The following is a 91,758-nucleotide window of genomic DNA, read 5'->3' as shown; positions in this document are numbered from 1 at the left end:
ATCACCACAAAGCAAAACGGCTGCCCTGAGGCAGCCGTTTTCTTATCGCGTCTGGCAATCAGCCACGCAGGGCGGCGATGCGCTGCTCTATGGGCGGGTGGCTCATGAACAGCTCGCTCATGGAGCGCTTGCCGTTGATGCCGAAGGCCATCATGGCCCCTTCCATCTGCGGCTCGGCACCGCGGGAGAGGCGCTGCAGCGCGGCTATCATCTTGTCGCGACCGGCCAGCTTGGCGGCACCGGCGTCGGCGCGGAACTCACGCTGACGGCTGAACCACATGACGATCATGGAGGCCAGCACGCCAAACAGCATCTCCAGCACGAAGACGGTGATCATGTAGGCAAAGCCACCCGAGCTGCTGCTCTCTTCGCTGTTGTTGGAGCTGAAGAAGTTGCTGATGACGCCGGCCACTATGCGGGCGAAGAACATCACGAAGGTGTTCACCACCCCCTGGATCAGGGTCAGGGTCACCATGTCGCCGTTGGCCACGTGGCTCACCTCGTGGGCCAGCACGGCTTCCGCCTCGTCACGGCTCATGCTGTAGAGCAGGCCGGAGGAGACGGCGACGAGGGAGTCGTCACGACGGGCACCTGTGGCGAAGGCGTTCATCTCGGGAGAGTCGTAGATCCCCACTTCCGGCATCTTGATGCCAGCCTCACGGGCCTGACGGGCAACAGTGCTCACCAGCCAGTGTTCTGTCTCGTTGCGGGGCTGCTCGATGACCTGGACGCCATAGCTGCGCTTGGCCATCCACTTGGACATCAGCAAGGAGATAAAGGAACCCCCAAAACCGAACACGGCACAGAACACCAACAGACCGGAAATGCTGGACTTGTTGATCCCCAGAACCGAGAACAGGATATTGAGTACCACCCCCAGCACCAGCATGACGGCCAGGTTGGTCACCAGGAATAGCATAATTCGCTTCATATTGACTCCTTGTGAGATATAGATGCATGGTTCGGGCCAGTTCACAATCGACCTGATACCACACCTGCTCCCGATCATAGACAGACTCGATGAATGTTTGCTGAATGTCGGGCCCAGCTAAGCTGCCGAGGGGGTCAGAGCAGGGGTGAAATGTCGAGACAGCCGCGCAGATCCGCCTCGAGCGGCTGGTCTACGAAGGGGATCTCTCCCAGAAATGGGGCCGGCAACAAGGCTTTCAAGGTGGCCAGGTTCTCCGGGTAACGACTCATGTGCGGATCCACCCGATTGACCACCCAGCCAGCAAGGGTCAGCCCCTGATGGCGGATGGCGGCGCAGGTGAGCAAGGCATGATTGAGGCAACCCAGCTTGGCCCCCACCACCAGGATCACCGGCAGGCGCTCAAGGGCGACCCAGTCCGACAGCAGATGCTGGAGATCCAGCGGCAAAAACCAGCCCCCCGCCCCCTCGACTATCACCAGTTCGGCCCCGGCCCGCTCAATCTCCCGCAATCCAGCCGACAGGCCCGCCAGAGGAATGCTCGCCCCCACCTCCCGAGCGGCTATGTGAGGGGCTATGGGAGGCTCGAAAGCATAGGGGTTGACCGAGTCGATGGGCAGCGGAAGGCTGGCGGCCGCTTGCAACTGCTGGGCATCGAGGTTGCGAAGCCCCTCGGGGGTGCGGGCACAGCCGGCGGAAATCGGCTTGTAGCCGGCGCAGGCTATGCCTTGGGCGGCGAAGGCTTGCAGCAGGGTGCGGGCGACCAGGGTCTTGCCCACGTCAGTGTCGGTGCCCGTGATGAAATAGGATCTGACCATGATGATTCCTCAGCGCAGTTCAAGGTGGCGCTCTGGCGCCACCTTGGTATCAGTGATGGGCTTGTGCCCGACTGGGCGGCGAACCTGATGGTGGCCGCCCGGCCCAAGGCAAAAATGAGTGATCCCGCAGCCGATCAGCGGCGAACCAGGCGTCCGAGGCAGACCTCATAGCTGGCGGCCAGCAGGCCGTCGGGCTGGCGGTGGCGTTCATAGGCTTCCCCGAGACGCCTCAGGCGCTGGCGGTTGCCAAGCCCCGCGGCCCTGTCGTCATTGACCTGGCTGGCCCCTATACCCTTGAGATCCCGCAGCAAGTCATTGAGCTCCAGATAGGCGAGGGACCAGGTGACAGGGGTCAGCTCAGGCGCCTGAAACCCCCCGGCGTCAATGGCCTGCTGCAACTGGGGCAGGGCGAGGAAACGGTTGACGTGGGCGTGCCCGTCGACGACGCCCCAGGCCTCGCGCAACTGCCAGAGGGAATCCACAAGCAGGGTCGAGAACAGCAGCTGGCCACCGGGCTTGAGCACCCGGTGGATCTCGGCAAACGCCTGGGCCGGGCGCTCGCACCACTGCAGGGCCAGGCTGGAGAAGACCCAGTCCAGGCTTTGATCCGCGAAGGGCAGCGCCTCCGCATCACCGCACAGCAGCCGGGCGCCGCTGCCACGCAGGGCGGCCTGGGCCAGCATGCCGGGGGCAAGATCCAGCCCGTGCAACTGCTGGCAACGTCCCGCCAGCGCGGGCAGGAAGAAGCCTGTGCCGCAGCCAAGATCCAGCCCGCAAACCGTCAGTTCAGAACCGACCTGCCCGTCCGGCATCAGGTCAAGCAGTGCCTGCCCCACCTCCTGCTGGAAACGGGCATGGGCGTCGTAATGACGGGCGGCCGCCCCGAAGCGGCGGGCGAGCTGGGCCTTGTCGACCTGCTGGAAACGCTCATGCATGGCAAGCCCCCTCGGCACCTGCACCTGACGGGCAAGGGCCCAAGGCGTCGAGCAGGCTGTCCACATCCTGCTCGCGGTGCGCGGCACTCAGGGTGATGCGAAGGCGCGCCGTGCCGACCGGCACAGTGGGTGGGCGGATGGCGCTGACCCAGACGCCGCTATCCCGCAGCCGCTGGGCCAGTTGCAGGGCAGCCGCGCTCTCCCCCACCAGCAGGGGCTGGATCGGGGTCTCGCTTGCGCCGAGCCGCCAGCCCAGCGCCTCGGCCCCCTGCCGGAAGCGGGCGATCAACTGGCCAAGATGAGCGCGGGCATCATCAGCAGCGCGTACCAATTCGATACTCTTGCTGACCGCACAGGCCTGGGCGGCTGGCATATGGGTGCTGTAGACATAGTGGCGGGCAAAGTTGACCAGGTACTCCACCAGCTCGCGGCTGCCCCCCACGAAGGCACCGGCGACCCCAAGCGCCTTGCCAAAGGTGCCCATCTGGATGTGCACGCTGCCAGGATCAACCCCTTGCGCCGCCAGGGTGCCGCGCCCTTGTGGCCCCAGCACGCCGAGGCCGTGGGCATCGTCGATCATCAGCCAGTTGCCGCTCTGGGCTGCGAGTGTTGCGAGCTCGCGCCAGGGGCCCTGATCCCCGTCCATGCTGAAGACCCCTTCCGAGACGATCAAGCCACGGTTTGGTTCGAGTTGACGCTCAAGGGCCGCCATGTCGTTGTGGGCAAAGCGCTTCATCTTGCAGGGGAGCTGGCTGCCCATCTCCTGCAAGGAGGCGTGGTTGAGCCTGTCCTGCCACAGCAGGTGCTCCTTGCCGAGCAGGGCCTTGAGCACCGCCTGATTGGCGGAAAAACCGCAGTTGAACAGCAGCACCGCCTCCACCCCGATCCAGTCGGCAAGCGTCTCTTCCAGCTGCTGGTGGGCACGGCTGTAGCCTGTCACCAGAGGAGAGGCGCCGGCGCCCGCACCATGGCGCTCGATCCCCTCCTTGAAGGCGGCCTTGATGGCGGGATGATCGGCGAGCCCCAGGTAATCGTTGGCAGAGAAGTTGAGGTAGTCGCGCCCATCGACCACCAGCCTGGCGCCAGTGGGGCCATCGGTAGCGATGCGGCGGCGCAGCAGGGCCGCCTGCTCGCGTTCGGCCAGGGCCTCCCCCAGCGCAAAGGGGCCTGTGACAACAGGGGAAGTCATGAACGGACGGCACCTGCGCGGGGGCGGGTGGCATCGTAGAAGAGTTCGCGAGGCTCGCTCTGGCGGCTCACCTCGGCCAGCAGCTCCTCTTCCTGAACCTGATCCGGCTTCTGGGCCCGCTGGGCGGGACGGATGCCGAGCCGCTTGAACAGCTGCATGTCGCTGTTCTCGTCGGGGTTGGGGGTGGTCAGCAGCTTGCAGCCATAGAAGATGGAGTTGGCGCCCGCCATAAAACACATGGCCTGCATCTGCTCGTTCATCTTCTCCCGCCCGGCGGAGAGGCGCACATGGGAGGCGGGCATCATGATGCGCGCCACCGCTATGGTGCGGATAAATTCGAACGGATCCAGGTTCTCCTCGTTCTCCAGGGGCGTCCCCTTCACCTTGACCAGCATGTTGATGGGCACGCTCTCCGGGTGGCGCGGCAGGTTGGCCAGCGCCATCAAGAGGCCCGCCCTATCCTTGGCCTGCTCCCCCATGCCGACGATGCCGCCGGAGCACACCTTCATGCCGGCGCCGCGCACATGCTCAAGGGTATCCAGCCTGTCCTGATAGGTGCGGGTGGTGATGATGTCACCGTAGAACTCCGGCGAGGTGTCGAGATTGTGGTTGTAGTAGTCAAGGCCGGCGGCACCCAGGCGGGCGGCCTGATCCGCGGTCAGCATCCCCAGCGTCATGCAGGTCTCCATCCCCAGCCCGCGCACCTCCTCGACCATGCGCAGTATGTAGGGCATGTCCCTCTCCTTGGGGTTGCGCCAGGCGGCACCCATGCAGAAGCGCGACGAGCCGTTGGCCTTGGCTTCGCGGGCCCGCTCCAGCACTTTCTCCACCTCCATCAGCCGCTCGGTTTCGAGCCCGGTGTGGTAGCGGGCGCTCTGGGGGCAATATTTGCAATCCTCCGGGCAGGCGCCGGTCTTGATGGAGAGCAAGGTGCTCACCTGCACCTCGTTCGGGTCGAAATGGGCGCGGTGTACCGTCTGGGCCTGGAACAGCAGATCGTTGAATGGCAGGGCAAACAGGGCCTGAACCTCGGCGAGGGTCCAGTCGTGACGAAGGGCGTGACCGCCCAGGGTGAGAGCATTCATACATGGCTTCCAGTTGTTATAAGTGGGATCCTGCGCCGCCATCCTGGGATGAAGGACCGCAAAAGCCGCCACAGGCCGACCTCCTCGCAGTGAGGCCTGGCGCCAAGTGGCTGAAATTGTTGGCTAGTGTAGAGAGCGCGCGTAGACTGTCAACACCGACCAGATCAAACCAATTGACAACAGAACATAAAATGACCAATCAAGAATTCGACCTGCACCACGTCTGGCACCCCTATACCTCCCTCACCCATCCCCTGCCCTGCTATGAAGTGGCCAGCGCCAAGGGGGTGACCCTCACCCTCAGCGACGGCCGTGAACTGGTGGATGGCATGAGCTCCTGGTGGGCCTGCGTCCACGGCTATCAGGTGCCGGAACTGGACGCCGCCGCCACTGCCCAGCTCGGCAAGATGTCCCACGTGATGTTTGGCGGCCTGACCCATGCCCCTGCGGTGGAGCTGTGCCGCAAGCTGGTGGAGATCACACCAAAAGGGCTGGATCGGGTGTTTCTGGCGGATTCGGGGTCGGTAGCGGTGGAGGTGGCACTCAAGATGGCCCAGCAGTACTGGCACGCCAAGGGGACGCCAAGGGCCAAATTTGTCTCCCTGCGGGGCGGCTATCACGGCGACACCTTCGGCGCCATGAGCGTCTGCGACCCGGATGGCGGCATGCACGAGCTCTACAAGGGCTTCCTGCCGGAGCACCATTTCGTGGCCGCCCCGAGCTGCCGCTTTCATGCCCAGTGGGACGAGAGCTGCGTGGTGGAGCTGGCGGAGCTGGTTGCCGATCGCCACGAAGAGATAGCCGCCATAGTGCTGGAGCCCATAGTCCAGGGAGCGGGCGGCATGCGCTTCTATCACCCCCGCTACCTGCAGTGGGTGCGCGCCCTGTGCGACGAGTTCGGCCTGCTCTTGATTGCCGACGAGATAGCCACCGGCTTTGGCCGCACCGGTCAGCTGTTTGCCTGCGACTGGGCGGGGATCAGCCCCGACATCATGTGCCTGGGCAAGGCGCTCACCGGCGGCTACCTGACGCTGTCGGCCACCCTCACCACGGAGCAGGTCGCCCGCACCATCTGTGACGGCAAGGCCGGGGTCTTTATGCACGGCCCCACCTTTATGGGCAATCCACTCGCCTGCGCGGTGGCCAACGCCTCCATCGATCTGCTGCTGGCCTCGCCGTGGCAGGAAAGGGTAACCGCCATCGAGCATCAGCTGCGCACCGAGCTGGTGCAGCTGACCCTCAACCCGGCGGTGGCGGATGTGCGGGTACTCGGCGCCATCGGCGTGGTGGAGATGAAGGAGCGGGTGGACGTGGCGCGCATCCAGCGCAAGTTCGTGTCGCTTGGAGCCTGGATCCGCCCGTTCGGCAAGCTCATCTACCTGATGCCCCCCTTTGTCATCAGCCCCGAGGAGCTGAGGGTATTGACCCGCGCCATCCATGAGGCCATCACCAGCGGTGAATTCTGAGTCTGGATGAATAGGCCCTGCATGAGAATGCAGGGCCTTTTGGCTCTTTTTCATCAGAATGTGAGCGAGACACCAGAACCCGGCTGGCGAGGGGAGTAGACTGCGCGGGTTTTACCCAACAGATGTACCTTTCCCATGCGCCTCTCCATCACTGCCAAGATCAATTTCTTCCTGCTCTTCATCTTCTCCATGGTATTGGTGTTTTCCGCGGCCTATCAGGCGGTGCGCGAGCGCGACCTCATCCTGACTCTCATCAAGGAGCAGAGCCGCGAGCAGACCGAGGCCTACTTCGACGGCCTCAACATGCTGATGCTGACCGGCAAGATGGAGGCCCGCGACACCCTGCGCGCCAAGTTCCTCGATCATGCCCACGTGGAAGATGCCCGCATAGTGCGCGGAGCGGCGATCAACAAGCAGTACGGGGCGGGTCGCGAGACCGAGGCCCCCAAGGACAGATTCGATGCCCTGGCCCTGGCGGGCAAGGGAAGCCTGGAGGTGGTGCACGACGGCACCCACAGCAAGCTGGTGGTGACCCGCCCCCTGCTGGCCAAGACGGATTTTCGCGGCACCGACTGCACCAGCTGTCACCAAGTGCCGGAGAATACGGTGCTGGGGGCTGTGCGCTTTGACTACTCCCTCGACACCCTCTTTACCCGGGTCGAGCAGAACATCCTCACTTCGGCACTTATTCTCACCGGTATCTTCGGGCTGGGGCTGCTGCTCACCCTCTGGGTCATCCGCACCTGGATAGTCCGCCCTCTCAACCAGCTGACCCGCTCCATGGAAGAGGCCACCGATCTGCACGACTTCGGCCACCGCCTGGAGGGCGATGAAGGGGACGAGATAGGCCGGGTGGCACTCGCCTACAACCAGATGCTCGACAGCGTGGAGCGCCAGCTCGGCAAGCGCCCCGCCCCCTCGCCCCAGGACGATAAGCCGGCGGATCACCCTAGGTAGTAGAACAGCAGGCTGGCGACCAGGATCAGCAGCAGGATGAACAGAATTGAGGTGCAGCGCATCCTCTTGCCGTAGGCTGCATCGGCGCTCCAGCGCCAAGGCCTCTCGTCACAGGACGAGCAACCGGCGGATCACGCCAGGTAGTAGAACAGCAGGCTGGCAATCAGGATCAGCAACAGGATGAACAGATTGACATGCAGTGCATCCTCTTGCCGTCTGCTGCGGCGCTGCTCCAGCGCCAAGACCCCCAGGGTCAGCAGGCAGCAGCCCCAGAGCCCGTGCACCAGCCAGGGGGTCAAGGCAGGATCCCAATAGTCACGCACCTTGACCCCGCCATAGACCAGAAAGCCGTAGGCAATATCGGGGCGGGCATGGTGATAGAGGCCGAGCAGGACGATGAAGCCGCCCCAGCAGAGGATCACCAGCCCCTGGAGTACCCGTATCCAGCCATCCGGCCCCCGCCTGCGTTCCTTCACTCTCACCCCCTGCCCAACCGACCGGATCCATGCAAGATTCATGGGGAAAACCCCGCAAGGGTCCGACATTTTTGCTTGTTTATCAAACCCGCGCGGGTAAGATTAACGGCTTAGTCTGCCATGGTGGGCCACTCATGCCCGGGCCAGACCCCTAGTGTTGCAAATAGCGCTGCAAGAACAAGCTGGAGACAATATTTCGATGACGCACGCATCCGTAGTAGATGTGCTGACCGGTAAGTATGCGGTTGGCACCACCCAGACAGTGAAAGGGTGGATCCGGACCCGCCGCGATTCCAAGGCGGGGATCTCATTTTTGGCCATATCCGATGGCTCCTGTTTCCATCCGGTACAGGCCGTCGTTCCCAATACCCTGGCCAATTACGAGAATGAAGTGCTGCGTCTGACCACCGCCTGCTCAGTGGAAGTGACCGGTGTGGTCGTGGCTTCCCAGGGCAGCGGCCAGGCCTTCGAGCTGCAAGCCTCTGACGTCAAGGTAGTAGGCTGGGTCGAAGACCCGGACACCTACCCCATGTCTGCCAAGCGCCACAGCATCGAATACCTGCGCGAGCAGGGTCACCTGCGTGCCCGTACCAACGTGGTCGGCGCCGTGACCCGGGTGCGCAACTGCCTGGCCCAGGCCATTCACCGCTTCTTCCATGAAGAAGGCTATCTGTGGATCGCCGCCCCCCTCATCACCGCCTCCGACACCGAAGGCGCCGGCGAGATGTTCCGCGTCTCCACCCTGGACATGGAAAACCTGCCGCGCACGCCCGAAGGCAAGGTGGACTACGACAAGGACTTCTTCGGCAAGGAGACCTTCCTGACCGTCTCCGGTCAGCTCAACGTCGAGACCTATGCCTGCGCCCTGTCCAAGGTCTACACCTTCGGCCCGACCTTCCGCGCCGAAAACTCCAACACCAGCCGCCATTTGGCCGAGTTCTGGATGGTGGAGCCGGAAATCGCCTTCGCGGACCTGGAAGATAACGCCGCCCTGGCCGAAGCCATGCTCAAATACGTCTTCAACGCCGTGCTGACCGAGCGCCGTGACGATCTGGAGTTCTTCACCCAGCACATTGACAAGGACGCCATCGACCGTCTGGAACGTTTCGTCGCCTCCGACTTCGCCCAGATTGACTACACCGACGCCATCGAAGTACTGAAGAACTGCGGCAAGAGCTTCGAGTTCCCTGTCTCCTGGGGCATAGATCTCTCCTCCGAGCACGAGCGCTACCTGGCCGAGGAGCACTTCAAGTCTCCTGTGGTGGTGAAGAACTACCCGAAAGACATCAAGGCCTTCTACATGCGCCTCAACGACGACGGCAAAACCGTCGCCGCCATGGACGTGCTGGCCCCGGGGATCGGCGAGATCATCGGTGGCTCCCAGCGTGAGGAGCGCCTCGAGGTGCTGGATGCCCGTCTGGCCGAAATGGGCCTGAACAAGGAAGATTACTGGTGGTATCGCGACCTGCGTCGCTACGGCACAGTGCCGCACTCAGGTTTCGGCCTGGGCTTCGAGCGTCTGGTGGTCTATGTGACCGGCATGGGGAACGTGCGCGACGTCATCCCCTTCCCGCGTACCCCTCGCACCGCCGAGTTCTAAGACGCGCCGAGCCAGACTCGCACCGTGCAAAAGCCGACCCTTGGGTCGGCTTTTTATTTCCTGCTCTCCCGGCTGGGGCGCCCCGCCTCTCATCCTGATCCTCGAATAAATCCCACCACCCTCTTCCCCTGCCTGTCACGCCCCCGATCGCCCCTGTTCAAGGGCATATCCATAGTTTTTATGCACTTAAATCGGAAAAGAGTCTGTTATTGAACCACCTCAATTTTTTACCCCTTTAGGGGTGCCAGAATACCCACTAACCCTTTAGGGGCAAATAACGACAGATGCTCCCGGGCCCCAGGGCCGATGCGGACATGGATTCAATCACACGAGGTAATGGAATGATCTTGATGGAATTTTTGGTGGTGCTCGGCTGCTTGCTGCTGGGTACCCGCTTTGGGGGCATGGGACTGGGTCTCATCAGTGGCATAGGTCTGTTCCTGCTGACCTTCGTGTTCGGCCTGGTGCCGGGCGAACCGCCGGTGCAGGTGATGCTGACCATACTGGCGGTGATCGGCTGCGCCGCCACCCTGCAGACTGCCGGTGGCCTCAACCTGATGATGCAGGTGGCCGAGCGCCTGCTGCGCCGTCATCCGCAATACATCACAATCCTGGCGCCCCTCACCACCTGGACCCTCACCTTCCTGTGCGGTACCGGCCACGTGGTCTACACCATGTTCCCCATCATCGCCGACATAGCGCTGCAGAAGAACATTCGTCCCGAGCGCCCCATGGCGGTGGCCTCCGTGGCCTCCCAGATGGCGATCTGCGCCTCCCCGGTCTCTGTTGCCGTGGTCTCCATGGTCTCCATTCTGGCTGCCGGTCACGGCATAGGTCAGGCCTACGGCCTGCTCGACATCCTGATGATCGCCATCCCCTCCTCCCTGACCGGCGTGGTCATGGCGGCCCTGTGGAGCCTGCGTCGCGGCAAGGATCTGGACAAGGACGAAGAGTTCCAGGCCAAGATCCAGGATCCGGAGCAGCGCGCCTTCGTCTATGGCGGCGGTGAGACCCTGCTCAACACCAAGTTCCCGAAAGAGGCCTACTGGTCTACCTGGATCTTCTTCGCCGCCATCGCCGCCGTGGTCTTGCTCGGTGCCAACGAAGGTCTGCGTCCGGTGTTCACCATCAAGGACAAGACAGGCCCCCTCTCCATGAACCTGGTGATCCAGATGATGATGCTGATCGCCGGCGCCATCATTCTGATGCGCTGCAAGGTCAAGCCGGGCGATATCTCCAACGGCGCCGTCTTCAAGGCGGGCATGGTCGCCATCTTCTCCGTGTTCGGGGTTGCCTGGATGAGCGAGACCTTCTTCCAGGCTCACATGCCGCTGCTCAAAGAGACCCTGGCCCACGTGGTACAGGCCCAGCCCTGGACCTACGCCCTGGTGCTCTTCCTCATCTCCAAGCTGGTAAACAGCCAGGCTGCCGCCCTGACCGCCATCGCCCCCATGGGTCTGGCACTGGGCGTTGAGCCGAAACTGCTGATCGCCTTCCTGCCGGCCAGCTACGGCTACTTCGTGCTGCCGACCTACCCGAGCGACCTGGCCTGTATCGGTTTCGACCGCTCCGGCACCACCCGCATCGGCAAGTTCATCATCAACCACAGCTTCATCATTCCGGGGCTGATCGGGGTCAGCAGCTCCTGCGCCCTGGGGTATGTGCTGACTACCATCTTGCTGTAATCCCAACGGCGTTCGACACGCTCTTGCCAGACAGGCCCCCGCTGCGGGGGCCTGCTCTTTTTTCCTCCCGGTCAATTCCTGCCACGATTTCCCGCTGCGGCTTTACCTGCGCCCCCGCCACTGGGTAGCATGTGCTCCCTCTTTCACCACCGGAATCTCCCCCATGTCTCGCGTCATACTGCTCTGGAGCGGTGGCAAAGATGCCATGCTGGCCCTCTGCCATGCCCGCGATGCGGGTCATCAGGTGGTGGCCCTGGCCACCTTTGCCCCGCCAGAGCCCCGATTTCTCGCTCACCCCTTGCCGCTGGTGCGCCGTCAGGCGGCGGCCCTGGGTCTGCCCCATCTGCTGATCACCATAGAAGCGCCCTTCGAGCAGGGCTATGAGACGGCGCTGAGCCACTTGCGGCAGGAGTGGGCACTCGATGGTGTGGTGACCGGCGATATCGACAGCGTGGGGGGCGCGCCAAACTGGATCCGCGAACGCTGCCAGCCGCTGGGGCTCATCGTCCACACCCCGCTCTGGCAGAAGTCCCGCCAAGCCTTGCTGGCGGATATGCTGGCGCGCGGCATAGTCGCCCACTTATCCTGCGTCGATACCCGGGTGCTGGCCCCGGAATGGGTGGGGCGTATCCTGGATGCGGCCACCCTCAGCGAGCTGCAGCAACTGGCCGAGCGAGAGGGATTCGATGCCTGTGGCGAGCAGGGGGAGTACCACAGCATGGTGACCGACGGCCCGGGCTTTGCCGCCCCGCTGCGCCTCGATGGCTGGCAGCTGGCGCGCCAGGATCATCTGGCCTATCTGGCCAAGTCGCAGGGGTAACGACCTCAAGCCATCTTGGCCAACTCACTCAGCTAGCGCGAAAAATAGAGATAAAAAACGGGAGGCAATAGCCTCCCGTTTGATTTGAGCGGGCCAATTTTTAGCAGGTCAATAGCGACCCGAACAAGGGATAAACCGGCTTATTTCGCCAGCTTGCCCAGCACCCGCTGCAGCAGGCGGATGCGCGGCTCTATGCTACCCAGCAGCAAGAACTCCGCCTCCGAGTGGAAGCCGCCGCCCATGGGGCCCAAGCCATCCAGGGACGGCACGCCCGCGGCGGCGGTGAAGTTGGCATCAGATCCGCCCCCCGCCTCCAGCCAGTTGAAGGAGATCCCCTCGTCTGCCGCGGCCGCCTCCACCAGCGCCATCAACGCCTCGGTGTCGCCACTCGGGCGCATTGCCGGCTTGAAGCTCTGGCGATCCACCTCGACCCGGCAACCCCGCAGGAAGGGGTTGTTGGCCATAAAGCCGAGCCGCTCGTGCACGGCGGCAGCCTCGTCGTTGCTCCAGAAGCGCAGGTCGACTATGGCCTCGGCGAAGTCCGGCACCACGTTGACGCCGGTGCCGCCCTGTACCACACCCACGTTCATGGTGGTGCCCGTCTCCATGTTGACCTGTTCGTTGATGGCCAGCACCCAATGGGCCAGCTCTGTGATGGCGGAGACCCCCTCCGCCAGGGCAGATCCCGCGTGGGAGGCCTTGCCGTGGAAGCGGATGCGGTACTTGGCATTGCCCTTGCGGGCGCTGATGAGATCCCCGCTCGGGCGCGCCGCCTCGGCCACCAGCACGCAGCCGCTCTGCTTGGCCTTGGCTACCAGCCAATCCCTGGACCAGGGGGAGCCAATCTCCTCGTCGCAGTTGCAGCAGACCAGCACCTTGAGCCTGGCCAGCAGCGCCGGATCCATCCCCTTCAAGGCATACCAGGTGGAGAGCAGGCCGCTCTTCATATCCGACACACCGGGGCCGAAGGCCTGATTGCCTTCGACTTTCAGCGGACGTTTGGCCGCCGTCCCCTCGGGGAAGACGGTATCCATGTGACCCACCAGCATGACGTCATAGTGATCCGCCCCCGGGGCATTGGTTGCCTCGAGGCAGGGACCGCACTCGGGGGCAAACTGGTGGCGCACCACCTGCCAGCCGATGGCCTCATATTTTTCGGTCAGGATGTCGGCCACCCGAGCCACCCCGGCCGGGGTGCGGGTGCCGCAATCCAGGTTGATGAGGGGGGCCAGATCCGCCAGATAGGCGTCCAGGGAAAAAGCGTTGCGAGGATCTGTCATCATCGTCTCCAAAGGGCAAAAGGTCGGGCCTCACCCTTGCGCAGAGTGAATGGAGCGGGCAGCCTGGCCGCCCGCCCCGCCATTACATAAACAGCAGATAGTTGAGCATCAGCGCCGTCACCAGGGCACCAGCCATGGGCACGCAGGTGCGCTTGACCACCACGAAGGGGGAGACCTTGGCGATCCCCGCGCAGGCGATCAGCACAGCCGCTATGGGGGAGACGGTGCGGCCTATGCTGGAGGCGAGCTGCATCGGCAGCAGCATGGTCACCGCCGGCACCCCGAACTTGGCCGCCACCGCCGGTGCCAGGGTCGAGAAGCTCAGGAAGGCCGCGTTGCCCGAGCCCATGATGACGGCCGCCACCATGATGAGTCCCACCATCACCAGCGTCATCAGGCCGCTGCCGATCCCGGCATTGCTGGCGGAGTGCAGCAGGGTGTCGATGGCGCCTATGGCCTTGAGGGATTCGGCAAACAGCTCGGCACAGACGATGAGCGCCACTACAGGGCCAAACACCTTGCCCATGCCGTCGAGGAAGCTGGAGAGCCCGGCCATGGCGGTGCGCACCGAGCGGGTGCGCAGCAGCTCGCACAGCATGCCGATAAAGACCGACAGCAGCATGGCCACCTCCACGCTGACGCTGATGCTGGTCACCAGCAGCTTGGAGAAGGTCATCATCAGCACGAAGGGGATGATGGGCAGCAGGGCATACCAGGTCGGTGCCGGCACCTCCTCCTTCCCCTGCTCGTCTAGCTCGGCCGGATCGCCGCGATGCTGGGCGGGATCCCAGCCATCCAGGCGATCGCAGTGACGCTGCCAGAAGAAGTGCAGCACCATGGTCACCAGCAGCATGGGGGCCACCAGCCAAATCTGGTAGTCGACGAAGTAGCTGGTCGGATCCATGCCGGACTGGCCGGCGGAGAAGATGGCGTTGGTCTGGGTCGGGCCAATCTCGAACGCCTGGGAGGTGGCGATGACGCCACAGGCCGACGCCGGGCTGATACCGAGGTTGCGCATCACGGGGTACATGGTGACCATCAGCAAGAGGCCGAGGCCGGTGGCGGAAGTGACAAACAGCGACACGAAGACCGCCACCAGATAGCAGATGGAGAGCATCAGGTAGCTGGACCGGATGCCCGCCACCGGCTTGACCGCCACCCGCACCAGGGACTGGGAGGCGCCTATGTGGGACATGTAGGTGGCAAAGCCCGCCACCGCCATTATGGTGAGACCAAGCCCCGCCGCCCGGTAGGAGAAGATCCCCTTGAACACCTCGAACAGGTCGAACAGGGCGAACCCCGTGCTCTTGTCGGCAGACAGTATGGGGTGCAACCCCAGCCAGTAGGCCACCGCGAAGATGGCCATGCCTGCCAGCGCCAGCACCGCCTGCGGGTTGTAATCCTTGACGATGCCGTAGACCACGGCCATCAGCACGAGCAAGACGAATAAGAGTTCCAAAGTGCGCTCCTGATAAGATTATCGAGGATCGAAATCTAGTGGCGAGCCCCTCCTTTCCCCTTGATCCCTATCAATAAAAGTGGCTTGAATGACAAAAAGCAGCATTAAATTTTGATATATCAAATAAAATTGGTATATCAATCCAGTCCCGACGCACTAGAATGCCCTGCATCAGATCCTGACCAACAACCTCCACTTTTTTTGCGTTGGATCAACGCCCGTCAGGGGTGAACTGGCCAAGATGCCCGTCGATACAGAGCGACCATTTCGCACCGGAGAGAGTTATGACAAGCCAAGCCACCGCAGGGACTTCGACCTGCGACTACAAGCTGTGGGACATCCTCGTCGAGTCTGCAAAGGAACGCACCACCATTCGTTATTCCAAGCTGGCCAGGCAGGCCGGGCTGGAACAGTGCCAGGATGAGCTGCGCACCCTGCTGCAACGCATCCGCATGTACTGCACCGAAAACAACCTGCCGATCCTCTCCGCCATAGTGGTGGACGACGTGGGCAAATACACAGGCCTCTCCTCCAGCCTGCCGGATGCGCCCTGGGAGCGGGCCCGGGTCTTCGACCACGAGTGGACCACCTTGCACTGATAGCCCCCTTCCCACAAAACGCGCCCCCAGGCGCGTTTTGGCTATCTGGCCCCTCGCGTTTTCTCCCCCCTCCCCCCTGGTAAAACCAGCCAGCCCGGCCATGAGCGTTGCCATGGCTGGGCCACAATGCCAGAATCGGGCCCTTGCATGATTTCACGTTCGGATTTCAGGGCCCAGGGCCCGCAGATATAGGATCTCCCATGGCCACCACCCTCTATGGCATCAAGAACTGCGACACCATCAAGAAGGCCCGCAAGTGGCTGGACAAGGCTGGCATCGACTATCGCTTTCACGATCACAGGGCCGACGGCCTCGAGCCTGCCCGGCTGGACGGCTGGCTGAACCAGCTGGGCTGGGAAGCCCTGCTCAACACCCGAGGCACCAGCTTCCGCGCCCTGCCGGAGGAGGCCAAGCAAGGGCTGGACACCGCAAAAGCCCGTGCCCTGCTGCTGGAACACCCCGCCATGATCAAGCGCCCGCTGCTGGATCGCGATGGCGAGCTGACCCTGGGGTTCAAGGCAGACCACTACCAATCCCTCTTCTCTCGTTAAACTTTTCTGTTAAGGAACGCCGATGTCGGATGTCATCGCACTGGCCAAGGATCTTATCCGCCGCCCCTCAGTTACCCCGCTGGATGAAGGGTGCCAGACCCTGATGGCGGAGCGCCTCGAGCGCCTCGGGTTCGTCATCGAACCCATGGTGTTTGAAGACACCACCAACCTCTGGGCCCGCCGTGGCAGCGAGGGGCCGCTGTTCTGCTTCGCCGGCCACACCGATGTGGTGCCCGCCGGGCCGCTGGACAAATGGCATACGCCGCCATTCGAGCCGACCATCATGGATGGCATGCTCTATGGCCGGGGCGCCGCCGACATGAAGGGGTCGCTGGCCGCCATGGTGGTGGCCACCGAGCGCTTCGTCGCGGCCCACCCGGATCACCAGGGCTCCATCGCCTTTCTCATCACCTCCGATGAAGAGGGCCCCTTTATCAACGGCACGGTGCGCGTCATCGACACCCTGGAGGCGCGCAACGAGAAGATCCGCTGGTGCATCGTCGGCGAGCCCTCCTCCACCGCAGTGGTAGGGGACGTGGTGAAGAACGGCCGCCGCGGCTCCATCACCGGCGATCTGCTGGTGCGCGGAGTACAGGGCCACGTGGCTTATCCTCATCTGGCAGACAACCCCATCCACAAGGCGGCGCCTGCCCTGGCGGAGCTCGCCGCCACCGTCTGGGATGAGGGCAACGCCTACTTCCCCCCCACCAGCTTCCAGATAGCCAACATCCAGGCCGGGACCGGCGCCTCCAACGTCATTCCCGGCGAATTGCAGGTGCAGTTCAACTTCCGTTTCAGCACCCAACTGACCGACATGGATATCCGCGAGCGGGTCGAGGCACTGCTGACCCGTCACGGTCTGGACTTTGAGCTGAAGTGGACCCTCTCTGGCCAGCCCTTCCTGACCGACACCGGCGCCCTGCTGGAGGCCACAGTCGCCGCCGTGGCCGCGGTCAACGGTCAGCAACCTGCCCTGCTCACCACGGGCGGAACGTCCGATGGACGCTTTATCGCCCCCACCGGGGCTGAGGTCATCGAACTGGGCCCGGTCAACGCCACCATCCACAAGGTGAACGAGTGCGTGAAAGCGGACGATCTGGATCTGCTGGCGGACATGTACCAAGGGGTGCTGGAGCACTTGCTGGCATGACCCAGGATCAACTGCTTGGGCTCGACGAGAGCCACCTCATCCTGGTGGGGCGCGGGCCTCACCGCCTGACCGCCGCCACCGCGGCGGCCTTCAACGACATGCAGGTGGCGGCCGCCTATGAAGGGTTCAACCTGCAGGCCGCCTCCAGCTGGCGCAGCTTCGAGCGCCAGCTCGCCATCTGGAATGGCAAGTGGCGCGGGGAGCGGCCCCTGCTGGATGCCGACAACCGGCCACTGGATGCGCTGCAGCTGGGGGAGACAGAGCGGCTGCACGCCATCTTGCGCTGGAGCGCCCTGCCGGGCACCAGCCGCCACCACTGGGGCACGGATCTCGACATCTATGATCCGGACTGCCTGCCCGCCGGTACCAAGCTGGCGCTGGAGCCCTGGGAGTATGAGGCGGGAGGCTGGTTTGCCGATCTCGGCGAGTGGCTCGGGGATCACATGAGCGACTTCGGCTTCTTCCTGCCCTATGCCAAACCGCTGGACGCGGCTCAGGGGGTCGCCTACGAGCCCTGGCACATCAGCTTCGCCCTGGAGTCCGCTGAACAGCGGCTGGATCCGGATGCGCTGGCGCTTTGCCTGCAACAGGCGGATATTGAAGGCAAGGCGTGCATACTGTCCCATCTCGACGAGATCCTGGCCCGTTATGTCACTGCCGGTCACACCGAAAGGAGAATCCGATGAGTGTGTGGTTATGGATAGGCCTGCCGCTGCTGTTTTTGCTCGGCCTGTTTCTCAATGCCATCAAGGACATGAAACAGCTCGAAAAGCAGTTGCCGAAATATAAGGACAAGATCCGGGAAGTCAAGGACGACGAGGACGACTGACCTCCCCCGCAGGAGCCCGATGGCGCTCCTGCGCCCCCACCCCGGCCTGCTGACAACCCGGCACCCGCCCCCTGAAAATGGGCACCAATCGCCACTCCTGCCCCCTCTTTCTCGTCCCCCTCAGGCCCAGCGCCTACTGCTTAAAAACAGCACATCAACCGTAAAAAACTGCAAATCGATGCACAATTAAGCCACACAAAGGGGTGCAATCTGCATATAATGTGCCTGTTTTGCCGCCCGCCATAAGGAGTTCGCCATTGGATGCCACCACCATCAACAGTTTCTTTTTTATCGGTGCCTTGTTGGTGGGAGCCAGTGTCCTGTTAAGTGCGCTCTCGTCCCGGGTCGGCATCCCCATCCTGGTCATCTTCCTCGCCGTCGGCATGCTGGCCGGTGAGGATGGCCCCGGCGGCATCCACTTCGCCGACTACTCTGTCGCCTACCTGGTGGGCAACCTGGCACTGGCCATCATCCTGCTGGATGGCGGCATGCGCACCCGGGTCTCCTCCTTTCGGGTTGCGCTCTGGCCTGCCCTCTCGCTCGCCACCGTCGGGGTGGCCATCACCACAGGCCTGACCGGTCTGGCCGCCGCCTGGCTGTTTGACCTCAACCTGATGCAGGGGATGCTGATCGGGGCCATCGTCGGCTCCACCGATGCGGCGGCTGTCTTCTCCCTGCTCGGTGGACGCAGCCTCAACGAGCGGGTCAGCGCCACCCTGGAGATAGAGTCCGGCAGCAACGACCCCATGGCGGTCTTTCTTACCGTCACCCTGATAGAGGTGCTGGCCAGCGCCCAGCAGGGGCTGGATGCCGGCTTCCTGCTGCTGCAACTCATCAAGCAGTTTGGTCTCGGCGCCGGCATAGGCCTCGCGGGGGGCTGGCTGCTGTGGCGGCTCATCAACACGGCCCGCCTGGCCCCTGGGCTCTATCCGCTGCTCACGGTGAGCGGCGGCCTGCTGATCTTCGCCCTCACCACGGCGGTGGGGGGCAGCGGCATCCTCGCCATCTACCTCACCGGCCTCTTGCTCGGCAACCTCTCCCTGCGCAGCCGCAGTACCACCTTGTCGGTGCTGGACGGTCTGACCTGGCTCAGCCAGATCGGCATGTTCCTGGTGCTGGGGCTGCTCGCCACCCCGAGCAATCTGCTGCCCATCGCCGTGCCGGCGCTGGCCCTGGCCATGTGGATGATCCTCTTTGCCCGCCCGGTGTCGGTCTGGATAGGCCTGCTGCCGTTCAAGAACTTCGCCCCCCGGGAGCGCTGGTTCATCTCCTGGGTCGGCCTGCGTGGCGCCGTGCCCATCATACTGGCGGTCTTCCCCATGATGGCGGGGCTGCCCAACGCCCAGCTCTACTTCAATGTCGCCTTCTTCGTGGTGCTGGTCTCCCTCATACTGCAGGGCAGCTCGCTGCCGCTGGCCTCCAGGCTGGCGCGGGTCGAGGTGCCGGCGCCGCCGTCCCCCATCAACCGCTCCGGGCTCGAGATCGATCTCGACAGCCAGTGGGAGACCTTCGTCTATCGCCTGAGCGCCGAGAAGTGGTGCATAGGCTCGCCCCTGCGGGAGCTGCGCATGCCGGAGGGCACCCGCATCTGCGCCCTGTTCCGCGGCCAGGAGCTGCTGCACCCCTCGGGCAGTACTTGCCTGCAGTCGGATGACATCCTCTGCGTCATCGGCCACGAGCGGGATCTCCCCGCCCTCGGCCAACTGTTCAGCCAGGCGCCGGAGCAGGATCTGGGCCCGCGCTTCTTCGGTGACTTCCTGCTGGAGGCGACCGCCAGGCTGGTGGATCTCGCCCCGCTGTACGGGCTGGATGTGAGCGAGGTGGCGGATCAGACCCTGGGCGATTTCATTGCCCATCAGTTGGGCGATAATCTGGTAGTGGGTGACCACGTCGCCTGGCAGGGCCTGCTCTGGACGGTGGCGGAGATGGAAGAGGGTGAGCCTCGCAAGATAGGGGTACGCTTCCTGGAAGAAGATCCGGTCTAGGACGCAAGCCGGACCCTGTTCAATACACATACTCGGCGCCCGTTCCCGCCAGGACGGTGAACCGGCGCCCGGCGAGAAGGGAGTGACCCATGCCTTATCAAACCCTGTTGTCTGGTCTGTATCCTCCCTCCCCCCGACTGGGGCTGATCGAGGGCTTCTTCGGCAAGGGCTGGAGCTGGGAGGCCCGTGCCCGCTACGCTCAGTGGCTGCCCCGCCATGGCTATGGCTTCTACCTCTATGCCCCCAAGGAAGACGGCTATCTGCGCAAGCACTGGGCCGAGCCCTGGCCGAGGGAGCAGCTCGACCACCTGCGCCAGCTGGCCCAACAGTGCCGGGACAACGGCCTCGCCTTCGGTGTGGGCCTGAGCCCCATGGGCGCCCATCACGACTACGCGCACAAGCGCCCGGCCCTGCTCGAGAAGGTGCGCCTCATCGAGGAGGCGCTCAAGCCCGACATCCTGGCGGTGCTGTTTGACGACATGAAGGGGGACACCCCGGATCTCGCCCACTGGCAGCTCACCATAGCCCACGACATCGCGGCCCACACCGGCGCCAGCCGTCTCATCTTCTGCCCCAGCTACTACTCGACGGATCCTGTGCTGGAGAAGGTGTTCGGCGCCATGCCCCCCCACTATCTGACGGATCTGGGCCAGGGGCTGGACAAGGGTTTTGACATCTTCTGGACAGGCCCCAAGGTCTGCTCCACCGACTACCCGGCCGCGCACCTCAAGCAGGCCGCCGACTGGCTGCACCGCAAGCCCTTCCTGTGGGACAACTACCCGGTCAACGACGGCAGCAAGGCGAGCAGCTTCCTGCACCTGCGCGCCTTCGAGAACCGCCCCGCCGAGCTGGCGGAGCTGACCGCCGGCCACGCGGTCAATCCCATGAAGCAGGCGGCGCTCTCCGTGCTGCCGCTCGCCACCCTGCCCATGAGTTACCGACTCGGCCACCAGTACGATCCGGATCAGGCGCTGCACACCTCCCTCAACGCCACCTGCGGGCCGCAGATCTCCGCCATGATAGAGGCGGATCTGCCGCTGTTTCAGGACATAGGCCTGGCCCAGCTAACCCCCGAGCAACTCACCCACCTCAAGCACCGCTACCTGCCGTTCCAGGATCAGAGCTGCGTGAACGAGATCCTGCGCTGGCTGGCGGGGGAATATGTGTTCGATCCGGACTGCCTCACCGACTGACATCTCGCCGGACGCCCAATAAAAATGCCACCTCCCCTTCACCAGGGGAGGTGGCATTTTTCATTCCGATCGCCTCAGCCGAAGGCCAGCCAGACGCCGACAAACAGCATGAGCGAGCCGGCGATGCGGTTCATCAGGGTGACGTTGCCGCTCTTGGCGAGGAAGTGGCGCAGGGTGCGGCCACCGCTCGCATAGAGCAGCAGGCAGGAGAACTCGATGACCAGGATGAGCACCACCAGGGCGCTGATCTGGGGTGCCATCGGCTTGGCCGCATTGATGAAGGGCGGCAGCAGGGAGACCATGAAGGCCCACCCCTTGGGATTGGCGATGGCGGTGACGAAGCCCTGCAGCGCCAGCCCGAGCGGCTTGGTCTCCTGGCCGGCCGAGAGATCCGCCGGAATCGCCATCTTGCCCTTGGCCTGCCACATCTGGATGCCGAGCCAGACCAGATAGGCTCCACCCACGTACTTGAAGGCCGAGAACAGGGCCGGATAGTTGAGCATGACGGCCGCCACCCCGACCACGGAGAGCACAGAGACCAGGCCGACCCCGATGAGCTCCCCCCACATCATGTGCAGGGTGCGGCGCACCCCCAGGCTCATGCCCAGGGTCATCGCCAGGGTCATGCACATGCCGGGGGTCACGGAGACAAAGAAAAACGTGGGAATAAAGAGCGCCAAGATGGCGGGATCAATCCAGTCGGACACACTACACCTCCAGATAACAAGCAGTCGATCTTGCCTATCACACTCTTTTAACACAAGAAAAACCTTTTCATTCGGCACGGATTTCACCTTAAAAACCCTGTGACAATAGTTGTCGCGCCTGTGTAAGATGCCGCCTCACTCCTCTTTTGGGTTAGGATCTTTCATGTCTTTGAATAATCTGTCCATTCGTCTGCAAGTTCTCATTCCACTACTGCTCGCCAGCCTGCTGATGCTGCTCATGGCCGTGATCAGCAAGCAGGAGATAGACGGTGCCATCAAGGACATGAACGACACCACCACCAGCGTCACCCGCCACAAGGATGACATCGCAGCCCTGATCCACGCCACCTACCGGCTGCGCACCAATGCCATCTACGGCCTCTACGATCAGGCCCGCTTCGCCGAGCTCCCCGGCACGCTCAATGCCGCCGAGCAGGAGATAAGCGGCCTCTTGTCCCGGCTGGTGATCACCGGGGCCGAGCAGGACAACAGCCAGGTGGCCGCGGCCCTGCAGGCCTATCTCGGCCACACCCGCAGCAACATGCTGCCACTGCTGACCCAGCAGTACAGAGACGGGACCAAGCCCGCCGGCTATGAGCAATCCAGGCTGCGCTTTCGCGAGCTGGGGGAGCAGTTGATCAAGCAGATTGACACCCTCTCTGCCCACATCAACCAGCTGATCCAGCAGGAGATAGCCCAGGAGCAGGCCCACTACCAGGCCACCCTGCTGCAGACCCTGCTGCTGATGGCCGCCACCCTGGTCGCGGCGCTCTGCGGCGGCTGGTGGCTATCCGGTCGCATCGTCCAGCCCATAGGCCAGTTGCAGGAGGTAATGCACGCCGTCGCCCTCGGTCGCTTCAACGTGCGCGCCAAAGCCGAAGGCAACAACGAGCTGGGCCAGCTGGCCAAGGACATCAACCAGACCCTGAGCCAGCTTGGCAGCACTATCCAGGCCCTGACCGGAATCAGCGGCAACGTGGCCTCCGCCGCCACCGAGCTGGCCGCCGTCATGACCCAGTCCGAGGCCAATGCCCAGCAGCAGCGCAGCGAGACCGAGCAGGTGGCCTCCGCCGTCACCGAGCTGGCCAGCACAGCCGACAACGTCAACCACAATGCCGCCCTGGCCGATGAGCTGGCGCGAGAGGCCAACAGCCGGGTCGAGCAGGGGCTGGCCCTGTTTGCCGAGAGCATCCAGGCCAACGGCCGCATGGCGGGCAGCCTGGAAAACGCCGCTACCGTGGTGGCGCGGCTCAAGTCCCAGTCCGAGCAGATCGGCAAGGTGATAGAGGTGATTCAGAGCATCTCGGAGCAGACCAACCTGCTGGCGCTCAACGCCGCCATCGAGGCCGCTCGCGCCGGCGAAACCGGCCGTGGTTTTGCGGTGGTGGCCGACGAGGTACGCCTGCTGGCGGCGCGGACCCAGGACTCCACCAAGGAGATCCAGGCCATCATAGAGCAGTTGCAGAGCCAGTCCCTGTCGGCCAACAGCGGCGTACAGGAGACCCTGGAGATCCTCGGCCACAACCAGCGTCTATCCGCCGAGGTGCAAGACCTGCTGGGGGGCATCACGGAGGCGGTCAACCAGATCAATGGCGCCAATGCCCAGGTGGCCACCGCCGCCGAGGAGCAGTCCTGCGTCACCGCCGACATCAGCCGCAACATCACCAATATCCACGAGATAGTGAACCAGAACGTGGCCGGCATCACCCAGAGCGCCGCCGCCAGTCACGAACTGTCACAGCTCGCCGAGCAGCAGCGCAGGCAGCTCGCCCAGTTCCAGCTGTAATCCTCCCCTTCTCTTTGGCAGACCCCGGGCCCGGCACCGGGGTCTGTCCCCTCCCGTTTAAAACGGCTTTTTGCCCACAAGGCGCCATTAGGGGCTGGGCTGCATCCACAAATATGGGTATGGTAGAGGCACGTCATTCCCCCTCACCCAGAGAACACCATGAGCCTGAAGTTCAAGAAACCCGCCTTTATCGCTTTGGGGCTCATCGCCCTCGTGTCCGCCACCTGGCTCGATTTCTATCTGCCGGAACACACCATTGCCACCATCACAGGGGTCGAGGTGAAGCGCACCGACAAGGATGGTCCCATCAGCCAGAAGAACCCGGCCGACGGCCCCATCACCGACGTCTATTACATCTACACCGAGCGTCCCGGCGAGAAGATCCGGGTGTTCCGCAATGAAGATACCGGCTGGGGCTGGCCCTTCTACTTCAAGTTCAATGCCGCCGACGTCCAGGCCAAGGCCAAGTCCATGGAGTTCGAGAAGCGCCTGGCCATCATTACCTCCTACGGCTGGCGGGTGAACATGTTCTCCCTCTTCCCCAACGTCACCAAGATAGAGAGCACCCAGCCCGATGCCTCCACCTGGAGCTTCTTCCGCTGGTTCTGGTTCGGTGTCTGGGCGCTGGTGATGGGCAAGGCCGCCATCGCGACCTGGCGCTACTTCGACCGTCTCGAGGACGAGATATGAGGGGCACACCGGCATCAGGCGGAGACGGGCAATGACGGAACCGAGCAAGACCCGCACCAGCTTCTACCGGCGGCTCTACGTGGCCCATCTGATAAGCCAGGGCACGGACACTGTGCCCGCCATCATGGCCGCCACCGGCATGCCACGCCGCACCGCCCAGGACACCCTGAGTGCCCTGGCCGAACTCGATATCAGTTGCGCCTTCGAGCAGACCGAGGGAGCCCGCCACCTGCAGGGCCACTATCGCATCAGCGACTGGGGCCCCATCAATCCTGACTGGATCAAGGCTCAGCTGCCGGTCATCAAGCAGACCCTGGGTTATCCCTGAGGGCGAGCTGGCAATCGATAAATAGAGAGGGGAGCCCAGGCTCCCCTCTCTATTTATCTGCAGGATGCGCCCCTACTCCGGGAAGGGCTCCTCCGGCAGCGGATCCGCCGACTCCCCCTTGGTGCAGTCGATGATGGAGCGCTTGGGGTTGCCCGGGTCACGCAGCAGCAGGGGAGCCTCCCCCCTGTCGTGCTTCTGCTCGTCGGCAAACTCGCTGCCGTAGGCGTTGTGGGTCAGCCTGCGCGCATTGGCGATGGGGGTATCCACAAACAGGGCGTGCACCTCGAAGGTCGAGGCCGGGATCAGAAATCCCGTGATGGGCAGGCCATGAAGCTCCTGGTGGGTCTTGTACCAGGCGAAGCCGTCTGACGTCTTGTCGGGGGTGAAGGTCTTGAGCAGCGGGTGGGACGGCTCACCGCTCTCGCTGTCCAGGTAGAGATCGTCCAGATCGCAGGTCGCCAGCCCCTGCCACATCCTCTCGAAGGGGGTGGCACAGGCCGTCAATTGCATACATGTCAGCAGTGCCAACGTCCCTTTCCACATGCCCAACCCCTTATTCGATGTCCGAGTTCTTAGTCAAATGCCCTTAGACGCCCCACCAGCAGATCGATGAAGCCGACCCTGTCCAGCCCCAGCAACACCCGCGCATTGGCCGGTCTGCCGGTGAGCCCGTAGCGATCCACTACCGTCATGCCGGTAGTATGGGTGCCTCCGGTTTCGATATCGACCCGGCACTCTACCCCATGGAACAGCGTCGGTGCCAGCAACCAGGCGATGGTACAGGGGTCATGGAGCGGCGCGCCAGCAAATCCCCACTTGGGATCCCTGTGGTAAATCATGAAGAAATCGAGCAGATCTGCCACGCACTGGGCCACCGGATTGGGGATGGCGCGCACCCGCGCTATGTCCTCGTCCATCACCTGGGCCTCGTGAGTCAGATCCAGCCCGCACATTGTGATGGGGATGCCGGACTTGAACACCATATCGGCCGCTTCCGGGTCCACATAAATATTGAATTCTGCCGCCGGGGTCCAGTTGCCCGCCCCCGCCGCGCCGCCCATCAAGACGATGCGAGCAATCTTGGGCTTGAGCTCGGGGTGGGCCGCCAGCAGCAGGGCAACGTTGGTGAGGGGGCCGGTCGGCACCAGGGTGACCGGCTCCGGGCTCTCGCACAGGCACTTGGCCATCAATTCGAGGCCCGTCATGGCCTGGGGCGCAAAGGCGGGATCCGGCAGTGTGGGGCCGTCGAGACCCGATTCGCCGTGAACGTTGTCGGCGATGATGAGATCGCGCATCAGGGGTTTGGGCGCCCCCGCCGCCACCGGAATGTCGTGGCGACCGAGCAGGGTGAGGATGCGCAGGGCGTTGTTGAGGGTCTTGTCCGGGGTCTGGTTGCCCGCGCTGGTGGTCACCGCCAGCACCTTGAGCTCTGGGCTCGCCAGCGCCAGTATGAGGGCGATGGCATCATCGTGGCCGGGATCGCAATCGAGAATAACGGGCAACGCCATGGAGAGGCTCCTTACGACATGACAGGGAGCCATACCTTAGCAAGCCAGCGCCGAATGAACTCGGGAAGGGGTCACAAAACGGGGCCTTCCTGCATTATCAATCACTTGCCACCAGACCCGCCGGGCAGGCACTGGCCAGTTCGTCCCGATTCGCCCCGCGCCGCCGCTTGGAGTATGATCGCCCCCCGTTTCCAGCCCGCAGCCGCCCATGTCCGCCATCGTCGATACCTTTATCGCCCCCCCTTGCAATGCCGCCATCGAGATCCTGTTCGAGGATGAACACCTGCTGCTCATCAACAAGCCGAGCGGCCTGCTGAGCCTCTCGGGCAAGAACCCGCAGAACCTCGACTCTGTCCACCATCGACTGGTACGGGATTACCCCGGCTGCACCCTGGTGCACCGCCTCGACTTTGGCACCTCGGGGATCATGGTGGTGGCCAGAGACAAGGGCATCAACGGGATGCTGTGCCAGCAGTTCAGCCAGCGGGCGGTGGGCAAGGCCTATGACGCCCTGCTGTGCGGCCATCTGGCGGACGATGAGGGGGTGATCGATGCCCCCATCGCCAAGGACCCGGCGATCTTCCCCCTGATGAAGATCTGCGCCAGCGGCAAGCCCGCCCGCTCCCGCTATCGAGTGGTGGAGCGATTGGTGCACGAGAGCGCTGGGGGCGAGCCCTTGCCATTGACCCGGGTCAGCCTGGTGCCGGAGACAGGCCGCACCCATCAGCTGCGCATCCACAGCCAGCTGCTGGGTCACCCCATACTCGGCTGCGATCTCTATGGCGGTCTGCTGCTGCCGGGCTGTGAGCAGGCGCCAAGGCTGATGCTGCACGCCAGCGCGCTGGATTTCGTGCATCCGGTGAGCGGCGAGCCGATGCAAATCAGATGTGAGGCGCCCTTTGAGGAGGTGCTTGAGGCAATGATGGGGCAAAAAGCGTAACGCGGAGAAGGGGAAAGTGAGAACAGCGGCAAACGGCGGATAAAGATAGGGGCCGCGCTTTCGCAACGGCCCCCACCCCCCACTCTTTGTGGTGCTATCAGATCAGCTTGCGGGCGGCGCCCAGCACGATCTTGATGGCATCAGATTCGGTTCTCGCCATGGTTTCGGCGTTCGGGATTTCCTGCTGGGTACGGTTCACGATGACACCGGCCACCATGCCGGCGCGCAGGCCCTGGCTGGTGCACATGGTCAGCAGGGTTGCAGATTCCATCTCGTAGTTCAGCACGCCCATGGCTTGCCACTCTTTCATGGAACCCTGGAAACGGCTCACTACGCGGCCGGAGACGGTGTCATAACGCTCCTGACCCGGGTAGAAGGTGTCGGAAGAGGCAGTCACACCCACGTGCAGCTTGGAACCCATCTCCTTGGCGGTGTTGACCAGCGCAGTGGTGCAGTCGAAGTCGGCCACGGCCGGGAACTCCATGGGTGCAAAGTGCAGGCTGGCACCGTCGAGGCGCACAGAACCGGTGGTCACAATCACGTCGCCCACGTTCAGGTGCGGCTGGATGGCACCAGTGGTGCCGATGCGCAGGAAGGTATTGATACCCAGCTGGGCCAGCTCTTCTACCGCGATGGAAGTGGACGGGCCGCCGATACCGGTGGAGCAGATGATCACGGCCTTGCCGTCCATCTCGCCGCGCCAGGTAGTGAACTCACGATGGCTGGCCAGGTGCACAGGGTTGTCCAACAGCTCTGCGATGCGCTTCACGCGCTCGGGGTCACCGGGAACGATCGCCAGGGTGGCGCCTTGCAGATCCGCTTTCTTCAAACCCAAGTGAAATACATCAGACATAGTGGACTCCTGGTTGCATCCCGCCGCCTCGCAGCCGAGCGCAGTTAAGGTGATTCTTTATGGTATTTTCGAGCCTGTTTCCCTCCATTGGGGAAGGCGCCAACTATGGTCGAAAGCGCTTTCCAATTCCTTGACGCGCTTCACACTTCCGCGCATCAGCGGCGCTAAAAAACCGGCAAAACGTTTGCTAACCTGATGAATTTCTTGAAAAACGTTTTTATACCGAACAAGAGGCAAGGGCCCCTGTCAATCCCCGCCTGGCCCCGGTTTTTCGGTACGTGATCGAGTCCATAAAGTTGTCAATCAGATACCATTGACCCCTTTTCATCCCCTCTGACGCTGTTATGTTGAGGCCCGTATACCACTTAATGGCTAATCATACGGAGTCCACCATGGCGACATTCAAGTTCTACATTCCCGCGGTCAACCTGATGGGGGCGGGCTGCCTGCAAGAGGCGGCGGCCGACATCCAGGGTCATGGCTTTCGCAAGGCGCTGATCGTCACCGACAAGATCCTCAACCAGATAGGCGTGGTCGCCAGGCTCACCGCCCTGCTGGCAGAACATGGCATTGAAAGCGTGGTTTTCGATGAAACCAAGCCGAACCCCACCATGACCAACGTCGAATCGGGTCTGGCCATGATCAAGGCCCATGGCTGCGACTGCGTCATCTCCCTCGGGGGCGGATCCCCCCATGACTGCGCCAAGGGGATCGCCCTGGTGGCCACCAACGGGGGCAGCATCCAGGATTACGAAGGAGTGGACTGCTCCGCCAGGCCGCAGCTGCCGCTTATCGCCATCAACACCACTGCCGGCACCGCCTCCGAGATGACCCGTTTTTGCATCATCACCGACGAGGCGCGCCAGGTGAAAATGGCCATCATCGACAAGCATGTCACCCCGCTGATGTCGGTCAACGATCCCGAGCTGATGCTGGCCAAGCCGGCCGGTCTCACCGCCGCCACCGGCATGGACGCCCTGACCCACGCCATCGAGGCCTATGTCTCCACCGCCGCCACCCCGGTCACCGATGCCAGCGCCGTGATGGCAATTCAGCTTATCGCCAATCACCTGCGCACCGCCGTCAACCAGGGGGACGACCTGCACGCCCGCGAGCAGATGGCCTATGCCCAGTTCCTGGCCGGCATGGCCTTCAACAACGCCAGCCTCGGCTATGTGCACGCCATGGCCCATCAGCTCGGCGGTTTCTATGACCTGCCCCACGGGGTCTGCAACGCCGTGCTGCTGCCCCACGTGCAGACCTACAACGCCCGGGTGAGCGCCGCCCGTCTGAAGGAGGTGGCCCGCCACATGGGGGTGGATGTGAGCGCCATGAGCGACGCGCAGGGGGCCGAGGCGGCCATCGCCGCCATCAAGCAGCTGGCGCTGGATGTGAAGATCCCGGCTGGGCTGGAGCAGCTCGGTGTCAAGGCAGATGATTTCGACGTGCTGGCCAGCAACGCCCTGAAAGATGCCTGCGGCTTCACCAACCCCAAGCAGGCAAGCCACGAAGAGATAGTCGCCATCTTCCGCGCCGCCATGTGACGGAGCGATTATGTGTCAGGGCCGCCACGCGGCCCTTTTTATTGGCAGGAGGATCAATGGCTTTTTACTTCCGCACGGGGAGTGGGTATGATTTGCCGAGCTAAAAAGACTGTATGGATGATCTGAACCCGATATGCGGATGAAACACCTGATTGCCGCGGCCCTGACCGCCCTCACCCTGTCCGGTTGCAGCCTGGTCTATCGCATCGATATTCCTCAGGGCAACTATGTGGAACAAAAGCAGGTCGACAAGCTGCGCCAGGGCATGACCCGCGAGCAGGTCGAGTTCGTGCTGGGTTCTCCCATGCTGCGCGACGGCTTTGACCCCAACACCTGGTACTATCTCTATGAGTTCCAGCCAGGTCGTGGTGACAAGGAGCGCAAGGAGCTGACCCTGAACTTCGTGGGAGACAGACTCGCCACTGCCACGGGTGACTTCCCCCTCCCCGCCGCCTTCACGACCCCGCTCTGATAGCATCATAAAACCGGCCAAGGCCGGTTTTCTCTTGTCTGGCCTCCGATCGGGTTTCACAGGGGCGCGCTCCCTGAACCATGATCAAGGAGGTCAACACCCCTCGTCATCCCCTCAAGGAGATCACATGAGCCAGATCCTGATCGCCGGGGCAACCGGTTTGGTCGGCCAGGCCCTCATCCGCCAGCTCGGCCCCGAGCACCAGCTGACTCTGCTCTGCCGCCAGCCGGGCGAGGCGGCCCCCAATCGGCACTGGCTGCCGGTAAACTTCGAACGCCTCGACGAGGTGGCGCTGCCCGGCCCCGTCGACATGGCCTTCTGCTGCCTCGGCACCACCCGCAAGGACGCCGGCTCCGATGGGGCCTTTCGCCGGGTCGATCACGACTATGTGCTGGCCTTTGCCGCCCTCGCCCGCCGCCACGGCTGCCGGCGCCTGCTGGTCGTCTCCAGCCTGGGGGCCAACCCCGGCTCCCCCGCCCTCTATCCCCGCACCAAAGGACAGATGGAGCTGGCCTTGCTGGCCCAGGCGTGGCAGCGGCTCGTCATACTGCGTCCCGCCATGCTGCTCGGTCATCGCCAGCCCCCGCGCAGGTCCGAGCAGATAGTTCAGGCCATCTATCCCTGGATAAAACCCCTGCTGCTGGGGCCCCTCAGGCGCTGGCGGGCCATAGAGGCGAGCCAGGTGGCGCACGCCATGACGGTGCTCGCCAGGCAAGAGAGCGGCATAGAAACGGTGCAAAACGAGCGGCTGCTGACCCTGTAAGGCCCAGGCCAGTGCTACCCCTGTGATAAAACATCCAATAGAAAAGAGGCGCCATGGCGCCTCTTTTCATTGCTCGGTCTCCCCGCATCAGGTCGATTCGCCGTCGTCCCGTTTGCGGTGCACGTCGGGGCGCCCGCCGGTGACCACGTCGGCCCGTCCCTCTTCCTTGGCCTTCTCCGCCCGCTTCTTGCGCATCTCCTTGGGATCGGCGATGAGAGGACGGTAGATCTCGATGCGATCCCCGTCCTGCACCGGCTCGCTCCCCTTGACCGGACGGCTGTAGATGCCGAACTTGTTGACCGAGAGATCGATCTCAGGGTGTTTCTGCACTATGCCGGACTGCTCGATGGCAGCCAGCACGCTGGTGCCCGGGGCCACTCGGATGCACAACACGGTTTGCCGCTCGGGCAGGGCATAGGCCACTTCGACATTGAGCAGATCAGACACCGTAGACCACCTTGGCGCGGTTGGAGAAGGCGAGCACCATGGAGCCCACCAGGTCGCGGAAGATCTGGCCAAAAGCCAGCTCGATCAGCTTGGAGGTAAATTCAAAGTCGAGATCGAACTCCACCTTGCAGGCATCCACATCCAGCGGCGTGAAGGTCCACCAGCCCGCCAGCTTGCTGAAGGGGCCCTCCACCAGCTCCATCTTGATGGCGCGGTTGGCATCGAGCAAGTTGCGGGTGGTAAAGGTCTTGGCGATGCCTGCCTTGGCCACATCCACCGAGGCCATCATGTAGTCCTCACCCGTCTCGTGAACGCGGCTGCCGACACAACCGGGCAGAAACTCGGGATAAGCGTGAACATCATTGACCAGACGGAACATTTGTTCCGCGCTGAACATCACCAGGGCACTGCGAGTAATACGGGGCATGGGCTTTCCTCATCCAATCGGGCCGATTTTATCACCTTGCTAGCCAAAATCACCGCCGAAACTGCTCACCTGGCCGCCACGCGCGCAATTGCCCCCCTTTGCGGCCCCGGATGACCAGCTTGAGATCACCTTGCCGGCCAAAAACATCACCGAACTGCTCACAAAGCCGCCACTCGAGTGGTTGCGCGTTTTACAGCCGCCGCCACCCACGTATAATGCGCCTTCCTAAACATTGCCGAAGGCCCCCGTCATGAGCAAAAAGAACAGTAAAAACAAAGCCGGGTCCAGCACCATTGCACTCAACAGAACCGCCCGTCACGAGTACTTCATCGAAGAGCGCGTGGAAGCCGGTCTGTCCCTGCAAGGGTGGGAAGTTAAATCCCTGCGGGCGGGCAAGGCCAACATCAGCGAAGCCTATGTCATCTTCCTGCAGGGCGAAGCCTTCCTGTTCGGCTCCAGCTTCCTGCCGCTGAACGCCGCCTCCAGCCACGTGGTGTGTGACCCGACCCGCACCCGCAAACTGCTGCTGAGCCGCCGTGAACTCGACAAGCTCGAGAGCCTGACCGCCCGCCAGGGCTATACCATAGTGCCGCTGGCGCTGTACTGGAAAGAGTGCTGGGTCAAGGTCGAGATCGGCCTGGTGAAGGGCAAGAAAGAACACGACAAACGGGAAGACACCAAGGCCCGGGAATGGGACCGGGAGAAGGCCCGCATCATGAAGAACAAGAACCGCGGTTGATTGTGCGTCGCCAGCTCCCGTGGGGCGACCAATAAACCAGCAATCGACCGGCCCGTGCCGGTCGATTGCCATCAACGCCTTGCCATGGCAGGATTTTTGCGTACAATCGCTTTTGACAACTTGGGGCTGATTCTGGATTCGACAAGATTCACGAAACCCAAGGTGCATGCCGAGGTGCGGTAGGCCTCGTTAACAAACCGCAAAAAAATAGTCGCAAACGACGAAAACTACGCACTCGCAGCTTAATAACCTGCGCTGAGCCCTTCTACCCTAGCTTGCCTGTGTCCTAGGGAATTGGAAGGTCATCCTTCACAGGATCGTGTGGAAGTCCTGCTCGGGGCGGAAGCATTAAAACCAATCGAGCTAGTCAATGCGTGGCGTGTCTCTCCGCAGCGTGTTGGCGAATGTAAAGAGTGACTAAGCATGTAGTACCGAGGATGTAGTAATTTTGGACGGGGGTTCAAATCCCCCCAGCTCCACCACCTTCTAAAGCCCTGATTCGTCAGGGCTTTTTCTTTATGGCTGGTCAGGGAGTGACACACTGAGGTGTCACATATGCTCTATCCCGGTCTCATCAAAAACCGCTGTGGTGTCTACTGCTACCGCCTGATCTTCCCCCCATCCCTCCGCCAGTACGGCGCTCCTCGTGAGACTCGCTTCTCACTTGGCACAAAAAATCGCGCTAAAACGGGAGAATTGTGGATCCATGCTTTCCAACTTGGCAGGCTCCTGCTCGACGAATTATTGGCATTAGTTCAGGAAGTCGATCAGGAAGTAAACATGGCTGAAATCTCAGAAATCATGAAGGCGAAGATCGCCGCGAAAAGAGAACAAATCCGGCTCGGGGAGCAGTTGGCCGCACTGCAAGACCAGATTAACGAGCAGCGTCTTGCAGCACTGCGCTCTCGCAAGGAGCTGGCGACAGCTCAGGCTGTAACTCAGAAGGCGAAGGAGCTGGCCCGTACTGCGGTTGGCATTGCCCAGCGGACACAAGGCCAGCTCATTGAAGCCCGGCGGACGGCGGACGCTCTCGCCTCGTTGCCAACAACGCTCAACGCCGAGCCGGTGCTCGTCGGTAGTGCCTTGGTTGCCCCTTCTGCGCCCGGTCAATCGTTGGAATGGCTGGTGGCCCGATTCAACGAGCACAGCGAACATGTGGAGAAGCTCAAACCCAAGACCCTGAGCCAGCGCAAAAGCAATCTTGCGCGTTTTCTCGATGTTCTCGGCCCGCTGAACAGCGCGGCGCTTGTTGCTGCCGATATTACCCACTATCGAGAGGTTATCCGCACGCTACCGAAGAATCTCCCGAAACAGCCAATTTGGAAGGAGCGTCCCGAGGATCCCTTGCTGCGGCGTAACTGGTATCTGGGCTTAGGCAAGCAGGGCCTGCCATCCCTGTCCGAGCAGGGACAGATGACCCACTTCCATGACGTTAAACCCTTTCTTAAATGGCTTAAGGCTGAGCGGTATGTCGCCGAGGATTTCAGCAACATGCTGACCCCCATCAAGAACGATGCCGACTATGAAGAAGGCGGACAACCCTTCACTCAGGAACAACTGGGGAAACTAGTTAATAGACTCTGGCGAGCCGACAGTAGGCTTCCCTACGAACAGCCGAAAGACTGGCATTTCTGGGCTCCATTGCTGGGACTGACTACCGGGATGCGCGGCGATGAAATTGGCAGCCTCACTGTGGCCCATGTCATTGATGTAGGAGGCATAGTCATGCTCAACGTGCCGGGCTCTAAGACCCCCAACGCCGAGCGCCTGATACCGCTCCCGGATGTAGCTTTGAATGCGGGTTTTATGCAGTTGGTGGAATGGGCGCGGATGTCTAGTGACGACGCGAGACTATTTCCGGGCTGGGTACTTGGCGGCGACTCAGAGGCGCCAAACTACTCACACAAGCTGGGCAAGTGGTTCAACCATTACAAGGGAACCGGGTTGTTGGCAAAGCTGGACATTTGGCAAACCGATCATCAAGTCAGCTTTCACAGCCTGCGGCATACCTTCGCCACATGCGCCCACCATGCAGACACAGACCTGAAACAGATACAGATGATCTTGGGACACGGCTCCGATTTGCGGAAAACCTACGGCTTGCCAGCCCCTAGGGATTTAGGCGCGACGGTGGACTATATCAAGCCAAATGTCAGTTATAGCCCACGGATGCAAGAGGCTTGTGCAACGCTGCGCAACGTCATAAACAGTGTCGATTTCGGCTGTGACCTGACCGGGGTTAATTGGTTGAACTGGCGAAGAGCCAAGAAAATGGGGAATTTGAAATGAGATCCGACATCAGCTTCGAGGACGTCCTGCTGTCCATACAGGCTAGGGTATTGAGCGTGTCGCTGCCCTGTGGGTGCCGCCTGTCTAACGGTCGCCATATCCATCATTGCGAAGGCGTCTGCGAGTGGTTTCAATGGAGCGAGCGCGAATTATCACAGGCAGGGAAAAGGGCGCTCTGGACGCTACTGATCCAGAGTGGCTTCGATGACATCCAGCACGTTTCACCAGCTGACGTGCTGGATTATCTCGACGAGAGCGACAACGGAACGCTCCCGGTGTCTGCTGCCGATTTCAATCTGAGCCTGATGCTGGGGCGTGAGGTTCTGGGGGTGACTCGTCAGGTGGTGGCATAGCTGCGAAAGGTTTGATTCTGGGGGCCTGGAACGCCCCCTGTGCGTTATTGCCGCTATGCCATTGGTACGGTGCCGGATGCTCGCTGAAGAGCTCTAAAGCGGTTTTTGTAAATCGTCCCGGTACTGTCTCACACGTTTACGATCCCCCTTACACCTGACACACCCCGCACATCTACTTTTACTACAGGGTCATTAACCGTCCGTTACCGGGTCAGATGCTTTCTGGTCAGACATCATCCTCCCTTCCTAGGTTAGTGGCTACCCACTTATCTAGCTCGGCAAGCATTGCATCTAGGGGATCTATGCCGGGTGTGCCCGTGTGGTCTTCAGCCTCGATTTTCAAAATTGCAGTGCTGACGTTCTCACTGGGGGATGAGTAGGGAGCTGGTTTTTCTAGGACTTTGGTTTGTGTGGGGCTGGTGGTCTGACTGCTCCGAGCAGCAATGCACTGTTCACTAACCATCGCGACCATGTTCTCATAAATGGCTTTGCCTTCTCGCGTCATGGAGTGGGGGAAATAATAAATGCCCTCCCCCTTCACCACATTCTTAGCCATATAACCAGCCACCCACGAGATAGCATTCCGCACACCATGGCGGCGCTTTATTACCAGTTGCCGCCTCGCGTCGCTACCGCTCCACTTCCCGCCCATCTTCTTAAGTGCTGCGCGTTGCGCGTCCGTGACGTTGCCGGGTGTGAGGGTGTGCAAGTGGGCGCGACCCTCTTTGTCCCTCTCAAGGTTGAAAGAGACATCGAGGCCAAAGATCTCGTCCAGCTTCTTTCGTGCCGAGTCCCTAAGATGCTCAAGGGATCGCTGGGCCTTCTTTTCGGAAAAATTCAGAGTTATGGCTGAATACTCACCTCGACTCGCCTTTAGGTGTCCGAGAATTCCAAAGGCCCACCGCTCAGGTCTGGATAGTTCATCCCATTCAGGGAGGGGGTGTTTCCTCCAATCCTTCCTGACTGCAATCAGGATCTTGTTTTGGTCACTATCAGGGGTAATACCCATAACCACGGGTCGGATCATTTTCTGCGGGTCTTGGTTAGCAGCAAGGCACGCCAGCTCTAGGTTTTGCCGTGCAATTTTGCGTCTCAAACCACGTTCAAAATTTCCATTTTTCCGATTAGAGCGCCGTCCCAAATCCGTCTCTGCATGGTTTGCAAAATGCCATTGCCTGCGAGGCGTGCCATGTGCGTATGAGTCACGTTCTATCCGTTCGCGGATGATCCTCACACGAAATTCAACAACCTTAGGCCGTTCTAGTATTGATGACCGGTCATTGTTCACCGGGTTTTCTGCTGGTATGATCATTAATGTAATTCCTTTATGCCGCCTCATTGGGCGGCTTTTTTTATCGCTCGCCAACGGCAAGCCCTCTTTCCAATCTCTTTCACGCCTGTGAAGCGCGTACAGCGACAACTGACCGGTTAGGGCCGGTGTCAGTACCTATGGGGATTCCAACGAAAGGACGCCGCGAAATGGGCGTTAGCGAAGAGGTAGGGCCGACTCATCGGCCAAAATTACGGAGTTACTTTGCGACATGGGCGGGGTCGCCGTCAACCTGCATCACTATGGCGGCACATCGCCCCAGCAATCGCGCTCGGCCCTGATAGCCAATATCTCCTCGTCTGTGTAGTCTCTCACAACCAGCTCCGGCAGGGCTTCGACCACCTCCGGCTCCGCTGCCAGTGTGAGTACCCGGCGCAACCCATCAGCGGCTAGCTTGCTGGCTGTGGCACACGCTGAAAGGATCTTGGCCGCTTGGTGCCTGTCACATTCACTATCAATCGTTAGGCTCTCTAACAGCTCGGCTGTCTTGGTATGGATTTGGTTGCAAAGTGCAACCTGTGACCGGACGAGGCGAGCGCCCTCCGAGGCGGCGAACTCAGAAGATAATGAGGCCCGCAATCCGGCGCGGGCCTCCTCTATCAACTCCTCCCGCATCGAGTCGGGGCGAACACCTGAACGCCCCCGGATCCGTTTCACTGTGGATAGGCTGATTCCCGTCTGCTCGGCGATAGCAACAATAGGCCATCCTGCCGCGAGAGCTGCGGCGACCTGCGCTTCAAGGGCGGGGGAGGTGCGACGCATCGCGGCCCCCCTCTATTCCGAGCGCATCACACGGGGTCAATTGCTCCCATCGGGTGATTGCCAGCTCCACAATTTGCGTAGGCGACATATTCAGAGCACTGGCCCATATCGCCACACGTTCCGCGACTGGACGGGATAGCCGTATTACTTGGACTGTTTTTTGCGGCTTCATGCTTTCCCCTCTCCATGCTCCAAACCCTGCTGCTGTTCGCAGAACATCGTCCATAAACGCGCATTCCCATTTTGATATGTCAGGGTTGCCGCCCGCTCATTGTCATTGGCTATGGGGGCTACTGCCGCCGATTGTGGGATCCTAGACAGCATGGAGACAAAGAAATCATTTTCTACTGGCACATGCATAGAGATCAGATCCACCCCGGCAGGTGATACGAGCAAGGAGCGGACGATCTCGCGCAACCCTAACACCTGCTGCAATGCGAAAAATCTCCGGCTATCCATACGCCTCGCCTCGCATAGATTACGAACAGCCCCATAAAGCCGGGTATCAATAACCCGGGCCTGCTCTTCATTGGTCTTTTGAACCTCAAGGATTACATCGCGAGCCGCCACAACGTCCCCCTTATCCATCAGTTCCAAAGCGTATGAGAGCTTGCCCGCTGTCACACCATGCGCCTGTTCGAAACGCGTTTCCGGGATCATGCTTTACCTCCATTGCGGGCCAATGCCGCCGCTATACGATACGAGCCGCCAAGGCTTCCACGCTCAATAGTGCGCTGACGCTGCTTCTCGATTTCCTCCTTAACCTCCATGCGCATCCTGTCCGCCGAATCTAGATAGGTCTCACGCTCTTCAATCCAGCCGGTTTCCCCTTCACCAGTGATGATCTCGTCGTCTTCAATCTGCTCAACCGGCATACCGGCAAGCTCTGCTAAAAACGCTTTGTCCCTACCTTCCAGATAGTGCGCATCCTCACCCATCCGCTCTGCGAGCTGACGCTTCAATATTGAAACCTTCATGTATAAGCCTATAAATCTCAATAAGTTACAATGATTTCATGTTACACAAATAGATGACCGATCACCACATTAAAGACAAAAAAATACCGGCGCTTGGCCGGTATGTTGTTGCTTTATTCGCGTGCTGTTTGGGTCGTCATTACGCTGCTTTGCAGGCTCGCTTCACACTGGCGGGTGAAATCCCAAAATGTTCGGCGGTCGCCTGGATGCTTGCGCGGTTTTCCTTCCGCCAGATAGCAACGGCGGTATCGTCGATGGTCTTCTCACGCCCTAATGCTTTGCCCTCTGCCTTGGCCTTGGCGATCCCGGCCATCTGACGGGCCTTGATATTTGAGCGTTCCAGCTCTGCGACAGCGGCCAGCATGGTCAGCATTGCCTTACCGATTGGCGTGGATAGGTCGAACCCCTCCCGCAAGCTGATAATCGACACGCCCTTGGATTGCAGCGCCTCAACAGTGTTCAACACGTCGATGGTGTCACGCCCAAGACGGTCAACGGCGGGAACGATTAGCGTATCTCCCTTCCGCACAAACTTGAACAGCTCGGAGAATTCCGGGCGCTCTAATGCCTTCACTGCACCAGATATCCCCTCGTCTGCAAACCACGTTTCCACCTTGTGGATCTGCTCAATGCTGTGGCGCTGAGCCTCTACGCTCTGCTCGCCAGTGCTTACCCTCAAATACCCGATGACCGCCATAACAATTCCCCACAGGTGGCTCAAAAACTATAGCTCACAATATAGTGGTGGCTCATATCAAAATCAACACTTTTGAGCCACCCTTTTCAGTGGGGGTGTTTAGGTGGCTCAAAAGGTACAATTTATGAGCCGCACAAGCCGTGCTGTTCACTAGCTACTATCTGATGCCGATAAATGCGTGCAAAATGTTAGATTGCGCAAAGTTACTGAGCAAAGCTCTACGTATAATTAGCTATTTCATAAATAGGAGATGTAATGGCATGGATAGCAAACCTATTCACTTAACAGTTTTATTACTTTTAGCAACGAATTCTTATGCAGCTTTAGATGAAAAAGAGTTTGCAAAATGTGCAGCTCTTGAGGGGGATTTACACCGACTGGAGTGCTTTGATCAACTGGCAAAAAATAATAAACTTGAAGGCCCGCAGGTAGTTCCTACAGCTATAGCTGACAAGGGTAAGTGGTATGTATCGGTTAAGGAAAACCCAGTTGATGACTCCAAAACTGTGACTTTGATTTTGGATGCGGACTCCGGCGTTAGTCGCTCAGGAAGTCCCATTTCCATTATTGCAAGATGCCAAAGTAACAGTACAGATTTATATATTGCCTGGGACGACTATCTCGGGGGTGATGCCTATGTTCTAACTAGAGTAGGTAACAATAAAGCTGTTACTCAGGAATGGAGTCTGTCCAGTGATAGTAAAGCGTCCTTTCATCCAAGGCCAGTTCAATTCTTAAAAGAAATGTTCACATCAAACAAGCTTGTAGCCCAAATAACACCGTACAATGAAAACCCAGTAACGGCTATTTTTGATACTTCAGGCTTAGAAAATGCAATTAAACCCCTCAGGGAAATTTGTAAATGGTAATAATATGTGATTTGGATTCGCTGAATTCTAAGCCACATAATTCAAATGACAATTAGGGAGTTGAACTGGCGTCCAAAATTTGGTGTCATAGTGAAGGGTCACAGAAATGATTCGCTGGAACAGGTCATCTAACTGATTGATCTGAAATGATAAACTAAAGATTGGTTGTCACCTCCCCCCAGCTCCACCAAACGTTTGGAAAAGGCCACTTCGCAGGAAGTGGCCTTTTTTTGTGGATTGCGTTCATGCCTGAGCCAGCTCTGGTGGTCTGTCTGGGGCGCTGTAGCGGGCGAGATGGCCCTGATGCCGCCCTCTGCCGGGGCAGAGGGCGCGCCTCGCGAGGGAGACTAGTCGCCGGAGGTCAGGACCAGCCGGCGCCAGGGGCCCGTTATCTCGCAGTGGCCGGTCTCGTCCGTGTTTTGCCAGCCCAGGCGGTGATAAAACGCCAGCGCCGTGGTGTTGCGGGTGGCCACCTTGAGGGATGCCGGGGGCTTGTGTCCGGCCAGCCCGGCGGCCAGCAAGGCCCGCCCCATTCCCTGCCCATGCCAGTCGGCCACCACATAGAGGTGATGCACGAAACTGTCCAGGCCCCAGATGGAGACGAATCCGCAGGGGGTACCGCCCTTCTCCGCCACCCAGATCTGCTCCCCCCGGGTCTGCTCGGCAAAATCCTCCAGCCTAAACAGGGAGGGCTCTACCCAATGGAAGGCCTGCCGCCTCCCCTTGAGGAACAGCTGTGCCAGCATGGGTTCATCTGCATCTCGCATCATTCTGATCATGAAGACATCCTTGATTTGCCTGCTCACTGCCTCCCACTCTCGATGGATCCCGTCGCCGTGTCAAATCGGCAAGCTGGACCCTCTTGAATACGTGATGCTGTGACGCAGGGCTGCCTATTTTATCGCCTTAGGGGCTATACTGCCTGGGTCCCGTCCATGACTGGTTTGAGGTTCACTGATTTATGGATAACAAGCAAATAGAAGGCAGCATTCTGGTACCCGCCCACATCGACGATGTCTGGCGGGCCTGGACCACGGAGAGCGGTCTGCGCAGCTTCCTGGCGCCGGAATGTCTGATGGTGCCGGAACCCAACGGTCCTTTCGAAATCTATTTCAGGCCAGAAGCCCCCCTGGGAGAGCGCGGCAGTGAAGGGTGCCGGGTGATGGCGGTCATGCCCCATGACTTGCTCAGCTTCAGCTGGAATTTCCCGCCCCAGTTTCCCCATATCCGCCAGCAGAAGACTCAGGTCAGCCTGCGCTTCGTGCCCGAAGGTCAGGGCACCCGGCTCCATTTCCTGCAAACAGGCTGGGCCAATGACCCGGATTGGGACCAGGGCTATGCCTACTTCAGGGAGGAGTGGCTGGAGCTCTGCCTGCCAAGGTTGCAGTATCGCTTCACCCACGGCCCCATCGACTGGAACAACCCACCGGGCAGGCAGCAGTTGAAATCCCTGGCCCAGTGAGGGAGCGATTGAAATAAAGAAGGACCCTTAGTGGGTCCTTCTTTTATGGTGTTCAGGCGGTTATTCCACCGGCTCTTCATCGAACAGGGGGTGGTAGAGCACCTCGCCCTGCAGGCCGGCCAGCCCCCCGGGCTGCAGCTCCATCGCCATGAAGCAGTCGGCGGGTACCTCGTAGATGCAGTGCAGGCCGAAGTCGCTGGCGGGCCTGAAGCCGAAGCGGCCATAGTAAGCCGGATCGCCGAGCACCACTACCGCCTTCCAGTCCATCTCGAGGGCCGTGTCCAGCCCTTCCCGCACCAGATCCGAGCCTATGCCCTGCCCCTGCCAGTCCGGATGGACGGCCACCGGCGCCAGCCCGAGCCAGGGACCTTCCTGGCCGTCAATGGTGATCGGGCTCAGCATCAGGTGCCCCATGAACTCGTACTCTTCCTCCTCGACCATGGTGACCACGGCGGCCCCACACTCGCGCAGGCGATTGACCAGTTCGGCCTCGTCGGGACGACCAAAGGCGGCGCTCACCAGCTCAAAGACTGGCAGCATGTCGCCGGGACGCTCGGTTCTCAACATACAGCGTTACTCCTCGTACAGCAGGGTGGCCATTATTTCACAGAAGTGGCTCCTGACTTGAGCGCCTTTATCCGAAAATGGGAGGGCTGACTCAGGAAAACGAATGGCAATCCATGCGCCAAGCGTCGCAATACCCCCTCTTCCCGCCGACTTTGCCAGCATCAAGCGCCAGGCTCCAGCAATCGCAGCAGATACCCGAGGCCAAGCTCGCCCCTGTCCTTGAGCAGGACACCGCCACCATGGGCCTGCACCCCGGGGGCCCCAGGCGCCAGCCAGGCGAGCGGATGGCACCTGACCGTCAGCCCTGCGGGTAGGCGCCGCTCACCGCCCGCCCCGGCCCCTTCCATGAAGAGCGCCACCTCCTGCCCCCCGACTTCGTCCTCATGGAGGATGGCCACCGCCACCCGCTCGTCCTCGAGCCAGGGGGCCAGCGCCTCCTTGAGGTCGTCCGGCAGGCACGGCGGGCGATCCAGCCGCCAATGATCCAGTTCAGCGGGTTGGCGCGCCGACCCGGGCCGCCGCCCGCAATGGTGCATGCCGAGCTTGGCCATCACCCGGCCGGAAGCCAGGTTGCCCGGCATGTGGCGGGCGGTCAGAGCGGGCAGACGCAGTTGCTCGAAGGCAAAGGCCCTGACCAGCAGTGCCGCCCGGGTGGCCAGCCCGCGGTTTTGCCAAGGGACCCCCACCCACCAGGCCAGCTCGCCGTGCCAGTGCAGGGAGATGACCCCGAGCAGGGGGGCCGGCTCATCACCCATGGGCAATGTCAGGGCCCAGGTCCGCCCCAGCCCGAGGGCGGCCTTGCGCCCGCTCATGGCGAGCCAGTCGCGGGCCGCCTCCGCTGGATAGGGGTGAGGAATATTGAGGGTGTAGCGGGCGAGCGCCTCATCCGAGCAGTAGCGCAGGACGGCTGGCTCGTCGGCGGCTTGCAGTGGCCGCAGCACCAGGGCCGGAGAGGCCGCGCCCCCGGGTTCACGCAGCAGGGGGGTGGTCAGGCGCCGGGCCAGCAGGCGTTGCAGCGCGGCGGCCAGATCCCCATCGGCGCCGAGGAGCATATCCGCCCCATTGGGCCCCAGGGTGAGCAGGCCGCTCTCCTTGGCCAGGGTCAGGAGGACGCTGGAGGCAGAAACCAGGATCTGGCGACTCGGGTCCGCCGTCATGAGGGGTGACTCACCCTCCCCCAACCAGGCGGCGAGCAAGCCGCTGGCCGAGAGGGTGCCGTCAGGCGGGCAGCGGGCCCAGGGCGCAGGGGTCACTGCCACTTGCTCGCAGCGCCTGCCGCGCAGCAACTGCCAGCGGTTGCCCTGCCCCTGCCACGCCTGCAACGCCCCCTGCCAGCGAGGCCGCCAGAGCGCCTCTTCTATCAACAGTTCCATCCTTCCCCCTGCGACCGCCGAACGGCGCAGCATAACCGGCTGCTAATGGTTTGTTAACCCATATCTTTAGCATGGTTAAACGGCATACCCCATGAAAAAATGCCATATGGCCAGCTTGATGGCGGTCACATTAATGCCCCCCTTCCCTTCCTATCATGCCCCCATCTCGCAGCGGCCAGCGCCGCTCGTGAATGACAACGCATAACAAGAGAACACACTATGCAGCAAACCACTCCCCTCAAAACGGTGTTAGTCAGTACCCTGGCGACCGCCCTGCTGATCTTCGTGGCCCAGTACCTCATCGGGAAACAGGAGATCAGGATAGGCATCGCCATCATCCCCATACTGCCCATGCTCTTTGCCGTCATCATCGGCATGATAGTCTCCGCCAAGCCCGTCAAGGATCGCATCCCGGGCTGGAAGCGCCTCTTCAGCGAAAAGGAAGAGGGCTTCTGCGGCAAGATGGTGGGCTTCAGCCTGCTGATCCTGGGTACCCAGTACGCGGGCATGATCATCCCCAACCTCAAGATGATCCTGAGCGTCGGCGTGCCGCTCTTCCTGCAGGAGATAGGCAACCTGCTGCCCATCCTCATCGCCATTCCGCTGGCGGTGAAATTCGGCTTCGGCCGTCGCGCCATCGGGGCCTGCTCCTCCATCAGCCGTGAGCCCTCCGTCGCAGTGATTCAGGGCAAGTTCGGCACCGGCTCTCAGGAGTACATAGGCGTGCTCGCCATCTACCTGTGCGGCTCCGTCATCGGCACCCTCTGGTTCAGCGTGCTGGGCAGTATCGCCCCGCTCACTGGTCTGCACCCGCTGGCCCTGGCCGCCGGCTCCGGCGTGGGCTCAGGCTCCATGCTGAGTGCCGCCTCCGGCGCGCTGATCAACGGCCTCGACGAGGCCCTGGCCCAGCAGGTGCTGAGCATAGCCGCCGCCTCGAACCTGCTCTCGTCGGCCCTGGGCGCCCTCTCCCTCACCTACCTGGGGTTGCCCCTTGCCGAAAAGATCTATGCCCTGACTGACAAAGGAGAGAAAGCATGAAGAGCATCGTGATGGATATGCGGTTCGTCTTTCTGGCGATCCTGCTGGCCATGTTTACCCAGACCCTGACCACGGGCACCCCGCTCTGGCTGATGGGTGACAGCTTCATCGCCATGTCCCTGGTGGTGTTCGCCTCCCTGGTGGCCAAGCGCTATCTGCCCTCTTCGCTGCCGGCCTTTGCCTATGCCACCATCATCGGCATCCTCATCTGCCTGCCCGAGACGCCGGTGCGCGGCCTCTTCATCGACGCCGTGGCGAAGATCTCGTTCCTCTCCTGCTGCGTGCCGCTGCTGGCCTTCGCCGGCCTCTCCGTCGGCGGTCAGCTCGAGGAGCTCAAGAAGATGTCCTGGAAGGTGATCCTCATCTTCATGATCGTCTCCACCTGCTGCTTCTTCGGCGCCTCGCTGGTTGCCCAACTCGGCTTCTCCATTCAAGGGATCATCTGATGAACCACTACCATATCGAACCTGACCTGCTTGCCCTGCGCGATTTCAGCCACGAGGTACGCCACCACCTGCACCGCATCCCGGAGTACTCCGGGGCCGAGTTCAAGACCTCAGCCTACTGCCGGGGCTTGATGGAGGAGTTTGGCTACAAGCTCACCGAGTATCCTGGCTTTACCGGTTTTCACGGGGATCTGGTCGTTGATCCCACACTGCCCACCATCGCCTTCCGTGCCGACATGGATGGTCTGGAGATGCACGACATGAGCGAGGTGGCGTTCAAGTCCACCCACGAGGGCATGGCCCACAACTGCGGCCACGACTCCCACATGGCGATCGCCCTGACCACCGCCAAATTCCTGGCAGGGCACCAGGATCGGCTGCGCTACAACGTTCGCGTCATCTTCCAGATGGCGGAGGAGGACATGCGGGTGCCGGGGGCAGATAAGATGGTGGAGCTCGGCTGCATGAAGGGGGTGGACGAGATCTACGCCCTCCACAACGACGGCGCCATGGAGACGGGCACCATCAAGTTCAATCAGGGGGTCATGTCCTCCTGGGGCTCGGCCTGGACCCTGGATGTGCACGGCATCTCAGCCCACGGCTCCACCCCCCACAAGGGGCTGGATGCCATCCGCGAGGCGGTGCGCATCATAGAGGACATGGACTACATAGTCGCCAAGCGCACCAGCCCGTTCAGCCCCGCAGTGTTTGGCTGCGGCATGATCAACGGCGGCACCATCCCCAATGCGGTGGCCGATCACGTGCAGGCCCGCGGCACCATACGTGCCATGGACGCCGAGACCGACCAGATCCTGAAAAACAGCTTCAGGGACATGGTCGCCCAGAGCGAGCTGCGCGGCTTCAAGACCACCATGGTCCATGCCGGCTACCCGGCGGTGGAGAACCATGGCGAGGCCTGCGAGCGCCTGCTGCAGGCCGCCGCCGACGTGCTGCCGGCCGAGGGCATCAACCCCCGGGGCCAGCCCATGACAGGCAGCGAGGACTTCAGCTACATGATCAACGCCACCCCGGGTCGCAAGGGGGCCATGTTCTTCCTCGGCAGCGGCTGCCAGGCCAAGGGGATCTGTAACTACCTGCACGCCAATCCCTACTACCTGGACGATGACTGCCTGCTGATCGGTGCCCAGATCTTTGTCAATCTGGCGACCAGGGCAGCCTGAGGGGCAACAGGGGCTCTGCAACTACCTGCATGGGAACCCCTACTATCTGGACGATGACTGCCTGCTGATCGGCGCCCAGATCTTTGTCAATCTGGCGACAGGGCAGCCTGAGGGGCAACAGGGGCTCTGCAACTACCTGCATGGGAACCCCTACTACCTGGACGATGACTGCCTGCTGATCGGTGCCCAGATCTTTGTCAATCTGGCGACCAGGGCAGCCTGAGGGGCAACAGGGGCTCTGCAACTACCTGCATGGGAACCCCTACTACCTGGACGATGACTGCCTGCTGATCGGCGCCCAGATCTTTGTCAATCTGGCGACCAGACGCGATTAATCCCGCATACCGATAAACAAAAGAGAGGCCAATGGCCTCTCTTTTTTTGTCTCTGCCATTTCGCGCAGCATCGCAGCCCCGGCTATTTGTCTCTGCCATTCAGGGCCGCAGCACAGATCCGGCGCTACAACCAGGGCAGGGTCGCCGCACTGGCGGGGGTCGACTGGTTGAGCAGCGCCAGCTGCACCGTCTCCCGGCTCACGTGGGGGGCATAGAGGTGGATGAAGTCATACATGTAGTCCCGCAGGTGGGCGTGCCTGCGCAGGCAGACATGGGCCACGCTCGAGGCAATCAAGTGATCTATGTTGAGGCAGACCAGGCTCTCCCTGTCCCCCTCGTCGAACGCCGAGGTGGCGATCACCCCCACCCCCATACCGAGACGCACATAGTGCTTGATGATGTCGCTGTCGGTGGCGGTCAGCACTATGCGGGGGCTGAGGCCATGACGACCGAACGCCTTGTCCATCTTGGAGCGACCGGTGAAGCCGAACACATAGGTGATGAGGGGATAACGGGCCAGATCCGCCATGGAGAGCGGCTGGCAGTCCAGCAGTGGATGACCGTGGGGCACCACAACACCGCGCCCCCAGCGGTAGCAGGGAATGGTCGCCAGCTCGTCGAACAGGTGCATGGACTCGGTGGCGATGGCCATCTCCACATCCCCGTTTTGCACCATCTGTGCCAGCTGGGCCGGCGCCCCCTGATGCAGCTGGATGCTGACCTCGGGGAAGCGGTGAGAGAAGGCGGTGATCACCGACGGCAGCTTGTAGCGGGCCATTGTATGAGTGGTGGCGATGCGCAGCACCCCGCTGGTGGCCAGCTGATCACCGAGGGAAAGTTGACCAATCTGTTCGACCTGGGCCACCACCCCCTTGGCCAGCTCCATCACCTGCTCCCCCATGGGGGTCAGGCCCACCAGGTTCTTGCCCTTGCGGGTGAACAGCGCCAGCCCCAGCTCGTCTTCCAGCATCTTCATCTGCTTGCTGAGGGTCGGCTGGGAGGTGTAGAGCTTCTCCGCCGTCGCCGAGATGTTGAAGTTGTTCTTCACTATCTCGGTGAAATTCTTGAGCCTGGCGATGTTCATCAGGGCGCCAGCCGCTCTATGTGCCAGCCATCCCCCTCGCGGCTGTAGTAGAAGCGATCGTGCAGGCGATGCTCGCCCCCCTGCCAGAACTCCACCGTCTCGATGACCACCCGGAAACCGCCCCAGAAGCTCGGCAGCGGCACCTCGCCATTGGCAAACTTCTGCTTGAGCTCGAGGAACTTGGCCTCCAGCACACCGCGGGCCGAGATGCGGGTCGACTGCTTGGAGACCCAGGCGGCTATCTGGCTATCCTTGGGGCGGCTGTGGAAGTACTTCATCACCTCGAAGGTGCTCATCTTCTCCACCCGGCCTGTCACGTGTACCTGGCGGTCCAGGGTGTGCCAGGGGAAGAGCAGGCTGATGCGGGGATTGCCTTCCAGCTGATGTGCCTTGCGACTGCCCATGTTGGTGTAGAACACCATGCCCAGGGCATCGTAGTGCTTGAGCAGCACTGTGCGCTGCCAGGGCTGGCCGTCGGCATCCACTGTGCCCACCACCATGGCGGTGGGGTCGGTCAGCTTGGCCTCGCACGCCTGGGCCAGCCACTTCTCGAACAGGGCGAGAGGCTCGGCCGGCAGATCGGCCCGGTGCAGTCCACCCCTGGTGTATTCACGACGCAGATCAGCCACATCCATCATCTTGATTTTCCTTCTCTCTTTCTTTGCCGCCCGTGCGGCTATGGGTGGAGGCATTGTGCGACGAGCACGGCATGGGTACAAGCCTGGGGGCGGCCAAATGCCGACACCAAAAACAGAAAGGGAGGCCTGTGCCTCCCTTTTTCTGCCGGCGGCTTGCCGCCTGCCTATGGTTTGCCGTCAACCGGCGGGCAATGGGCCAGCATGCGCCGGTTATATTCCGCCGCATAGGCGCTCAGCCTGGCGTGGGCCTCCTTCTGATCCGGCTTGATGACATCGCCGAGCCCCTCCAGATAGCGCACGCCACAGCGAGCCTTGGCAGCCACCTGTTGCTCCGCCGCTATGCCGGGTGCCACCTCGCCACGGCCGGCCCGTACTATCAGCCGGTAATCCTGCTGGGCCAGGCTGTCACTGACTGCCTGATCCAGGGTGTCGGCATCGGCCTGACAGCCGCCGAGCAGGGTGAGCAGCAGCACGCCGGCCAGCCTCATGCCCGCCTCCGTTGCCAGCCCAGCAGCGCCAGGGCCAGGGTCCAGAAGCCGAGGGAGCCACCGCCACCACCGCCGCCCTCATCCCCACGCTGGGTCACCGACAGCTTGAGCGGGCTGATGGCGAAGAAGAGGTTGTCACTGCAGGCCACCTTCAGCCTGGCGGTGCCGTCGTTGCCGGCGGGTATGGTGACGCTGGCCGAGCCCGAGTTGGGCTGGCCACTGGCGAGCAGGGTCCAGCTCACCCCCTCGTCCCGGGTCAGGGAGAGATCCACCTTGCTGCAATTGATGGGGGCCGCGTTGGTGCCGGCCACATCCCAGCCTATGGTCTGGTTGGCGCCGGCTCCCAGCGGGGTCACCAGCGGGCTGGTCAGGCGGAAGGCGCTGCCGGTGTTGACCACCTGGATCTTCATGTCGTCACTGGCGACACCGCCCTTGCCGTCCCGCGCCGTGAGGCGGAAGTTGAGAGCCCGGTTGGTGGCAGGCCAGGCCTCCCCCTTCGCCAGGGTGTTGGAGAGCAAAGAGGGCAGGCTTGGCAGGGTGCGCTCCGGCAACGCGGTCGGCGCCACGAAGCGAAACAGCGGGCGACTGCCGTCGTCCACCATGCTGGCGACGCTGAAGGACTCGGTGCCGAGATCGATCTGCTCCCAGGTGTAACTCAGGGGATCCTGATCCAGATCCGCCCCGGCGCCCTTGAGCACGAAGGGGGTGTTGGCCGGGATCACATAGTCGTTGCCGGCGGCGACCTGGGGCGCGTTGTTGGTCAGGCTCTGGGAGCTGCCACAGCTCGCGACCGTGGCCATGTGGACCCGCATCTGTTCGATGGACTTGCTGTGGAAGTAGGGCAGGCTGTTGGCCTGCAGGTTCTCTTCCCCGCAGATCCCCGCATAGGCCATGATGGAGCTGCCACTGCCGGGCTCCCAGGCCTGGCTGGCCTCCCGGTTGCCGCCGCCACAGCTGCCGGTGGTGCCGTTGAAGGTGTGGTCGGCGCCGAACTGGTGGCCAATCTCGTGGGCCACATAGTCGATGAAGAAGGCATCCCCCACGGGATTGGGGGAGCCCGTCATGCCCGCCGACTTCTCAGCGGTGCAGAGCACTCCCAGCCCCGCCAGACCGCCGCCCCCGGTGTTGACCACGTGACCAATGTCGAAGGCGCCGAGCTTGGTGCCAGCCTGGGTCTGTGCATTCTGCTGCACTGTGACGTTGGCATCGATGTCGCCGTCATCGTTGTTGAAAGGATCGGTGGCGGTGTCGGTGAAGATGATGGTGTCGTTGCCGCTGGCGAGCTGGAACTCGGCGGCGACGTCACGCTGGTACACCTCGTTGACCCGGTTGAGCAGGGTGGCGATGGCGCCGAGACCGGCCTCGACGGTGCCACCGTGATACTGGGTGTACTCCCCCGCCGCCGAGATGGCGATGACGTAGCGCTTGCGCTCGTTGCCATCCACCAGCACCTGACGGGCCAGGGTCTTGGCCTGGGAGCCGATGACCTTGTCCGCCTCTTCCTCCAGCCGGCTGTGGGCATCCTGCTGGTAATAGATGGCGTAGCCTTCACCGTTTCTGAGCGGATCCACGAACACCATGCGGCCCTGGTGGCTGAACATGGCGTGGAAACCCTGGGGACCGAGATCGAAGCGCCCCGTCTCCACCGGGTTGGACTCGTCATATCCCTTGAATGCCAGAATGCCGGGATACCTGGCGGCGAGATCCGATGGCAGCAGATCATAGGGCTGCAGGTTGAAGGTCACCTCCTTGCCATCCGGCAACGGCAGGGTCAGCCGAGGATCCCCTCCCTGCAAACCGGCGAAGTAATCGGCCGGCACAGTGGCAATGCGATATTGGCTGGCCCGCACCTCATAGCCATCGGCAGCGGTGGCCCGTGCCGCCACCGTATTCCACTCACTGGCGGCCAGGCCGCTGGCGTTCATCAGACCGGCCACCAGCAACGCCAGCGGAGAGTATTTCATCAACTGCATCTTTATTATCCCTTTTTCCATGCGTTCGCCTGAACTGCCTCAGCATCATTTTCCTGCCCGGGTGAGAAGTCCAGTCCCATCCTCTGTACATTCCCCGAATGGGGACGGTTGCACCAATGCAGTCTAGCCCCTATCATGGCGCGGATTTGTCCGTTTCAGAACCCTCCTGTGTCACGGGCCGGTTCATCCTTTTTTGGCCAAGGTTAATCTCATGCTCAAATCCCCACTGTTGCCCCGTTTCGGGGATCTGGTCGTTGCCATTGTTGACGATGTACTCGGTCAGGGCCTCACCCTCGACCGCGCTTATGCCCGTCGCTTCTCCGGCATCGAACTCAAACCGCAAGAACAGGCAAGGATTGCCCTGGTCACCGGCGACCTGCTGCGTCGTCTCAGCCTCTATTGCTTCCTGACCGGCATCCAGGTCCGTCAGGCCGAAAAGAATGTCTGGCCGCTGCTGCACAGCTGGCACGCCTTCCACAAGATTGCCCAGCCCAACAACCCGACCCTGGATCGCTTCAATGAAGAGGCATTCCGCCGCCGTCTGACCGAGGCGAAGAAGAACCCGGTGCTGATGGATGGTTGCCCTGCCTGGCTGGAAAAGCTGGGCAACGAGCAGCTCGGTGAGGCCTGGCCTGCCGAGCGTGCCGCCCTGGCCTGGATGCCCAAGCGCTACCTGCGGGTCAACACCCTCAAGTGCACCCGGGAAGAGCTGCAGGCCATTCTGGCCAAAGAGCATGTCACCACCATTCCGGTTGATGGTGTTGAGACCGCCCTGCAGGTCACCTCGGACGCCGCCCTGTTCCGCACCAAGGCCTTTGCCGATGGCTGCTTCGAACAGCAGGACGCTGGCTCCCAACTGGTTGCTGCGGCTCTGGAGGTCACCCCGGGCATGCGGGTCATCGACGCCTGCGCCGGTGCCGGTGGCAAGACACTGCACATCGCCGCCATGATGGAAGGCAAGGGCCGCCTGCTGGCGATGGACGTGGAAGAGTGGAAGCTGGAGAACCTCAAGCAGCGCGCCCGCCGCGCCGGTGCCCACAACGTGGAGACCCGGGTCATCACCAGCAGCAAGACTGTCAAGCGCCTCAAGGAGAGCGCCGATCGCGTGCTGCTGGATGTGCCCTGCTCGGGCCTTGGCGTGCTCAAGCGCAATCCGGATGCCAAGTGGCGTGACACCGCCGAGCGCCTGCCGGTACTGGTCGCCCTGCAAGAAGAGATACTGCAACGCTACAGCCAGATGGTGAAGGTGGGCGGCCTGCTGGTCTATGCAACCTGCTCCATCCTGCCCCAGGAGAACCGCCAGCAGGTGGACAAGTTCCTGGCTGCCAACGAGAACTATCGCCTGCGGGATGACCACACCGTCAGCCCCTCCGAGACCGGCTTCGACGGTTTCTACATGGCGCGGATCGAACGCATCGCCTAAGGCCCTGCGCACGCATAAAAAAGGGGAGCCAATGGCTCCCCTTTTTGCATGATGCGGATGCGACCTTATTCGGCGGCGGCATCATCCTGCTTGTGCTTGGCGGCAGCTTCCTTGATCAAGGTCTGCAGCTCGCCAGCCTGGAACATCTCGATCATGATGTCGCAACCACCGACCAGCTCACCTTCCACCCAGAGTTGCGGGAAGGTCGGCCAGTTGGCAAATTTCGGCAGCTCGGCACGGATGTCCGGGTTTTGCAGGATGTCGACGTAAGCAAAGGGCTCGCCACAGGACATCAGGGCCTGGGAGGCCTGGGCAGAGAAACCGCAGCTGGGTAGCTTGGGGGATCCCTTCATGTACAGGATGATGGGATTCTCAGCCAGCTGCTGTTTGATCTTTTCAATAGTTTCCATAAATGCCTCACTAGAGCGATTTCGGCGGCCATTCTACTGCAAACCGGGCAGACCACAAACTGGCAAACCGTCCCGAATGCAAGAAGTGATGAATCAATACGCCGCAGCTTGATCCGGATCATGGCGAGAATCAAGAGTTGTTCGCCCATCTTTGATGCTGCTACAATCGACGGGCTTTGGGCCGTCTGGCCCCATCATTTCAAGAACAATTCTTTTCAACATAGAAAAGAGTACGCAATGTCTTGCAACCGTCGCCTTCGCACGGCCCAGCCAATGGAGAGTAGAAAATGGCTTTCGAACTTCCCGCTCTGCCCTATGCAATCAATGCTCTGGAACCGCACATCTCCCAGGAAACCCTGGAATATCACCACGGCAAGCACCACAACACCTACGTGGTCAACCTGAACAACCTGGTGCCGGGTACCGAGTTTGAAGGCAAGTCTCTGGAAGAGATCATCAAGACCTCCACTGGCGGTGTCTTCAACAACGCCGCCCAGATCTGGAACCACACCTTCTACTGGCACTGCCTCTCCCCGAACGGCGGTGGCGAACCCACCGGCGCCCTGGCCGATGCCATCAACAAGGCGTTCGGCTCCTTCGCCGAGTTCAAGGATGCGTTCACCAAGTCTGCCATCGGCAACTTCGGCTCCAGCTGGACCTGGTTGGTAAAGAAAGCCGACGGCTCCCTGGCCATCGTCAACACCTCCAACGCCGGCTGCCCGCTGACCGAAGCCGGGACCACCCCGCTGCTGACCGTCGACCTGTGGGAGCACGCCTACTACATCGATTTCCGCAACCTGCGTCCGAAGTACATGGAAACCTTCTGGGCCCTGGTCAACTGGGAATTCGTGGCCAAGAACCTGGCTGCCTGATAGCCTCTTTCTTGCCAAAACGCCCCGCACTGCGGGGCGTTTTTTATGGCGAACAAGCAACGAAAAAGGCGCCATGGGCGCCTTTTTGATAACCATGGGTCGTTACTGGTCTATCTCGTCCAGATACTCGTCCAGGTTGCTGTCATCCTCCTGCTGGCCCTGCTGCTTGAGCTCAGGCTGGCGACCCGTCACCTTGCCGTCGTTGTACTGCAGGTAGAAGTCCTTGGTCAGGGCATAAGGATCGAGCGCATTGTCGATGATCCGCTCCTGATCGATGAGCTTGGAGCGGGTGCCCAGACCATCCAGCGCCCAGTGCACGAACTTCATCGGGAAGGTCAGCAGGGCATAGGGGAAGTAGATGGTATCAATGGTATCCCCCACCAGTTCGCGGGTGGTGGTCGGGCCGTAGACGGGCACCATGATGTAGGCGCCATCCCCGATGTCCGCCTTGCCGAGCACGGTATCCATCTCCAGCATGTTGCGCTCGAGGCCGGCATGCTTGGCCACGTCGAAGATCCCCAGCAGACCTATGGTGGTGTTGAGGGTGAAGCGGCCCAGGTTGGTCCCCGCCCCCTTCAGATCGCCGACCAGCAGGTGGTTGATCATGCTGCTCGGCTCGTCGAAGTTCTCCACCAGGTTGTCGATGCCGTCCTTCATCCCCTGCGGCACATAGCGGGCATAGCCATGGACCACGGGGCGAGCCACATAGGGTTCCAGCACGTCGTAGTTGATGGCCCACATGGCCCGGTTCGCCCCCTGGAAGGGGTCACGGGGATCGCTGGCCGTGCTGGACGCCCCGGGGCGGCTGGGGGTTTCGTTGAGATCCAGGCTCTCTGGGCCCGGCTTGGGAGGGCCACCCGCACAGCCCCCCAACAGCAGTGCCACTGCCAATGCTCCTGAACGCAGATACATATGAAAGTCCTAAGCTTTTTTGGGAATCTTTATGGATTATAGGTAGGCCCGCCCCATCCCGGGGTCGGGCCAAGAGGGTATTAGAGTGCGTGATCGATGCGGATGTCAATCGGCGCTGTAGGGATGCTGGTGGTCGGCACTGTGACCGAGACCCCCTCGAAGGCGCCTTCCTTGTTCATGACGTTGCCGCCCCGGGAGAGGCGAGCCTTGAACTGCAGCTCGGGATAGGCCGCCAGCTTGCTCCCCTCCATCATGGCATCCCCATCCCCCAGTGACAGGGTGAGGGGCAACTGCGGACCCGGGATGCGCTTGACCGCGATGGGCATGGGCGGACCATTGGGGATCACCGCAAAGACGAACAGGTGGGCATCCTCCGGCAGCTGGATGCCAGGTGCCAGGGTGATGTGCAGGGGATACTCTCCCTCCTTCACCGCCACTATCTGGGCACTGCCCTGCCCGGCCTGAGCGGCGGGTGCGGCTGTCACGGCGATGCCGCGCTGACGCAGTTGCTGCTCGGCATACTCGATGGAGCGCTCCACCATGGCGTGGCGGGTCGATCCCTTCTCCAGCAGCGGCAACATGGCTCGCCAGCGCACCAGCGCTGTCTGGAAGTCCTCTTTCTGCAGCGCCATGAAGGCATGGACCGAGCGCGCCTCTATGTTGGCCGGATCCTGGGCGATGGCCGCCTGCAGCAGCTGATCCGCCCGGGCCTCCTCCCCCGTCATCATCAGGGCCTGGGCATAGGGTACCGCCACCATGGCCTTCTGCGGCGCCAGGGAGTAGGCCCGCTCCAGCGCCTCGCGGGCCATCTCGGGGTCATTGCCATCCAGGGTCAGACGCCCCAGCAGCAGCCAGCCACGGTAGTCGTTCGGTTCTTCTTTCAGCCGGGTGCGCAGCCCCAGGGTGAAGTCCAGCAGATCCTGTTCGGTGACCTCGCTATCCCGCTCCACCAGGATGCGGTTGCTCAGCTCCCCCAGCCGGCTGCTGGCATCCTGCCAGCGGCTCACCTCCTGCCAGGCCCCCAGCTGGTAGTAGAGCCCCAGGCTCACCACCACCAGCACCAGCACACCCGGGATCCAGATCAGGCTCTTGCCGCTGCGGGCGCTCTGCTCCACGTCGGGGATGTCGTCCAGCAGGCTGCGTTGCAGCTCCACCAGGGACTCGGACTCCTCGGCCAGTATTCCCTGCTCACGCTCCTCGCCTATCTCCAGCAGACGCTGGCGATAGAGCTGCTTGTTGAGGGCCGAACGGCTGATGCTCTGGCGACCCTCGCCGCGCCACAGCGGCAGGATCAGCGCCAGGCTCGCCAGCACCAGCAGGGCCGCGATCACTATCCAAAATGCGGTCATTGTTTCTCTTCCTCTTTGAGCAGCTCGGCCAGACGGCGCCGCTCTTCTTCGCTCAGGGCGTTATTCATTCGTTTTGTCGCCGCCGGGGCACGGCGGCTGCGCACCACCACAGTGGCGGCACCGATGACGATGACCAGCAGGGGGCCAAGCCAGAGGATCAGGGTGGAGGCCATCAGGGGCGGATCATAGAGGATGAAGTTGCCGTAACGGGCCACCATGTAATCCACTACCTCCTCCTTGTTTTTACCGTCCCGCACCATCTGGTAGGTCTTGTCCCTCAGATCCTTGGCGAGCCCCGCATTGGAGTCGGCGATGTCCTGGTTCTGACACTTGGGGCAGCGCAGCTCCTTGGTCAGCTCGCGGAAGGTCTGCTCCTGGGCATCGCTGTCGAAGGTGTAGACGTCGATGGCGGCACTGGCCTGGCCGGCGCCCAGCAGGCCCCCCAGCAGCAACAGGGATGCAATAAGCGTTTTCATCAAAGCGGCCCTCACTTCATGGCATCGAAGATGGGTTTGAGGGTCGAGGCCCAGACCTCGGGATTGACGTCCCCCACGTGGCGATAACGGATGATGCCCTGGCTGTCGATGAAGAAGGTCTCGGGGGCGCCGTAGACCCCCAGATCCAGCCCCAGCATGCCATCCGGATCATAGAGGTTGACCTCATAGGGATTGCCGAGCTCAGCCAGCCACTTGATGGCCTTGTCCCGCTCATCCTTGTAGTTCATGCCGACGATGGGAATACCCTGCCCCGCCAGCTGCTTGAGGTAGGTGTGCTCCCCATAGCAGGTCGGGCACCAGGTGGCCCAGACGTTGAGCAGCATGGGGCGCCCCTTGAAGATGCTCCTGTCATGCTGCTTGTCGAGGTCGTAGATGTCCTGCAGGGTGAACACGGGCACCTCCTTGTCCACCATCACGGATTCCAGCTTGGTGGGGTCCGAGTAGAGCCCCTTGAACAGGAACACGGCCCCCATCAGGAAGATGATGAAGGGCAGCAGAAACAGCCAGGTCTTCTTGCTCATGCCTTGGTCTCCTCGTCACGACGGCCGAACCGGTAGCGCTTGTCCAGCATGGCCAGCACACCGCCGATGGCCATGAAGACGCCGCCGAACCAGATCCAGCGCACGAAGGGCTTGTAGTAGATACGCACCGCCCAGGCGCCGTTGTCGAGCTGCTCGCCCAGCGCCGCATAGAGATCCCGGGTGAAGCCGGCGTCGATGGCGGCTTCGGTCATCGGCATGCGACTGACCTTGTACATCCGCTTCTCGGGCTTGAGCAGGGCCACCTGCTTGCCGTTCCTGTGCACCTCCAGCACCCCCTTGAAGCCGTCGTAGTTGGGGCCGTTCTTTTCGCTGATACCGGTGAACACGAATTCGTAGTCGGCGAACTGCACCCTGTCACCGGCCTGCATGCGCAGGTCCTTCTCGATGCTGTAGTTCTGGGTGCAGGCGATGCCTATGATGCTGACCGCCAGCCCCACGTGGCCCAGGATCATGGCCCAGTGGCTGTTGCCGAGTTTGCGCACCCCGGTGGCAAAACCGTGTTTGTGGGTGGCGCGCACCCAGGTCTCCTGGATGCTGGTGATGATGATCCAGGTACCCAGGCCTATGCCGAGCGCGGCCCAGGGCTTGAACTCACCGGCGAAGAGCTGCGGCAGCAGCAGGGCGGCAGCCAGACTCAGCCCCAGGGCCAGCACTACCTTGCCCTTGAGCTCACCGAGCTCCTGACGGCGCCAGCGAAACAGCGGCCCGACCCCCAGCAGCAGGGCGAACGGGATGATCAGCCAGCTGTAGATATGGTTGAAGAAGGGGGTACCGATGGAGATGCTGCCAAGCCCCAGCTCCTTGTGCACCAGGGGCAAGAGGGTGCCGAGCAGCACTGTCAACAGGCCCGCCACCAGCAGTATGTTGTTGCCAAGCAGCAGGGTCTCGCGGCTCCACAGCTCGTGTTTGCCGTGGCTCTTCACCTGGGAGCCCTTGAAGGCGAACAGCAGCAAGGAGCTGCCTATCACCGCCAGCAGGAAGCCCAGAATGAAGAGGCCGCGGGTCGGGTCGGAGGCAAAGGCGTGGACGGACACCAGCACGCCGGAGCGCACCAGGAAGGTACCCAGCAGACTCAGGGAGAAGGCCGAGAGCGCCAGCAGCACAGTCCAGGCCTTGAAGGTGGCGCGCTTCTCGCTCACCGCCAGCGAATGCAGCAGGGCAGTGCCCGCCAGCCAGGGCATGAAGGAGGCGTTTTCCACCGGATCCCAGAACCACCAGCCGCCCCAGCCGAGCTCGTAATAGGCCCACCAGGAGCCGAGCACTATGCCAAGGGTCAGGAAGACCCAGGCTGCCATGGTCCAGGGGCGGGACCAGCGCGCCCAGGTGGCATCGAGCCTGCCTGTCATCAGGGAGGCGATGGCAAAAGCGAAGGCCACCGAGAAGCCCACGTAGCCCATGTAGAGCATGGGCGGGTGGAAGATGAGACCAGGATCCTGCAGCAGGGGGTTGAGGTCGCGCCCATCCACCGGGAAGTACGGCAGGGTGCGGGTGAAGGGATCCGAGGTGAACAGCACGAAGGCGGTAAAGCCCACCGAGATGAGCCCGAGCACCCCCAGCACCCGCGCCACCGCATCCAGCGGCAGCCGGCGGCTGAACAGGGCCACGGCCGCGGTCCAGCCCCCCAGGGTCAGCACCCAGAGCAGCAGGGAACCCTCGTGAGCCCCCCACACCGCCGAGATGCGGTACTGCAGCGGCAGCAGGCTGTTGGAGTTGGTGGCCACGTACTGCACGGTGAAGTCGTTGTCGACGAAGGCCCAGGTCAGGCAGAGGAAGGAGAGCAACAGCAGCAGGAACTGGCTGTAGGCGAGCGGACGGGCCGCCGACATCATGCCGAGGCGCCCCAATTTGGCGCCGATCAGCGGATAGCTCCCCAGCAGCAGGGCGGTGGCAAAGGCCAGGATCAGTGAAAACTGCCCTAATTCCGGGATCATTTCAGAGTTCCTTCAGGTTGAGTTACAGCACACACCTGTGCGCGGGTGAGAAACGATGAAAACGGTGAGCGGGTAGCCAGACTCATTGTTTGGCTCCTTTCAACTGCGCCTCGGTATATTCGGGCTTGAAGTGCATGCCATTGGTGGCGTCCGCCACCTCCGGCGGCATGTAGTTCTCGTCGTGCTTGGCCAGCACCTCGAAGGCGGCGACTGTGGTCGCGTCCTTGAGGGTGCCCTGGGCGACTATGCCCTGCCCTTCCCGGAACAGGTCCGGCAGTATGCCGTCAAATTCCACCGTCACCAGATGGCCGCCGTTGTCCACCAGCTTGAAGGCCACCTTGAGGCTCTGGGGATCCCGCTGCACCGAGCCCGGCACCACCAGGCCGCCGATGCGCAGGCGCTGACCCTCTTCCGGCTTGACCTTCTCCGGCCCCTTGCCCTCCACCAGCTCGCTCGGGGTATAGAAGAGATCGATGTTCTGGCTGAGGGCATAGAGCACCAGGCCAGTCACGCTGGCGAGGCCCAGGCTGATGGCCAGAATGATGGTGAGGCGTTTCTTGCGTCTCGGGGTCATAGGGTGTTCTCCATCTGCTGGGCCGCCTTGCGACGGGCCTCGCGGGCCTGCTTGTTGCGCAATTCGCCGAGCAGGCTGCGGGTTTTCAACCGGGTGGAAATGACGATGCCGACCAGGCAGAGCGCGGTCAGACCGAAGGAGAGCCAGACGTAGAAGGCGTAACCGCCCATGGCCATGAAGTCGCTGAATGAGGCAAAGTGCATGCTTACTTCTCCTGTCTGGCGATGTCGGCAACCCAGGGGCGGTGCCACTCCCGCATCAGCAGCTCGTTGCGGAACCGCATCAGGGTCAGGGCCCCGAGGAAGGTCGCAAACGCCAGTATCATGATGAGCAGCGGCCACAGCATCTCGGGGGAGATGGAGGGCTTGTCAAACTTGGTGATGGAGGCGCCCTGGTGCAGGGTGTTCCACCACTCCACCGAGTAGTGAATGATGGGCAGGTTGATCACCCCCACCAGCGCCAGTATGCCGGCGGCGCGCCCCGCCACCACCTTGTCGCTGAAGGCGTTGTAGAGGGCGATGACCCCAAGATAGAGGAACAGCAGGATAAGCTCGGAGGTGAGGCGCGCGTCCCACACCCACCAGGTGCCCCACATGGGCTTGCCCCAGGCGGCGCCGGTGAAGAGGGCGATGAAGGTGAAGACGGCGCCCACCGGGGCTATGGCCGCCACCGTCATGTCCGCCATGCGCAGTTGCCACACCAGGCCGATGAAGGCCGCCACCGCCATGGTGGAGTAGGCCCCCATGGAGAGGATGGCGGCAGGCACATGAATGTAGATGATCCTGAAAGAGTCGCCCTGCTGATAATCGGCGGGGGCAAAGGCCAGCCCCCAGACGGTGCCTATGATGAAGGCGAGCAGGCTTGTCACGACAAACCAGGGCAGCAGGGTGCCGGCCAGCCCATAGGCGCGCTCGGGTTTGGCATAAGGGTGCAACCATTTCCACATAGCTCACAGAACCTTTCAGTTATTAATTTTTAAGTGGCGAGGCCTACCATACCCACCGGCGGGAAACATCATATCCCCCCAAAGCAATAAGCAGCCATCCCCTTGATCTATCTCAATTATATTTTTCACAAAACAGCCTCAAAGGAGGCTTTTTTATAATTAATCAGTTGACGCTGACCCGCAGTGCCGCCGAGATGGCCAGGGGCGTCAGGGTCAGGGCCCCCACCAGCATGGCCCCCAGGATCGCGAGCTGCCCCCCGTAGGGCAACCCCATGCTGGCCGCATCTATGGCGGAGGTGGCGAAGATCAATACCGGGATATAGAGCGGCAGCAGCAGCAGGCTGAGCAGCACGCCCCCCTTGCGCAGGCCCGCCGTCAGCGCCACCCCGACGGCCCCGAGCAGGCTCAGCACCGGAGTACCCAGGGCCAGGGTGGCCACCACGGCCAGATAGCTCTTCATGTCCAGGGAGAGCAGGATGGCGAGCAGCGGGGAGACCAGCAGCAGCGGCAGACCGGTCAGCAACCAGTGAGCGATCACTTTCGCCAGCGCCAGCAGCCCGAGGGGATGAGGCATCAGCATCATCTGCTCCAGGGCGCCGTCGCTGAAGTCATCGCGAAACAGCCGCTCCAGGGAGAGCATGGCCGCCAGCAGGGCCGCCACCCAGATGATGCCGGGGGCGATGCGGGCCAGCAGCTGGGGCTCGGGCCCGATGCCGAGGGGAAAGAGGGTGATGACGATGAGGAAGAACCAGAGCGGGTTGAAGATGTCGGCGCGCTGGCGCAGGGCCATCAGCAACTCGCGGTGAATAAGATGTATGACGGCGCGCAGCATGGCTACTCCTGCAACAACGAGGTCAGCGACAGTGTCTTCAGGCGCCCCTGCATCAGGGTCAGATCCTGATGGGTGGTGAGCACCACCATGCCCCCCCGATCCGCATGGGTCAGGAACAACCGCTCCAGCACCCTGACCCCCTGCTTGTCGATGGCGGTGAAGGGTTCATCGAGGATCCAGAGCGCCGGGCGCTCCGACAGCCAGAGCCTGGCCAGCGCCACCCGCCGCTGCTGCCCTGCCGAGAGCTGGCCCGCAGGATAATCCTCGAAGCCGGCGAGTCCAACCTGGGCCAGCACCTGCCAGAGATCCACGGCAGCCTCGGCCGTGCCGTGCAGCTTCTGGTAGAAGGAGAGGTTCTCGAGGGGGGTCAGGGTCGCCTTGACGCCGGGCTGATGGCCCAGGTAGAGCAGGCTGGCATGGTACTCATCCCGGCAGTGGCGGATGTTCTCCCCGTTCCAGCACACCTCCCCCGCGAAGGGTTGGGAGAGGCCGGTCAGCAGCCGGAGCAGGCTGGTCTTGCCCACCCCGTTGGGGCCTTCAATCTGCATCAGATCGCCCGAGCGCACCGCGAAGGAGAGATGTTCAAACAGGGTGCGATCTTCACGCACGCAGCTCAGATTGTTGGCTTGAAGCAGCATGAGGGTGTAATCGTTGAAAATGAGGCGGCCTGCATCTTAACACAGGATCCGGAGGCGTCTTTTCAAAGATGCCAATAATCAACAGGATTTGTGGGGGAGATCGCGCACGGACAGGAGAATATGTGGCAAGGGGAAACTGGAGTGACCGGGCACGAGCAGAGGAAGGGGGGGCAGGGGAAAAGTGGGGAGATCGCGCATGGACAGGGGAAGATGTGGCAGGGAAAAGAGGGGCGGCCTGAGCCTCCCCTCTCGGTCAGGAGCAGGGGTTAGCTGCGACCCTTGCGCAGGGAGATCAGCAACTCGGCTTCGGCCTGGGGCAACTCGCACTCGCTCATCACCTCGTCGAGATCGGCGCCGAGCTCCACCATTTTGGCGGCGCGACTGTAGAGGCGGCGCTCCGGATCCTGCAGGGTCAACTCCTGCTGGCTATCCTGGATCTTCTGCATGGCCCCTTCGGCGGATTGCAGGCGCTGACCCATGCCGATGGCACCGGTATGCAGCTCCATCATCTGCTTGCGCAGACTCTCGAGCTGCCCCTGCAGCGTCTCCATCCTGGCCTCGGACTCTCGCTGACGGCGGCGGTGACCCAATAGACCGTAGAGGGCCAGCACCAGTGCCAACAAGGACAACCCCAAGGCTGCGAATTCAATCATCAAACTGTCACCTTCCTCATCACAGGGTCCCGCTCGGCATCAAGGTGCCGCGGGCAGATCCGGGACCGCTGTTGTATCACTTTTTGGCGCGCCGTTACAGGGAGCCAATATCGTCCCACTCTTCATCGGAGAGCAGCTTGTTGAGATCCACCAGGATCAGCAGCTGACCGTCGCGGTTGCTGACACCCTGGATGAACTTGGCGCTCTCCTCGGTGCCCACCGCCGGGGCGGCATCGATCTCGGAGGAGCGCAGATAGACCACCTCGGCCACGCTGTCCACCATGATGCCGATCACCTGCTTCTCCGCCTCTATGATGACGATGCGCGAATTCTCGCTCACATCACCGGCCGGCAAGCCGAAGCGGGAGCGGGTGTCGATGACGGTCACCACGTTGCCACGCAGGTTGATGATGCCCAGCACATAGTCGGGCGCACCCGGTACCGGGGCTATCTCGGTGTAGCGCAACACCTCCTGGACCTGCATCACGTTGATGCCATAGGTCTCGTTTTCCAACTGGAAGGTCACCCACTGCAGCACTTCGTCCTCGGCCAGATTTTGTGCAATATTGCGCTTCTCTGTCATCTTCTTGATCCTTGTATGAACCCGTCAACGGGTAAAATTAGCAATAAAACCATGGCAGTGCCGATGTTGTCAGCGGCCTTCAATGTTCACGCCTCGGCCAAGGAGCACCAGCAGCTCCCTGACGTGCAGCAGGGCACACATCTTCTCCTTGACCATGCCCGCCAGCCAGGGGCGTTTCCCCTCCTGATGGCGCCACTTCACCTGATCCCGATGCAGCAGTTCGGTGCCCTTCAACTGATGACAGGCCAGTCCCCAGGGTGATTCCCCCAGCATGATCAGATATTTGTACTCGTCTATCTCCAGATGTTGGCTCGGCATGACCCACTGGGCCGTGTCGACCACGTTCATCTTCTGCTCCCGGGAGGTCATGATCCCCTTGTACCAGCCCGGCTGGCCGAAGAGGGAAGTCACCTCCCCCAGCTGGTGGATGCCGCCAAGCTCCGTCAGGGGCACAGCGAAGGTCACCCCGGCCACATCGAAGAAGAGCGCCTGAAACTCGTTGCCGGTATCCAGGTTTTCCCAGGCCGCAGGGGCCGGCTCAGGTTCCGCCGCCAGCGCGGGTTCGGTCAGTGCCAGGGCGACGGGCTCGGCGATCACCGGGATCACCTCGGGCGTCGCCAGGGCCACCTCGACCGGTTCGGGCTCGGGCTCGGCTTCGACCTCGAGCTGGAAGGGCTCGACATGCAGCTCTTCATGACTCAGGACATCCATCTCGTCCTGCACCTGGCTCACCTGGGCGAGCAGCTCGCTGAGCTGCGCCAGTCGGCTGTCGGCTTCGAGATAGGGGGCCGCAACCACCTCGGGCAAGGGGGCAGGCTGAGGCTGCAACTGCGGCGCAGGGACCGGCGCCTCGTCGTCCGGATCGTCCCGCAGCAGGACGTCATCGAGCAGCAGGGAGTGGAAATAGTCATCCATGGCCCGAACCTGGGTGGTCTCTCTCATGGCTTCACCTCCTGGGTTCGTTGACGCTCCAGCGCATCAATAAAGTTGAGCAGTGTCTCGTAGGCATAGGTGCCACGGCTGCCCGGTGCATAGATGGACGGGGGTATGTGCAGCAGGCTGGCATCCCGGAATTTGGTGTCGATGGGAATGACCGCATTCCACACCGCCTCCCCATACTGCTCCTTGATGGACTGCAGCGTCATCAGGGAGGCCCGGGTACGCTTGTCGAACATGGTCGGGATCACCGTATAGCGGAACTTGTCCCGCTTGGATCGCTGCATGATCTCGAAGGTCTTCATCATCCGCTCCAGCCCCTTCAAGGCCAAAAATTCGGTCTGCACCGGCACCAGGATGCGATCGCAGGCCGCCAGCGCATTGACCATCATCACCCCCAGCACGGGCGGGCAGTCGATGAGCACATAGTCATACTGATCCTGCACCCGCAACAGGGCACGCTTGAGTACCAGCCCCATGCCCTCCCGGTTGCCCATGACCCTGTCCAGCGTCGCCAGCGTGATGGAGGCGGGCAGCAGGTGGATATTCTCGAACTTGGTCTTCAGGGTCATGCGGTTGACCAGCTCGCTGCTCGGCTTGGCCGCCTGGAACAGCTCGTAGAGGGTGCCTTCCAGCCGGTCCGAGTCAAAATCGAAATAAGAGGTCAGGGAGGCATGGGGATCGGTGTCGATCAGCAGTACCCGCTGGCCACGCTGGGCCAGAATGCCCGCCAGGGAGACGACCGTGGTGGTTTTACCGACTCCACCCTTCTGATTGGCAACCGTCCAAACAATCACTGTATCAATCCTGCCTTGTTGTTATGCGTATGCCACCACCGGGCAGCGTCACCACTCTGACGTCCTCGCTGTCGACGCTCTGTGGCGCGGCCGGGGCCGGCGTCACCGTCAGGGAGTTGACGGAGGTTCGCGGCACCCAGGCGAATCTGGATATGGCGACCACGACCTTGCGATTCTGTAACCGCCCCTGCTCGCTGCCGTTGTCGGCGAAGGGGGAGAACTCCCCATAGGCCTCGTAGGCGAGCCGCTCGGGGGCTATCCCCTTGGCCACCAGGGCACCGAGCACAGCTTCGGCGCGGGCGGCAGACAGGGTCCAGTTGGAGCGAAACATTTCGTTGTTGATCGGCTGGTTATCCGTGTAACCCCGCACCCTGACATAGTTATCGACCGGTTTCAGAATACCTGAAAGCGTATCGAGCACAGGGGCCGCATTGCTCCCCAGAAAGGCGCTCCCGCTGCGAAACAGCAGGCCGGAACTCAGCTCCACCGTCAGCCAGTTGTCATCCTTCGCCAGCTTGACCACGCCGGCATCCACCAGGGCGCCCATGGCCTCCTGCAACTGCAGGTCTATGGTCGCAAGGGCCGTGCCATCTTGCTGGATCGGGGTGCCCGTGATGGGGGCGCGCGAAGGCGACGGGGAGGCCTGGCTCTCCAGCAGGGAAGGCGCGGCCGACACCGGGTGGTTCAGCAGGGAGTTGCCCTGCCCTTCCAGCAAGCCATCGCTGCGCGGTACCTGGTTGAAGGCCTGGGTCATGCCCTCGATGACGGCGCGGTACTGCTCCTTGTTGACTATGGCCACGGAGTAGAGCACCACGAAGAGGGCGAAGATGAGCGTCATGTAATCGGCATAGGAGACCAGCCAGCGATCGAGATGTTCTCGCCCTTGCAGGTGCAAACGATAGCGCTTGCGCATGGCTATTCCCCTTTCAGATAAGCCCGTAGCCGCCGTTCAACCTGCTGGCCATTCTCCCCGTGGGCGATGGCCAGCAACCCTTCCAGCGTCATCTCCTGATAGAGACCGTAGTGGTAGTGGAATGCCCGCAGGCGATTCGCTATCGGCAGATAGAGGAGGTTGGCAAAGCCCACCCCGTAGATGGTCGCAACGAAGGCGATGGCGATGCCGGCGCCCAGGGTGCCCGGCTCCTCCAGGTGAAACATGGCCTGGATGAGGCCTATCACGGCCCCTATGATGCCTATGGTCGGGCTGTAGCCCCCCATGGCCTCGAACACCCTGGCGGCGTGCTCGTTGCGCTCCTGCTCGATGTCGATGTCCGCCTCCAGCAGGCGGCGGATATCCTCGATGGAGACACCGTCCACTATCATGGTGAGCCCCTGGCGAGTGAAGGGATCAGGCTCCCCTTCGGCCTGGTTCTCCAGCGCCAGCAACCCCTGCTGGCGCGCAAACTGGGCCCAGGCCTGCAGGCGTTCGGCCTGCTGCACCAGATCCAGTCGCGGCGGGAACAGCATCCAGCGGGCCTGGGCGAGCGCGGACAGCATGTACTTGCGGGGCGTCTGCAGTATGACGGCACCCCAGGTGCCCCCGACCACGATGACGAAGGCCGGGCCATCCAGCAGGGTCAGCAGGCTGCCCCCGTGCCACCATTGGGCGACGGCCACGGCGAGCAGCGCCAGCACCAGGCCGAACATGCCCATGGTCAGCGACCCAACTCGACCAGGATGCGCTGGGCAACCCTGTCCAGCGGCAGGGATTCGCTCGCTATGCCCGCCTTGGCAACCGCCTGGGGCATGCCGTAGACCACGCAGGAGGCTTCATCCTGCGCCCAGATGGTGGCGCCCTGTTCCTTGAGCAGACGAGCACCGTCCCGGCCATCGGCGCCCATGCCGGTCAGCACTATGGCCAGCACCTTGTCGCCGTAGATCTTGGCGGCCGAGGCGAAGGTGATGTCGACGCAGGGCTTGTAGTTGACCTTGTCATTGCCCTCTATGATGCGAAGGCGAGCCCCTGGCCCGCGCCCTTCCAGCAGCATCTGCTTGCCACCGGGGGCCAGGTAGGCGTGACCCGGCTTGAGCACGTCACCGTCCTCCGCCTCCTTGACCCCGATCTGGCACAGACCGTTGAGACGGGCGGCAAAGGCGGCGGTGAAGGTGGCAGGCATATGCTGGATCAGCAATATGGGGTGAGGGAAGTCACCGGGCAGCTTGGTCAGCACGTTCTGCAGCGCCACAGGGCCACCGGTGGAGGTGCCGATGGCCACAAGCTGATAGCTCTTGCCGCTGCGCTTGAAGCTGGCGGGCGCCGCGGCGCGGACCGGCTCGGGCTGGCGATCAAGAGGACGCGCCAAGGCAGCTCCGAGGGCGGGGCGCACCAGGGGCTCCGGCGCCCGGGGTCTGGCGGCCGCCATCAGGAAGCGCTTGCGGGCTATCTCCCTGACGCGTTGTTGCAGCAGCTTGACGGCCTCATCCTTGTCGCGGGCTATGTCTTCGAACTTCTTGGGCAGAAAATCCAGGGCACCGGCATCCAGTGCATCCAGGGTCGCCTTGGCCCCCTCGTGGGTCAGCGAGGAGAACATCAGTATGGGGGTCGGACACTTGGCCATGATCTCGCGCACGGCGCTGATGCCATCGAGCACCGGCATTTCGATGTCCATGGTGATGACGTCAGGCCGCAACTGCAGCGCCTTGTCTACCGCCTCCCGACCGTTCTGGGCCGTGTCGATCACCGTCATCAGGGGGTCCTGATTGATGATCTCGCTGACCCGGCGACGGAAGAAACTCGAATCGTCGACCACTAATACCTTGACTGCCATTGTTATTCTTTTAACTCCTTGAGCCAGACGCTCAGTGGCGGCGGGCATAGGCCTTGAGCAGGCTGGGCACGTCCAGGATGAGGGCGATGCCGCCATCGCTGGTGATGGTGGCGCCGGCCATGCCGGGGGTCCCTTGCAGCAGATTGTCCAGAGGTTTGATCACCACCTCTTCCTGGCCGATGAGGTTGTCCACGACGAAGCCCACCTGCTGGGTGCCGATCTGGACTATGACCACGTGGCCTGTGTCCTGGCGTGCCGTTCTGCCGGCACCGCGGACCAGCCACTTGTGCAGGTAGAACAGCGGGATCGCCTTGTCGCGGACTATGATGGTGAGCTGGCCGTCCACCACGTTGGCCTTCTTCAGGTCCAGGTGGAAGATTTCGTTCACGCAGCCAAGCGGCAGGGCGAAGGTCTGTTCACCCACTTCCACCATCAGGGTCGGCAGTATGGCCAGGGTCAGGGGAACCTTGATCTCAAGGCGGGTGCCCTTGCCCCAGGTCGAATCTATGTGCACAGAGCCATTGAGGCTGACGATGCTGGTCTTCACCACATCCATGCCGACGCCACGGCCCGAGATGTCGGAGATCTCGGACTTGGTGGAGAAACCGGGGGCGAAGATCAGGTTGTAGGCATCGTTGTCGCTCATGCGCGCCGCGCTGTCGGCATCGAGCACGCCACGACTGATGGCGATGGCTTTGAGCTTCTCCGGATCCATGCCGGCGCCGTCATCCTCGATGCAGAGCAGAATATGGTCACCCTGCTGGGAGGCGCTCAGTGTGATGGTGCCCTGACGGGGCTTGCCCGCCTTCTCCCGCACGTCCGGCATCTCGACGCCGTGGTCGCAGGAGTTGCGCACCAGGTGAACCAGGGGATCGGCCAGGGCCTCCACCAGGTTCTTGTCGAGATCCGTCTCTTCACCCACCATCACCAGCTCAATATCTTTCTTGAGTGTGCGGGCGAGATCGCGCACAACGCGCGGGAAGCGGCCGAAGACTTTCTTGATAGGTTGCATGCGGGTCTTCATGACCGCGCCTTGCAGATCGGCGGTCACCACATCCAGGTTGGCCACCGCCTTGGACATCTCTTCGTCGTTGCTGGCGATGCCGAGGCTCACCAGGCGGTTTCGCACCAGCACCAGTTCCCCCACCATGTTCATGATGACGTCCAGGGTCTTGGTATCCACCCGCACAGTGGTGTCGTTTTGCACCGCACTGCTCTCGGCGGGGGCCGCCTGCTTGGCAGGGGCTGGTGCCGGGGCCGGCTTGGCCGGTGCAGAAGCGGGTTTGGCGGGGGCGGCGCTGGCCGCGACCGGTGCCTTGGGCGGGGTCACGGGCGCGGCAGGTGCCTTGGGCTCGGGAGCCGGAGCCGCCGCCGCCATGCTGTGCTGGGGCGCCTGGCCACGGCCATGCAATTCATCCAGCAGGCGTTCAAACTCGTCGTCGTCGATGAGCTCGTCCACCTCTTTTTGTACCGATTGCAGCGGGGAGAGATCCGGGGCGCCGCCATGCTGGCCCTGGCCGTGCAGTTGATCGAGCAAGGCCTCGAACTCGTCGTCCGTGATGTCGCCTGAACCGCTCAACACGGGGGCGGCAGACACTGTCGGCGCCTTGCCGGCACCGTGCAGTTCATCCAGCAGGCGCTCGAATTCGTCGGCAGAGATCTCGTCGATGGAGCCGCCACCGTTGACGGCCACAGGCGCGCTCTCGGCGACGATGACGGGTTCGGGGTCAGGCTCGGGCTGCTGCGGGGCGGCAATACTGGCGGTACGCAGCTGCTCCTGCCCTTCGGGTTTGCACAGTTCGTGCAGATCGTGCAGCAGATCGGCAGAGGCCGGGCTGGTCGGCTCCCGATTCTGCACCTGGGCAAACATGACGTTGATGGCATCAAGGGCCTGCAAGATGACATCCATCAGCTCGGCACTGAGGGTTCGCTTGCCGTTGCGCAGCATGTCGAACAGGTTCTCGGCACCGTGGCAGACGTCCACCAACTCGGTCAGGGAGAGGAAACCCGCTCCCCCCTTGACGGTATGGAAGCCGCGAAAGATGGCATTCAACAGATTCTTGTCATCGGGCCGCTTTTCCAAGTCGACCAGTTGTTCAGACAACTGTTCCAATATTTCTGATGCTTCGACCAAAAAGTCTTGCAGTATGTCTTCATCAACTTCGAAGGCCATGCGTCACTCCATTAGAATCCCAGGCTAGACAGCAGATCGTCCACATCATCTTGACCATTGACCACATCGGACCTTGTCTGCGGGTTCATGATGGGGCCTTCTGCCTCGATGCCGCTCGCCGGCAGGCTGCGCGCCGAATTCTCGATGACGGCCTCACCAAACATGGTCAGCATCTCTATCAACTTTGTTTCAACTTCCTGCACCAGCTTGATCACCTTGCGGATCATCTGACCGGTCAAGTCCTGGAAATCCTGAGCCATCAGGATTTCAGTCAGCAGTTGTCGTAACTTATCGGCATCCGTCTCCGAAGCCTTAATAAAATCATTCAGTTGATGGCAGAGTGCCTTGAACTGACCCAGTTCAAGATCCCGGCTCATCAGGGCATTCCAATTGGGCATCACCAGCTGAATGTTGTCATTGAGCCGATCGGCGATGGGAAGACTGGCCTCGACCGCATCCATGGTGCGATTGGCCGCCTTGTCAGTCATGTCGATGACATAGCTGAGCCGCTCCCGGGCATCCGGGATCTCATGGGTGGCCAGGTCGGGGATCCTGGGATCCAGGCGAAAATCTTGCAGTGAGTTATGCAACTGGCGGGTCAACTGCCCCACCTTGTCAAACAGGGCCGCCGCATTGGGGGCGCACACATCGGCGAGGATGGTATCGGCCTGTTCAAACTCTTCTCGCTCCAGGTGGGCAACCAGCATCCTTGCCTGTTCAAGCGAGATCATGGCACTCGTTTTGGCCTTCATCCCTGCCGCTCCTTAGCCGATTCGTTCAAAGATTTTGTCGAGCTTCTCTTTGAGGGTGGCGGCAGTGAACGGCTTGACGATATAGCCATTGACCCCGGCCTGGGCGGCTTCGATGATCTGCTCGCGTTTGGCTTCCGCAGTCACCATCAGTACCGGCAGGTGCTTGAGTTTGTCATCGAGACGGATCGCCTTGAGCAGGTCTATGCCCTGCATGCCGGGCATGTTCCAGTCGGTGACCACGAACTGATAATCGCCGTTTTTCAACATCGGCAGGGCCGTGTTGCCATCGTCTGCTTCATGGGTATTGTTATATCCCAGGTCACGCAGCAAGTTCTTGATAATCCGGCGCATCGTTGAAAAATCGTCGACGATGAGGATTTTCATGTTCTTGTCCAAAATTCCCTCCTAAATAGCCGCCAAAACGGCTCACTTACATGATGCAGATCGCAGGTTTTATGGTGCGGATTATGCCTTAGAGTTGCGTTCCAGTGTAGCCAGTACAACCACTTATAAATTCCAATCTCTCAAACGGGCCCGCAGCCTGTGCATGGCCTGGCTGTGGATCTGGCTCACCCGAGACTCGCTCACGCTCAGGACTTCCCCGATTTCACGCAAGTTCAGCTCTTCGTCGTAATACAGCGACAGCACCAGGGCTTCCCGTTCGGGCAGGCGGGCGATGTGTTCGGCCAGGGCGCCCTGAAAGCGCTCGGCCGCCAGATCGTCGAAGCCGCCGTGACCGCTGGCGTCATCGGGATGCCCTATCACATCCTCGCTGACCCCGAGATCCTCGATGCCGATGATCTTGCCGCAGGAGACATCCTGCAGCATGGCATGGTATTCGCCAAGGGAGACCCCCATGTTGGCGGCTACCTCGGTGTCTCTGGCATCCCGGCCATGGGCCTGCTCCACGTTCTCGATCGCCTCTGCGATGGCACGGCTGTTGCGGTGCACCGAGCGGGGCACCCAGTCCCCACGGCGGATCTCGTCGAGCATGGCGCCGCGGATGCGGATGCCGGCATAGGTTTCAAAGCTGGCGCCCTTGCTGCCGTCAAAGTTGCGGGAGGCTTCGAGCAGCCCAATCATACCTGCCTGGATCAGGTCATCCAGCAAGACACTGCTTGGCAGGCGAGCCAATAAATGCTGGGCAATCCGCTTGACCAGCGGAGCATGACGCTCGACCAGCACGTAGGAATCCTGATGACGCAAGTATGCTTGGGCTTTATTCACGGGAGTCTTCCTGTGCTATGACCGGCTTTTGCAATAAATTTTCCAGGAAAAATTCGAGGTGTCCCCCCGGCTGGTTCGGGATGGGCCAGCTCGCCGCCTTGTTCGCCAGGGCACGGAATGCCAGGGAGGCGGGCGACTTGGGAAACGCCTCGACGATCAGCTTCTGCTTGCGCACCGCGGCCCGCAGGTTGGTGTCGTAAGGCACGCAGGCCACCAGCTCCAGGGAGGTGTCGAGGAAGCGGTCGGTCACCCTGGTCAGCTTGGCGAAGAGCTCCTGCCCCTCGCGCAGGGAGCGCACCATGTTGGCCACCACCTTGAAGCGGAACACCCCGTGATCCTTGGAGAGGATCTTGATGAGGGCATAGGCATCGGTGATGGAGGTGGGCTCGTCGCACACCACCACCATGATGTCCTGGGCCGCACGGGTGAAGCTCAGCACCATGTCGGAGATCCCCGCCGCCGTGTCCACCAGCAGCACGTCCACCTGGGTCTTCATCTCGCTGAAGGCGCGGATGAGCTCGGCATGTTGCACTGGCGACAGCTCGACCATGGACTGGGTGCCCGAGGTGGCCGGCACTATCATCATGCCGTAGGGCCCCTCGACTATGATGTCGTCTATGGTGCACTCCCCCGCCAGCACATGGGAGAGGTTGCGGTGCACCCGCAGCCCCAGCATGACGTCGACGTTGGCCAGACCAAGGTCAGCATCCAGCACCAACACCCGCTTGCCCTGGGCGGCCATGGCTCCCGCCACGTTCAGGGTCACGTTGGTCTTGCCAACGCCCCCCTTGCCTCCGGACACGGCGATCACTTTTACTCGATTGTTTTGACGCATTTTGCGCAGACCACTCGCCTGATCCATATACATGTTACTCATAAAACTCCGAATCTTCGGCCTCGCCAAAGCCTGACCCCCAGAAGTAAGGGTCTTCTGTTTCCCGCTCCAGCGAGCCCATGGCCGCGCCGACCAGCAGCGCCGCATTGGCAACTTGAATATCTTCCGGCACCCGCTGCCCATCTGTGATGTAGCTGATGGGCAGGGCGTTCTGAATGCATACGTTAATCACCTCACCCAGATTCAGGCTCTCGTCGAGCTTGGTCAGGATGCAGCCGGAGAGCGGAATGCGCCGGAAGTGATCCACCGCCTCCTGCATCACCCGGCGCTGGGAGGTGGCTGACATGACCAGATAGCTGCGAATGCGCACCTTGGCATTCTTGACCAGGGTGTCGAGCTGCTCAGTCAGACGGATATCCCGCTGCCCTACCCCGGCGGTATCGATGAGCACCAGCCGGCGGTGACGGAACTGATAGAGCGCGTTGGCCAGCTCCTCGGCATCCCGTACCTGACGCACCGGGCAACCCATGATGCGACCATAGGTCTGCAGCTGTTCGTGGGCCCCGATCCTGTAGTTGTCCGTAGTGATGAGGGCCACCTGCTCGGCGCCATACTTCATGGCAAAACGGGCCGCCAGCTTGGCGATGGTGGTGGTCTTGCCCACCCCGGTCGGGCCGAGCAGCGCCACGGCACCGCCCTGGCGCAAGATGTCGTCTTCGCTGATCTTGAGCTGGGCCGTCAGTACCTCGGCCAACTGGGCCATGGCCTGATGGATGGGCATGTCTTCCGGGATAAGCCCGGCCAGCTGATCGGCGAAGGCATCATCGAACCCCATCTTCTTGAGTTCCTTGATGAGCAGCGCCCGCATCGGCTCGCGGCGCTCCACCTCCTGCCACATCAGACCGGAGATCTGGTGCTCCAGCAGCTTGCGGATGCTGGCCATCTCCTTGCGCATCCCCTCCATCTCCTGATCCCGCGGGGCAGGTTGCGCTGCACGGGGGCCGGGGGCCGGACGTGCCTTCGGCTTGGCAGGCTCGGGGGCCGCGCCCCACTGGCCCTGTTCGGCCAGCGTCCTGGGTGCGCCGTTGGCGGACGCCAGTCCCGCGGACTGATTGCCGCCAGCGGCCCCATTCCCGGACCATGATGCAGGAGATGGGGTACCGTTGCCCGCCCCATTCGCAGGCCATGAACCCTGAGCGGCGTTGCCGCCCGCCGGATTGGCAGGGTTGAGCTTCTGCTGGCGCGCCAGCAGGGCCGCCAGGGTATCGGCATAGTATTCGTTCTGCTCCTTGGGGGGAGCCGAGCGCGTCATCTGCTTGCCCGCAGACGAGATATTGACGCTCTCATCGTTCAACTGACGGCGAACCGGCGCATCTTTAGGTCCAGGCACCTGGGACTGATAATCGACGGCCGCGACTATCTCCACCCCACCGGTGACCTTTTTGTTGGACATGATGACGGCATCCGGCCCGAGCGTCTCCTTGACCTCGGCCAGCGCCGTTCGCATGTCTTTGGCAAAAAACCGCTTAATCTTCACCCGTCATCTCCGCTAACTAGCCCTGTCCCACCGCACTGACGATGCGGATTTGCTTGTCATCAGGCACTTCCTGATAAGACAGGACGCGTAATCCAGGAATGGCATTCTTGACAAATTTCGCCAGGGTATTGCGCAATATCCCCGATGTCAGAAGCACGGCCGGCTGGCCTTCCAGTTCTTGTCGTTGAGTGGCTTCCACCAGGGAGCGCTGCATCCGCTCCGCCAGTCCCGGTTCTATACCGGCGCCATCTCCCCCACCTGCTTGCAGGGATTGATGCAATATGCGTTCCAGTTCTGGTGAAAGGGTGATCACCGGCAGCTCGGGCTCGGGGCCGGCAATCTCCTGCACTATCAGCCTGCGCAGGGCGATACGGCAGGCGGCGGTCAGCACTTCCGGGTCCGGGCTGCGTGGCGCATATTCCACGAGGGTCTGCAGGATAGTGCGCATATCGCGAATTGGCACGCCTTCATTGAGGAGATTTTGCAATACCTTGACCAGGTTGCCCATGCTGATCACCTCGGGAACCAGCCCTTCCACCAGCTTGCTCTGATGCTTCCCTATCATGTCCAGCAGTTGCTGCACCTCGTCGTGACCCAGCAGCAAGGCGGCATGGTTGGAGAGGATCTGGCTCAGGTGAGTGGCCACGACGGTGGCCGCGTCCACCACTGTATAACCCAGGGTCTGGGCCTGGGAGACCTGCTCCTTGGCGACCCAGACAGCTTCCAGTCCGAACGCGGGGTCCTGGGTCGCTATGCCCTGGATCTGGCCGAACACCTGGCCCGGGTTGATGGCCATCTCCTTGTCGTGATAGACGGTGGCCTCGCCGGTGCTCACCCCCATCAGGGTGATGCGGTACTGATTGGGGGCGAGATCCAGGTTGTCGCGGATGTGCACGGCAGGCACCAGGAAGCCGAACTCCTGGGAGAGCTTCTTGCGCACCCCCTTGATCCGGTTGAGCAGCTCGCCTCCCTGGTTCTTGTCCACCAGCGGGATGAGCTGATAGCCCACCTCCAGACCTATGATGTCCACCGGCATCACGTCGTCCCAGCTCAGGTCCTTCTGCTCCACCGGGGCATCGCCCTGGGCAGGCAAGAGTTCACCGCTCGCCACCCTGGCCTTGTTCAGTTTCTCCCGGCGCAGCAGCCACCAGGCCCCCACCGCCGCCACGGCCCCCAGACTCAGGAAGGCCAGGTGCGGCATGCCGGGCACACTGCCCATCATCAGCAGTATGCCGGCGGAGATCACCAGCGCCTTGGGGTTCTCGAACAGCTGGCCGAGCACGGCCGTGCCCATGTCCTGATCGGTATTTTGACGGGTAACTATGATGGCGGCGGCGATGGAGAGCAGCAGTGAGGGGATCTGGGCCACCAGGCCGTCACCTATGGCGAGCAGGGTGTAGATCTCGGCCGCTTCACCGAAGCTGAGCTGGTGCTGCATCATGCCGATGATGAAGCCACCGATGATGTTGATGAAGAGGATCATGATGCCGGCGACGGCATCCCCCTTCACGAATTTGGAGGCACCGTCCATGGAGCCGTAGAAGTCGGCTTCCTGGGTCACGTCCTGACGGCGCTTCTTGGCCTCTTCCTGGTTGATGAGACCGGCGTTCAGGTCCGCATCTATAGCCATCTGTTTGCCGGGCATGGCATCCAGGGTGAAGCGGGCGCTCACCTCGGAGATCCGGCCCGCACCCTTGGTGACCACCACGAAATTGATGATCACCAGGATCATGAAGACGATGATGCCCACCGCATAGTTGCCGCCGATCACCACGTTGCCGAAGGCCTCGATCACATGACCCGCCGCCGCGCTGCCGTTGTGGCCTTCAAGCAGCACCACCCGGGTGGAGGCGACGTTGAGGGCGAGCCGCAGCAGGGTCGCTATCAGCAGGACTGTGGGGAAGGCGGCAAACTCCAGCGGCCGACGGGTATAGACGGCCACCAGCAGCACCACTATGGAGAGGGCGATGTTGAAGGAGAAGAGGATATCCAGCATCAGGGGCGGTATGGGGAGTACCACCATGCCGAGAGAGGCGAGCACCAGCAGCGGGGTCCCTATCCCCTTGCTGAGCAACCATCTGTACTCTTTGAAACGGCTCAATCCAGCCTTGAATCCCATCGTTCTTCTCGATTTACAACTGCCGATGCCGAATGAAAGCAAATATCAAGCCAATTACTCAACACATTGATCTATTGGGATTTTATTTTGATGCTGTCAGAAGTCCGTCGGAGGACACGTTCGGGTAACTTGATGGCAAACAGGGCGGAGTGCGGGGGTACTGAGGATATTCCGACAGAACATAGCGGACAGCTCTCTGGCGGTGGAGACAGCCAACGCCTCAGAGCACAGATTACTTGCTACTTGCTACTTGCGATATTCCGGTGGAATGGGCAGATCCCTGGCGACCGGGGTCGGGCGGCGGCCACGGCCACGGCGGAACTTCTTGAGCTGATAGACATAGGCCAGCACCTGGGCCACGGCGGCAAAGAGCCCCTCGGGGATCTCCTGACCAATCTCGGTGGCGTGGTAGATGGCCCGGGTCAGGGGCGGCGAGGACATCACCGGGATGTCGTATTCCCGCGCTATCTCCCTGATCTTCATCGCCACCTCGTCCACCCCCTTGGCCAGCACCTTGGGAGCGGCGCCTGGCTTGCCCGCGTCGTATTTCAGGGCCACTGAGTAGTGGGTCGGGTTGGTGATGATGACGTCCGCCTTGGGCACATCCCCCATCATGCGGCGCATCGCCATCTGCATCTGCAACTGGCGGATCTTGCCCTTTACCTCGGGCTTGCCCTCGCTGTCCCTGAACTCGTCCTTGATCTCCTGCTTGGTCATCTTGAGCTGGCGATTGTGGTTCCAGGTCTGGAAGGGCACGTCTATGGCGACTATGGGGATCAGGGCGCAGCAGAGGATGATCAGCATCCACAGCAGCAGATCCAGGGCATCTATGATGCCACCGGGGAAGCCCTCGAGGGAGAGATTGAGCAGGTGATTGAACTGGCTCGACAGCATCCACCAGGCGAACAGGCTGATGAACACCACCTTGGCGATGGACTTGACGAGCTCCACCAGGGACTGCACCCCGAACATCCTCTTCAACCCACTCAAGGGGCTCAGCTTGCTCCACTTGGGCAGCATGGCCTCGGAGGAGAAGTTCATCCCGCCGAGCAGGGTGTTGCCCACGAAGGCGGCTATGGTCACCAGCAGGAACAGCAGGCCGAGGGGCTGCAGCAACTCCCACAGCAGGGTGGGCAGCATGACCCCCATGGCGTTGGGATCGAAAGCCTGATCCCGGTCCAGGGTAAAGCCCATGGTGAGTACCTTGACCATGGCGCCAGCCAGGCTCTCCTTGATCATCAGCAAGCCAAACACTGTCGCCAGCAGGACGCTGGCGGTACCCAGCTCCTTGGAACGTGCAATCTGCCCTTTTTCCCGGGCCTGTTGCAGTCGTTTGCCCGTGGGTTGTTCTGTGCGTTCCTGATCGGTATCAGCCATGCTGGCCTCTCAGGCACATCAAGTCGCCATGGCGAGCTAACCCCCACGCGCAGCAGGCGGGGAGATAATCAGTACTTTTCAGCCCGGTATCAACCATTCTGCCCCCCCAGGCACTGGACCTGGATAAGCTCGCAGCTGGTCTCCTGCACCCGCTCCCAGAGGGAGTCGAAGTGTCCCATGAAGCCGCCTATGGTGAGCCAGAGGATAAACAGGCCCGACATCATGCTGACCGCAAAGCCGATGCTGAAGATGTTGAGCTGGGGGGCCGCCCGGGTCATGACCCCGAACGCGAAGTTGATGAGCAGCAGGGCAATGATGGCCGACAGCGCCATCACCAGGGAGGCCTGGTACATGACCCCGAGGAAACTCACCAGGCTGCGGATGGCGGGCAGGCTGAGCCCGTTGTCCGAGACCGGCAGGGTCTCGAAGCTCAGCACCACCATCCTGATCATCAGGAGGTGGCCGTCCACCGCCAGGAATACCAGGGTCGCCAGCATCAGGTAGAACTGACCCACCACGGGGGCCGACTGGCCGTTCATGGGATCCACCAGGGTGGCGAAGCCCAGGCTGGTCTGCATGGCGATGATCTGGCCCGCCATCACGAAGCTTTCCAGCAGAAACTGGGTCATGAGGCCGAGCGCTATGCCGATGAGCAGCTGCTGCCCCAGCACCAGGAAGCTGCCGACGGAGAACAGCTCCACCTTGGGCATGGGGGGCAGCAGGGGGGCGATGATGAAGGTGATGGCGAGCGCCAGCCCCATGCGAACGTTCGCAGGAGCCAGCCGGCTGCCGAACACCGCCATCACCATCAGCAGGCTGCTCACCCGGGCAAGGGGCCAGAGCACGGACGCCAGCCACTCCATGATCACCGCAGTGGTATAGCTCATGCCGCCGCTACCGAAGCCGTGGGACTGGTGGTCATCGGCAGCCTGATGGTCGCTAATGCCGACACGGGCATCAGCCGACCACCTCGGGGATCTGGCTCACCATCAGCTGGAAGAAGTCCATCAGGCTCTGCAGGCCCCAGTGGGCGCCGGCCCCCAGGGCCAGCAGGGTGACGACGAGACGGGGCAGGAAGCTCAGGGTCTGTTCGTTGATGGAGGTGGCGGCCTGGAAGATGGCGACGACCAGCCCCACCATCAGGCTCGGCAGGATAACGGCACACACCATTATGGTCACCAGCCAGAGCGCCTCACGGAATACGTCGACAAAGGTTTCCGGACTCATCTTATCGGCTCCTTTCCATTGACCGGCTTATCCCGCCCCCAGCCCGAAGCTGGTCGCAAGCGACCCCAGGATCAGGTTCCAGCCGTCCACCATGACGAACAGCATCAGCTTGAACGGCAGGGAGACCAGCATGGGAGAAAGCATCATCATCCCCATGGCCATCAGTATGCTCGCCACCACCAGATCTATGACCAGGAAGGGCAGAAACAGCATGAAGCCTATCTGGAAGGCGGTCTTGAGCTCGCTGGTGACGAAGGCCGGGATCAGCACCCGCAGCGGCACATCCGCCGGCTCGGCCACCTGCACGTTTGCTATCTCCATGAAGGTGTTGAGATCCTTGATCCGGGTCTGGGCCAGCATGAACTGGTGGATGGGCAGCTCGGCCTTCTCCAGCGCCTCCTTGGGCCCTATGGTCTCCGCCAGATAGGGCTGCAATGCCTCTTCGTTGATGCGATCCAGCACAGGGGACATGATGAAGAAGGACATGAAGAGGGCGATGCCGATCAGCACCTGGTTGGACGGGCTCTGCTGCAGGCCTATGGCCTGCCTGAGGATCCCGAGCACCACTATGATCCGGGTGAAGGAGGTCATCATGATGACAATGGCCGGCAGGAAGGAGAGCGCGGTCATCAGCGCCAGCACCTGCAGGGTCAGGCTGTACTCCTGGCTGCCATCCGCCATGGTCTTGACGGTCAGCGCCGACATGCCGTCCTGGGCCATCGCCAGGGGCGACAGCAGCACGGACAGCAGGCCCAGGCACCCGATCCAGTTAACTTTTTTCATGCTTGCCCATCAATTTGCCGAGCTGCTGGGAGAAGGCCTGGGGCTGACGCTCGTCCAGGGGCTCTTCCAGGCGATAGAGGAAGTTGACCTGCTGCGGCGTCACCCCGATGAGCAGCTGTTGCTCGCCCACCTTGACCACCATCAGCTTCTCCTTGTACCCGAGCGGCAGGGTGGCGATGATCTTCATCTGGCCGCCCCCCATCACCTGGGTGAGCTTGCTCTTCTTGAGCAGGAAGCCCAGCACCAGGATGAGGCCGATCACCATCAGGCTGGAGAGCAGCCAGGAGGTGATGCTGGGGGGAGTGGCGCCAGCCCCCGGGTTGGCCAGTGCGGGGACGGCGAACAACAGCAGGGCGATGGCACGGATCATTTGAGTTTCTTGATCCGTTCTATCTGGCTGATGACATCGGTCAAACGGATGCCGAACTTGTCGTTCACCACCACCACCTCGCCATGGGCAATCAGAGTGCCGTTGACCAGCACGTCCAGGGGCTCGCCCGCCACCCGATCCAGCTCCACGACAGAGCCCTGATTCAGCTGCAGCAGGTTGCGAATGCTGATCTGGCTGCGGCCCACTTCCATGGCGATGGTCACCGGAATATCCAGAATGGTATCCAGCTTGCGCCGCTCCTCGGCACTGATGGGGGCATCGTCTCTCAGCTCCTCCAGGGGGGCGGGCTTGGCCTCGGCCGTTACCTGTTCTTCCAGCGCGGCAGCCCAGGCGTCAGCCATCAGATCCTGCTCGTCATCGGTTCCGCTCATCTTCAATTCCTCATGCTGCTTCGTGACCCAGGTCGCAGGCGACGGGTCTGTTAGGGCTGTTTATCGGCGATGCTGCGCTCGAGCTCTTCCAGCTCGGCCTCGCCATCGATGCGCACGCCCCCACGGGTCACCAGATGCATCTCTGTCTTGACTCCGTCAGGGCGCTTGATTTTGTCCACTATCTTGAGCGCCACGTTCTCCTTGGTGCGCCCCATCTTGGCGTGGAAGGTGGGCAGGTCCTCCACGAAGACCAGCAGGTTCTCCGGCATCTCTACCGGTATGATGTCGCCGGGTTGCAGCTCCATCAGCTCGCGCAGGGAGAGCTCTGTCTCCAGCAGCTTGGCCTTGAGCTCCACCTTGACGTCCATGATCTCGTCGCGCAGGGCCTTGCTCCAACGCACATCTGTGTCGCCCTTGTCACTCTGCACCCCGGCATCCAGCAGCTCGCGGATGGGTTCGAGCATGGAGTAGGGCATGGCCACGTGGAAGTCGCCGCCGCCGCCATCCAGCTCGATGTGGAAGGAGCTCACGACGATCACCTCGGTGGGGCTGACGATGTTCGCCATGGCCGGGTTCACTTCCGAGTCGAGGTATTCGAAGCCGACGTCCATCACGGGCGCCCAGGCATCCTTGTAGTCCTCGAACACCAGCTTGAGCAGCATCTGGATGATGCGCCGCTCGGTGGGGGTGAACTCGCGCCCCTCGATCTTGGCGTGGTAGCGGCCGTCGCCGCCGAAGAAGTTCTCCACCAGGATGAAGACGAGGCGCGCCTCCATGGTGATGAGCGCCGTCCCCTTGAGGGGGCGGAAGCGCACCATGTTCAGGCTGGTCGGCACGAACAGGGTGTGCACGTATTCGCCGAACTTGAGCATCTGCACGCCGTTGATCGACACCTCGGCGGTGCGCCGCATCATGTTGAACAGGCTGATGCGCATGTGACGGGCGAACCGCTCGTTCACCAGCTCCAGGGTCGGCATGCGGCCACGGACGATGCGGTCCTGGGAGGAGAAGTCAAACTGGGCTATACCGGGATCCCCGGCCGCCCCTAGCTCTTCCTCTTCGACATCATCGACACCGTGCAGCAGGGCATCAATTTCGTCCTGACTTAACAGATCGCTCACGCTTCACCTTTCATTGCATGACAAAGCCGGTAAACAGCACTTGTTCTATTACGGGGGAAGAGACCAGATCCTTGAGGACCCGGCGACACTCTTCCAATGAATCCTGACGCAGCTTCTCCTTGCCCTCGAAGGTCATCAGCTGCTCGGCGGTGGCCGCGCTGAAGACCCGCAGCAGGGTCCCTTCGATCAGGGGAATATTCTGTTTGGCCAGGGTCTCGTCAGCGGCCCCGCGCACCATCAGCTGGATCTTGATCTGCACCAGCCGATCCCGCTGCCCGCCCGCCACATTGAATACGAAGGGACGCGGCATGCCCACATAGAGGGAGGGCTGGGGCGCACTGGCTTCGGGCTTGGTCTCGGCCGTGTCGGCCGCCGGTTCGTCCGAACCGGCAAACATGAACCAGGCACCGGCCCCGCCGCCACCCAGGAGGATGACGACCAGGGCGATTATCATGATCAGCTTCTTTTTCTTTGCCGCCGCCGGGTCCTTCAGCGTCAGTTCGTTATCGTCTGCCATCCCTTGTCCACCCTAGTCTCAAACTTGTTCGGTATCATAAACTTACTCGGGCAGGCATCAAGCATAGAAATCAATTCCGGCATCGTTTGTCGATTCCACCAGCAGACTCAGGGTGCGAGCCCTGCTCTCCCCCTCCGACGGGTCGCCACCGGCAAAGCCTCCCCCTTGCTGACCCTGACCGCCGAAGCCAGACTGGCCCTGTGATGGCGGCTGTCCCTGCTGCTGTTGCCCCTGCTGCTGTGCCTGTTGTTGCACCACTGTCTGACCGAGCTGGATCCCCTGCCCCGCCAGCATGTCCCGCAGCCTGGGCATGGCCTGCTCCAGCATCTCCCGGGTCTGGCCATGCTGCACCACGAAGTGGACGTTGGCCTGGCTGGAGGCATCCATCTGGATTTGTATCTTCATCTTGCCAAGGCCCAGGGGGTCTAGCTGGATCTCCGCCTGCTGCAGCTTGTCCGCCAGCATCAGGTTCACCTTCTGGTGCAACTGGGCCGGCGCCTCCGGGGTGGCCAGCTTGAGATGCGGCAGGCTCTGGGGCTCCCGCCGCGCACTCACCTCGGCAGCCGGTTTGCCATCGCTGCTCTGGGCATGCTGTAGCGGCTGGCTTCCCTCGCTCGGCTCTGTGCCCTTGGCCTCGACCCCGAGCTGCTTGCCCAGCTCATCGAGCCTGGATTTCTGCGCCGCCGGCTTGAGTTCCGCGGCGGCTCCGACGGCCACCGCGGGTTCGGCCTCCATCTGCTGGATGCCGGCCGAGAGCGCCGTCAGCGAGGCTTGCGGCCCCTGGGACTCGTGACGCGCCAGTGTCTGCTGGGGTGCCGTCAGCACGGGATCCGGGCTGGATGGGGCGGGCTGGGGAGTGGTGCCACTGGCCGCCGGTTCGGCTCTGGGGGCCGCGCTTGGCTTGGCCTCCCGGGCGTCACCTGCCGGGCTCGCCTTGTCGCCCTCGCCACCGGCAGTGCCAGGTTCTGGTGTGGCCTGGGCCCCACCCTGGGGCTCCACCCTGACTACGCCGGCGTCGAAGGCCCTGGCTGTGGCCGCAAAGGCCGCGCTGATCTGTTCGTCATGGGAAACTGGCTCGGACGGCTTCGCGCCCGCCACAGGCCCCTGGCTCGCCGGCGCAGGGGCGGCCTCACCGGCCACCACCTTGGCAAGCAGGGCCGCCCGCGCTTCGCCGGACAAGGGCTCAGTCGCAACCGCATCTGCCGGCTGACCGGCCTTGGGCGCCGCCGTGCTGTTTTCGGCAGTGGCCTGCTCGCTCTCTTGCGGCTCCGAGGGCTGACCCTTGCCTGCGGCGACGGGCACCTTGCCAGCGGCGAGCCCGTTCTCTTCATTTTCAAGGGGGATCGCCTCTGCGCCCTGCCCATCGGCGACCACCGGCGAGGCTGGTACCGTTCCCGCCGTCACAGGCCCCGCAGCCTGTGACACAGGATGCGACTCGGGCGGCAAGTCATTGCCGTCGACGGTCGCCGTCACCTCCTGGGGGGGCAAGGCAGGGGGCACCACCAGGCTGACATCCTGCCTGAGGGAGGCCTGCAGCTGCTGCAGAAAATCCTCTGGGGGAAGCTCGACCTCATCAGATGGCGTCTTGGTGGGCACCTCCTGATCGCCAGTTGCCTCGGCAGACGCCAAAGATTTGGCATCCAAAGTGGCCGCAGCCTGGGCCTCGTCACCCCCTTGACTGGCCGATGGCTCCTGGCCCAGCAGCTGAGCCTTGGCCATGGCATCGGCAAAGGCGGCCTTGCCGTCCGCCAGCGACAGATCCTTTCCTTCCCCCCCGGCGAGGAGCGAGGGCGACAGGGCGCCGTCGGCAGGGATTGCCTGGCTGGGCGCTAGGTTCAACTTGGTCTCTATCATGCTGGGATCCCTGACGACAATCCGGTGATGACCGCACATCCGGGGGGCGGAGGCGGCGTCTTAGCCTGTGTTGGCAATAGAAAGCAAGTTACAGGCCAGAATGGTGATAGCGTCGCAGTATGGCGTAATCGTCCAGCATCTTCTGCTCCTGACGCTGGGCCTTCAGCTGTGCTCGTCCCGCCTGCTTCTCGAGCAGCAGCTCGACGGCCTTGCGCCGCTGCTGGGCTTCGAGCCACTGGGTACGACATTGGGCCAGCGCCTCGCGCACCTGCAATACCCCTTCATACTGCTGGGTCGCCGCATTTTCCAGCTTGTTGATGAAGGCGTGATACTGGCTGTTCTGCTGGGGCGTGATCCCCTGCAGGCCGCGATCCGTCCACTGCTGGTGATAGATCTGGCGGTACTGGTTAAGGGCGTTTTGCTGATCCATGAACAGCTTGAGATCCTGCTGGGCCTTGGCCAGCGCCATGGCGGCCTGCTGTTCGGCCTCCAGCAGTCGGCCCGCCAGCAACGTCAATCCTTTACTCATCACGACACTCCACCGGTTAACGCATCAGCGGCATGGCCACCATGTGCAGGGATTGCAGGCCCTCGTCGTAGGGAACCACCTCGCGCATTTTCTGCTGCAAGAACTGATCCAGATAGGGTTTCTGGATGATGGCCCTGTCGATGCGCGGATCCGATCCCTGGCTGTAGGCGCCTATGGTGATGAGATCCCGGTTCTGCTGATAGAGGGAGTAGAACTGCTTGAAGGCGCGCGCCAGCTCCATGTGCTCCGGGGAGGTCACCATGGGCATGACCCGGCTGATGGATTTTTCGATGTCGATGGCAGGGTAATGGCCCGCATCCGCCAGCTCCCGCGCCAGCACTATGTGGCCATCCAGGATGGCCCGCGCCGCGTCGGCGATGGGATCCTGCAGATCGTCCCCCTCCGTCAGCACGGTGAAAAAGGCCGTGATGGAGCCCTGACCGTCGCTGCCGTTGCCGGCCCGCTCCACCAGCGCCGGCAATTTGGCAAACACCGAGGGCGGATAGCCCTTGGTGGCCGGCGGCTCACCCACCGCCAGGGCGATCTCGCGCTGGGCCTGGGCGTAGCGGGTGAGGGAGTCCATCAGCAGCAGCACATTGAGCCCCTGCTCGCGGAAATACTCGGCGATGGCGAGCGCCGTCTCGCACCCCTTGAGCCGCATCAGCGGCGAGGCATCGGCCGGTGCCGCCACCACCACGGCGCGCTCGCGCCCCTCGGCACCGAGTATCTCCTCGATGAACTCCTTCACCTCCCGGCCCCGCTCACCGATGAGGCCCACCACCACCACATCCGCCACAGAGCCGCGGGTCATCATGCCGAGTAGCACCGACTTGCCGACCCCGGAGCCGGCGAACAGCCCCATGCGCTGGCCCCGCCCCACGGTGAGCACGGCGTTGATGGCGCGCACCCCTACATCCATGGGCTCATGGATGGGACGACGGGCCAGCGGGTTGATGCGATGCTGGGCGAACTGCACCGTCTGGGAGGAGATGATGGGGCCCAGCCCGTCCAGGGGCTGGCCTATGCCGTCTATGACACGGCCGAGCAGGTTCATGCCCACCGGGATGCCGTGATCCTCGGTGATGGGCACCACACGGGCACCGGGAATGATCCCCTTGAGCTGCTCGCTCGGCATCAGAAACAGCCGATCGCCGGAGAAACCCACCACTTCGGCCTCCAGCATGCCATCCTGGGTATCGATGCGGCAGAGGGCCCCGATGGCGGCGCGGCAGCCGATGGCTTCCAGGGTCAGCCCCACCACCCGGGTGAGTTTGCCCGCCACCGGGGGTATGGGGGCGAGATCGCGGACCCGGTAGCCTTGCAGTCGACTGAGCAGGGATGCTGTCATCGCACCTCCAGAGAGAAAGGGGAAAGAGGCCGAGACAAGGAGCCTGCCGCCATTGTCACCAGGCCGGGAGACAGTACGCAGCCGCCTGGATTCCCTGTACATAACAGGGAAAGGGTGTCAGTCGGCATTGTCACGAAGGAAGTTGCGCAGTAGTTGATCGATGCGCCCCGAGAGGGTCAGATCGATGCTGGAGAGTTCGGTGGCCAGCTGCAGATCCCCCGGGGATAGGGTGGGGTCGCTTTGCAGCCGCCAGTGACGCCGGGCACACTCCTCGGTGCCGAAGGCCTGCTCGACCCGGGCCACGTCATCCGGGTGCAGCATCAGGGTGACCCCCTGCTCGGCGGCGGGCAGCAGGGCAAGACCCTGCTTGAGGGCCTCGAGCAACAGTTTTGGGGAGGTCTCGGCCTCGTGGCGGATGAGGGCGCGGGCGAGCTGCTGGACCAGGGCGATGAGCTGCTGCTCCACGGCGCTGTCCTGCTCGCTCAGGGGATTGGCGAGGCGGGAGACTAGCCCCTGCCAGTGGGCAATCTCCTGCTCCACCTGGTCGCGGCCCAGGGCCAGCCCCTCTTCGCGGCCCTGCTCCAGACCCGCCTGATGACCCTGCTGCAAGCCTTCCAGCTTGCCCTCCTCCAGCCCCTTGGCAAAGCCGGCCTCTCGCCCCTCGGCCAGCCCCTCTTCCCAGGCGGCCTGGCGGATTGCTTCCACCTCTTCGGCGGTGATGCTGGGGGTCGGCTCCTCCGGCTGCTCTTGTGGCGGCATCTCGTCCGCCTGCTCCTGGCGATACCAGTCAGGGCCGAGCCCCAGGGCATTGCTCTGGATCTCGGATTCGACCTCCATCTCGGGCCAACCCCAGGCTTCCACCCGGGTCTCGTCCGCCTCGGGTCTGACATAGCCCCGCAGCTTGCTGTTCTTGTTATTCATGTGCGAAAGACACTCCTAGGGTGCAGGACGAAGGGGGCGACATCATCGCACATTCCATTGCCCATGGCTTAGAGGAACTCTTCGCCACCGCCAGCCCCCAGCATGATCTCGCCCGCGTCCGCCAGACGGCGGGCGGTGGAGAGGATCTCCTTCTGGGCGGCCTCCACCTCTGAGACCCGGATCGGCCCCATGGCTTCGAGATCGTCCGCCAGCATCTCGGCGGCCCGCTTGGACATGTTCTTGAAGACCTTCTCGCGCATCTGGTCGTCCGAGCCCTTGAGGGCCCGTTGCAGCAGATCCCCCGGCACTTCCCGCAGCAGGGTCTGGATGCCCCGATCGTCCACGTCGATGAGGTTCTCGAACACGAACATCAAGTCCTGGATCTGCTGGCTCATCTCCTCGTCCGACTCGCGGATGGAGTCCATCAGCTGGCCTTCGATGTTGGTGTCCAGGTAGTTCATGATGTTGGCGGCGGCCTTGAGGCCACCCATCTTGGCCGCCTGGGCCCCCGCCGCACCGGCGAACTGCTTCTCCATGATGTCGTTGAGCTCTTGCAGCGCCGCCGGTTGCACCTCTTCGAGGTTGGCGATACGCATCACCAGATCCAGGCGCACCTGCTCCGGGAACTGGCTCAGTATCTCGGCGGACTGCTCCGGCTCCAGATAGGAGAGCACTATGGTCTGGATCTGCGGGTGCTCGTTCTGGATGATGCTGGCCACCTGGCGGGCATCCATCCACTTGAGGGAGTCGAGGCCACGGGCGCCGGATCCCAGGATGATCTGATCCACCAGGTTGCTGGCCTTGTCCTCCCCGAGCGCCGCCACCAGGGCCTTGCGCACGAAGTCTTCGCTGCCGATGCCGATGTTGGTGTATTTCTGGATGTCGTCGATAAATTGACGATGCACCGCCGCCACCCGGTCGTGACTGAAATCCGACATGGAGGCCATGGACATGCCGAGCCGCTGCACCTGCTTGGGCTCGAGATGACGGAAGATCTGGGCGGCATCCTCCTCGTTGAGGCTCAGCATCAAGACCGCCGCCATCTCCATCCCGGCCATCTGGTCGAGGATCTGGCGCTGGTTATCGGTAATCTCGTTACCGGTGACTTGGTTTTTCTTCTCTTCAGGCATCTCGGTTCGTTACCCATTCTTTGATGACCTGAGCGGCCAGGTCTGGTTCATTCGCTACCAAGGCACGCACGGCCTTGAGCAGGTCCTCGTCACGGTGCAGGTCAGGCAGCTTGAGCTGGCCATCCCGCAGGCCGAACACCGGCTCGGCCTCGGCCTGGGCTGCCAGCAGGCTCAGCTCGTCATCACCACCCAGCACTGTGTGGTTGTCGAAGTCCAGCTCCCCTTCCGGCTTGGCATCCGGGTAGAGCAGGCGCTTGAGCATGGGCCGCACCACTGTGACGATGAGCACTATGATGACCAGCACCGAGGCGGCGATGCGCACCGCGCGCCAGAACCAGGGCTGCTCGTAGATGGGCATATCGGCCACGGCTTCCAGCTCGGGGCGGTTGAACGGAATGGCGACCACCTCCAGGGTGTCTCCCCGGGTCACGTCAAAGCCGAGGCCGCCGCTGAGCAGACGGCGCAGGGTATCGAGCTCGGCCTGGCTGCGGGCTTCCCGGGTGACGGCACCGTCGGCGCCGGGAGTGGCCTTGAAATCCACCGCCACCGACACCGTCATGCGGCGGATGCCGCCCTGCTGGCGCCGGATGTGGCTGACCGTGGTGTCCAGTTCGAAGTTGCGGGTCGCCTCCTTGCGGGAGCGGCCGGAAGAGCTGGTTCCCCCTTCCGCGCCGGCGGCCTGCTCGGGAATGCTGGAGGCGGCGGGCGGCTGATTGGTGAGCGCGCCTGGCACACCGCCATTGTTGCCATTGGCGCTGTTCTCTTCCACCGTCATCTCGGAGCGCACGGCCGGCAGGTCCGGATTGTAGGTCTTGCGGGTCTGCTCCTGCTGGGAGAAGTCGAGGGAGAGATCCACCTCCGCCGTATAGTTGTCAGCCCCAAGGACGGGGATCAGGATGGCGTCAATTTTTTGTTTGTATTCGAGCTCCTGCTTCTGCTGCATCGCAAACTCCTTGCGAGTCTGGGCAGAGAGCGGGTCTTGGGAGCCGGAGTTGAGCAGACGACCGTTCTGATCGGTCACTGTGACGCGGGTCGGCTCCAGGCCGTGCACGGCGGAGGCGACCATGTCGACGATGGAGTCCACCTCCCCCTGGCCCAGCGCTGCCCCTTTCAGGCTCAGCACGACTGTGGCGCTCGGCTTGCGTTCGTTGCGGGCGAACACGTTGTCCTTGGGAATAGCCAGCAGCACCTGGGCCTTGGCGACGTTCTGGAACTGCTCGATGGCGCTCGCCAACTGGCGCTCGCGGCTCAGTTTCAGACGCTCGCTCTCCATGCGCTGGCTGACCCCGAAGCTGGAGTCCTTGAGCAGTATGGCTTCGCCATCGTTGCTGGCCTCGCTGCTGCTGGCGAGGCCAGCGCGGGTCAGGCGCAGCCGGATGTCCGCATAATTCTCGGCGCTGACCAGCACGCTCTTGCCATCGACCTGATAGGGGATCTTCTGCTGATCCAGGTAATCCAGGGTGGAAACCAGCTCCTGGGTGTTGAAGGTGCCGAGGGGACGCATCTCCGGCTCCTTGCCCCACAGCAGGATGAAGACGGCGATGGCCAGGCAGATGGTCAACCCCAGGATCAGGGTGATCTGCCGCAACACATCGGTGTTGGACAAAAAGCCCAGGGCCGAGCTCTTCTGCTCGTGCTCATCGAGGGCGGCAGCCCCCTCGTTGTTCATCAGCAGATCGCCGTTTGGATCGTTAGCCACTCTTCAGGTCCTTATTGCTGACATCTTCATGATGATCTGTCGTCAAAATTTATTGAGATCTCTTATTGCCGACATCTTCACGATGTTCAGTCGCCGTGATTGATTGAGATCGCTTATACCGGCATGTTCATGATGGTCTTGTAGGCATCGACCATCTTGTTACGCACCTGCACCGTCGCCTCGAAGGCGATGGAGGATTTCTGCCCGGCGATCATCACCTCGGACAGGTCCACCGACTTGTCGCCCATATCGAACCGGGTGCGCAGATCGTTGGCGCTGCCCTGCAATTCGTTGACGTTGTCGAGGGCCTGCTGCAGCATCTGACCGAAATCCGAGTTGACCGGACGACCGGGCTGGGTCAGCGGCGTGGCACCGGCTTCTACCTTGAGTGCCTGCATCTCTTGCATCAGGCTGCTTGCGCTTATTTCCATCTTCCCTTCCCAGACAAATCATTGACACTGGCAAGCCTTAAGCAATTAGAGTGCCAACCGGGAAGAGGGTGCAGGCCGCCGGTGCCAAGGGGCAGCCACAAGCGGGCGCCCTGGTCCCGGCTCATGTCACCCCAGCACCAGCTTCAGATAACCGAGATGCAGATCTCGGTGCTCGTCCGCTGGCAGCTTGACCAGCACCTCGTCGTGCAGGAAGTGCGCCTTCTCGGTGGCCTGCACAGGAGCCACCAGGCCCACCGCTACCAGCCTGGCGACGATGGCGAGCGCCAGCGCCATGGTCCCCTCGTCCGCCCGTCCCCAGCCGAAGGTGACCCCCTTTGCCGCCCCTTCCATCAGGGGCTCGACCTCATCGCCATTGACCCAGAGGACCATGGGGCTGCCCTCCTGCAGCCGCAGATAGATGCTCTGCCGCTCCCACTCCCGGCGCCAGTCCACGGCAGATTCAGATGCCTGGGTCATACCACTCTCCTTGTTTAACGACTGTGTCTTGCTTCGCCCATGAAAAAGAGGGCCGAAGGCCCCCTTTTTACTGCAAGTCAGGTCATTTAAACAGGCAGTATTTCAACATGATAAAAGAAAAATACCGGATCGCTGCCAGCGACCACCATCACTTGTTCAGATCGTCATCCAGCCAGTATTTGGAACCCGAGATATTGGCATCGAGCAGCAGTCCCTTCTCCCCTATCTGGTAGATGGCCATGCCGCCATTGTACTTGGCGGTCAGCTCGGCGCTCTCCTTGCCGGCCACGGCACCCACTTCGGAGGTGGCCTCCCAGCCCTTGTTGACGAAGGCATCGAACCTGGCCTTGTCTTCAAACAGCACCACCTGCTGGTAGAACTTGCCCCCCATGCCGGCGGCCAGCCCGGCACCAAACATCTTCATATAGGTGTGCTTGCCCGTCTTGCGATTGATGGCAACCCCGGATCCCTGGTTGGTGTGCACCATCAGGGAGAACTTGCGCGAGTCGAACACCGCATAGCCGTAGGCCTGGTCAAACAGCAGCTTGGCGGAGGGTTGCTCGTTGAACAGCCGCACCAGGGCGGTATCGGCCATGGTATCCAGGGCGGTTCTGGCCTCAGCGGGGGTCTTGGGTTCGAGCATGGTGTCGAGCTTCTTGTCGGCGGCCGTCAACCACTCCTTGCCGGTGGCGGCGCTCTCTTCCGACCAGGCGCCCGCCTTGTTGTAGGCATCGGCTCCCCAGCTGGAGACAGACTCCCAGGTCGCCTTGGAGAAGTCGGTGATCCCCTGCCAGGCTTCCTTGCTGGTGTCGCTCACCGCGGTGCCAAGCTCGGAGGCCGCCTCCTTCAATTTCGCCCAGTCGGCATGGCTGGGGCCAGATGCAAGTGCCAGGATGGCGGCAATCAACCAGGATCGGCTCTTCATTGTGTGCTCCTTAAATATCCCATCAGCGGACATGTCACCCTATCAGATTTAAGCCAACTCAAAGAAGTCCTGTGTGCTTGTCCCCTCCACCCGGGTCAACCAGGGCCAGGCTTCCCCGGCGGCGAGGGGACGGCGGCCACCGCCCTCATGCGCAGGCACAGCCTCCCTGACGACAAGGGACAGAAGCTGACCGTAAATATTGTTCGGCCTGACAACCTCGGTTGTATAGTTTTTGGTTAGCCATTCCGGTAAAATCCGCGCCCTTGAATAAGAGCCACCTAAGAGTGATTGAGCGATGTCCAACACAAAACAGGCCCCCAAAGTAGGATTCGTCTCCTTGGGTTGCCCCAAAAATCTGGTCGATTCCGAGCGTATCCTGACCCAGCTGCGTACCGAAGGGTACGATGTGGTGCCCAGCTATGACGATGCGGAGCTGGTGGTGGTCAACACCTGCGGCTTCATCGACAGCGCGGTACAGGAGTCGCTGGAAGCCATCGGCGAGGCCCTGGCCGAAAACGGCAAGGTGATAGTCACCGGCTGCCTCGGCGCCAAAGAGAACCAGATCCGCGAGATCCACCCCAAGGTGCTCGAGATCACCGGCCCCCACGCCTATGAAGAGGTGCTGGGCCACGTCCACAAATACGTGGCGAAGCCGACCCACAACCCCTTCACCAGCCTGGTGCCGGCCCACGGCGTCAAGCTGACCCCCCGTCACTACGCCTACCTCAAGATCTCCGAGGGCTGCAACCACCGCTGCACCTTCTGCATCATCCCCTCCATGCGCGGGGATCTGGTGAGCCGTCCCATCGGCGAGGTACTGGCCGAGGCCAAGCGCCTGAAAGAAGCCGGCGTGAAGGAGATCCTGGTCATCTCCCAGGACACCTCCGCCTACGGCGTGGACGTCAAGCATCGCACCGGTTTCTACGACGGCATGCCGGTCAAGACCAGCATGGTCGCCCTGTGCGAAGAGCTGGCCAAGCTCGACATCTGGGTGCGCCTGCACTACGTCTACCCCTATCCCCACGTGGATGACGTCATCCCGCTGATGCGCGATGGCAAGGTATTGCCCTACCTGGACATACCGCTGCAACACGCCAGCCCGCGCATCCTGAAGCTGATGAAGCGCCCGGGTACCGTCGAGCGCACCCTGGAGCGCATCCAGAAGTGGCGCGAGATCTGCCCCGAGATCACCCTGCGCTCCACCTTCATCGTCGGCTTCCCCGGCGAGACAGAAGAAGAGTTCCAGATGCTGCTGGACTTCATCGACAAGGCTGAACTCG

Annotated in this window: 99 protein-coding genes and 1 other RNA gene (1 of these 100 only partly in view); 32 read left to right on the top strand and 68 right to left on the bottom strand. The window is 62.1% G+C overall.

Features of this window, described 5'->3' with window-relative positions; genetic code table 11:
* Positions 1–58: 58 nt before the first annotated feature.
* From htpX to bioB, 5 genes are all read right to left on the bottom strand, one after another.
* Complete coding sequence (gene htpX, locus AB5Y91_RS21080) at positions 59–931, bottom strand: protease HtpX (protein ID WP_106887413.1); 873 nt, start codon at positions 929–931, stop codon at positions 59–61.
* A gap of 134 nt (positions 932–1,065) precedes the next feature.
* Positions 1,066–1,746 (bottom strand): dethiobiotin synthase, encoded by a 681-nt coding sequence (gene bioD / locus AB5Y91_RS21075; protein ID WP_368170685.1) that lies wholly within the window; start codon positions 1,744–1,746, stop codon positions 1,066–1,068.
* Positions 1,747–1,880: 134 nt separating this feature from the next.
* Positions 1,881–2,681 (bottom strand): malonyl-ACP O-methyltransferase BioC, encoded by an 801-nt coding sequence (gene bioC / locus AB5Y91_RS21070; protein WP_163148599.1) that lies wholly within the window; start codon positions 2,679–2,681, stop codon positions 1,881–1,883.
* On the bottom strand, positions 2,674–3,870 hold the full coding sequence (bioF, locus tag AB5Y91_RS21065; RefSeq protein WP_368170684.1) for an 8-amino-7-oxononanoate synthase: 1,197 nt from the start codon (positions 3,868–3,870) through the stop codon (positions 2,674–2,676). Before bioF ends, bioC begins: the two co-directional genes overlap by 8 nt.
* Entirely contained in the window at positions 3,867–4,955 is a 1,089-nt protein-coding gene (gene bioB, locus AB5Y91_RS21060) for a biotin synthase BioB (RefSeq protein ID WP_163135993.1), read from the bottom strand. Before bioB ends, bioF begins: the two co-directional genes overlap by 4 nt.
* A 191-nt stretch (positions 4,956–5,146) precedes the next feature.
* Here bioB and bioA point away from each other — a divergent pair, with 191 nt between their 5' ends.
* Positions 5,147–6,421, top strand: coding sequence for an adenosylmethionine--8-amino-7-oxononanoate transaminase (bioA, locus tag AB5Y91_RS21055; protein ID WP_163156015.1), 1,275 nt, complete (start codon positions 5,147–5,149; stop codon positions 6,419–6,421).
* Positions 6,422–6,556: 135 nt separating this feature from the next.
* Positions 6,557–7,378, top strand: a complete 822-nt coding sequence (locus tag AB5Y91_RS21050; RefSeq protein WP_368170683.1) for a HAMP domain-containing protein — start codon at positions 6,557–6,559, stop codon at positions 7,376–7,378.
* Positions 7,379–7,509: 131 nt separating this feature from the next.
* Here the strand turns inward: AB5Y91_RS21050 and AB5Y91_RS21045 are convergent, their stop codons facing one another.
* Positions 7,510–7,854, bottom strand: coding sequence for a hypothetical protein (locus AB5Y91_RS21045; protein WP_368170682.1), 345 nt, complete (start codon positions 7,852–7,854; stop codon positions 7,510–7,512).
* A 199-nt stretch (positions 7,855–8,053) separates the two neighbouring features.
* Here AB5Y91_RS21045 and asnS point away from each other — a divergent pair, with 199 nt between their 5' ends.
* The 3 genes from asnS (at position 8,054) to AB5Y91_RS21030 (ending at position 11,959) form a co-directional block, all read left to right on the top strand.
* Positions 8,054–9,454 carry an asparagine--tRNA ligase gene (gene asnS, locus AB5Y91_RS21040; protein ID WP_163148604.1) on the top strand — a complete coding sequence of 467 codons (1,401 nt, stop codon included), beginning with the start codon at positions 8,054–8,056 and terminating at the stop codon, positions 9,452–9,454.
* Between the two features lie 341 nt (positions 9,455–9,795).
* Positions 9,796–11,139: an anaerobic C4-dicarboxylate transporter gene (locus AB5Y91_RS21035; RefSeq protein WP_025326310.1), complete on the top strand. Its 1,344-nt coding sequence runs from the start codon at positions 9,796–9,798 to the stop codon at positions 11,137–11,139.
* A 163-nt stretch (positions 11,140–11,302) separates the two neighbouring features.
* Positions 11,303–11,959, top strand: coding sequence for a hypothetical protein (locus AB5Y91_RS21030; protein ID WP_368170681.1), 657 nt, complete (start codon positions 11,303–11,305; stop codon positions 11,957–11,959).
* 140 nt (positions 11,960–12,099) lie between these two features.
* Here the strand turns inward: AB5Y91_RS21030 and AB5Y91_RS21025 are convergent, their stop codons facing one another.
* Together AB5Y91_RS21025 and dcuC are read right to left on the bottom strand one after the other, a co-directional pair.
* Positions 12,100–13,239 carry a M20 family metallopeptidase gene (locus tag AB5Y91_RS21025; protein WP_368170680.1) on the bottom strand — a complete coding sequence of 380 codons (1,140 nt, stop codon included), beginning with the start codon at positions 13,237–13,239 and terminating at the stop codon, positions 12,100–12,102.
* An 82-nt stretch (positions 13,240–13,321) separates the two neighbouring features.
* Positions 13,322–14,698 carry a C4-dicarboxylate transporter DcuC gene (gene dcuC, locus AB5Y91_RS21020; RefSeq protein ID WP_368170679.1) on the bottom strand — a complete coding sequence of 459 codons (1,377 nt, stop codon included), beginning with the start codon at positions 14,696–14,698 and terminating at the stop codon, positions 13,322–13,324.
* A gap of 284 nt (positions 14,699–14,982) precedes the next feature.
* Here dcuC and AB5Y91_RS21015 point away from each other — a divergent pair, with 284 nt between their 5' ends.
* From AB5Y91_RS21015 to AB5Y91_RS20985, 7 genes are all read left to right on the top strand, one after another.
* On the top strand, positions 14,983–15,297 hold the full coding sequence (locus AB5Y91_RS21015) for a hypothetical protein (RefSeq protein WP_162627270.1): 315 nt from the start codon (positions 14,983–14,985) through the stop codon (positions 15,295–15,297).
* A 200-nt stretch (positions 15,298–15,497) separates the two neighbouring features.
* Complete coding sequence (locus AB5Y91_RS21010; protein ID WP_368170678.1) at positions 15,498–15,848, top strand: ArsC family reductase; 351 nt, start codon at positions 15,498–15,500, stop codon at positions 15,846–15,848.
* A 22-nt stretch (positions 15,849–15,870) separates the two neighbouring features.
* Positions 15,871–16,998, top strand: a complete 1,128-nt coding sequence (gene dapE / locus AB5Y91_RS21005) for a succinyl-diaminopimelate desuccinylase (RefSeq protein WP_111911197.1) — start codon at positions 15,871–15,873, stop codon at positions 16,996–16,998.
* Positions 16,995–17,684, top strand: a complete 690-nt coding sequence (locus AB5Y91_RS21000) for a M15 family metallopeptidase (RefSeq protein ID WP_168235513.1) — start codon at positions 16,995–16,997, stop codon at positions 17,682–17,684. Before dapE ends, AB5Y91_RS21000 begins: the two co-directional genes overlap by 4 nt.
* Positions 17,681–17,827, top strand: coding sequence for a hypothetical protein (locus AB5Y91_RS20995; RefSeq protein WP_080675092.1), 147 nt, complete (start codon positions 17,681–17,683; stop codon positions 17,825–17,827). Before AB5Y91_RS21000 ends, AB5Y91_RS20995 begins: the two co-directional genes overlap by 4 nt.
* A gap of 257 nt (positions 17,828–18,084) precedes the next feature.
* Positions 18,085–19,812, top strand: a complete 1,728-nt coding sequence (locus AB5Y91_RS20990; protein WP_106887433.1) for a potassium/proton antiporter — start codon at positions 18,085–18,087, stop codon at positions 19,810–19,812.
* 89 nt (positions 19,813–19,901) lie between these two features.
* Positions 19,902–21,005 carry a beta-N-acetylglucosaminidase domain-containing protein gene (locus AB5Y91_RS20985; protein ID WP_171275728.1) on the top strand — a complete coding sequence of 368 codons (1,104 nt, stop codon included), beginning with the start codon at positions 19,902–19,904 and terminating at the stop codon, positions 21,003–21,005.
* 74 nt (positions 21,006–21,079) lie between these two features.
* Here AB5Y91_RS20985 and AB5Y91_RS20980 read toward each other — a convergent pair whose 3' ends face one another.
* The gene (locus AB5Y91_RS20980; protein WP_106887435.1) at positions 21,080–21,712 is read right to left on the bottom strand and encodes a LysE family translocator; all 633 of its coding nucleotides are present in this window, start codon (positions 21,710–21,712) and stop codon (positions 21,080–21,082) included.
* A 163-nt stretch (positions 21,713–21,875) separates the two neighbouring features.
* Here AB5Y91_RS20980 and AB5Y91_RS20975 point away from each other — a divergent pair, with 163 nt between their 5' ends.
* The 3 genes from AB5Y91_RS20975 to AB5Y91_RS20965 all read left to right on the top strand — a co-directional run bounded on the left by AB5Y91_RS20975 (position 21,876) and on the right by AB5Y91_RS20965 (position 24,516).
* Positions 21,876–23,498: a methyl-accepting chemotaxis protein gene (locus AB5Y91_RS20975; RefSeq protein ID WP_368170677.1), complete on the top strand. Its 1,623-nt coding sequence runs from the start codon at positions 21,876–21,878 to the stop codon at positions 23,496–23,498.
* A gap of 159 nt (positions 23,499–23,657) precedes the next feature.
* Positions 23,658–24,188: a DUF1523 family protein gene (locus AB5Y91_RS20970; RefSeq protein WP_106887437.1), complete on the top strand. Its 531-nt coding sequence runs from the start codon at positions 23,658–23,660 to the stop codon at positions 24,186–24,188.
* 31 nt (positions 24,189–24,219) lie between these two features.
* The gene (locus AB5Y91_RS20965) at positions 24,220–24,516 is read left to right on the top strand and encodes a helix-turn-helix domain-containing protein (RefSeq protein WP_106887438.1); all 297 of its coding nucleotides are present in this window, start codon (positions 24,220–24,222) and stop codon (positions 24,514–24,516) included.
* A gap of 72 nt (positions 24,517–24,588) precedes the next feature.
* Here AB5Y91_RS20965 and AB5Y91_RS20960 read toward each other — a convergent pair whose 3' ends face one another.
* Together AB5Y91_RS20960 and rihA are read right to left on the bottom strand one after the other, a co-directional pair.
* The gene (locus AB5Y91_RS20960) at positions 24,589–25,059 is read right to left on the bottom strand and encodes a hypothetical protein (RefSeq protein WP_111911189.1); all 471 of its coding nucleotides are present in this window, start codon (positions 25,057–25,059) and stop codon (positions 24,589–24,591) included.
* A 29-nt stretch (positions 25,060–25,088) separates the two neighbouring features.
* Complete coding sequence (rihA, locus tag AB5Y91_RS20955) at positions 25,089–26,024, bottom strand: pyrimidine-specific ribonucleoside hydrolase RihA (RefSeq protein ID WP_368170676.1); 936 nt, start codon at positions 26,022–26,024, stop codon at positions 25,089–25,091.
* A gap of 208 nt (positions 26,025–26,232) precedes the next feature.
* Here rihA and AB5Y91_RS20950 point away from each other — a divergent pair, with 208 nt between their 5' ends.
* Positions 26,233–26,964 (top strand): RluA family pseudouridine synthase, encoded by a 732-nt coding sequence (locus AB5Y91_RS20950; protein WP_368170675.1) that lies wholly within the window; start codon positions 26,233–26,235, stop codon positions 26,962–26,964.
* A 97-nt stretch (positions 26,965–27,061) separates the two neighbouring features.
* On the opposite strand, the gene udp is transcribed toward AB5Y91_RS20950, so the two are convergent.
* Complete coding sequence (gene udp, locus AB5Y91_RS20945) at positions 27,062–27,817, bottom strand: uridine phosphorylase (protein WP_106887442.1); 756 nt, start codon at positions 27,815–27,817, stop codon at positions 27,062–27,064.
* A gap of 392 nt (positions 27,818–28,209) precedes the next feature.
* Here udp and yiaY point away from each other — a divergent pair, with 392 nt between their 5' ends.
* The 3 genes from yiaY (at position 28,210) to AB5Y91_RS20930 (ending at position 30,596) form a co-directional block, all read left to right on the top strand.
* Positions 28,210–29,361: an L-threonine dehydrogenase gene (yiaY, locus tag AB5Y91_RS20940; protein WP_368170674.1), complete on the top strand. Its 1,152-nt coding sequence runs from the start codon at positions 28,210–28,212 to the stop codon at positions 29,359–29,361.
* A gap of 133 nt (positions 29,362–29,494) precedes the next feature.
* On the top strand, positions 29,495–29,833 hold the full coding sequence (locus AB5Y91_RS20935; protein WP_005325779.1) for an outer membrane protein assembly factor BamE: 339 nt from the start codon (positions 29,495–29,497) through the stop codon (positions 29,831–29,833).
* Between the two features lie 127 nt (positions 29,834–29,960).
* Positions 29,961–30,596, top strand: a complete 636-nt coding sequence (locus AB5Y91_RS20930; protein WP_368170673.1) for an NAD(P)H-binding protein — start codon at positions 29,961–29,963, stop codon at positions 30,594–30,596.
* An 87-nt stretch (positions 30,597–30,683) separates the two neighbouring features.
* Here AB5Y91_RS20930 and AB5Y91_RS20925 read toward each other — a convergent pair whose 3' ends face one another.
* The gene (locus AB5Y91_RS20925; protein ID WP_106887445.1) at positions 30,684–31,043 is read right to left on the bottom strand and encodes an RnfH family protein; all 360 of its coding nucleotides are present in this window, start codon (positions 31,041–31,043) and stop codon (positions 30,684–30,686) included.
* Positions 31,036–31,470: an SRPBCC family protein gene (locus AB5Y91_RS20920; RefSeq protein WP_043133123.1), complete on the bottom strand. Its 435-nt coding sequence runs from the start codon at positions 31,468–31,470 to the stop codon at positions 31,036–31,038. The genes AB5Y91_RS20925 and AB5Y91_RS20920 overlap by 8 nt, the downstream gene beginning before the upstream one ends.
* Before the next feature lie 250 nt (positions 31,471–31,720).
* Between AB5Y91_RS20920 and smpB the strand changes: the two genes are divergently transcribed.
* The 4 genes from smpB to AB5Y91_RS20900 all read left to right on the top strand — a co-directional run bounded on the left by smpB (position 31,721) and on the right by AB5Y91_RS20900 (position 34,851).
* Positions 31,721–32,209 (top strand): SsrA-binding protein SmpB, encoded by a 489-nt coding sequence (gene smpB / locus AB5Y91_RS20915; protein WP_025326288.1) that lies wholly within the window; start codon positions 31,721–31,723, stop codon positions 32,207–32,209.
* Between the two features lie 122 nt (positions 32,210–32,331).
* Positions 32,332–32,691: a transfer-messenger RNA gene (gene ssrA / locus AB5Y91_RS20910) on the top strand.
* Positions 32,692–32,764: 73 nt separating this feature from the next.
* Positions 32,765–34,498: a site-specific integrase gene (locus AB5Y91_RS20905; protein WP_325782520.1), complete on the top strand. Its 1,734-nt coding sequence runs from the start codon at positions 32,765–32,767 to the stop codon at positions 34,496–34,498.
* Positions 34,495–34,851 carry a hypothetical protein gene (locus tag AB5Y91_RS20900; RefSeq protein ID WP_201997218.1) on the top strand — a complete coding sequence of 119 codons (357 nt, stop codon included), beginning with the start codon at positions 34,495–34,497 and terminating at the stop codon, positions 34,849–34,851. The genes AB5Y91_RS20905 and AB5Y91_RS20900 overlap by 4 nt, the downstream gene beginning before the upstream one ends.
* A gap of 226 nt (positions 34,852–35,077) precedes the next feature.
* Here the strand turns inward: AB5Y91_RS20900 and AB5Y91_RS20895 are convergent, their stop codons facing one another.
* The 5 genes from AB5Y91_RS20895 to AB5Y91_RS20875 form a co-directional block, all read right to left on the bottom strand.
* Positions 35,078–36,163 carry a hypothetical protein gene (locus AB5Y91_RS20895; protein WP_147323370.1) on the bottom strand — a complete coding sequence of 362 codons (1,086 nt, stop codon included), beginning with the start codon at positions 36,161–36,163 and terminating at the stop codon, positions 35,078–35,080.
* 258 nt (positions 36,164–36,421) lie between these two features.
* On the bottom strand, positions 36,422–36,943 hold the full coding sequence (locus tag AB5Y91_RS20890; protein WP_117405132.1) for a helix-turn-helix domain-containing protein: 522 nt from the start codon (positions 36,941–36,943) through the stop codon (positions 36,422–36,424).
* Between the two features lie 168 nt (positions 36,944–37,111).
* The gene (locus tag AB5Y91_RS20885; RefSeq protein ID WP_069651784.1) at positions 37,112–37,603 is read right to left on the bottom strand and encodes a hypothetical protein; all 492 of its coding nucleotides are present in this window, start codon (positions 37,601–37,603) and stop codon (positions 37,112–37,114) included.
* A complete protein-coding gene (locus tag AB5Y91_RS20880; RefSeq protein WP_147323371.1) occupies positions 37,600–37,905 on the bottom strand; it encodes a hypothetical protein in 306 nt (101 codons plus the stop codon). Before AB5Y91_RS20880 ends, AB5Y91_RS20885 begins: the two co-directional genes overlap by 4 nt.
* A gap of 154 nt (positions 37,906–38,059) precedes the next feature.
* Positions 38,060–38,617 carry a recombinase family protein gene (locus AB5Y91_RS20875; RefSeq protein ID WP_117405136.1) on the bottom strand — a complete coding sequence of 186 codons (558 nt, stop codon included), beginning with the start codon at positions 38,615–38,617 and terminating at the stop codon, positions 38,060–38,062.
* A gap of 260 nt (positions 38,618–38,877) precedes the next feature.
* On the opposite strand from AB5Y91_RS20875, the gene AB5Y91_RS20870 reads away from it, so the two are divergent.
* Positions 38,878–39,486 (top strand): type VI secretion system-associated protein TagO, encoded by a 609-nt coding sequence (locus AB5Y91_RS20870; RefSeq protein WP_103243504.1) that lies wholly within the window; start codon positions 38,878–38,880, stop codon positions 39,484–39,486.
* Between the two features lie 347 nt (positions 39,487–39,833).
* Here AB5Y91_RS20870 and AB5Y91_RS20865 read toward each other — a convergent pair whose 3' ends face one another.
* On the bottom strand, positions 39,834–40,265 hold the full coding sequence (locus AB5Y91_RS20865; RefSeq protein ID WP_289975696.1) for a GNAT family N-acetyltransferase: 432 nt from the start codon (positions 40,263–40,265) through the stop codon (positions 39,834–39,836).
* A gap of 182 nt (positions 40,266–40,447) precedes the next feature.
* On the opposite strand from AB5Y91_RS20865, the gene AB5Y91_RS20860 reads away from it, so the two are divergent.
* Positions 40,448–40,948: an SRPBCC domain-containing protein gene (locus AB5Y91_RS20860; RefSeq protein WP_106887447.1), complete on the top strand. Its 501-nt coding sequence runs from the start codon at positions 40,448–40,450 to the stop codon at positions 40,946–40,948.
* A gap of 60 nt (positions 40,949–41,008) precedes the next feature.
* On the opposite strand, the gene AB5Y91_RS20855 is transcribed toward AB5Y91_RS20860, so the two are convergent.
* Positions 41,009–41,515, bottom strand: a complete 507-nt coding sequence (locus AB5Y91_RS20855; RefSeq protein ID WP_106887448.1) for a GNAT family N-acetyltransferase — start codon at positions 41,513–41,515, stop codon at positions 41,009–41,011.
* Between the two features lie 161 nt (positions 41,516–41,676).
* On the bottom strand, positions 41,677–42,888 hold the full coding sequence (locus AB5Y91_RS20850) for a GNAT family N-acetyltransferase (RefSeq protein ID WP_368170672.1): 1,212 nt from the start codon (positions 42,886–42,888) through the stop codon (positions 41,677–41,679).
* A 219-nt stretch (positions 42,889–43,107) separates the two neighbouring features.
* Here AB5Y91_RS20850 and AB5Y91_RS20845 point away from each other — a divergent pair, with 219 nt between their 5' ends.
* From AB5Y91_RS20845 to AB5Y91_RS20830, 4 genes are read left to right on the top strand one after another with little or no spacing between them, the layout of a single operon-like run.
* The gene (locus AB5Y91_RS20845) at positions 43,108–43,926 is read left to right on the top strand and encodes a DUF3100 domain-containing protein (protein ID WP_163156139.1); all 819 of its coding nucleotides are present in this window, start codon (positions 43,108–43,110) and stop codon (positions 43,924–43,926) included.
* Entirely contained in the window at positions 43,923–44,372 is a 450-nt protein-coding gene (locus tag AB5Y91_RS20840) for a hypothetical protein (protein WP_005325846.1), read from the top strand. Before AB5Y91_RS20845 ends, AB5Y91_RS20840 begins: the two co-directional genes overlap by 4 nt.
* Positions 44,372–45,553: a M20 family metallopeptidase gene (locus AB5Y91_RS20835; protein ID WP_368170671.1), complete on the top strand. Its 1,182-nt coding sequence runs from the start codon at positions 44,372–44,374 to the stop codon at positions 45,551–45,553. Before AB5Y91_RS20840 ends, AB5Y91_RS20835 begins: the two co-directional genes overlap by 1 nt.
* The gene (locus tag AB5Y91_RS20830; RefSeq protein WP_368170670.1) at positions 45,525–45,776 is read left to right on the top strand and encodes a hypothetical protein; all 252 of its coding nucleotides are present in this window, start codon (positions 45,525–45,527) and stop codon (positions 45,774–45,776) included. Before AB5Y91_RS20835 ends, AB5Y91_RS20830 begins: the two co-directional genes overlap by 29 nt.
* Positions 45,777–46,012: 236 nt before the next feature.
* Here the strand turns inward: AB5Y91_RS20830 and AB5Y91_RS20825 are convergent, their stop codons facing one another.
* The 4 genes from AB5Y91_RS20825 to AB5Y91_RS20810 all read right to left on the bottom strand — a co-directional run bounded on the left by AB5Y91_RS20825 (position 46,013) and on the right by AB5Y91_RS20810 (position 50,071).
* The gene (locus tag AB5Y91_RS20825) at positions 46,013–46,972 is read right to left on the bottom strand and encodes a LysR substrate-binding domain-containing protein (protein ID WP_262108985.1); all 960 of its coding nucleotides are present in this window, start codon (positions 46,970–46,972) and stop codon (positions 46,013–46,015) included.
* Positions 46,972–47,610, bottom strand: a complete 639-nt coding sequence (gene pdxH, locus AB5Y91_RS20820; protein ID WP_139744881.1) for a pyridoxamine 5'-phosphate oxidase — start codon at positions 47,608–47,610, stop codon at positions 46,972–46,974. The genes AB5Y91_RS20825 and pdxH overlap by 1 nt, the downstream gene beginning before the upstream one ends.
* 164 nt (positions 47,611–47,774) lie before the next feature.
* Entirely contained in the window at positions 47,775–48,098 is a 324-nt protein-coding gene (locus AB5Y91_RS20815; RefSeq protein ID WP_368170669.1) for a hypothetical protein, read from the bottom strand.
* Positions 48,095–50,071: a reprolysin-like metallopeptidase gene (locus AB5Y91_RS20810; RefSeq protein WP_368170668.1), complete on the bottom strand. Its 1,977-nt coding sequence runs from the start codon at positions 50,069–50,071 to the stop codon at positions 48,095–48,097. Before AB5Y91_RS20810 ends, AB5Y91_RS20815 begins: the two co-directional genes overlap by 4 nt.
* A gap of 211 nt (positions 50,072–50,282) precedes the next feature.
* Here AB5Y91_RS20810 and AB5Y91_RS20805 point away from each other — a divergent pair, with 211 nt between their 5' ends.
* Entirely contained in the window at positions 50,283–51,494 is a 1,212-nt protein-coding gene (locus AB5Y91_RS20805) for an RsmB/NOP family class I SAM-dependent RNA methyltransferase (protein WP_368170667.1), read from the top strand.
* Between the two features lie 65 nt (positions 51,495–51,559).
* Here the strand turns inward: AB5Y91_RS20805 and AB5Y91_RS20800 are convergent, their stop codons facing one another.
* Complete coding sequence (locus AB5Y91_RS20800; protein WP_025326276.1) at positions 51,560–51,904, bottom strand: Grx4 family monothiol glutaredoxin; 345 nt, start codon at positions 51,902–51,904, stop codon at positions 51,560–51,562.
* Between the two features lie 287 nt (positions 51,905–52,191).
* On the opposite strand from AB5Y91_RS20800, the gene sodB reads away from it, so the two are divergent.
* Entirely contained in the window at positions 52,192–52,776 is a 585-nt protein-coding gene (sodB, locus tag AB5Y91_RS20795; RefSeq protein ID WP_005331469.1) for a superoxide dismutase [Fe], read from the top strand.
* Positions 52,777–52,878: 102 nt separating this feature from the next.
* Here the strand turns inward: sodB and AB5Y91_RS20790 are convergent, their stop codons facing one another.
* From AB5Y91_RS20790 to AB5Y91_RS20590, 41 genes are all read right to left on the bottom strand, one after another.
* A complete protein-coding gene (locus AB5Y91_RS20790) occupies positions 52,879–53,688 on the bottom strand; it encodes a VacJ family lipoprotein (protein ID WP_111912497.1) in 810 nt (269 codons plus the stop codon).
* An 80-nt stretch (positions 53,689–53,768) separates the two neighbouring features.
* Entirely contained in the window at positions 53,769–55,037 is a 1,269-nt protein-coding gene (ccmI, locus tag AB5Y91_RS20785) for a c-type cytochrome biogenesis protein CcmI (RefSeq protein ID WP_368170666.1), read from the bottom strand.
* Positions 55,034–55,513 carry a cytochrome c-type biogenesis protein gene (locus AB5Y91_RS20780; RefSeq protein ID WP_234569918.1) on the bottom strand — a complete coding sequence of 160 codons (480 nt, stop codon included), beginning with the start codon at positions 55,511–55,513 and terminating at the stop codon, positions 55,034–55,036. Before AB5Y91_RS20780 ends, ccmI begins: the two co-directional genes overlap by 4 nt.
* Before the next feature lie 11 nt (positions 55,514–55,524).
* On the bottom strand, positions 55,525–56,055 hold the full coding sequence (locus tag AB5Y91_RS20775; RefSeq protein WP_025326271.1) for a DsbE family thiol:disulfide interchange protein: 531 nt from the start codon (positions 56,053–56,055) through the stop codon (positions 55,525–55,527).
* Positions 56,052–58,007: a heme lyase CcmF/NrfE family subunit gene (locus AB5Y91_RS20770; RefSeq protein ID WP_163156155.1), complete on the bottom strand. Its 1,956-nt coding sequence runs from the start codon at positions 58,005–58,007 to the stop codon at positions 56,052–56,054. The genes AB5Y91_RS20775 and AB5Y91_RS20770 overlap by 4 nt, the downstream gene beginning before the upstream one ends.
* Positions 58,008–58,089: 82 nt before the next feature.
* Complete coding sequence (gene ccmE / locus AB5Y91_RS20765) at positions 58,090–58,581, bottom strand: cytochrome c maturation protein CcmE (RefSeq protein ID WP_163156157.1); 492 nt, start codon at positions 58,579–58,581, stop codon at positions 58,090–58,092.
* Positions 58,578–58,784 carry a heme exporter protein CcmD gene (gene ccmD, locus AB5Y91_RS20760; protein WP_106887463.1) on the bottom strand — a complete coding sequence of 69 codons (207 nt, stop codon included), beginning with the start codon at positions 58,782–58,784 and terminating at the stop codon, positions 58,578–58,580. Before ccmD ends, ccmE begins: the two co-directional genes overlap by 4 nt.
* A 2-nt stretch (positions 58,785–58,786) precedes the next feature.
* The gene (locus AB5Y91_RS20755; RefSeq protein ID WP_025326267.1) at positions 58,787–59,527 is read right to left on the bottom strand and encodes a heme ABC transporter permease; all 741 of its coding nucleotides are present in this window, start codon (positions 59,525–59,527) and stop codon (positions 58,787–58,789) included.
* A 163-nt stretch (positions 59,528–59,690) separates the two neighbouring features.
* Positions 59,691–60,359: a heme exporter protein CcmB gene (ccmB, locus tag AB5Y91_RS20750; RefSeq protein ID WP_025326266.1), complete on the bottom strand. Its 669-nt coding sequence runs from the start codon at positions 60,357–60,359 to the stop codon at positions 59,691–59,693.
* A 2-nt stretch (positions 60,360–60,361) separates the two neighbouring features.
* Positions 60,362–60,997 (bottom strand): cytochrome c biogenesis heme-transporting ATPase CcmA, encoded by a 636-nt coding sequence (gene ccmA / locus AB5Y91_RS20745; RefSeq protein ID WP_368170665.1) that lies wholly within the window; start codon positions 60,995–60,997, stop codon positions 60,362–60,364.
* A 266-nt stretch (positions 60,998–61,263) separates the two neighbouring features.
* On the bottom strand, positions 61,264–61,650 hold the full coding sequence (locus AB5Y91_RS20740) for a DUF2802 domain-containing protein (RefSeq protein ID WP_025326264.1): 387 nt from the start codon (positions 61,648–61,650) through the stop codon (positions 61,264–61,266).
* Between the two features lie 94 nt (positions 61,651–61,744).
* Positions 61,745–62,233, bottom strand: coding sequence for a chemotaxis protein CheW (locus tag AB5Y91_RS20735; RefSeq protein WP_005333026.1), 489 nt, complete (start codon positions 62,231–62,233; stop codon positions 61,745–61,747).
* 69 nt (positions 62,234–62,302) lie between these two features.
* Entirely contained in the window at positions 62,303–63,175 is an 873-nt protein-coding gene (locus tag AB5Y91_RS20730; protein ID WP_290030760.1) for a chemotaxis protein CheW, read from the bottom strand.
* A complete protein-coding gene (locus AB5Y91_RS20725) occupies positions 63,172–63,966 on the bottom strand; it encodes a ParA family protein (protein WP_111912507.1) in 795 nt (264 codons plus the stop codon). Before AB5Y91_RS20725 ends, AB5Y91_RS20730 begins: the two co-directional genes overlap by 4 nt.
* A gap of 4 nt (positions 63,967–63,970) precedes the next feature.
* Positions 63,971–64,879 (bottom strand): flagellar motor protein MotB, encoded by a 909-nt coding sequence (locus AB5Y91_RS20720; RefSeq protein WP_290030759.1) that lies wholly within the window; start codon positions 64,877–64,879, stop codon positions 63,971–63,973.
* Positions 64,880–64,881: 2 nt separating this feature from the next.
* Complete coding sequence (locus AB5Y91_RS20715; RefSeq protein ID WP_163136069.1) at positions 64,882–65,619, bottom strand: flagellar motor protein; 738 nt, start codon at positions 65,617–65,619, stop codon at positions 64,882–64,884.
* Positions 65,620–65,621: 2 nt separating this feature from the next.
* A complete protein-coding gene (locus AB5Y91_RS20710) occupies positions 65,622–66,734 on the bottom strand; it encodes a chemotaxis response regulator protein-glutamate methylesterase (RefSeq protein ID WP_106887467.1) in 1,113 nt (370 codons plus the stop codon).
* A gap of 31 nt (positions 66,735–66,765) precedes the next feature.
* Entirely contained in the window at positions 66,766–68,907 is a 2,142-nt protein-coding gene (locus AB5Y91_RS20705) for a chemotaxis protein CheA (RefSeq protein WP_368170664.1), read from the bottom strand.
* A gap of 11 nt (positions 68,908–68,918) precedes the next feature.
* On the bottom strand, positions 68,919–69,659 hold the full coding sequence (locus AB5Y91_RS20700) for a protein phosphatase CheZ (protein ID WP_025326257.1): 741 nt from the start codon (positions 69,657–69,659) through the stop codon (positions 68,919–68,921).
* Between the two features lie 12 nt (positions 69,660–69,671).
* Positions 69,672–70,055, bottom strand: a complete 384-nt coding sequence (cheY, locus tag AB5Y91_RS20695; RefSeq protein ID WP_025326256.1) for a chemotaxis response regulator CheY — start codon at positions 70,053–70,055, stop codon at positions 69,672–69,674.
* 111 nt (positions 70,056–70,166) lie between these two features.
* Positions 70,167–70,886 carry an RNA polymerase sigma factor FliA gene (locus AB5Y91_RS20690; protein WP_025326255.1) on the bottom strand — a complete coding sequence of 240 codons (720 nt, stop codon included), beginning with the start codon at positions 70,884–70,886 and terminating at the stop codon, positions 70,167–70,169.
* Positions 70,879–71,754, bottom strand: coding sequence for a MinD/ParA family protein (locus tag AB5Y91_RS20685; RefSeq protein ID WP_025326254.1), 876 nt, complete (start codon positions 71,752–71,754; stop codon positions 70,879–70,881). The genes AB5Y91_RS20690 and AB5Y91_RS20685 overlap by 8 nt, the downstream gene beginning before the upstream one ends.
* A gap of 1 nt (position 71,755) precedes the next feature.
* Positions 71,756–73,258 carry a flagellar biosynthesis protein FlhF gene (flhF, locus tag AB5Y91_RS20680; protein ID WP_139744869.1) on the bottom strand — a complete coding sequence of 501 codons (1,503 nt, stop codon included), beginning with the start codon at positions 73,256–73,258 and terminating at the stop codon, positions 71,756–71,758.
* 16 nt (positions 73,259–73,274) lie between these two features.
* Positions 73,275–75,377, bottom strand: a complete 2,103-nt coding sequence (gene flhA, locus AB5Y91_RS20675) for a flagellar biosynthesis protein FlhA (protein ID WP_262108946.1) — start codon at positions 75,375–75,377, stop codon at positions 73,275–73,277.
* Between the two features lie 246 nt (positions 75,378–75,623).
* Positions 75,624–76,754, bottom strand: coding sequence for a flagellar biosynthesis protein FlhB (gene flhB / locus AB5Y91_RS20670; protein ID WP_106887471.1), 1,131 nt, complete (start codon positions 76,752–76,754; stop codon positions 75,624–75,626).
* 89 nt (positions 76,755–76,843) lie between these two features.
* Positions 76,844–77,641: a flagellar biosynthetic protein FliR gene (gene fliR, locus AB5Y91_RS20665; RefSeq protein WP_163148315.1), complete on the bottom strand. Its 798-nt coding sequence runs from the start codon at positions 77,639–77,641 to the stop codon at positions 76,844–76,846.
* A 70-nt stretch (positions 77,642–77,711) separates the two neighbouring features.
* The gene (fliQ, locus tag AB5Y91_RS20660) at positions 77,712–77,981 is read right to left on the bottom strand and encodes a flagellar biosynthesis protein FliQ (protein ID WP_010673927.1); all 270 of its coding nucleotides are present in this window, start codon (positions 77,979–77,981) and stop codon (positions 77,712–77,714) included.
* A 27-nt stretch (positions 77,982–78,008) separates the two neighbouring features.
* Positions 78,009–78,764, bottom strand: coding sequence for a flagellar type III secretion system pore protein FliP (fliP, locus tag AB5Y91_RS20655; protein ID WP_111912517.1), 756 nt, complete (start codon positions 78,762–78,764; stop codon positions 78,009–78,011).
* Positions 78,751–79,134, bottom strand: coding sequence for a flagellar biosynthetic protein FliO (fliO, locus tag AB5Y91_RS20650; protein ID WP_234569906.1), 384 nt, complete (start codon positions 79,132–79,134; stop codon positions 78,751–78,753). The genes fliP and fliO overlap by 14 nt, the downstream gene beginning before the upstream one ends.
* On the bottom strand, positions 79,131–79,526 hold the full coding sequence (gene fliN, locus AB5Y91_RS20645) for a flagellar motor switch protein FliN (RefSeq protein ID WP_042650085.1): 396 nt from the start codon (positions 79,524–79,526) through the stop codon (positions 79,131–79,133). The genes fliO and fliN overlap by 4 nt, the downstream gene beginning before the upstream one ends.
* A gap of 50 nt (positions 79,527–79,576) precedes the next feature.
* Positions 79,577–80,647 (bottom strand): flagellar motor switch protein FliM, encoded by a 1,071-nt coding sequence (gene fliM / locus AB5Y91_RS20640; protein WP_106887475.1) that lies wholly within the window; start codon positions 80,645–80,647, stop codon positions 79,577–79,579.
* Positions 80,648–80,657: 10 nt separating this feature from the next.
* The gene (gene fliL, locus AB5Y91_RS20635; protein ID WP_234691761.1) at positions 80,658–81,164 is read right to left on the bottom strand and encodes a flagellar basal body-associated protein FliL; all 507 of its coding nucleotides are present in this window, start codon (positions 81,162–81,164) and stop codon (positions 80,658–80,660) included.
* A 57-nt stretch (positions 81,165–81,221) separates the two neighbouring features.
* Complete coding sequence (locus tag AB5Y91_RS20630; RefSeq protein WP_368170663.1) at positions 81,222–83,018, bottom strand: flagellar hook-length control protein FliK; 1,797 nt, start codon at positions 83,016–83,018, stop codon at positions 81,222–81,224.
* A gap of 88 nt (positions 83,019–83,106) precedes the next feature.
* Positions 83,107–83,547: a flagellar export protein FliJ gene (fliJ, locus tag AB5Y91_RS20625; RefSeq protein WP_106887478.1), complete on the bottom strand. Its 441-nt coding sequence runs from the start codon at positions 83,545–83,547 to the stop codon at positions 83,107–83,109.
* 16 nt (positions 83,548–83,563) lie between these two features.
* Complete coding sequence (fliI, locus tag AB5Y91_RS20620; protein ID WP_025326242.1) at positions 83,564–84,895, bottom strand: flagellar protein export ATPase FliI; 1,332 nt, start codon at positions 84,893–84,895, stop codon at positions 83,564–83,566.
* Positions 84,896–85,012: 117 nt separating this feature from the next.
* Complete coding sequence (gene fliH, locus AB5Y91_RS20615) at positions 85,013–85,816, bottom strand: flagellar assembly protein FliH (protein ID WP_168235549.1); 804 nt, start codon at positions 85,814–85,816, stop codon at positions 85,013–85,015.
* Between the two features lie 68 nt (positions 85,817–85,884).
* Complete coding sequence (fliG, locus tag AB5Y91_RS20610; RefSeq protein ID WP_025326240.1) at positions 85,885–86,946, bottom strand: flagellar motor switch protein FliG; 1,062 nt, start codon at positions 86,944–86,946, stop codon at positions 85,885–85,887.
* Complete coding sequence (gene fliF / locus AB5Y91_RS20605) at positions 86,939–88,645, bottom strand: flagellar basal-body MS-ring/collar protein FliF (protein WP_163136079.1); 1,707 nt, start codon at positions 88,643–88,645, stop codon at positions 86,939–86,941. The genes fliG and fliF overlap by 8 nt, the downstream gene beginning before the upstream one ends.
* 113 nt (positions 88,646–88,758) lie before the next feature.
* Positions 88,759–89,076, bottom strand: a complete 318-nt coding sequence (gene fliE, locus AB5Y91_RS20600) for a flagellar hook-basal body complex protein FliE (RefSeq protein ID WP_106887480.1) — start codon at positions 89,074–89,076, stop codon at positions 88,759–88,761.
* A 126-nt stretch (positions 89,077–89,202) separates the two neighbouring features.
* Positions 89,203–89,553, bottom strand: coding sequence for a hypothetical protein (locus AB5Y91_RS20595; RefSeq protein WP_368170662.1), 351 nt, complete (start codon positions 89,551–89,553; stop codon positions 89,203–89,205).
* A 148-nt stretch (positions 89,554–89,701) separates the two neighbouring features.
* Complete coding sequence (locus AB5Y91_RS20590) at positions 89,702–90,478, bottom strand: hypothetical protein (protein ID WP_106887482.1); 777 nt, start codon at positions 90,476–90,478, stop codon at positions 89,702–89,704.
* 295 nt (positions 90,479–90,773) lie between these two features.
* Here AB5Y91_RS20590 and rimO point away from each other — a divergent pair, with 295 nt between their 5' ends.
* Positions 90,774–91,758: the 5' portion of a 30S ribosomal protein S12 methylthiotransferase RimO gene (gene rimO / locus AB5Y91_RS20585; RefSeq protein ID WP_163156177.1), read on the top strand. The gene runs 344 nt beyond the window's last position; only the first 985 of its 1,329 coding nucleotides appear in the window; it begins with the start codon at positions 90,774–90,776; its stop codon lies off the right edge, out of view.

The organism is Aeromonas sp. R4-3 (assembly GCF_040908275.1).
Classification (GTDB): Bacteria; Pseudomonadota; Gammaproteobacteria; order Enterobacterales; family Aeromonadaceae; genus Aeromonas; species Aeromonas rivipollensis.
This window is presented reverse-complemented; position numbering and strand designations above follow the sequence as displayed.

Coding starts and splice junctions, on each gene's coding strand:
- htpX (WP_106887413.1), bottom strand. CDS start 931: ATGAAGCGAATTATGCTATTCCTGGTGACCAACCTGGCCGTCATGCTG.
- bioD (WP_368170685.1), bottom strand. CDS start 1,746: ATGGTCAGATCCTATTTCATCACGGGCACCGACACTGACGTGGGCAAG.
- bioC (WP_163148599.1), bottom strand. CDS start 2,681: ATGCATGAGCGTTTCCAGCAGGTCGACAAGGCCCAGCTCGCCCGCCGC.
- bioF (WP_368170684.1), bottom strand. CDS start 3,870: ATGACTTCCCCTGTTGTCACAGGCCCCTTTGCGCTGGGGGAGGCCCTG.
- bioB (WP_163135993.1), bottom strand. CDS start 4,955: ATGAATGCTCTCACCCTGGGCGGTCACGCCCTTCGTCACGACTGGACC.
- bioA (WP_163156015.1), top strand. CDS start 5,147: ATGACCAATCAAGAATTCGACCTGCACCACGTCTGGCACCCCTATACC.
- AB5Y91_RS21050 (WP_368170683.1), top strand. CDS start 6,557: ATGCGCCTCTCCATCACTGCCAAGATCAATTTCTTCCTGCTCTTCATC.
- asnS (WP_163148604.1), top strand. CDS start 8,054: ATGACGCACGCATCCGTAGTAGATGTGCTGACCGGTAAGTATGCGGTT.
- AB5Y91_RS21035 (WP_025326310.1), top strand. CDS start 9,796: ATGATCTTGATGGAATTTTTGGTGGTGCTCGGCTGCTTGCTGCTGGGT.
- AB5Y91_RS21030 (WP_368170681.1), top strand. CDS start 11,303: ATGTCTCGCGTCATACTGCTCTGGAGCGGTGGCAAAGATGCCATGCTG.
- AB5Y91_RS21025 (WP_368170680.1), bottom strand. CDS start 13,239: ATGACAGATCCTCGCAACGCTTTTTCCCTGGACGCCTATCTGGCGGAT.
- AB5Y91_RS21015 (WP_162627270.1), top strand. CDS start 14,983: ATGACAAGCCAAGCCACCGCAGGGACTTCGACCTGCGACTACAAGCTG.
- AB5Y91_RS21010 (WP_368170678.1), top strand. CDS start 15,498: ATGGCCACCACCCTCTATGGCATCAAGAACTGCGACACCATCAAGAAG.
- dapE (WP_111911197.1), top strand. CDS start 15,871: ATGTCGGATGTCATCGCACTGGCCAAGGATCTTATCCGCCGCCCCTCA.
- AB5Y91_RS21000 (WP_168235513.1), top strand. CDS start 16,995: ATGACCCAGGATCAACTGCTTGGGCTCGACGAGAGCCACCTCATCCTG.
- AB5Y91_RS20995 (WP_080675092.1), top strand. CDS start 17,681: ATGAGTGTGTGGTTATGGATAGGCCTGCCGCTGCTGTTTTTGCTCGGC.
- AB5Y91_RS20985 (WP_171275728.1), top strand. CDS start 19,902: ATGCCTTATCAAACCCTGTTGTCTGGTCTGTATCCTCCCTCCCCCCGA.
- AB5Y91_RS20975 (WP_368170677.1), top strand. CDS start 21,876: ATGTCTTTGAATAATCTGTCCATTCGTCTGCAAGTTCTCATTCCACTA.
- AB5Y91_RS20970 (WP_106887437.1), top strand. CDS start 23,658: ATGAGCCTGAAGTTCAAGAAACCCGCCTTTATCGCTTTGGGGCTCATC.
- AB5Y91_RS20965 (WP_106887438.1), top strand. CDS start 24,220: ATGACGGAACCGAGCAAGACCCGCACCAGCTTCTACCGGCGGCTCTAC.
- AB5Y91_RS20960 (WP_111911189.1), bottom strand. CDS start 25,059: ATGTGGAAAGGGACGTTGGCACTGCTGACATGTATGCAATTGACGGCC.
- rihA (WP_368170676.1), bottom strand. CDS start 26,024: ATGGCGTTGCCCGTTATTCTCGATTGCGATCCCGGCCACGATGATGCC.
- AB5Y91_RS20950 (WP_368170675.1), top strand. CDS start 26,233: ATGTCCGCCATCGTCGATACCTTTATCGCCCCCCCTTGCAATGCCGCC.
- udp (WP_106887442.1), bottom strand. CDS start 27,817: ATGTCTGATGTATTTCACTTGGGTTTGAAGAAAGCGGATCTGCAAGGC.
- yiaY (WP_368170674.1), top strand. CDS start 28,210: ATGGCGACATTCAAGTTCTACATTCCCGCGGTCAACCTGATGGGGGCG.
- AB5Y91_RS20935 (WP_005325779.1), top strand. CDS start 29,495: ATGCGGATGAAACACCTGATTGCCGCGGCCCTGACCGCCCTCACCCTG.
- AB5Y91_RS20930 (WP_368170673.1), top strand. CDS start 29,961: ATGAGCCAGATCCTGATCGCCGGGGCAACCGGTTTGGTCGGCCAGGCC.
- AB5Y91_RS20920 (WP_043133123.1), bottom strand. CDS start 31,470: ATGCCCCGTATTACTCGCAGTGCCCTGGTGATGTTCAGCGCGGAACAA.
- smpB (WP_025326288.1), top strand. CDS start 31,721: ATGAGCAAAAAGAACAGTAAAAACAAAGCCGGGTCCAGCACCATTGCA.
- AB5Y91_RS20905 (WP_325782520.1), top strand. CDS start 32,765: ATGCTCTATCCCGGTCTCATCAAAAACCGCTGTGGTGTCTACTGCTAC.
- AB5Y91_RS20900 (WP_201997218.1), top strand. CDS start 34,495: ATGAGATCCGACATCAGCTTCGAGGACGTCCTGCTGTCCATACAGGCT.
- AB5Y91_RS20895 (WP_147323370.1), bottom strand. CDS start 36,163: ATGATCATACCAGCAGAAAACCCGGTGAACAATGACCGGTCATCAATA.
- AB5Y91_RS20890 (WP_117405132.1), bottom strand. CDS start 36,943: ATGCGTCGCACCTCCCCCGCCCTTGAAGCGCAGGTCGCCGCAGCTCTC.
- AB5Y91_RS20885 (WP_069651784.1), bottom strand. CDS start 37,603: ATGATCCCGGAAACGCGTTTCGAACAGGCGCATGGTGTGACAGCGGGC.
- AB5Y91_RS20875 (WP_117405136.1), bottom strand. CDS start 38,617: ATGGCGGTCATCGGGTATTTGAGGGTAAGCACTGGCGAGCAGAGCGTA.
- AB5Y91_RS20870 (WP_103243504.1), top strand. CDS start 38,878: ATGGATAGCAAACCTATTCACTTAACAGTTTTATTACTTTTAGCAACG.
- AB5Y91_RS20865 (WP_289975696.1), bottom strand. CDS start 40,265: ATGATCAGAATGATGCGAGATGCAGATGAACCCATGCTGGCACAGCTG.
- AB5Y91_RS20860 (WP_106887447.1), top strand. CDS start 40,448: ATGGATAACAAGCAAATAGAAGGCAGCATTCTGGTACCCGCCCACATC.
- AB5Y91_RS20855 (WP_106887448.1), bottom strand. CDS start 41,515: ATGTTGAGAACCGAGCGTCCCGGCGACATGCTGCCAGTCTTTGAGCTG.
- AB5Y91_RS20850 (WP_368170672.1), bottom strand. CDS start 42,888: ATGGAACTGTTGATAGAAGAGGCGCTCTGGCGGCCTCGCTGGCAGGGG.
- AB5Y91_RS20845 (WP_163156139.1), top strand. CDS start 43,108: ATGCAGCAAACCACTCCCCTCAAAACGGTGTTAGTCAGTACCCTGGCG.
- AB5Y91_RS20840 (WP_005325846.1), top strand. CDS start 43,923: ATGAAGAGCATCGTGATGGATATGCGGTTCGTCTTTCTGGCGATCCTG.
- AB5Y91_RS20835 (WP_368170671.1), top strand. CDS start 44,372: ATGAACCACTACCATATCGAACCTGACCTGCTTGCCCTGCGCGATTTC.
- AB5Y91_RS20825 (WP_262108985.1), bottom strand. CDS start 46,972: ATGAACATCGCCAGGCTCAAGAATTTCACCGAGATAGTGAAGAACAAC.
- pdxH (WP_139744881.1), bottom strand. CDS start 47,610: ATGATGGATGTGGCTGATCTGCGTCGTGAATACACCAGGGGTGGACTG.
- AB5Y91_RS20815 (WP_368170669.1), bottom strand. CDS start 48,098: ATGAGGCTGGCCGGCGTGCTGCTGCTCACCCTGCTCGGCGGCTGTCAG.
- AB5Y91_RS20810 (WP_368170668.1), bottom strand. CDS start 50,071: ATGCAGTTGATGAAATACTCTCCGCTGGCGTTGCTGGTGGCCGGTCTG.
- AB5Y91_RS20805 (WP_368170667.1), top strand. CDS start 50,283: ATGCTCAAATCCCCACTGTTGCCCCGTTTCGGGGATCTGGTCGTTGCC.
- AB5Y91_RS20800 (WP_025326276.1), bottom strand. CDS start 51,904: ATGGAAACTATTGAAAAGATCAAACAGCAGCTGGCTGAGAATCCCATC.
- sodB (WP_005331469.1), top strand. CDS start 52,192: ATGGCTTTCGAACTTCCCGCTCTGCCCTATGCAATCAATGCTCTGGAA.
- AB5Y91_RS20790 (WP_111912497.1), bottom strand. CDS start 53,688: ATGTATCTGCGTTCAGGAGCATTGGCAGTGGCACTGCTGTTGGGGGGC.
- ccmI (WP_368170666.1), bottom strand. CDS start 55,037: ATGACCGCATTTTGGATAGTGATCGCGGCCCTGCTGGTGCTGGCGAGC.
- AB5Y91_RS20780 (WP_234569918.1), bottom strand. CDS start 55,513: ATGAAAACGCTTATTGCATCCCTGTTGCTGCTGGGGGGCCTGCTGGGC.
- AB5Y91_RS20775 (WP_025326271.1), bottom strand. CDS start 56,055: ATGAGCAAGAAGACCTGGCTGTTTCTGCTGCCCTTCATCATCTTCCTG.
- AB5Y91_RS20770 (WP_163156155.1), bottom strand. CDS start 58,007: ATGATCCCGGAATTAGGGCAGTTTTCACTGATCCTGGCCTTTGCCACC.
- ccmE (WP_163156157.1), bottom strand. CDS start 58,581: ATGACCCCGAGACGCAAGAAACGCCTCACCATCATTCTGGCCATCAGC.
- ccmD (WP_106887463.1), bottom strand. CDS start 58,784: ATGCACTTTGCCTCATTCAGCGACTTCATGGCCATGGGCGGTTACGCC.
- AB5Y91_RS20755 (WP_025326267.1), bottom strand. CDS start 59,527: ATGTGGAAATGGTTGCACCCTTATGCCAAACCCGAGCGCGCCTATGGG.
- ccmB (WP_025326266.1), bottom strand. CDS start 60,359: ATGCTGCGCGCCGTCATACATCTTATTCACCGCGAGTTGCTGATGGCC.
- ccmA (WP_368170665.1), bottom strand. CDS start 60,997: ATGCTGCTTCAAGCCAACAATCTGAGCTGCGTGCGTGAAGATCGCACC.
- AB5Y91_RS20740 (WP_025326264.1), bottom strand. CDS start 61,650: ATGATTGAATTCGCAGCCTTGGGGTTGTCCTTGTTGGCACTGGTGCTG.
- AB5Y91_RS20735 (WP_005333026.1), bottom strand. CDS start 62,233: ATGACAGAGAAGCGCAATATTGCACAAAATCTGGCCGAGGACGAAGTG.
- AB5Y91_RS20730 (WP_290030760.1), bottom strand. CDS start 63,175: ATGAGAGAGACCACCCAGGTTCGGGCCATGGATGACTATTTCCACTCC.
- AB5Y91_RS20720 (WP_290030759.1), bottom strand. CDS start 64,879: ATGCGCAAGCGCTATCGTTTGCACCTGCAAGGGCGAGAACATCTCGAT.
- AB5Y91_RS20715 (WP_163136069.1), bottom strand. CDS start 65,619: ATGGGCATGTTCGGCCTGGTGCTGGCGCTGCTCGCCGTGGCCGTCGCC.
- AB5Y91_RS20710 (WP_106887467.1), bottom strand. CDS start 66,734: ATGGCAGTCAAGGTATTAGTGGTCGACGATTCGAGTTTCTTCCGTCGC.
- AB5Y91_RS20705 (WP_368170664.1), bottom strand. CDS start 68,907: ATGGCCTTCGAAGTTGATGAAGACATACTGCAAGACTTTTTGGTCGAA.
- AB5Y91_RS20700 (WP_025326257.1), bottom strand. CDS start 69,659: ATGAAGGCCAAAACGAGTGCCATGATCTCGCTTGAACAGGCAAGGATG.
- AB5Y91_RS20685 (WP_025326254.1), bottom strand. CDS start 71,754: ATGTATATGGATCAGGCGAGTGGTCTGCGCAAAATGCGTCAAAACAAT.
- flhA (WP_262108946.1), bottom strand. CDS start 75,377: ATGGGATTCAAGGCTGGATTGAGCCGTTTCAAAGAGTACAGATGGTTG.
- flhB (WP_106887471.1), bottom strand. CDS start 76,754: ATGGCTGATACCGATCAGGAACGCACAGAACAACCCACGGGCAAACGA.
- fliR (WP_163148315.1), bottom strand. CDS start 77,641: ATGAGCTATACCACTGCGGTGATCATGGAGTGGCTGGCGTCCGTGCTC.
- fliQ (WP_010673927.1), bottom strand. CDS start 77,981: ATGAGTCCGGAAACCTTTGTCGACGTATTCCGTGAGGCGCTCTGGCTG.
- fliP (WP_111912517.1), bottom strand. CDS start 78,764: ATGAAAAAAGTTAACTGGATCGGGTGCCTGGGCCTGCTGTCCGTGCTG.
- fliO (WP_234569906.1), bottom strand. CDS start 79,134: ATGATCCGTGCCATCGCCCTGCTGTTGTTCGCCGTCCCCGCACTGGCC.
- fliN (WP_042650085.1), bottom strand. CDS start 79,526: ATGAGCGGAACCGATGACGAGCAGGATCTGATGGCTGACGCCTGGGCT.
- fliL (WP_234691761.1), bottom strand. CDS start 81,164: ATGGCAGACGATAACGAACTGACGCTGAAGGACCCGGCGGCGGCAAAG.
- AB5Y91_RS20630 (WP_368170663.1), bottom strand. CDS start 83,018: ATGATAGAGACCAAGTTGAACCTAGCGCCCAGCCAGGCAATCCCTGCC.
- fliJ (WP_106887478.1), bottom strand. CDS start 83,547: ATGAGTAAAGGATTGACGTTGCTGGCGGGCCGACTGCTGGAGGCCGAA.
- fliI (WP_025326242.1), bottom strand. CDS start 84,895: ATGACAGCATCCCTGCTCAGTCGACTGCAAGGCTACCGGGTCCGCGAT.
- fliH (WP_168235549.1), bottom strand. CDS start 85,816: ATGAATAACAAGAACAGCAAGCTGCGGGGCTATGTCAGACCCGAGGCG.
- fliG (WP_025326240.1), bottom strand. CDS start 86,946: ATGCCTGAAGAGAAGAAAAACCAAGTCACCGGTAACGAGATTACCGAT.
- fliE (WP_106887480.1), bottom strand. CDS start 89,076: ATGGAAATAAGCGCAAGCAGCCTGATGCAAGAGATGCAGGCACTCAAG.
- AB5Y91_RS20595 (WP_368170662.1), bottom strand. CDS start 89,553: ATGACCCAGGCATCTGAATCTGCCGTGGACTGGCGCCGGGAGTGGGAG.
- AB5Y91_RS20590 (WP_106887482.1), bottom strand. CDS start 90,478: ATGAAGAGCCGATCCTGGTTGATTGCCGCCATCCTGGCACTTGCATCT.